We start from the raw sequence: 84,903 nt of genomic DNA, 5'->3' as shown, positions 1-84,903 counted from the left end.
CGTGCCCACGCGCGGCGGGGCTGGCTCGTGCAGCGGTGCTGGGTCGTGCGGCGGGGCTGGCTCGTGCAGTGGGGCGACCTCGCGCCGCGGGGTGGTCGCGTGCCGTACCGCGGACTCGTACCGCCGCAGGGCGAGCCCCGCCACCCGTGGGTGGTCCGCGAGGGGCGTGGACACCGCGTCGGCACCCGCCTCGGCCAGCGCGACCGTGAAGCGTCCGGGCGCCAGCAGATGCGTGGCCACGACCACCCTGCGGTGCCCGGCGGCCCGCAGTCGGGCCACGGCTTCCGGGACGGTGGGCTCGGCGGCGGAGCAGTACGCGGTCCGCACCGGGACGCCCGGCAGCAGCCGCCGCAACTGGCGGGCGGCGACGAGGGCCCCGTCATTGCCCCCGGACCGCGACGACCCGGCCGCGGCGAGCACCACCGCGTCGGCTCGCACCTGCGCGCGCTCCTCGGTCTCGCGCAACCGGTCCCGCAGGGCGAGCGCGACGGCGGGCTCCCCGCGGAGGCCCTCCGTGAGCAGACAGCCCGGTCCCCGCCCCGCGACGACGGCGGGGATGTCGACGGTGCGGTGATACCCGTCCCCGAGGAGGAGGGGGACGACGACGGCGCGCTCCGAGAGCGCCTCGGCGAGGGAGGGCGACTGGTGGTCGAGATGCCCCACGACCGGCCGGATCCCGCCGAGCCGCTCGACCGTGTCGCACAGCCGCCCGAGAGTGGCTGCGGCGGTCGGCAACGCACTGCCGTGCACGGCGAGAACGAAAGGTCGCACTGCTCGGCCCACCCGTGGTTCGAAGACGTGGGATCGCGGCGAGCGGGCCCGGAGCGGGAAAGTGGTGTCGCCGCACTCCCGCCCCGGAAACCGCATCGCGTCGGGCTGCGCTCTTGGTCGGGGAGCAGCCCGTCACCCACGACGCTACGCCCGCGCCCACCGCGAACCCGCCGCCAAAAGCCCCGATCCCCCGGGCCGTTGGGCCCACCCAGAGGGGCCCTTCTCGGCCCGGCGCCACGCCCCGACCGGCCTACCGTCAAGAGGTACGCGGTCGGCCACAGGTGACCCAGCCACCACGGGTGACCCAGCCACCACAGAAGCTTCAGCCACCTCAGACGACGGAGTGTGCCCCCATGATCCAGACCCTGGTGCTCATCGGCCACGGAATGGTGGGCCAGCGCTTCCTCGAGGTGCTCGCCGAGCGCGGCGCCCTGGCCGACCCGGCCGCTCCGCAGGGCCCCGGCTGGCGGGTGACCGTGCTCGCGGAGGAGGGCAGGCCCGCCTACGACCGCGTCCATCTGTCCTCCGCGTTCACCGGCGCCACCGACGCCGAACTCACCCTCTGCGAACCCGACTTCATCGCCCGCCACGGCATCGACCTGCGCCTGGGCGACCCGGCCGAGCACATCGACACCGCGGCCCGCACGGTCACCACGACATCCGGCGCCACCGTCGCCTACGACGCCCTGGTCGTCGCCACCGGCTCCTACCCCTTCGTCCCGCCCATCGAGGGCGCCGACGCCCCCGGCTGCTTCACCTACCGCACCCTGTACGACGTCGAGACCCTCACCGCGTACGCCGCCGAAGAGGACCGCACCACCGGCGTCGTCATCGGCGGCGGCCTCCTCGGTCTGGAGGCGGCGGGCGCCCTGCGCACGCTCGGTCTGCGCACCCACGTCGTCGAGTTCGCGCCCCGTCTGATGCCGCTCCAGGTCGACGACGGCGGCGCGGCCGCGCTGCGCTCCACCATCGAGTCGATGGGCGTCGCCGTGCACACGGGCGTCGGGGCGAGCCAGGTCGAGACGGACGCCGACGGCTACGTGCGGGCGCTGCGGCTGAGCGACGGCCGCACCATCGACACCGACGTCGTGGTCTTCTCCGCGGGCGTACGCCCCCGGGACCGCCTCGCCCGGGAGGCGGGCCTCGCGGTGGGCGACCGGGGCGGTGTCGTCGTCGACGAGCACTGCCGCACCACCGACCCCTACGTCTACGCGATCGGCGAGTGCGCCCAGAGCGCCGACGGCCGCGTCTATGGCCTTGTCGCCCCCGGCTACCAGATGGCCGAGGCGGCCGCCGACGCTCTCGCGGGGGAGGGCACTTCGGTCTTCACCGGCGCCGACACCTCCACCAAGCTGAAGCTGATGGGCGCCGACGTCGCCTCCTTCGGCGACCCCTTCGCACCCGAGGGCGAGGACGGCGGGGCCGTCTCCGTCGTCTTCTCCGACTCCCGTGAAGGCGTCTACAAGAAGCTGCTCCTCGGCCCCGACGGCCGACTGCTCGGCGGCATCCTCGTCGGCGACGCCGACGCCTACGGCACCCTGAAGCCGCACGCGGGCCGCGCCCTGCCCGCACCCCCCGAGGCCTACGTCCTGCCCGCGGCGGGCGCCGAACTCCCGGGCGCCGACGCCCTGCCCGACGACGCCGTCGTCTGCAGCTGCCACAACGTCACCAAGGGCGCCGTGCGCACCGCCGTCGCCGAGAACTCCCTGACCGACGTCGGCGGCATCAAGCGCTGCACCAAGGCGGGCACCGGCTGCGGCGGCTGCCTCTCCACCCTCCAGTCCGTGCTCGACGCGGAACTCGCTGCCGCCGGCATCGAGAAGCCCAAGGGCCTGTGCGAACACTTCGCGCTGAGCCGCGCCGAGATCTACGAGACGGTGCGCACCGAGCACATCCGCTCCTTCACCGAGCTGATGGCCAGGCACGGCCTGGGCGGCGAGGGCTGCGCGGTGTGCAAGCCCGTCGTCGGCAACGTCCTCGGCACCCTCGCCCCCGAACTCGGCCTGCGCCACGTCCTGGACGGCGAACAGGCCACCCTCCAGGACTCCAACGACCTCTTCCTCGCCAACCTCCAGAAGGACGGCACCTACTCGGTCGTCCCGCGGATCCCCGGCGGCGAGATCACCCCCGACAAGCTCATCGTGATCGGCGAGGTCGCCCGCGACTTCGGCCTCTACACGAAGATCACCGGAGGCCAGCGCATCGACCTCTTCGGCGCCCGCGCGGACCAACTCCCCGCCATCTGGCGCCGACTTGTCGACGCGGGCCTGGAGTCCGGCCACGCCTACGGCAAGTCCCTGCGTACGGTGAAGTCCTGTGTCGGCGCCAAGTTCTGCCGGTTCGGGCAGGGCGACTCCGTCCAGCTCGCCATCGACCTGGAGCTGCGCTACCGGGGCCTGCGCACCCCGCACAAGATCAAGGGCGGTGTCTCGGGCTGTCTGCGCGAGTGCGCCGAGGCCCGCGGCAAGGACATCGGCGTCATCGCCACCGCCAACGGCTGGAACCTCTACGTCTGCGGCAACGGCGGCACCACCCCGCGCCACGCCGACCTGCTCGCCGCCGACCTGTCCACCGCCGAACTCCTGCGCCTCGTCGACCGCTTCCTCATGTACTACCTGCGCACCGGCGAGCGCCTGGAGCGCACCGCCCCGTGGTGCGAGCGCATCGGCGGCCTCGACCACCTGAAGTCCGTCCTGATCGACGACTCCCTGGGCATCTGCGCCGAGTTGGAGGCCCAGATGGACCGCCACGCGGCGGCCTACCAGGACGAGTGGCAGGCGGTCCTCGACGACCCCGAGGCCCTCGCCCGCTTCGAGAGGCACCTCGCGCGGCCCGCGCCCGAGTTCCTCGAGCCGGGCCGCGGCCGGGCGGCCGTCCTGCCCGACGGCACCGAGGCGGCCCTCTTCAAGGACGCCGCGGGCACGGTCTACGCGGTCGGCAACCGCGACCCGTTCTCCGGGGCCGACGTGATCGCGGGCGGCATCATGGGCACCCGCGGCGGCCGCCCCGTCGTGGCCTCGCCGATGCACAAGCAGGAGTTCGACCTGCGGACCGGCGAGTGCCTGGACGACCCCGCGGTCGCGCTCCCCGTGCACGAGGTGCCGACGGCCGGGGCCGCGGCGCACGAGGTCTGAAGTCCCGCCGCACTCCTGATCTTTGGCCCGGACGGCAGGTGCCCTACGCCTCTGCTGTCCGGGCCCCGCGCGACGGATCGTGGAGACGTCAGGCCCCGTAGCAAGGTCGGGACCCTGAGGGAACTGGGAACCAACATGAGATCGCCTGCCGCCGAGACGGCGCAGACCGCGCCGACGGGCACGTCGTACGACCCCGCGCAGTACCGACCCGGCAAGACCATCACCGACTGGGAGCCGGAGAACGAGCTCTTCTGGAAGGCCACCGGCAAGAAGGTCGCCGCCCGCAACCTGTGGATCGCGGTCCCGGCCCTCCTGGTGGCCTTCGTCGTCTGGCAGGTGTGGTCGGTCACCGCGACCAACCTGAAGGACGTCGGCTTCGGCTTCTCCACCTCCCAGCTGTTCTGGCTGACGGCGGTCCCCGGCCTGACGGGCGGCACGGCCCGCATCTTCTACACCTTCCTCGGCCCGATGATCGGCCAGCGCCGGTTCACCGCGCTCTCCACGATCGTCCTGGTCGTCCCGCTGATCTGGCTCGGCATCGCGGTCCAGAACCCCGACACCTCGTACGGCGTGATGACCGCCATCGCCGCGCTCTGCGGCATCGGCGGCGCCAACTTCGCCTCGTCGCTCGCCAACATCGGCTTCTTCTTCCCCAAGAAGGACAAGGGCAACGCCACGGGCATCAACGGCGGCCTCGGCAACCTCGGTGTCTCCGTCGTCCAGCTGCTCACCCCGATCGTCATCACCAGCTCGGTCATCGCGGTCGGCTCGGCCCAGCACAAGGCCGACGGCACGCCCGTGTGGCTGCAGAACGCCGCGTTCCTGTGGGTGCCGGTCCTGGTGATCCTGGCCGTCGTCGCCTGGTTCGGCCAGAACGACCTCAAGGTCGCGTCGACCCCCTTCAGCCAGCAGAAGATCATCTTCAAGCGCAAGCACAACTGGCTGATGACCTGGCTCTACGTCGGTACGTTCGGTTCCTTCATCGGCTTCGCCGCCGCCCTGCCGATGCTGATCAAGACCACGTTCACGCCGATCGACGCGGCCTACTCCGCGGCGACGTACGCCTGGATGGGCCCGGCCGTGGGCGCGCTCGCCCGCTGGGCGGGCGGCTGGATCGCCGACAAGATCGGTGGCGCGCGGGTCACCATCATCTCGTTCGTCGGCATGGCGATCTCCATCATCGGCGTCATCAACTTCCTTCCCTCCGGCGGCGACAACGGCAACTTCTGGGGCTTCTTCGCCTGCTTCCTGAGCGCGTTCTTCTTCTCGGGCATCGGCAACGGCTCGACGTTCCGGCAGATCCCGGTGATCTTCCGCAGCCAGCACCTCAAGGGCCTGACCGAGGGCACGCCCGAGTACACCAAGGCGCTGAAGCAGTCCGAGATGGAGGCGGGCGCCGTCACCGGCTTCACCTCCGCCATCGCGGCGTACGGCTTCTTCTTCATCCCCGCGATGTTCGCCAACTTCGCGGTGACCAGCGCGATGTGGGGCTTCGTGGCCTTCTACGTCAGCTGCATCGCGGTCACCTGGTGGTTCTACGCCCGCAAGGGCGCGGAGGCACCGAGCTGACGCATCGAGCAGCTCGCCTTTCCCGGTCATCCCGTACCACGGGGTGGCCGGGAATTTCTTGTGAATGCATTCACAAGCGAACTTAGGCCCAAAGTCCCACAAGAAACCCCAGGTCAGAGCGGTGTGATGGGGTCCGGCGAGAAGGGATTGGGGACCATCGGTCCCCAATCGAGGACCATTGCGGGCCCTCTGATCGATCAAACAGGAGTGGAATGGAGGCGTAGCGAAGAAGCGATACGGAAGGTGCGGGTCATGACTGCCACTCCTGCGGAAACGACAGTGCACGACGGAGCCTGGGAGGGCTTCAAGGGCGGTCTGTGGCGCGACGCCGTCGACGTCCGTGACTTCGTGCAGCAGAACTACATCCCGTACGAAGGAGACGACTCCTTCCTGGCCGGCGCGACCGAACGCACCACCCAGGTCTGGGAGAAGCTCCTTTCGATGTTCCCCACGGAGATCGAGCAGGGCATCTACGACGTGGACGTGAAGACCCCGTCCCGCATCGACGCCTTCAAGCCCGGCTACATCGACGCCGACCGCGACCTCATCGTCGGCCTCCAGACGGACGCCCCGCTCAAGCGCGCCATCATGCCCAACGGCGGCTGGCGCATGGTCGAGGGAGCCCTCAACGCCTACGGCTACGAGGCCGACCCCGAGGTCAGGGACATCTACACCCACCTCCGCAAGACCCACAACGAAGGTGTCTTCGACGCCTACACCCCCGAGATCCGCGCCTGCCGCTCCTCCGGCATCATCACCGGCCTGCCCGACGCCTACGGCCGCGGCCGCATCATCGGCGACTACCGCCGCGTCGCCCTCTACGGCGTCGACCACCTGATCGCCGCGAAGGAGGCCGACAAGGCCGCGCTCGCCGAGCGGTGGGCGACCGAGGAGGTCATTCGCGGGCGTGAGGAGATCTCCGAGCAGATCAAGGCCCTCAAGGAACTGAAGGCCATGGCGATGTCGTACGGCTACGACATCGCGCGGCCCGCCGCCACCGGCCGCGAGGCCATCCAGTGGCTGTACTTCGCCTACCTCGCCGCCGTGAAGGAGCAGAACGGCGCGGCCATGTCGATCGGCCGCATCGACAACTTCCTCGACATCTACCTCCAGCGCGACATCGAGGCCGGCCGCATCACCGAGGCCGAAGCGCAGGAGTTCATCGACGACTTCGTCATCAAGCTCCGCATCGTGCGCTTCCTGCGCACCCCCGAGTACAACGAGCTCTACTCCGGCGACCCGACCTGGGTCACCTGGTCGATGGCCGGCATCGGCGAGGACGGCCGCCCGCTGGTCTCGCGCACCACCTTCCGCGCCCTGCAGACCCTCTACAACCTCGGCCCGGCCCCCGAGCCGAACCTCACGGTCTTCTGGTCGAAGGAACTGCCCCAGGGCTTCAAGGAGTTCGCCTCCAAGGTCGCCATCGACACCTCGGCCATCCAGTTCGAGTCCGACGAGCTGATGCGCCCCAAGTACGGCGACGACACCGCGATCGCCTGCTGTGTCTCGGCGATGGCCGTCGGCAAGCAGATGCAGTTCTTCGGCGCCCGCGTGAACGTCGCCAAGGCACTCCTCTACGCGATCAACGGCGGCCGCGACGAGAAGTCCGGCAAGCTCGTCGTCGAGGGCTTCGAGCCCATCACCGGCGAGTACCTGGACTACGAGACCGTCGCCAAGCAGTACGACGCGATGCTCGGCTGGCTCGGCAAGACGTACGTGCACGCGCTCAACGTCATCCACTACATGCACGACAAGTACGCCTACGAGCGCATCGAGATGGCCCTGCACGACCAGGAGATCCTGCGCACGATGGCCTGCGGCATCGCAGGACTCTCGGTCGCCGCCGACTCGCTCTCGGCGATCAAGCACGCCAAGGTCAAGGTCATCCGCGACGAGACGGGCCTGGCCGTCGACTACGAGATCGAGGGCGACTACCCGGCCTACGGCAACAACGACGAGCGGGCCGACTCCATCGCCCAGCGGATCGTCTCGGACTTCATGGGCAAGATCCGTCAGCACCCGACCTACCGGAACGCGGTGCACACCCAGTCGGTCCTGACGATCACCTCGAACGTCGTCTACGGCAAGAAGACCGGCAACACCCCCGACGGCCGCCGCGCGGGCGAGCCGTTCGCCCCGGGTGCCAACCCGATGAACGGCCGCGACGAGCACGGCTACATCGCCTCCGCGATGTCGGTCGCCAAGCTCAACTACGACGACGCCGAGGACGGCATCTCGCTGACCAACACCATCACTCCGGACGCGCTCGGCCGCACCCCCGAGGAGCGGGTGGCGAACCTCTCCGGAGTCCTGGACGGCTTCATGGCCAGCGACGGCTTCCACATGAACGTCAACGTGCTCAACAAGGCGACCCTGGAGGACGCCATGGAGCACCCGGAGAACTACCCGCAGCTGACCATCCGGGTCTCCGGATACGCGGTCAACTTCATCCGGCTGACCCGCGATCAGCAGCTCGACGTCATCAACCGCACCTTCCACGGCTCGCTCTGAGCCACCGGCTCCCTCCCCGGAGCCGCCCCCGATCCGCGGCCCCGGGGCCGGGCCCTCACCCCGGCCCCGGGTGCCGCGCACACCACGTCCTGCCAGTAGTTCGGGAGTTCCGCCATGGCTGTCCTGCTCGGTACCGACATCCCCGTACGCCCCGTCGTGGCCGATGAGGACGCGGCCACCCCCGCGGCCGCCGCGACCCATCGTCCCGTCACCGGATCCATCCACTCCTGGGACCTGTCCACCGGCGTCGACGGTCCCGGCACCCGCTTCGTCACGTTCCTCTCCGGGTGCCCGCTGACCTGTCTGTACTGCCACAACCCCGACACCTGGCGGATGCGCAACGGCAAGCGGACCACCGTCGACGACGTCATCGCGGAAGCCGCCAAGTACACCAAGTTCATCTCGGCCGCCGGGGGAGGAGCCACCGTCAGCGGCGGCGAGCCCCTCCTGCAGCCCGTCTTCACCGGCGAACTCCTGCACCGCCTCAAGCACGAACTGGGCCTGCACACCGCTCTGGACACCTCGGGCTTCCTCGGCGCACGCGCCACCGACGCCCTGCTCCGCGACGTCGACCTGGTCCTGCTCGACATCAAGTCCTGGGACCCCGAGACGTACAAGAAGGTCACCGGCCGTCCGCTGCAGCCCACCCTCGACTTCGCCCACCGCCTCGCCGACCTCGGCAAGAACGTCTGGGTGCGCTTCGTCCTCGTCCCCGGCCTGACCGACGACCCGGCGAACATCGAGGGCGTCGCCCGCTTCGCCGCCTCGCTCGGCAACGTCTCGCGCGTCGACGTGCTGCCCTTCCACAAGCTGGGCGAGGCGAAGTGGGACGCCCTCGGCAAGGACTTCACGCTGCGCGACACCCCCTCCCCGACACCGGAGCAGGTGGCCGCCGCCAAGGAGATCTTCGCGGCGCAGGGCCTCAAGGCCGTCTGACGGCGGGCGCGGCGCACGGGGCACGGGCCACCCGAACGGCCCAGCGGACGAGCGGCCACCAGGGGCCGTGCCTAGCGTGGCCGCATGAGTGCTCCCACCAGCCACCGGCGGACGGGCGACACCTACCGCCCCGGCTCGACGATCGCGGAATGGCGGCCGGAGGACGACTCCTTCTGGCGCACGACCGGCCACAAGGTCGCCAACCGTAATCTGTGGGTGTCCATCCCGGCCCTGATGCTCGGCTTCGTCGTCTGGCAGGTCTGGTCGGTCACCGCCGTCCGCCTCAACGACGTGGGGTTCGGCCTCACCACCTCGCAGCTGTTCTGGCTGACGGCCATCCCCGGCCTCACCGGCGGCACCTTCCGCATCCTCTACACCTTCATCGGGCCGATCTTCGGCGAGCGGAAGTTCACCGCGTTCTCCACGCTCATCCTGATCGCCCCCATGCTCTGGCTGGGCTTCGCGCTCCAGGACACCGGCACCCCCTACTGGGAGCTCGCCCTGATCGCCGCCGTCTGCGGCATCGGCGGCGCCAACTTCTCCTCGTCCATGGCGAACATCGGCTTCTTCTTCCCCAAGAAGGAGAAGGGCAGCGCCGCCGGACTCAACGGCGGACTCGGCAACCTCGGCGTCTCCGTCGTCCAGCTGGTCGCCCCGCTGGTCGTCACGGCGGCCGTCCTGGGCGCCCCCGCGGGCGACCCCCAGCGCGACACCGTCAAGAACGAGGACGTCTGGCTGCAGAACGGCGCGTTCCTCTGGGTGCCGCTCCTGGTGGTCATGGCGCTGCTCGCCTGGTTCCTGATGAACGGCCTGAAGGTCGCCGCCGCCCCCTTCAGCCGCCAGAAGGTCATCTTCAAGCGCAAGCACAACTGGCTGATGACCTGGCTGTACGTCGGCACCTTCGGCTCGTTCATCGGCTTCGCCGCGGGCCTGCCGCTGCTGATCAAGAACAACTTCGCGGCCTCGGGCTACCAGGCCACCACCTACGCCTGGATCGGCCCCTTCATCGGCGCCCTCACCCGCTGGGCCGGCGGGTGGCTGTCGGACAAGATCGGCGGGGCCAGGGTCACCATGGTGTCCTTCGTCGGCATGGCGGCCTCGCTCGTCGTCGTGATCAGCGCGCTGCCGTCCGGCGGCGACAAGGGCAGCTTCTGGACCTTCTACATCGGGTTCCTCTGCGCGTTCGCGTTCTCCGGCGTCGGCAACGGCTCGACGTTCCGGCAGATCCCGGTGATCTTCCGGGACCTGCACCTGAAGAAGGCGGCGGGCCAGGGCCCGGACGCGGAGGGCGCCGCGCTCAAGCAGGCCGAGATGGAGGCGGGCGCGGTCACCGGCTTCTCCGCCGCCATCGCGGCATACGGCTTCTTCTTCATCCCGGCGATGTTCGCGAACCTCGCCGTCACCACCGCGCTGTGGATGTTCATCGGCTTCTACGGCACATGCCTGGTCGTCTGCTGGTGGTTCTACGCCCGCAAGGGCGCCGAGGCCCCGAGCTGAGCGGGGCCGGCCGGCCCCGTCGACGTACCCTGGAGGCATGAGTACCGCCCCCGCTCCCGAACCGCGCGATCCGGAGAAGCCGAAGAATCCGAAGCGGCCGAAGAACGCTCTGGTCTTCGACGACCCGCTGTTCCAGCAGTCTTCGGACGACACGGACCGGGGGTGGGGCGAGCGGGCCGACACGGGTGGCGACAGCGCCGCCGACCTGGCCCGCTTCCTCGACGAGAAGCCGCCCCACCACCTCTGATTCCGCGCTACTCCTCGCGGTGCCCCGAGCCGCGCTGCGCGACGAGCGCGTCGCGGATCTCCTTGAGGACCTCCAGCTCGGACACCTCCAGGACTTCCTGCGCGCCTTCCTTGGCGGCCTTCCGTGCCGCCTGCTTCGCCAGGTACTTGGCCATCGGCAGCACCATCAGGAAGTACACGACGGCCGCGGTGATCACGAAGCTGAGGACCGCGCTGAGCACGGAACCCCACATGATCGGGATGCCGCTCTCGACCGTCCCGTCGGGCTTCGTCACGCACGGTGCCTTCAGGCACGAGCTGTAGTGGTCGAGATCCTTCGTCCCGAAGGCGCCGACGAGCGGGTTGATGACACCCTTGACCACCGAGTTCACGATGTTCGTGAACGCGGCGCCGATGACCACCGCGACCGCCAGGTCGACGACATTGCCGCGCATCAGGAAGGCCTTGAAGCCCTCCCAGACGCCCGGTTCCTTCTTCTCGCTCACCACGAGGCCTTTCGTTGCATGTGCGGGTTGCGGAACAAACAACTTCGCAACCTACGTCAGACCGTGGCTGGCCTGTCCAATTCGCTCGCACGAACGGGCGACTTGACAGGGGGTCAGTGCGATCGTAAACACTCCCGATCACCGCAGCGTCACCGCCAGACGCGCGCTCGCCCCGGCCCCGGCGAGCCGCGCCGCCGTGTCGCGCGGCACCGAGAGCACCACCAACGCGCCACTCTCGATGGGGCTTTCCCCTTGCTCGGGCACCTGGGAAACCCGCGCCCCCGTCGCCACCACGCGCGGCTTGCCGCCGCCCCCGGGCGACGCGTCGGCGGCGATCACGTCGATCCGGTCGCCGGGGCGCAGCAGGCGCACCGCATCCGCGTCGGCGATCCGGACCGGCGCCGTCACCCGCTCCGCCGACCGCCCCTCCCGCGAGGGTTCCACGGCTGCCGCGCGCGCCTGCGGCGGGTCCGCGTCCCGGGGGCCCGCGGCCGCGAGTGCCGCGGCGGCCATCGCGAGCCCGGCGGCCATGGCGCGCCGTCTGTGCCGCATCAGCCGGCGCAGCCGCGGATGCCCGCCGCGCACCCGCACGGGGGCGAAGTGCGGCACCGGGCAGCTCTCTGCCGGTTGGGTCTGAGAAGGGGCGTGCGTCTGAGAAGGGACGTGCGTCTGAGAAGGGACCTGGGACACGACAACCACCGCCTGCGATGCGAAGAGCTGGGCTTCCGCTCTCACGATGCAGGCCCGCGCCGATTCCCGCTGGGCCCCGTGGACTACCGGCCGGTTGTGGACAACTCCCTCACTCGAAGGGGGAGTTCCACCACCGCAGCCACCGCAGCCACCGCAGCCACCGCAGCCACCTCCGCCACCTCAGCCCCCGACTGGCGGCGGCCCAGGAATCCCCTCACGGCAGCCGGATCCCCGGATCCATCCCACCCAGCGCCCCCGCGCACAAGCACTCACGCTCCCCGTCCGCAGGCAGCCCCGCTATCGCGTCGAAGAGCACGCCCCGCAGCCGGTCCACATTGGCCGCGAACACCTGCAGGACCTCGTCGTGCGAGACGCCCTCGCCGGTCTCCGCGCCCGCGTCCAGGTCCGTGACCAGGGTCAACGACGTGTAGCAGAGCTCCAGTTCGCGGGCGAGCACCGCCTCGGGATGCCCGGTCATGCCCACCACCGACCAGCCCTGTGCCGCGTGCCAGAGCGATTCCGCACGGGTCGAGAAGCGCGGTCCCTCGACGACCACGAGCGTCCCGCCGTCCACCGGCTCCCAGTCACGGCCCCGTGCCGCCTTCAGCGCGGCGCTCCGTCCCGCGGGGCAGTACGGATCGGCGAGCGACACATGCACGACGTTGGGCACGTCGCCGTCGGGCAGCGGGATCCCGTCGAAGTATGTCTGTGCCCGTGTTTTCGTGCGGTCCACCAGCTGGTCGGGCACCAGGAGCGTCCCCGGCCCGTACTCGCCGCGCAGCCCGCCGACCGCGCACGGTCCGAGCACCTGCCGTACGCCGACGGAGCGCAGCGCCCAGAGGTTGGCGCGGTAGTTGATGCGGTGCGGCGGCAGGTGGTGGCCCCGGCCGTGCCGGGGGAGGAAGGCGACCTGGCGTCCCGCGACCTCACCGAGGAAGAGGGAGTCGCTGGGCGCTCCATAGGGGGTGTCGACCTGCACTTCGGTCACATGGTCGAGGAAGGAGTAGAAGCCGGAGCCGCCGATCACGCCGATCTCGGCCCGCGTCGCGTTCGCCGTGTTCACCATGAACCGCACAGTATCCGGGCCGGAAACCCCGGAAAACACCGCAGAACGCCGAGGACCCCGCCGTCGGGAACGGCGAGGTCCTGGGAAGGATGTGCCCGGAGGGCTCCGGATGAAGTGCTACGCGGCCGAGCTCGACGACGTCGACGAGGAGCCGGACGACTTCGAGTCCGAGGAGGAGGACGTCGAGGAGGACGAAGAAGCCGAGGACGACGAAGAGGACTTCGTGTCCGACGAGGACTTCGACGCGGCCGGCGTGCTGCTCGACGACGAGCCGCGGCTGTCGTTGCGGTAGAAGCCGGACCCCTTGAAGACGATGCCGACAGCCGAGAACACCTTCTTGAGGCGTCCGTTGCAGCTCGGGCACTCGGTCAGGGCGTCGTCCGTGAACTTCTGCACGGCCTCGAGGCCCTCGCCGCACTCGGTGCACTGGTACTGGTACGTCGGCACTTGCTTCCTCCTGGCACTCTCACTCGATGAGTGCTAACGACGGTCCATAGTGACGTATTCCGCGAGATCAGTCCACCGTGACCGGCGTGCGGTGACCCACGCCACGCGCCACCGTCCGCCCGGGCGCCTTCGGCACGAGCCGTGAACGCAGGGCGAGCAGCACCACGAGGGCCAGTGCCGTGCCTCCCAGGGGGACCAGGAATCCGGCGCCGTCCCAGAAGCGGTCCTCCAGCTGTCCGGCGACCGTGACGGCCGCCGCCTGGCCGAGCGCGACCGCGCCGGTGAGCCAGGTGAAGGCCTCCGTGCGGCCGGTCGGCGGGACCAGCTTGTCGACCAGGGTGTAGCCGCTGATCAGCGCGGGAGCGATGCAGACGCCGACGAGCAGGCCGAGGCCCGCGAGGAGCGGCACGGAGTGCGCGGCCCACAGGCCGGAGGCCATCAGGGTCAGCGCCGCGTAGCCGACGAGGAGGCGCCGCTGCGGGGAGACCTTCCAGGCGATGGCGCCGCAGGCGATGCCGGAGAGCATGTTGCCCGCCGCGAACGTGCCGTAGAGGACACCGTTCAGGCCGGGCTCGCCGATCGACTCGGTGAAGGCGGCCAGCGAGACCTGCATGCCGCCGAAGACGGCGCCGATGCCGAGGAACGTCACGATCAGGACCCGCACACCGGGGATGCGCAGGGCGGAGACGTGCTCCACGCGTGCGTGCTCCGCGTCGTGCGAGGAGGGCTTGGGCTGGGTGCTCTTCTGCGCGGCGAACAGGAGGCCGCCCACGAGCGTGAGTCCGGCCTCCGTGAGCAGTCCGGCGGCCGGGTCGATGGTGGTGCACAGCGCGGTCGCGAAGAGCGGGCCGAGGACGAAGGTCAGCTCGTCGGTGACCGACTCGAAGGCGGCCGCGGTGCTGGCCAGGGGGGAGTCCTGCAGCTTGACGCCCCACCGGGCGCGCACCATGGGGCCGATCTGCGGCGTCGAGGCACCGGCGGGCACGGCGGCCACGAAAAGCGCCCACAAGGGGGCGTCGGAGAGTGCGAGGACGGTCAGGGTGAGCACCGAGGCGGAGTGCACGAGCACGCCGGGCACCAGCACGGCGCGCTGCCCGAACCGGTCGGCGAGCTTGCCGCTGAACGGCGCGAACATCGCCATGGAGACGCCGGTGACGGCGGAGACGGCGCCCGCGGCGCCGTAGGAGCCGGTGGTGTGCTGCACGAGGAGCACGATCGAGATGGTGAGCATCGCGAACGGCTGGCGGGCAGCGAAGCCGGGAAGCAGGAACGTCCAGGCGCGAGGGGTGCGCAGGAGCTGTCCGTAGCCCGGGCGGGATTCGGTGACCGTGGATGCCACGGCCCGTGCCTTTCTGCCGCCTGGTAGCGCGGCCCCCTTTTCAGGGCGGCGGCGCCGAGAGCTGTCCTCTTGCGCGGAACTGCGGTAGATGCCGGGCTCCACTGCGGGGATTGCCACGGCCGCCATACGGTCGCGCCAGCTCTGCTTCAGGCAGAGTTGGTTCGATCAGGTGCCTTCATCGTACAGGGGATGGTCTCATCTGCCCCTGTGATTGCAGCCGATGAGACCCCTGACACCTACGATTGGTGCTTTTCTCCGTTGCTTCCCAGCCATCCGGCGAGCTTTCCGCCGTGGCCGACGGCGCGCAGCCGCTTCTCGGCGGCGTCCCGCACCGGGTCGGTGGCCACCACGAGGAGCTCGTCGCCGCGGCGCAGCACCGTGGAGGGCAGCGGAACGAACGATTCTCCATCGCGTACGACGAGCGTGACCGCGGCCCCCATGGGCAGCCGCAGCTCGCTGACCTCGACACCGTGCATCCGCGAGCCCTTGGGGATCCCCACCGAGAGCAGATGCCCGCGCAGCCGCTCCAGGGGCGCCGATTCGATGCCGAGGTCGGCGGCCTCCGCGGAGTCGCCGAGCCGCAGCTTCCTGGCCAGCCACGGCAGCGTGGGGCCTTGGATGAGGGTGTAGACGACGACCAGGACGAAGACGATGTTGAAGATCCGCTGGCTGTCCTCGACGCCGCCCACCATCGGGATGGTCGCCAGGATGATGGGCACGGCGCCGCGCAGGCCCGCCCAGGAGAGCAGCGCCTTCTCCTGCCAGGGCATGCGGAACGGAAGCAGGCTGAGCACGACCTCCAGGGGGCGCGCCACCATCGTCAGGACCAGGCCGATGATGATCGCGGGCCAGGTGTCGTCGAGCAGGTCGTGCGGGGTGACGAGCAGGCCGAGCAGTACGAACATGCCGATCTGGGCGATCCAGCCGAGTCCTTCGGCGAAGCCGCGGGTGGCCGGCCAGTGCGGCAGCTTGGCGTTGCCGAGGACCATCGAGGCCAGGTAGACGGCGAGGAAGCCGCTGCCGTGGGCCATGGCGCCGGCCGCGTACGCCGCGACCGCGATGGCCATGACGGCGATGGGGTAGAGGCCGGAGGCGGGCAGGGCCACGTGCCGCAGGCCGTAGGCGCCGAGCCAGCCGACCGCGAGGCCGATCGCGGCGCCGATCGCCAGCTCCAGGGCGATCTTGCCGATCAGTACGTACCAGTCGTCCACCGGGCCCGCCGTGGAGAAGGCCACGACGAGGATCACCACAGGGGCGTCGTTGAACCCCGACTCCGCTTCGAGAACACCCGTCACCCGTGAGGGGAGCGGCACCTTCCGCAGCACGGAGAAGACCGCCGCCGCGTCCGTGGAGGACACCACCGCGCCGATGATCAGGGCCTGCCGCCACTCGAGGCCGACGAGGTAGTGGGCCCCCGCCGCCGTGACGCCGACGCTGATGGCGACGCCGACGATCGACAGCGCGGCCGCCGCGGGCAGCGCGGGCTTGATCTCTTTCCATTTCGTCCCGAGGCCGCCCTCGGCGAGGATCACGACCAGGGCGGCATAGCCGATGACCTGCGTCAGCTCGGCGTTGTTGAAGGTGACGTTGCCGATGCCGTCCTGGCCTATCGCGACGCCGATGCCGAGGTAGAGCAGCAGGCTGGGGAGCCCGCTGCGCGACGAGATGCGGACCGCCGCCACCGCGACGAGCAGAACGAGCGAGCAGACGAGCAGGAGCTGGTTGAGGTGGTGGACAGTCAGGGGCCGTTCCTTCCGCCGTGCGCGCACAAGGACTTCTTGCGAGCCAGGTACTTCGTTACCTTACCTAATTGTTAACGCCTCCTTGACGTCGTCGAACACTCATCCGATCTCCGGGGATGTAGGTTCCGGACTCGGTGGCCCGTTGTCGGCAGTCCGTTCCTGACTCCGCGTCCGGAGCCGCAACGCCCTGCGCCTATGGTTGCTCCAGCGCTCCCAGAGCCGCCCAGTCGACAGCACAGCCCGCCCTGCCGCTCGCGTAAGGACAGCAAGGACAGCGATGCCCTCCAACACCACCGCCTCTTCCGGTCATAAGTCCGGCAAGAAGAAGGGGCGCCGAGCCCGACTCATCGTGATCGTCCTGGTCCTGGCCATCGTCGGAGGCATCGGCTTCGGCGCGTACTGGAGCATCAGCACCGTGCGCGCCTCCTTCCCCCAGACCAAGGGAACGATCAAGCTCGACGGCCTCTCCGGGCCGGTCGACGTGAAGCGCGACGGCAACGGCATCCCGCAGATCTACGCCGAGTCCGACGCCGACCTCTTCATGGCCCAGGGGTACGTCCAGGCGCAGGACCGCTTCTGGGAGATGGACGTACGCCGTCATATGACCTCCGGGCGGCTCTCCGAGATGTTCGGCAAGAGCCAGGTCAAGAACGATGAATTCCTGCGCACGCTCGGCTGGCACCGGGTGGCGAAGAAGGAGTACGACTCCAAGCTCTCCCCGGAGACGAAGAAGTACCTCCAGGCGTACGCCAAGGGAGTCAACGCCTACCTTGAAGGCAAGGACGGCAAGGACATCTCCGTCGAGTACGCGGCGCTCGGCTTCGAGAACGACTACGCGCCCCAGGAGTGGACGCCCGTCGACTCCGTGGCCTGGCTCAAGGCGATGGCCTGGGACCTGCGCGGCAACATGCAGGACGAGATCGACCGCTCCTTGATGACGAGCCGCCTCGGCCCGGAGCAGATCAAGGACCTGTACCCGAAGTACCCGTTCAAGCGGAACAAGCCCATCGTCCAGGAGGGCGCCTACAACAGCGTCACCAAGGAGTACGACGCCAAGGGCACCAGCACCCAGACGGGGACCGGCGGCACGGCGGGCACGGGCCTTGCGGGCGGCACTCAGGCACCCGCCGGGATGCAGTCCCAGCTCTCGGGGCTCTCGGACGTCCTGGACGACGTGCCCGCGATCCTCGGCCCGAACGGCAACGGCATCGGCTCGAACTCGTGGGTGGTCTCGGGCGAGCACACCATCACCGGCAAGCCGCTCCTGGCCAACGACCCGCACCTCGCGCCGCAGCTGCCCTCCGTCTGGTACCAGATGGGCCTGCACTGCCGCTCGGTCTCTTCGAAGTGCCAGTACGACGTCTCGGGCTACACCTTCTCCGGCATGCCGGGCGTGGTCATCGGCCACAACGACCAGATCGCCTGGGGCATGACGAACCTCGGCGCCGACGTCACCGACCTGTACCTGGAGAAGTTCACCGGGGACGGCTACCAGTACGACGAGAAGGTGCTGCCCTTCAAGACGCGCGAAGAGGTCATCAAGGTCGCGGGCGGCAAGGAAAAGAAGATCACGGTCCGGGAGACCAACAACGGCCCGCTGATCTCCGACCGCGACGACGAACTGGTCAAGGTCGGCAAGAAGGCCGGTGTCGACACTGCGGCCCCGGACCGCGGCGACGGCTACGGAGTCGCGCTGCGCTGGACCGCGCTGACCCCGGGCAAGTCCATGGACGCCGTCTTCGAGCTCAACAAGGCGAAGGACTTCACGGAGTTCCGCAAGGCGGCCGCTTCTTTTGAAGTGCCGTCCCAGAACCTGATCTACGCCGACCGCGAAGGCCACATCGGCTACCAGGCGCCCGGCAAGATCCCGGTCCGCGGCAAGGGCGACGGCTCGCTCCCGGCCCCGGGCTGGGACCCCGAGTACCGCTGGACCGGCTACATCCCGCAGGACGCGCTGCCCTACGAGTACGACCCGAAGCGCGGCTACATCGTCACCGCCAACCAGGCCGTGATCGACAAGGACAAGTACCCCTACCAGCTCACCGCGGACTGGGGCTACGGAGCGCGCAGCCAGCGGATCGACGACCTCATCCAGTCGAAGATCAAGAACGGCGGCAAGATCTCGACCGAGGACATGCGCCTCATGCAGATGGACAACAGCAGCGAGATCGCCAAGCTGCTCGTGCCCAAGCTGCTCAAGATCGACATCAAGGACAAGTACGTCCGTGAGGCCCAGAAGCTCCTTGAGGGCTGGGACTACACCCAGGACGCCGACTCGGCGGCCGCCGCGTACTTCAACTCGGTCTGGCGCAGCATCCTCAAGCTCGCCTTCGGCAACAAGCTCCCCAAGGAGCTGCGCGTCAAGGGCCAGTGCCTGAACGTCGAACCGGCCGGCAACACCGGACCCGCCGACGAGGGCAAGAAGGTGCGCGAGTGCGGCGAGCGCGACGCGGACTCGGCCCAGCCCGACGGCGGCGACCGCTACTACGAAGTGGTCCGCAAGATCATCGATGACGAGACCAACGACTGGTGGAAGTCGCCGGGGACCCGTACCGACGAGGAGACCAAGACCCGCGACCAGCTGTTCAAGCGGGCCATGGAGGACGCGCGCTGGGACCTGACGGCCAAGCTCGGCAAGGACGTCGACACCTGGAGCTGGGGCCGTCTGCACCGCCTCACGCTGAAGAACCAGACGCTGGGCACCGAAGGCCCCGGCTGGCTGCAGTTCGTGCTCAACCGCGGCCCCTGGAACCTCGGCGGCGGCGAGGCCGCGGTCAACGCCACCGGCTGGAACGCGGCGGGCGGCTACGGCGTGGTCTGGGTGCCGTCGATGCGCATGGTCGTGAACCTCAAGGACCTCGACAAGTCCAAGTGGATCAACCTCACCGGCGCATCGGGGCACGCGTACAACGCGCACTACACCGACCAGACCGACAAGTGGGCCAAGGGCGAACTCCTGCCGTGGGCCTACTCCAAGAAGGCGGTCGACGGCAGTACGAGCGACACGCTGGTGCTGCGCCCCTGACCGCGCACGGCACCACCTGAAAGGGCCCTCCACGCACGCGTGAAGGGCCCTTTTCGGCGTGGGTGACGCTCAGCGGAAGCGGCGCGCTCCCGACGGCGTCACCACGGCGTGCACGGGACGGTCATGCGCCTCACCGGGGACGTGCGCAACCACTTCGGCGTCGTACAGGAGCACCACAAGAGCGGGGTCGGCACCCGCGCGCTCCAGACGGGCCAGGACGCGGTCGTACGATCCGCCGCCCCGCCCGAGCCGCATCCCGCGCTCGTCCACGGCGAGCCCGGGCAGCAGCACGGCGTCCGCCTCCAGCACGGCGTCGGGACCGAGCCGCGTTCCGGAGGGCTCCAACAGCTCGATCTTTCCCTGGTGTTGCACGCGGACGAGCGAGCCCGCCCCGTCGTACGCGCCCCAGTCCAGGTCGTTGTCGGCGAGCAGTACCGGCAGCAGGACCCGTGTCCCGCGCGCGTGGAGGGCGTCGAGGAGGGCGCGCGTGCCGGGCTCGCCGCCCACGGAGACATAGGCCGCGACCGTGCGTGCCGCGGCCAGCTCGGGCAGTTCCAGGGCGCGCTCGGCGAGAACCGCCGCGGCCTTTTCCGCGTCATCCGCAGTCAACCGGTTCCTCACCGCGAGGAAGTCTCGCCGCAACATGCGCTTGGTTGGCTGGCCGTCGGGGCCGGTTCCGCTCATCGGTAATCACAAATCCTTCCGCGTATGCGCATATCACACCCAATTATCTGGACCCACAGATTCCGCACATACGTACCGGATATGGTGGTCGCCATGACTGAGTCTCACCCCCCCACCCCCAGGATCACCAAGGCGGTCATCCCCGCCGCCGGCCTCGGCACGCGCTTCCTGCCGGCGACCAAGGCGACCCCCAAGGAGATGCTGCCGGTCGTCGACAAGCCGGCGATCCAGTACGTGGTCGAGGAGGCCGTGTCCGCCGGTCTCGATGATGTCCTCATGATCACGGGCCGCAACAAGCGCCCCCTGGAGGACCACTTCGACCGCAACTACGAACTGGAGTCCGCCCTCCTGAAGAAGGGCGACGAGGCCCGCCTCGCGAAGGTCCAGGAATCCAGCGACCTCGCGACCATGCACTACGTACGCCAGGGCGACCCCAAGGGACTCGGTCACGCCGTCCTGTGCGCCGCTCCGCACGTGGGCCACGAGCCGTTCGCGGTCCTCCTCGGCGACGACCTCATCGACCCGCGCGACCCCCTGCTCGCCCGCATGGTCGAGATCCAGGAGCGGCACGGCGGCAGCGTCATCGCGCTCATGGAGGTCGCTCCGGAGCAGATCCACATGTACGGCTGCGCGGCCGTCGAGGCCACCGAGGACGGCGACGACGTCGTCAAGATCACCGACCTGGTCGAGAAGCCGGACACCGCGGACGCCCCGTCGAACTACGCGATCATCGGTCGCTACGTCCTCGACCCGAGCGTCTTCGATGTGCTGCGCAAGACCGAGCCGGGCCGCGGCGGCGAGATCCAGCTCACCGACGCGCTCCAGCAGCTCGCCGCGGACGAGAAGGTCGGCGGACCGGTGCACGGCGTCGTCTTCAAGGGCCGCCGCTATGACACCGGTGACCGCGGCGACTATCTGCGTGCCATTGTCAGACTCGCGTGCGAACGTGAAGATCTGGGCCCGGACTTCCAGGCCTGGCTTCGCAGTTACGTCACCGAGGAGATGTAGCACTTTGAGCAGCAGCACGACGACACCGGCCGCCGGTCAGAACCACCTCTGGTCGGTGGACGAGCACGTGGACGACATCCTCGGCACGGTCCGCCCGCTGGAGCCCATCGAGCTCCAACTCCTCGACGCCCAGGGCTGCGTACTCGTCGAGGACGTCACGGTGCCCGTCTCGCTGCCGCCCTTCGACAACAGCTCCATGGACGGGTACGCGGTGCGCGTCGCCGATGTCGCGGGCGCGAGCGAGGAGTTCCCCGCCGTCCTGACCGTCATCGGCGACGTGGCCGCGGGCGCGGGCGCGCAGCCCACCGTCGGCGCGGGCCAGGCCGCGCGCATCATGACCGGCGCCCCGCTGCCGCCCGGCGCCGAGGCCGTCGTCCCCGTGGAGTGGACCGACGGAGGCCTCGGTGAGGGCCCCGTCTCCGGGATGCGCGCGCACAGCGCGGCCCCCGAAGGCGCCTCCGGAGAGGTCCGCGTGCACCGCCCCGCCGAGGCACGCGCGCATGTGCGCGCGCGGGGCAGCGACGTCCAGGCCGGCGACCGCGCCCTGACCGCGGGCACGGTGCTCGGCCCGCCGCAGATCGCCCTGCTCGCCGCGATCGGCCGCGGCACGGTGAAGGTGCGCCCGCGCCCGCGCGTGGTCGTCATGTCCACCGGCAGCGAACTGGTCCAGCCCGGCGAGGAGTTGGCGGACGGCCAGATCTACGACTCCAACAGCTTCGCCCTCACCGCGGCCGCCCGCGACGCCGGAGCCATCGCCTACCGCGTGGGCGCGGTGGCCGACGACGCGGAGACGCTGCGCTCCACCATCGAGGACCAGCTGATCCGCGCCGACCTCATCGTCACCACGGGCGGCGTGAGCGTCGGTGCGTACGACGTCGTCAAGGAGGCCCTGTCCGCCATCGGCGACCCGGACGACGAGGAGGGCATCGGGGCGGGCAGCGGCGTGGAGTTCCGCAAGCTCGCCATGCAGCCGGGCAAGCCGCAGGGCTTCGGCTCGATCGGCCCCGACCACACCCCGCTGCTCGCGCTGCCGGGCAACCCCGTGTCGTCGTACGTCTCCTTCGAGATCTTCGTGCGGCCCGCGATCCGCGCCCTGATGGGCCTCCCGGAGGTGCACAGGGCCACCGCGCGCGCGGAGCTGGTGTCCGACAAGGCGCTCAACTCGCCCGCGGGACGCCGCCAGTTCCTCCGTGGGCGGTACGACGCCGAGGCGGGCCGGGTGACGCCCGTGGGCGGTTCCGGTTCGCATCTGATCGCCGCGCTCGCGCACGCGGACGCGCTGATCGTCGTCCCCGAGGACACCACGTCGGTGGATCCCGGCGCGGACGTCGAGGTGGTCCTGCTCGGCTGAGAAGGCCACCCGCGCGGTACCGTGTCGCGCACAACAGGCCCGCGCGCCGCACCGCGCGGGGCCCGGACCGGGAGCGCCAGAGCACATGACCGCGATTTCCCGGGGGGACACCCCCGGAGCCCCTGAGCAGCAGCGACTGACGCACATCGACGAGGCGGGCGCCGCCCGCATGGTCGATGTGTCCGAGAAGGACGTGACCGCGCGGACCGCGCGCGCCAGCGGCCGCGTGCTGGTCTCGCCGCGCGTGATCGAGCTGCTGCGCGGGGAATCACCAGAAGAGGCTCTCCCCAAGGGCGATGCCCTCGCGACCGCGCGGATCGCGGGCATCATGGGCGCCAAGCGCACCCCGGACCTGATCCCGCTCTGCCACCCGCTGGCCGTCGCCGGAGTGAAGCTCGACCTCTCCGTGGCGGACGACGCCGTCGAGATCCTCGCCACGGTGAAGACGACGGACCGTACGGGCGTCGAGATGGAGGCCCTCACCGCGGTGAGCGTCGCCGCCCTCACCGTGATCGACATGGTGAAGGCCGTCGACAAGGGCGCCGTCATCACGGACGTACGCGTCGAGGAGAAGACCGGCGGGAAGTCGGGGACGTGGAGCCGCGAGGGAGCAGGGGCATGAGCGGCCGGGGCGCAGCGGACGGGGGGCAGGGGACGGCAGGGCAGTCGCGGCCGGTGTCGCCGTCGGCCCTGGACGCGTCGGCGGGCGGCGCCCTGTCGGCGCCGTACAGCGCGCTGGTCGTCACGGCCTCCAACCGCGCCGCCGCAGGCGTCTACGCCGACAAGGGCGGCCCGATCCTCGTCGAGGGTCTGACCGCGCTGGGCTTCGCCGTCGACGGCCCCCAGGTCGTGCCCGACGGCGACCCGGTCGAGCAGGCCCTGCGCGCGGGCGCGGCCGCGGGCTACGACGTGATCCTCACCACCGGCGGCACCGGCATCTCGCCCACCGACCGCACCCCGGACGTCACCCGCGGCGTCATCGACCACGAAGTGCCGGGCATCGCGGAGGCCATCCGCGCGTACGGCAGGGACAAGGTCCCCACGGCCGTACTGTCCCGGGGCCTCGCCGGGGTCGCGGGCCGCACGCTCATCGTGAACCTGCCGGGCTCCACCGGAGGCGTACGCGACGGGATCGCCGTCCTGGAGCCGCTCCTGAAGCATGCCGTCGACCAGTTGCGCGGCGGCGACCATCCCAGGCCCGCGGGGGGTACGAGCTGAACGGCCCTTCCTGGCCCGTGGAGCTGACGGACGGCGACATCGCCCTCCGCCCCATAAAGATGCGCGACCAGCGGGCCTGGCGCGAGGTCAACCGGCGCAACCGCGACTGGCTGCGCCCCTGGGAGGCGACGATCCCGCCGCCCACCCCGAGCGGCCCGATCGCGCACCGCCCCACCTACCGGCAGATGGTCAGGCATCTGCGCGCCGAGGCCAACGCGGGCCGGATGCTGCCCTTCGTGATCGAGTACCAGGGCCGTCTCGTCGGGCAGTTGACGGTCGCGGGGATCACCTGGGGCTCGATGTGCTCGGGGCACGTCGGCTACTGGGTCGACGAGTCCGTCGCGGGCCGCGGAGTGATGCCGACCGCCGTGGCGCTCGCCGTCGACCACTGCTTCAGGTCGGTCGGGCTGCACCGCATCGAGGTCTGTATTCGCCCGGAGAACGCGCCGAGCCGCCGGGTCGTGGAGAAACTCGGATTCCGCGAGGAGGGGCTCCGCCCGCGGTATCTGCACATCGACGGAGCGTGGCGGGATCATCTCGTCTTCGCGCTCACGGCCGAAGAGGTACCGGAAGGGTTGTTGTGCCGCTGGCACCAGGCGCGACCTCGGAACACGGCGTAGTTCGGTTCGGGACCCGCGTAAATGAAATAAGTGTTCGAAATTGATCGGCGATCGACCGTCTGAGGCTCGTATGAGGCTTGTCTCAGGCATTAATTTCACGGTGACGGCGGCCTGTTGATCGCATCAGTCACAAAAAAAGTTCGAGATATCAGCCAGATCGTGCGACACACCGGCCCAATTGGCAGATGGCCCAGGCGGAACCCCTCTACCGTGTGAGCGTGAGCAGCAGCGGCCTCATCTACGCAGTCATCGTCGGGGCCTGGGCCGCCTACTTGGTGCCGATGTGGCTCCGTAGGCAGGACGAGCTGAACGAAGCCCGTCCGACGGAACGCTTCAGCACCGCCATCCGGTTGCTGTCCGGACGCGCGGGCATGGAGCGCCGATACGCCAAGGACCTGCAAGCGCGCTCGCCCGAGGAGGGGGAGCGGCGCGGCGACCCGGACGACGCCACCGATTCGGTGGACGTCCGGGCCTTTGTCGCGCCTCCGGGCGGCCAGGCGGAGCGGGAGTCCCGGGCGGAGCGGGCGGAGCCTCCGGTCCGTCAGAAGGCGCGCCCAGCACCCGGACCCGAAGCCGAGCACGAACGGGAGCACGAACGGGAGCGCGAACCGGAAGCCGGGCAGGAACCCGCCCCGCGGCCCAAGGTGTCGCGCGCGCAGCGCGCCGCGTCCGCGGAGGCCGCCGCACGCGCCAGGCGCTCGAAGGTCCTCGCGCGGCGCCGGCGCACCACGGTGCTGCTCTTCATCGCCTTCACGGTCGGCGCGGTCGTCGCCGCGGTCGGCGGGCTCGCGTTCCTGTGGGCGCCCGCGGTGCCCGCCGTACTGCTGAGCGCGTACATCGTCTATCTGCGCGGCCAGGAGCGGCGGCGGTTCGTCTACACGATGGACCGGCGCAGGGCCGAGGCCGCGGCGCAGCGGCTGCGTGAGCGGCAGCCGCGCCGCCGCCCCGCGGGCGCCGAGCAGGCCGCCGACGAGACGGAGGAGGGACCGGCCCCGGAGACGGAGACCGGGCTCGCCGCCCTCGCCGCCGACCGCAGGGCGCTGGTGGAGCAGACCGACCACGCGGAGTGGGTCGACCAGCAGCGCGAGCGCCAGCGCGGTCCAGGGCGCGGCGACAGCTGGGACCCGGTGCCGGTGCCGCTGCCGACGTATGTGACCGCGCCGGTCGCCCCGCGCGCCACCGGCAGCGTCGACCTCGGTGCGCCCGACGCCTGGAGCTCGGCCCGGTCGAGCACCGCGGAGCCGGCGGCGGACGCGGCGGCGGAGCAGTACGAGAAGCAGCAGCGCGACGGCTCCGCGGGGAGCAGGGGTGCCGAAGCCGACGCCGAAGGGGCCGAGGGGGCCGACGACGGCGGAGGGCGCAGCGACGCCCGCCGGGCGGCGTCCGCGCGCCGGGCCCGCGAGCGCGGGCGCACGCCGCTCTTCGATCAGTACGAGGACGGCGACCGGCCGCGCGCGGCCAACGAGTGAGGCGTCGTGAGATCCCCCCGGCTGACCAGCAAGGAGCGGATTTCCGAGCACCCCGATCGGGATGCTAGAGTTTCACTCGTTGCAAGGGCCTGTGGCGCAGTCTGGTAGCGCACCTCGTTCGCATCGAGGGGGTCTGGGGTTCAAATCCCCACAGGTCCACTGCACATGAAGATCCCGTCCGGTTCATCGAACCGGGCGGGATCTTTGCGTTGGGCGCGGTGTCGGCCGTTGGCCGTGGGTTCGGCCGTGTACTCGCTCGAAGTGTCCTTTATGCGGGTCTCGATACATTTGATCCATGTTGTCCCCGCTGAAGACCACCGCAGCCGTCTGCGGACCCGCGCTCGCCGCCGTGCTGGTCGGTGGGTGCGGCGGGCCCGATGGGCTGAAGGTGGAGGGGCCCGCGCTGCGGCCGTCGAAGGTGACGGGGCCCGTCTATGTGGCCGACGCGATGGGGCAGCCGCTGCAGCGGCCGACGGTCGTGGGGCTCACCGAGTTCGTCACCGTGTCCGGGCTGAAGTGGCGGGACTGGGGCGGGCCGACCGCGCGGGCGAGCGGGAAGCTGAGCGGCCAGTGGTGCCTGCCGGGCTGCGCCAAGAAGCCGTACGAGGCGACGCTGACGCTCAGCGGGCTCGAGCGGCAGGAGCGGGTGGCGTACTACCGGAGGGCGACCGTCGAGCCGAAGAGACCGGAGGAGTTGCCCGCGGAGGCGGTGAACGTGCAGTTCCAGGGCATCCGGCTGTCCGTTCCGGAGTTCTGAGGCGGCATGGGACTGCGTACCAAGATCGGTATCGCCATCGCGGGCACCGCGGCCGTGGTGTCCGTCGTGATGGGGCTCCTCGTGCATCACCGCACCGTGGACGCCCAGTTCGCGAGCGCGCGCGGGCAGATCGGGGACCGGCTGCAGACCGCGGTGCAGGACCACGCGGCGGGCGTCGACGGCGACCGGACGCTGATCGACCCGCCCGATCTGCCGAAGCCGCTCGCCGCGGCCGTGCGGGACGGGCGCTGGGGCGTCTATCTGGACCGGAGCGGCCGGGTGCCGCAGATGTGGGCGGCGAGCAAGTACGGCAAGGAAGTCATCGCGCTCAAGCGGCCCTATGAAAGGGAGTCGGAGGCCCTGCACGACCTGGACCGGGTGCTGTGGATCTCGGGCGGCATCGGGACCGCGCTCGCGTGCGTGGCCGGGCTGCTCGTCGCCACCCGGCTCGGGCGGCGGCTCACCGCGAAGGCGGGGGCCGCGCGGCGCATCGCCGACGGGGATCTGACGGCGCGCCTCCCGCTGCACGGCAAGGACGAGATCACCCAGCTGGCGAGCGCCGTGAACACCATGGCGGACGCGCTCGCCGCACGGCTGCAGGCCGAGCGTGAGGTCACGGCGAACATCGCGCACGAGCTGCGGACGCCGGTGGCGGGCATGGTGACGGCGGCCGGGCTGCTGCCGCCGGGGCGCCCCTCCGAGCTGGTGCGGGAGTCGGCGGGGCGGCTGCGGGAGCTGGTCGACGACGTCATCGAGGTGGCCCGCCTCGACGGGGCCGCCGAGCAGGTGTCCGCGGAGATGTGCGAACTGGGCGCGCTGGTACGGAGGTCGGCCGCGGCGGGGGCCGCGGGGGCGGCCGGTGTGACGGTCGAGGTCCTGCGGGACGTACGGGTCGAGACGGATCCGCGGCGGGTGGAGCGGGTCCTGGCCAATCTCGTGAGCAACGCGCTGCGGCACGGGGCGCCGCCGGTGACCGTGGAGGTCGACGGCGGGATGGTGCGGGTGCGGGACTCCGGGGGCGGTTTTCCGCCGGGGCTGCTTTCGGGCGGGCCGCAGCGGTTCCGGAGCGGGCGGCAGGGGGTGGGGCTCGGGCTCGGGCTGACCATTGCGCAGGGGCAGGCGAAGGTGTTGGGTGTGCGGCTGCGCTTGAGCAATGGGGAAGGGGGCGGGGCCGTGGCTGAGTTGGACCTGCGGTCGGCGGTGCGTTGAGGCCTCGGCCCGTTTCGTTGTCCGCTGCGCGTGCCTTGTGGCTGGGCGCCCCACGTGGCGAAGCCGCACATGTCAGAGCCCCGCGTCCCTTTCGGGGCTACAAAGCCTTCACGTAGCAGAGGCTCAAGTCGTCGAAGCGGTAGTGGCCGAACTTCTGGGCGGTGGGGGTGTAGCCGCTGGAGAGGTAGAGGGCCACTGCCTCGGGCTGCTTCGTGCCGGTTTCCAGGACCATGCGGTGGCGGCCCGCCGCTCTCGCGTCGTCCTCCAGCGCGGCGAGTATGCGGCGGGCGAGGCCGAGGCCGCGGGCTTCGGGGGTGACGTACATGCGCTTCAGTTCCGCGTCGCCGTCCGCGTAGCCCTCCTCGTTCTCGTCCTGGGAGCGCCAGCCGCCGGTGGCGAGGGCGGTTCCGTGCTCGTCGTACGCGATGAGGTACAGGCCCCGCGGGGGCTCGAACATGGCGGCGTCGAGCGGCGTGACATCGCCCTCGTCGCCGTACCGCTCCGCATATTCGAGCTGGACGCGGTCGTTCAGGGCGAGGGCGTCCGGGTGCGCGAAGGTGACCGTGCGCAGGTGGATGGCGGGGGGTGCGGCGACGGGACGGTCATGGATAGTCATGCGGGATATCGTACTTCTATGCGAATGGATGTGGGCTGCGCAGTCCAGTGTGCCGGTATCGTGCCGGGATGCTCACTGTGACTTCCGTGAATGTGAACGGGCTGCGCGCGGCCGCCAAGAAGGGCTTCGTGGAGTGGCTCGCCGGGACCTCGGCCGACGTGCTGTGCCTGCAGGAGGTGCGCGCCGAGGAGAAGCAGCTGCCGGACGAGGTGCGCGACCCCGAGGGCTGGCACGTCGTGCACGCGCCGGCCGCCGCGAAGGGGCGCGCGGGGGTCTCCCTGTACACGCGCCGTGCGCCGGAGCGCGTGCAGGTCGGCTTCGGGTCGGAGGAGTTCGACGGCAGTGGGCGGTATGTGGAGGCCGATCTGCCGGGTGTCACCGTGGCCAGCCTGTACCTGCCCTCCGGTGAGGTCGGCACCGAGCGGCAGGACGAGAAGATCCGCTTCATGGCGGAGTTCCTCGTGTACCTGAAGGACCTCAAGAAGCGGGCGGCCGCCGAGGGACGGCACGTCGTCGTCTGCGGCGACTGGAACATCGCCCACCAGGAGGCCGACCTCAAGAACTGGAAGGGCAACAAGAAGAACTCCGGCTTCCTGCCCGAGGAGCGCGCCTGGCTGGACGAGGTCTTCGAGGAGTACGAGGACGTCGTGCGGGCGCAGCACCCGGGCGTCGAGGGGCCCTACTCGTGGTGGTCCTACCGCGGGCGCGCCTTCGACAACGACACGGGCTGGCGCATCGACTACCACGTGGCGACGGCCGGTCTCGCGGAGCGCGCGGTGAAGGCGTACGTCGAGCGGGCCGCGAGCCACGCCGAGCGGTGGAGTGACCACGCGCCCGTCACGGTGGTCTACGACCTGTAGGGGCGAGTCGCGCGGACGGTCACAAAGTCCGGCGGAGGGCTGTCCCGGGCCCGTACGGCATGGCAGATTGCGGTCGCGTACATGACCAACTGCCGACCGTACGGGGGGACTTCATGACCGTCATGCCGTCCAGGCGCGCCGTCCTGCTGGGAGCTGCGGGGGCCGGAGCCGCCGCGGCGCTGCCCGCCGCGCGGGCGTCCGGTGCCGCCGGGGGCGCGATTCCCCCGGGCACGCCGCCGGTGCTGCTCACCGAGCAGGCCACCAGACGCATCCTGGTGCTCGACCCGGGGCGGCGCACCTGGGACCCGGCCGTCGATCCGTCCGTCGTGCGGTGGCAGTTCTCGCCGCTCGGCGACGGGCGGTACGCGGATCTGCGTCCCGATGTGAGCTGGGTGTACCCGAGCGAGGCGAAGGTGCGCAGGCACCGGGGGCGTACCTACGTCCTGACGACGGCGTCGTTCGGCTTCGTGGCGGTCGTCGAGCATCCGACGGGCCGACGGTACTGGGGCACGGCGATCGGGCCCGGGGACGATCTCTTCAATCCGCACAGCGCCGAGATCCTGCCCGACGGCAATGTGGCCGTCGCCTGCAGCACGGGTGCGCGCGTGCGGCTGTACGCGGCGTCGCAGGGGCCGCGCGCCACGCGGTACGCGGAGGCGGAGCTGAAGGGCGCGCACGGGCTGCACTGGGACGGTGCCCGCAAGGTGCTCTGGGCCCTCGGCGACGACGAGTTGGTGACGTACGCGGTGGGCGGCACGGCCGCGCGGCCCACGCTCACGCGGTGCTCCGCGGCCGGACTGCCGGTCGGGACGCCGGGCCGGACGCCCGGCGGGCACGACCTCTTCCCGGTCGCGGGCCGTCCCGGGCGGCTGTGGGTGACCACGAACGCCGCCGTCTTCCAGTACGAGAAGCGGGGCGGGACCTTCGTGCAGGACTTCGCGGGGCACGAGCTGATCTCCCGCAAGTCGGTGAAGGCCGTCGGGAACGATCCGCGCACCGGGCAGGTCGCGAGCACGGTGCCGGAGGGCGGGCTCGGCGAGACCTGGTGGACGACGACGGTGAGCGTCCACCGGCCCACCAGTGGCTACAAGCTGGTCAACGGCGGTATCTACAAGGCGCGTTGGTGGTTGCCTGGCTGAGGGACCCGCCCGGCGCGCCCCCGGTCAGGGCTGTTTGAGGCGCCGGTCGAGGGCCATCGAGAGTTCCGCCTCCACCACGCTCTTGGCGACCGGGCGGAGCTGCTCGATGTCGACCTCCGCGGTGTCGGGGGTGTGCGTGCGCATGACCGTGATGAACAACTCGGCGAGCGCGTCCGCGTGTTCGCGCACCCGCTGGCCCGCCTCGAGGACCGCGGCCAGCGGAACTCCCTTGCGTACGAGGGTGGATGAGGCCTCAAGGAGGCGGCGGCTGATGTGCACGATCTCGTCGCCGTCCGTGCCGAGATAGCCGAGGTCCAGGGCGGCCGCGAGATTCTCCGGGGTGACCTCGCCCGCGAAGTGGTCGGCGAGGTCCTCGGGGGTGAGGCGGACCGGCTGCTCCTCGGTCGACTCGCCGAAGCCGAGGAGTTCGCCGACGTCGCGGCCCTTCTCGAAGGCGTCGGCGAGCTCGGCGATGCCGTTCAGGGTGTGGCCGCGCTCCAGGAGTGCGGCGATGGTGCGGAGCCTGGCCAGGTGGTGCTCGTCGTACCAGGCGATGCGGCCCTCGCGGCGGGGCGGCGGTATCAGTCCGCGCTCGCGGTAGAAGCGCACGGTGCGCACGGTGATACCGGCTTCCTTGGCCAGCTCCTCCATGCGGTACTCGCGTACGTCGCCGTCCGGTGTGCTCCCGTGTCCGCCTTCTCGTTCGTCTGCCACACGGGAAGCCTATGACAGGCGTGAGCTGCCCGAAGGCTCTCCGGGCGGTCCCGCGGTCCGGGGTACCGTCGGTAACTTTCCCCCGCATGACCCCTACCCATGAGTACGGGACTGGCTTACTCTCCCCATTGTGCCAGTGACTACTGGCAGGGTTCAGTACTTCCGGGAGGCGGCGGAATGACAGAGCACGAGCACGTACGGGTGGCGGTGATCGGATCCGGCTTCGGCGGCCTCGGTGCCGCCGTGCGGCTGCGCCGCGAGGGCATCACCGACTTCGTCGTCCTGGAAAGGGCCGGCGCGGTCGGCGGCACCTGGCGGGACAACAGCTACCCGGGCTGCGCCTGCGACGTGCCCTCCCACCTGTACTCGTTCTCCTTCGCGCCCAACCCCGACTGGCCGCGCACCTTCTCCGGCCAGGAACACATCTGGGACTACCTGGAAGGCGTCGCCGACACCTTCCGGCTGCGCCCGCACATCCGCCTCAACACCGAGGTGATGATGATGCGTTGGGACGCGGACGAGCTGCGCTGGGAGATCGAGACGAGCAACGGCAGCCTCACCGCCGACGTCGTCGTCTCCGCCACCGGACCGCTCTCCGACCCCAAGACCCCGGACATCCCCGGCATCGGCACCTTCCCCGGCAAGGTCTTCCACTCCGCGCGCTGGGACCACGACTACGACCTGCGCGGCAAGCGCGTCGCGATGGTCGGCACCGGGGCCTCCGCCATCCAGATCGTGCCCGAGATCCAGAAGCGGGTCGGCAGGCTCACCCTCTTCCAGCGCACGCCCCCGTGGGTCCTGCCGCGCGCCGACCGCGCCATCACCGGCGCCGAGCGCTGGCTGCACAAGCAGCTGCCGTTCACCACGCAGGCCCGGCGCGGACTCCTGTGGGGCATCAGGGAGTTGCAGGTCCAGGCGTTCACCAAGCGTCCCGACGAGCTCGGCATCGTCGAGCAGCTCGCCAAGCGGAACATGTACCGGGCGATCAAGGACCCGGTCCTGCGGGACAAGCTGACGCCGACGTACCGCATCGGCTGCAAGCGGATCCTCCTCTCCAACACGTACTACCCGGCGCTCTCCCGGTCCAACGTGGACGTCGTCGCGAGCGGCCTGAGCGAGATCCGCGGCCACACCGTCGTCGCCGCGGACGGCACCGAGGCCGAGGTCGACGCGATCATCTTCGGCACCGGCTTCCACGTGACGGACATGCCGATCGCCGACCGGGTCGTCGGCGACGAGGGGCACACCCTCATGGAGACCTGGAAGGACGGCATGAAGTCGCTGCGCGGCGCGACCGCGGCCGGCTTCCCCAACTGGATGACGATCATCGGCCCGAACACCGGGCTCGGGAACTCCTCCATGATCCTCATGATCGAGTCCCAGCTGAACTACATGGCCGACTATCTGCGGCAGTTGAACATGCTCGGCGGCCGCGCCGCGCTCGCTGCGCGGCCCTCCGCGGTGAACGGCTGGAACCACCGGGTGCAGGAACGGATGAAGCGCACCGTGTGGAACACCGGCGGCTGCAACAGCTGGTACCTCGACGAGAACGGCGTCAACACGACCGTGTGGCCCGGCACGACCACCGAGTTCCGGGCGGCCACCCGACGCGTCGACCTCTCCGAGTACGAGGTGCTGCGGGCGCCGAAGCCGGCCGAGGTCGTGCCGATCTCCCGTACGCACCCGAAGAAGAGGTCCGCGGCCAAGAAGGTCGAGGCCGGGGCGTGAGCCGGCTGACGCACGTCGTCGACGGGCCCTACGCGCCGCCCGTCGCCGCCCGCGAACTGACCGCGGTCTCCGCCGACGGCGCCCGCATCCACGTCGAGGTGCACGGCCCCGAAGAAGCGCCCGCCGTGGTGCTCGCGCACGGCTGGACCTGCTCGACGGCGTTCTGGGCCGCGCAGGTACGCGCCCTCGGCGCCGACCACCGGGTCATCGTGTACGACCAGCGGGGGCACGGACGCAGTGCCGCGCCCGTCGACCGCGACGGATACAGCACGCGGGCGCTCGCCGACGACCTCGAAGCGGTCCTCGCCGCGACGCTCGCACCCGGCGAGAAGGCCGTGATCGCCGGGCACTCCATGGGCGGCATGACGGTGATGGCCGCCGGGGGCAGGGCCGGGTTCCGGGAGCATGCCGCCGCCGTACTGCTGTGCAGCACGGGGAGTTCGGGGCTGGTCGCCGAGTCGCGGGTGGTGCCGTTGCGGGCCGGGCGGACGCGCACCCGGGCCACCCGGGCGGTGCTCGGCTCGCGGGCGCCGCTCGGGCCCGTCACGCCGCTGGCCAGGCGGATCCTCAAGTACGCGACGATGGGGCCCGGTTCGGCGCCGGACAAGGTCGAGGCCTGCGCGCGGATCGTGCACGCCTGCCCGAGAGACGTCCGGTACGGGTGGTCGCACGTACTGGAAATGCTGCAACTCGACGCCGAAGTGGGTCAGTTGCAGGTGCCCACCGCCGTCGTCGCCGGACTCGCGGACCGGCTCACGCCCGTCGTGCACGCGCGGCGGATCGCGGCCGCGCTGCCCCAGTGCGTGGGGCTCACCGAGCTGACCGGGGTCGGACACATGACCCCCGTGGAGGCGCCGGAGGCCGTCACGAAGCGGATCAGGGAACTCGTCGGCACATACATAACGGACGTACAGGTGAAGGAGGGCGCATGAGCGGGGTCAGCCTCGAAGGACAGGTCGCGGTCGTCACGGGCGCGGCGCGCGGAGTCGGTGAACTCCTCGCCCGCAAGCTTTCGGCACGCGGCGCGAAGGTCGCGCTCGTCGGCCTCGAACCGGACGAGCTCAAGCAGGTGTCGGAACGGCTGCACAACGAGAGCGACCACTGGTACGCGGACGTCACCGACCATGTCGCGATGGCGCGGGTCGCCCAAGAAGTCAAGGAACGCTTCGGGAAGGTCGACATCGTCGTCGCCAACGCGGGCGTCGCCAGCGGTGGGCCCTTCCTGGAATCCGACCCCGACGCGTGGCGCCGCGTCATCGAGGTCAACCTCATCGGCAGCGCCGTCACGGGCCGGGCGTTCCTCCCCGTCCTGATGGAGAGCCGCGGCTATCTGCTGCAGATCGCCTCACTCGCCGCGGTCACGCCCGCGCCGATGATGACCGCGTACTGCGCGTCCAAATCGGGCGTCGAGGCGTACGCGCACTCCCTGCGGGCCGAAGTCGGCTACAAGGGCGTGAAGGTCGGCGTCGGATACCTGTCCTGGACCGACACCGACATGGTGCGCGGGGCCGACCAGGACGACGTGATGCGGGAGTTGCGGCAGCGCCTGCCGTGGCCGTCCAACAAGACGTACCCGCTCGGTCCCGCCGTCGACCGGATCGTCGCGGGCATCGAGCGGCGCTCCAGCCATGTGTACGCGCAGTGGTGGCTGCGGGGGATGCAGGGCATCCGGGGGTACCTGCCGTCCGTCATCGGGTCCGTGGGGCAACGGGAGATGCGGCGCTTCGAGCCGCGGCTCGGGAGCGTGTCGACGGGGCTTGTGGGGGCGGGGGGTTCGGCGGACGAGAAGGTCCGGGCGGGGGGCTGAGGGGCGTCTCTGGCGGTGGCTTCGTTTTGACTGCGGGCCGTCGGGGCCGACAGGCCCGCGCAGAAGAGGCCCTCCCGGCGTCCCGGGGGGCCTCTCTGGTCAGGCGTGGCGCAGCGTCACGCGTCGTAGTTCTGGTTGAACTTGTCCTGCTGTTCCTGCGCCGCCTCCCGGGCCTGGTCCGGGGCCTGTGACGCGCGCTCGCTCGCTTCGTCCTGTGCCTGCGAGGCGCGCTCGCCCGCTTCGTCCTTGGCGCCGCCCATGGCGTCCTTGGCCTTGTTGGCGAGGTCCTGGGCCTTGTCCTGGAACTGGTCCTTGATGCCCATGCGATTCACTCCCGATGTGGGTGAGGGGATTGGGCCTCGACCAGGTTGACATGGGTGGACATTCACCGCATTTCGATCATGCGGGAGGGCGGTCGGGTGCGGCTCAGGCGCGGGGCGGCAGCGGTGGCCGACGGCGGTCGGGGACGTCCGAGTAGCCCGGTGGCGTCGCCGCGGGCCGCTCGGCGAGGAGGTCGAGCGCGACCCGTACCGCGTCGTCGAGTTGGGCGTGCCGCCCCTCCGCCCAGTCCAGCGGTGTGCGCAGGACGTCGAGGTCGGGGGAGACCCCTTGGTTCTCGACGGACCAGCCGTACACGTCGAACCAGCCCGCGTTCATCGGCACCGTGATCACCGTGCCGTCGCCGAGCGTGTGCCGTCCCGTCATGCCGACGACGCCGCCCCAGGTGCGCTGTCCGACGACGGGGCCGAGTCCGAGGAGTTTGAACGCCGCCGTGATCATGTCGCCGTCCGAGGACGTCGCCTCGTCGGCGAGGGCCACCACGGGGCCGCGGGGCGCGTTCGAGGCGTAGGACACCGGTTGCGCGTTCCGTGTCAGGTCCCAGCCGAGGATCTTGCGGGTGAGCTTCTCCACGACGAGTTCGCTGATGTGGCCGCCCGCGTTGCCGCGTACGTCGACGATCAGGGCGGGGCGGGAGACTTCGAGGCGCAGGTCCCTGTTGAACTGGGCCCAGCCCGATCCGCCCATGTCGGGGATGTGCAGGTAGCCGCACTTGCCGCCGCTCAACTCCCGTACGACGTCCCGGCGTTTGGCCACCCAGTCCTGGTAGCGCAGGGGACGTTCGTTGATGAGGGGGACGATCGCGACGCGCCGCGCGCGGCCTTCGCCCTCCGCGGGCTGGAAGGTGAGCTCGACCGTCGTACCGCCCGCCGCCGCGAGCAGCGGGTACGGTCCCGTCACCGGATCCACCGCGCGGCCGTCGATGTGGGTGAGGACCGCGCCTTCGCGGATGCCCGCACCGGCCAGCGGCGAGCGGGCCTTGGAGTCGGAGGAGTCGCCGGGCAGGATCCGCTTCACCATCCAGCCGTCGTCCCTGCGGACGAGATTGGCGCCGAGCAGGCCCATGGCGCGCTGGTAGTGGGGCGGGCCTTCGTTGCGGCGGGACGCGGAGACGTACGCGTGGGAGGTGCCCAGTTCGCCGAGGACCTCGCGCAGGAGGTCCGCGAACTCGTCGGGGGACGCGACGCGTTCGACGAGCGGGCGGTACTGCGCGAGCACCCCGTCCCAGTCGATGCCGCACATCCCCGGTTCCCAGAAGTAGGCGCGGATGAGGCGGCCCGCCTCGTCGTACGCCTGGCGCCATTCGGCGGCCGGGTCGACCTCGTGCAGGATGCGCCGCAGGTCGATCCAGACGGTCGTGTCGCCGTCGCCCTGCTCGGTGGAGGGCACGGCGCTCAGGTCGCCCTCGTCGACGACCACGAGCCGCGTGCCGTCGCCGCTGAGCGCGAACCAGTCGAGGTGTTCGACGAGTTGGGACTTCTTGGCCTTGGCGATGTTGAAGTATTCGAGGGTGGGGCGGCCCGAGGTGTCGGCGGGGTTGGCGAAGGTCTCGCCGAGCGCGCCGGAGATCGGCCAGCGCAGCCAGACGAGGCCGCCGCCGCTGACGGGGTACAGGGCCGAGTACTTGGACGCGGAGACCGGGAAGGGCGTGACCCGCGCCTCGAGGCCCTCGGCCTCGACCGTCGTCGTGCCGTCGCCCCCGCCGTTGTCGTCGGGGTCGAGGCCGCCCGCCGCGGGGCGTCCGTCGGGGAGCAGGGCGAAGGGGGACGGGGTCGCGGACGACAGGGGTACGAGGTAGGGGCGGCAGCCGAGCGGGAAGGAGAGGTCGCCGGTGTGCACGTCGTAGACGGGGTCGAAGCCGCGCCAGGAGAGGAAGGCGAGGTAGCGGCCGTCGCGGGTGAAGACCGGGTTCTCGTCCTCGAAGCGGCCGTTGGTGACGTCGACGATGGTGCGGTCCTTGATGCGGGCCATCTTGATCTGCCGGAGCGAGCGGCCGATGCCCGGGTGCGACCAGGTCAGCCAGGCGCCGTCGGGCGAGAAGGCGAGGTCGCGGACGGGGCCGTTGATGGAGCGGATCAGTTCGGTGACCTCGCCGTTGGAGTCCTCGGTTGCGTCGATGAGCAGGAGGCGGCCGTCGTTGGAGGCGATGGCGAGGCGTTCGCCGTCGGGGTCGGCGACGAGTTCCTGGACGCGGCCGAGTTCTCCGCTCGCGAGCCTGCGCGGTTCGCGGTCGCCGCTGGCGCGCGGCAGGTAGGCGATCTCGACGGCGTCCTCGCCCTCGGCGTCGGTGACGTAGGCGACCTGGCCGCCGGTGCCGAGCATCTCGGGCAGGCGCACGCGCACGCCGGGTGTGTCGCTGATGGTGCGGGCGGGACCGTCGCGGTGCGTGAGCCAGTACAGGGAGCCGCGTACGACGACGGCGCTGGCCCGGCCCGTGGTGTCCACGGAGAGCGCGTCGACGTGCTGCGCGGCCGGCACCTGGTAGACGCGCCGCCCGGCCCTGGGCCCGCCGAGCCGCACGTCGAGGCGGCGCGGCACGGAGTCCGCGGCGAGGTCGTCGACGAGCCAGATGTCGCCCGCGCACTGGTAGACGACGCGGGTGCCGTCGCTGGACGCGTGCCGGGCGTAGAAGGCGTCGTGGTCGGTGTGGCGGCGCAGGCCGGTGCCGTCGGGCAGGCAGGAGTAGAGGTTGCCGACGCCTTCGTGGTCGGAGAGGAAGGCGATGCGGCCGGAGACGAACATGGGGGAGTCGAGGTGCCCGTCGAGGTCGCCGAGCAGCTGTTCGCCGTGCAGCCAGAGGCGGCCCGTCGCGCCGCCCCGGTACCGCTTCCAGGCGGCGGGTTCGTGCGGCGGCTTTCCGGTGAGGAGCAGTGTCTTGCGTTCGCTGTCGCCGTCGGCGTGGGAGTCGGTGACGGCGATGTCGTAGACCGGGCCCCAGGGGAGTTTGCCGCCGGGGGAGCCGTCGGTGGGGACGTTGTAGGCCCAGCAGAAGTAGGAGAAGGGCTGGCCGTGCGAGGAGACGGCGAGGATGTCGCCGTCGGGGGTCCAGCCGCAGACCCGGGTGTCGGTGGAGCCCCAGTAGGTCAGGCGGCGCGAGGGGCCGCCGCCCACCGGGGCGAGGTGGATCTCCGGGTCGAGGCTGCGCCAGGTCGTGTACGCGATGTGGCGGCCGTCGGGCGAGAAGCGCGGGTGGCTGACCTTGGTCCGGTCGACGGTGAGCCGCCAGGCCCGGTCGGCAGGGGCGCCCTCGGCGGTGAGGGGGGCGACCCAGAGGTCGTCCTCGGCGGCGAAGCAGAGGCGGTCGCCGCTGAGGTGGGGAAAGCGCAGGTAGGCGTGGTCGTCCGGGGCATGGGCGTCCTGGGCATCGTCGCGCGCGTCGGTCACCTCACCATGTTTTTCCGCTCCGGGGGCCTCGGCAACTTGTGGCCGGGTGCGTGACGCAGCACACGTACGAAACGGTTTCGTTTCGCTAAGGAGGGGGATACAGTCGTCGGGTACGAAACCGTTTCGTTCAGGAGCAGGAGGTGCGGTCCATGGCTGAGGTGGCAACGACGCGGCGCAGCAGGATCACGCCCGAGCGCGAGGCCGAGCTGTACGAGGCCGTGCTCGACCTGCTCCGCGAGGTCGGGTACGAGGCGCTCACCATGGACGCCGTCGCGACCCGCACCCGGTCCAGCAAGGCCACCCTCTACCGCCAGTGGGGGAGCAAGCCGGAGCTGATCGCCAAGGCGCTGCGGCACAACAAACCGGCGTCCCTCGACGACATCGACACCGGGTCGCTGCGCGGCGACATCCACGCGACGATGGCGCGCTCGGACGACTGCCAGATGGAGCGGGACGCCGCGCTGATGCGGGGCCTCTTCCACGCCATCCACGGAAATCCCGAACTGCACCAGGCGCTGCGGCAGTTGCTCATCGAGCCGGAGATCAACAGCCTGAACGCGATGCTGCGCAGGGCGGTGGACCGCGGCGAAGTGGCCGCGGACAACCCGGCGTTGGACTACGTCATCCACATGCTGGTCGGCGGTTTCGTCGCCCGCGACCTGATCGAGGACCGCACGGTGGACCGCGCGTTCCTCACCTCCTACGTCGACGCCGTGATCCTCCCCGCTCTCGGCATCTGACCCACTCCCCCCGTTCCTGACGCGACCGCTCACGTCGTCGGGCTGATCACCCCTGCCCATTCGGACACCACGACCTGACCGGGAGTACGCCCCCGTGGCCACATTCCTCTACAAACTCGGCAAACTAGCCTTCCGACGGCGGCACTTCGTCGCCCTGATCTGGGTGGCGCTCCTGACGCTCGCCGGGGTCGGCGCGGCGTCGGCGCCCACCGCCGCGTCCAGTTCCTTCTCGATCCCGGGCACGGAGGCGCAGAAGGCCTTCGACCTGCTGGAGAAGCGCGCCCCCGAGGCCAGTGCCGACGGGGCGAGCGCCCGCGTCGTCTTCAAGGCGCCGGACGGCGAGAAGGTGACGGACCCGGCCAACAAGGCCGAGATCCGCAAGACCGTCGGCGCGCTCAAGTCCGGCTCGGACCAGGTGGCTTCGGCCGCCGACCCGTTCCAGGCCAAGACGGTCAGCAAGGACGGTTCCACGGCGTACGCGTCGGTCTCGTACAAGGTCACCTCGATGGAGCTGACCGACGAGGACCGCGACGCGCTGGAGAAGACCACCGACAAGGCGCGCGAGTCCGGGCTCACGGTCGAGGTCGGCGGCGACGCGCTGCAGGCCATGCCGGAGACCGGGTCCACCGAGATCATCGGCATCGCGGTCGCGGCCGTCGTCCTCGTCATCACCTTCGGCTCGCTGATCGCGGCCGGGCTCCCGCTGCTCACCGCGCTGATCGGCGTGGGCATCGGCGTCTCGTCCATCACGGCGCTCGCCGACGCGCTCGACCTGGGCACCACCACGTCGACGCTCGCGATGATGATCGGCCTCGCGGTCGGCATCGACTACGCGCTCTTCATCGTCTCGCGCTACCGCGGTGAACTCGCCGACGGGCGCGACCGCGAGGAGGCCGCGGGCCGTGCGGTGGGGACCGCGGGCTCGGCGGTCGTCTTCGCCGGACTCACCGTGGTCATCGCCCTCGTCGGCCTCGCCGTGGTCAACATCCCGATGCTGACGAAGATGGGCTTCGCGGCGGCCGGCACGGTCGTCATCGCCGTCCTCATCGCGCTCACGCTCATCCCCGCACTGCTCGGCTACGCGGGCAAGCGGGTCATGCCCATGGGCGAGAAGAGCAGGCTGTTCGGCGGCGGCAAGAAGAAGGCCGCAGGCGCCACCGGCGAGGAGAAGCCCAACATGGGCACCCGCTGGGCCCGCTTCGTGGTCCGCCGTCCGGTCGCCGTGCTGCTCGTCGGCATCGTCGGCCTCGGCGCCGCCGCGATCCCCGTCTCGCAGCTGGAGCTGGGCCTGCCGGACGACGGCTCGCAGCCGACGTCCACGACCCAGCGCAAGGCGTACGACCTGGTCTCCGACGGCTTCGGGCCCGGCTTCAACGGCCCCCTGATGACGGTCGCCGACCTCAAGGGCGCCGACGACCCGAAGGCCGCGGCGCAGCAGATCCAGCAGAAGATCTCCGGCCTCGACGACGTCCTGACCGTGGCCCCGCCCATGCTCAACAAGGCGGGCGACACCGCGATCATCAGCGTCGTGCCGTCCTCCAAGCCCAGCGGCATCGAGACCGAGGACCTGGTCCACTCGATCCGCGACAACGGCGCGCAGATCAAGTCCGACACCGGCGCCGAGATCATGGTCACCGGCACCACGGCCATGAACATCGACGTCTCGCAGAAGCTGAACGACGCCCTGCTGCCCTATCTGGCCCTGGTCGTCGGGCTCGCCTTCCTGCTCCTGATCGTCGTCTTCCGCTCGATCCTGGTCCCGCTCAAGGCGGCCCTCGGCTTCCTGCTCTCGGTCCTCGCGGCCCTCGGCGCGGTCGTCGCGGTCTTCCAGTGGGGCTGGCTCGGCTCGCTCTTCGGCGTCGAGCAGACCGGACCGATCATGTCGATGATGCCGATCTTCATGGTGGGCGTGGTCTTCGGCCTCGCGATGGACTACGAGGTGTTCCTCGTGACCCGCATGCGGGAGGCGTACGTCCACGGGGAGCGCCCCGGCCAGGCGGTCGTCACCGGTTTCCGGCACGGCGCCCGGGTGGTCTCGGCGGCGGCGGTCATCATGATCGCGGTCTTCGCGGGCTTCATCGGCTCCTCGGAGCAGATGGTCAAGATGATCGGCTTCGGCCTCGCGATCGCGGTCTTCTTCGACGCGTTCGTGGTGCGCATGGCGCTGGTGCCCGCGGTGCTCGCCCTGCTCGGCAAGAAGGCGTGGTGGCTGCCGAAGTGGCTGGACCGGGCGCTGCCGAACGTGGATGTCGAGGGCGAGGGACTGCGCACCGCGCAGGAGAAGGGCGCGGACCCGGACCCGGACGCGGAGCGGGAGTTGGTCCGGGTCTGAGGCCGCGGTAGGTCAGCGCGTCACCGCCGTGGCGGTCGCGTGGGTGCGGCGCAGAAAGCGGATCAGGGCCGATGCGTCGAACTGGATGACCGTCACCCCTTCGCGTTCGTGGAACTCCACGACCGTCTGGACCCGGCCGCAGGGCCAGACGTGTACGTCGCCGACGGTGGTCGGCGCCCGCAGGCCCTGTTCGAGGAGCTGACGGGCGAAGGCCCTGTCGTGTGAACCAGGGAGGCCGATCCGCACCGTGTGCGGGTCGGCCTCCGGGTCGTAGCGCAGGACGACGGGGACGGCGCGGTGGCCCTCGGAGGAGTCCGTGACGAGGTGGGCGCGTGCGTACTGCTCGACTGCGGACATCGCGGAACTCCTCATCCGTGCGGGCACTTCACTCACCAATGTCCCATATGTACGGGATTTTGCGGCGGGTGAGCTTTGCCTTATCGGAACCGAAGCGCTCTTGCAAGCCATTTGCAACAAGCCACATCATGGGACGGTCCCCACCGAGCGGCTCGTACGAAACGGTGCACGAGCGATCCGCCCTGTCCAGGGCGTCTGCCCAGGAGCGCGCACATGCATGTCCCCGACGGATTCATCAACGCCCCCGTATCGGCGGCCGCCGGGATCGTCGCCGCGGGAGCCGTCGCCGTCAGCCTCAAGGGCGCGCGGCGCGAACTGGACGAGAAGACCGCGCCGCTCGCCGGGCTCGTCGCGGCCTTCATCTTCGCCGTGCAGATGCTGAACTTCCCCGTCGCGGCAGGAACCAGCGGCCATCTCCTCGGCGGCGCGCTCGCCGCGATCCTCGTCGGCCCCTTCACCGGGGTCCTCTGCGTCTCCGTCGTCCTGCTCATGCAGGGCGTCCTCTTCGCGGACGGCGGCCTGACCGCGCTCGGCGTGAACATCTCCGACATGGCGATCGTCACGACCGTCGTCGCCTACCTGGTCTTCCGCGGCCTGGTGAAGACGCTCCCCAGGAAGCGCCGCTCGATCACCGTCGCCTCCTTCGTCGCGGCCCTGCTCTCCGTGCCCGCCGCAGCGGTCGCCTTCACCCTCATCTACGCCGTGGGCGGCACGACCGACGTCTCCCCCGGCAAGGTCGCGACCGCCATGGTCGGCGTCCATGTGCTCATCGGCATCGGCGAGGCCGCGATCACCGCGCTCACCGTCGGCGCGGTCGTCGCGGTGCGGCCCGACCTGGTGTACGGGGCGCGGGGGCTGACCAAGCCGCTGAAGCTGCGCGTCGGCGGCGATCTTGTGGACGCCCCGGCCGCCGGGCCCGCCCCGGTCGCCGCCCGGTCCACCCGCAAGGTGTGGATCGCGGGCATCGTCACCTCCCTCGTCCTCGCGGGGTTCGTCAGCTTCTACGCCTCCGCCGACCCCGACGGCCTGGAGAAGGTCGCCCACGACAAGGGCATCGACAAGAAGGCCGAGGAGCACGCCTCCGCGGACTCGCCGCTCGCCGACTACGGCGTCAAGGACATCACCGACGCCCGGCTCTCCGGCGGCCTCGCGGGCATCATCGGCGTGGGCGTCACGGTCGTCGCGGGTTCCGCCGTCTTCTGGGCGCTGCGACGTCGTCGTACGAACGACGCGTCCCCCGCCGCCGTACCGGAAACCGAGAGCGCCTGACGTGGGCGCGGGTCACGCCCACCGGCTCTACCGGCACGGCCACTCCCCGGTGCACGCGCTGCCGCCGCACACCAAGCTCGCGGCGGTCTTCTGCTTCGTGGTCGTGGTGGTCTCCACGCCGCGCGAGGCGATGTGGGCCTTCGGGGTGTACGCGGTGCTGCTCGGCGCGGTCGCGCACACGGCCCGCATCCCCGCGGGCTTCCTCCTCAAGCGGCTGCTCATCGAGATCCCGTTCGTGGCGTTCGCGGTGCTCATGCCGTTCGTCGCGCAGGGCGAGCGCGTCGACGTGCTCGGCCTGTCCCTGAGCGTCAACGGCCTCTGGGGCGCCTGGAACGTCCTGGCCAAGGGGACGCTGGGCGTCGCGGCCTCGGTCATCCTCGCCTCGACCACCGAACTGCGCGAACTCCTCCTCGGCCTGCAGCGGTTGAAGCTTCCCCCGCTCCTCGTCCAGATCGCCTCCTTCATGATCCGCTACGGCGATGTGATCACGGACGAGATGCGCCGTATGAAGATCGCCAGGGAGTCGCGCGGCTTCGAGGCGCGGGGCGTGCGGCAGTGGGGCGTGCTCGCCAAGTCCGCGGGCGCGCTCTTCATCCGCTCGTACGAGAGGGGCGAGCGCGTGCACCTGGCCATGGTCAGCCGGGGATACGCCGGGTCGATGCCGGTCATCGACGAGATCACCGCTTCCCGCGCCCAGTGGACGTACGCACTGGCACTCCCGCTCACCGCCCTAGTCGTATGCCTGTTGGGATGGACCCTGTGACCGCCGCCGCATCTCTCGAGGTCTCCGGCCTCGCCTTCGCCTACCCCGACGGGCACCAGGCCCTGTTCGGCGTCGACTTCACCGTCGGCAGGGGCGAGCGCGTCGCCCTGCTCGGTCCGAACGGCGCCGGCAAAACCACGCTCGTCCTGCACCTCAACGGCATCCTGACCGGCGGCGCGGGCACGGTCGCCGTCGCGGGACTGCCCGTCGGCAAGCAGCACATGGCGGAGATCAGGCGCCGGGTCGGCATCGTCTTCCAGGACCCGGACGACCAGCTGTTCATGCCGACGGTGCGCGAGGACGTCGCCTTCGGGCCCGCGGCGGCCGGGATGCGGGGCCCCGATCTTGAGGCGCGGGTCCTGAAGGCGCTGGCGCAGGTCGGCATGGCCGAGTTCGTGGACCGGCCGCCCCACCATCTCTCCTTCGGCCAGCGCAGGCGGGTCGCGGTGGCGACGGTCCTCGCGATGGAGCCGGAGATCCTCGTCCTCGACGAGCCGTCGTCCAACCTCGACCCCGCTTCGCGCCGTGAACTGGCCGACATCCTGCGGTCGTTGGACGTGACGGTCCTGATGGTCACGCACGACCTGCCGTACGCGCTCGAACTCTGCCCCCGCGCCCTGATCCTCAGCGAGGGCGTGATCGCGGCGGACGGCCCGACGGGCGAGCTGCTCGCCGACGAGGACCTGATGGGCGCACATCGCCTCGAACTGCCCTTCGGCTTCGATCCGAAGTCGGTGGCGGCGGGCAGCTAGGGAATCGTCGGCGGGACGTGGCTGTTGGCCTTGTCATGGACGACGTCATGGGTGGAGTGCACGGTACGGCGGCCGCCGGGTTCGAGGCGGTCAGGGACGCCTTCGTGGGCAACTTCGGCGAGCGCGGGGAGCGCGGCGCCGCCCTCGCGGTGTACCGGGACGGGCACAAGGTCGTGGACCTGTGGGGCGGCACGAAGGACGTCGACGGCACCGCGCCCTGGGAGCACGGCACCGCGCAGATCGTCCGCTCGGCGACCAAGGGCGTGGCGGCCGCCGCGCTGCTCCTGCTGCACCAGCGCGGGGAGCTGGACCTGGACGCCCCGGTCGGCGCGTACTGGCCGGAGTTCAAGGCGCGCGGCAAGGAGTCGGCCCTGGTCCGGCACGTGCTCGCGCACCGCGCGGGGGTGCCCGCGCTCGACCGGCCGCTGACCCCCGCCGAGGCGCTCGACCAGGACCTCGCGGCCGCGGTGGTCGCGGCGCAGGCCCCGTTCTGGGAGCCGGGCACGGACCACGGCTACCACGCCCAGACGTACAGCTGGCTCACCGGCGAACTGGTGCGGCGCGTGACGGGCAGGCCCGTCGGCGCATGGATCGCCGACGAGATCGCACGACCGCTCGGCCTCGACCTCTGGGTCGGACTGCCGGACGCGGAGGCGGCGCGGGTGGGCCGGGTGGGCCGCATCGAACCGCCCGCCGCCGAGGGCGGCCTGCGGATGCGGCCCAGGCGGAACGTGGCGGACGCGTACGCGGACCCGCACTCCCTGACCCGCCGCGCCTTCGGGGCGATCGACCCCCTCTCTGACGAGAACGACCCGGCCTACCGCGCGGCCGCCCTGCCCGCGTCCAACGGCATCGCGACGGCGGACTCCCTGGCCCGGTTCTACGCCGCGCTGATCGGTGAAGTCGACGGCGGGGCACGGCTGTTCACGCCGGAGACGGCCGGGGCCGCGCGGGCCGAGGCGTCGGCGGGCCCCGACCGCGTCCTCGTCGTGAACACCCGCTTCGGCCTCGGCTACATGCTCCACGGCGGCGCGTCCCCGCTGCTCGGCCCCGGCTCCTTCGGCCACCCCGGCCGCGGCGGCGCGCTCGGCTTCGCCGACCCGGAGTCGGGGGTGGCCTTCGGGTATGTGACCAACGGGATGAACAAGGGCGTCACCGCGGACCCCCGGGCCCAGGCGCTGGTGCGGGCGGTCCGTTCGGCGCTGTGAGCGCCGCGGCCGTTCACAGCGACCGGCCGAGGCGGGCCAGCGGCGACAGGCCCATCAGGACCGGCGACAGCAGCATCCCGGATGCCGCGACCAGGAGCCCGGTGCGCAGGCCCCACTCCTGCGCGAGGAGGCCGCCGAGCAGCGAGCCGAGCGGGGCGAGACCCATCCCGGCGAACGTGATCGTCGCGGCCACCCGGCCCTGCAGCCCGTCCGGGGTGACGGCCTGCCGCACGGCCATGACCGTGACGTTGACCAGCTGACCGAACGTACCGAAGACGAAGTTGACCGCCAGGAGAGCGGGCACCGTCACCCCGGAGGGGCCGTGCAGCGCGGGTACGCACAGCAGCGCGCCGTCGCCGACCGCCGCCGCGGTCACGAGCACCGGGCCGTGCCCGAACCGGCGCGGGAGCCGGGCGGCGAGCAGTGAGCCGAGCAGCGCGCCGGGGCCCGTCGCCGCCAGCGCGAGGCCGACGGCGGCGCCCGAGAGGTGCAGTGCGCGCGGCAGGAACAGCAGATAGCAGGTCATCGTCGCCGCGAGGAAGAACTGGAAGGCGGCGGAGGCGAGGCCCACGGTACGCAGCGACGCGTCGCCCGCGACGAACCGCACGCCCTCGCGGATCCGCCGCCCCACGGGGGCGGCACGCCGCGCCCGCCCGGGGACCGGCTCGTCGCGCCGCATCCGCCGGATCGACAGGAACGACAGCGCGAAGAACCCCGCACCGGACGCGGCGCCCGCCGCCGCGGACAGGGCGGACACCAGCGCACCGCCGAGTGCGGGCCCGCCGATCTGCGCCGCGGACCTGCTGCCTTCGAGCGCGCTGTTGCCCGGCACGAGCAGGGTGCGGTCCACGAGCCGTACGAGAGACGCCTGGTAGGCCACGTCGAAGAAGACCGAGAGCGCCCCGACGGCGAAGGCGAGTGCGCACAGCGTGGGCAGTCCGGGGCCGCCGAACAGACAGGCCACGGCGGCCCCGCCGAGCGCCAGCGCCCGCCCCGCGTCCGCGACGACCATGACCGTACGGGTCCGCCAACGGTCCACCCACGCGCCGGCCAGGAGCGAGAGCAGCAGGACCGGTGCCTGGCCCACGGCGCGCAGGGCGCCGAGCTGTCCCGCGTCGGCGTCCAGGGTCAGCACGGCGATCAGCGGAAGGACCATCAGGCCGGTGTGCTCGCCGAGTTGGGAGACGGTCTGCCCGGCCCAGAGCCTGCGGAAGTCGCGGTCGCGCCACAGGGAGGGAGCGGACGAAGAGGGAGAGGGAGAGGTCGGCACGGTGATCCCTTGGACGGCCGAGTGCAGGACCCGCCGATCCGCACGCACCCCACGGGCGTGCGCGGATTCGAGGCAGGGGAGGGCTCGCTGTGCCGTGTCTCAGGGACGGCACGCGATGACGGGCCGATGCCGGCCTACGACGTCAACGCGTGCCCGGGCGACCGGGTATGACTCTCAGCTCCTCGTGGACCACTCGGATCACTGGCCGCTCCGACGGTAGCCGCCGCCCCCGCCGGGCGCGAGTCGTATTCCTCTTCCTCACCCCGCGTGCAGCATCAGCCCGATCCCTGCCACCATCAGGCCCGCCGCGAGCAGTCGCGGCGTGCCGAACCTCTCCTTGAAGAAGACCGCTCCGATCGCCGCCCCGACGATGATCGAGGACTCCCGCAGCGCGGAGATCGGCGCCAGGTCCGCCTTCGTCTGGGCCCACAGGACCAGGCCGTACGCGGCGACGGAGAGCGCCGAGCCGAGGAGGCCGACGGCCGCGAACGGGCGGAGTTTCGCGGCCAGTTCGCCCCGCCAGCGGTAGGCGGCGTAGACGGGGACGGCGACGCCCTCCAGGATCATCAGCCAGGCGATGTACCCCATCGAGGAGCCCGAGGCGCGCACGCCGAGGCCGTCGACGACCGTGTACGCGGCGATGGAGACGCCGGTGGCGAGCGCGGCGCCGATGGCCGCCCAGTCGGGGCGGCGCCCCGTGCCTCTGATGCCCCACAGGGCGAGCCCGGTCAGGCCCGCACAGGACACCGCGACGCCGGCCGCCTGCCAGCCGTTGGGGATCTCGCCCGCGAACACGGCGGCGAGGACGGTGACGACCAGCGGCGCCGTGCCGCGCGCGATCGGATAGGCCTGGCCGAAGTCGCCGAGCTTGAACGACTTCATGAGCAGGGCGTAGTAGCCGACGTGGAGGGCGGCCGACAGGATCAGATAGGGCCAGGCGCCCGCCGCGGGGATCGCGACGAAGGGGGCGAGCAGCAGGCCGATCAGCGTGCCGCCGCCGGATATGAGCGTGAAGCCGACCAGTTTGTCCGTGATGTGGTGGGCGATCGCGTTCCAGCTCGCATGGGTGACGGCGGCGAGCAGGACGGCCGCCGCGACCAGCGGGGTCACTTGGCGGTCTCGCGCACGTCCACCAGAGCGCCGCCCGCGTGGGCGACCAGCGTCTTGGGCGCCATCGGGAAGACCGCGTAGGGCGTGCCGGCCGCCGCCCACACCACGTCGTGGTCGAGCAGTGAACGGTCGGCGAGGACACGGGTCTTGGTGGCGTGGCCGAAGGGCGGTACGCCGCCGATCGCGTATCCGGTGGTCGCCCGGACGACGTCCGCCTTGGCGCGGGTGACCTTCTCGGCGCCCAGCTCCCTGCGCACGAGTTCGAGGTCGACGCGGGACGCCCCGTCCATCAGGACCAGGACCGGCACTCCGTCTGCCGCGAAGATCAGTGACTTGCAGATCTGGCTGAGTTCGCAGCCGATGGCCGCGGCGGCCTCCTGCGCGGTGCGGGTCTGCTCGGGGAAGCGGCGGACCTCGGAGACGAGTTCGCCGAGGCCCAGTTCCTGCAGGGCCTCGGCGAAACGGGGGTGGGCGGAGGATTCAGTAGCGCTCATGTCCGGCACGCTAGCGGTCTGTGTACGGGGCACGCGACCGTGTATCCGCATACCGGACACGGGTGTTCACCCCGGGCGTCAGCCCCCGGCGAGCAGCATCGCCCGGACCACGGGCCCTGCCGAGTCGCCGCCGTGCCCGCCCTCCTGCACGACCGCCGCCGCGGCCAGGTCACCGCGGTAGGCGGTGAACCAGCCGTTGGGCTTCTTCTGGCCGTCGACCTCCGCGGAGCCGGTCTTCGCGCCGGTGTCGGAGCCGAGCCCGGACATGGGCCGCACGGCCGTCCCCGCGGTCGCGGTGTAGTGCATCAGGTCGCGCAGCGCCGCGAGCGTCGAGCCCGACATCTTGCGCGACGCGGTCGCGAGCGTGCGGTGGTCGAGGTCGGGCGAGACCAGGTACGGCTGTTTGAACGTGCCGGACTTCACCGTCGCCGAGACCGACGCCATGTTCAGCGGGTTCATCCGCACGCCGCCCTGCCCGATGAGCGAGGCCGCCATCTGGGCGTCGCTCTGCACCGGTACCGCGCCGTCGAAGGACGGGACGCCGATCGACCAGTTGTCGCGGCCGAGGCCGAAGACCTCCTGGGCCTGCTTGGTCAGGGAGTCGTTCTGCAGCTTCTTGGCCTGGCTGATGAAGGCCGTGTTGCAGGAGCGCGCGAAGCTCGCCCGGAACGTGCCGCCCTTGATCTCGAACTTGTCGTCGTTCTGGAACTTCCAGCCGCCGTACGTCTCATACTTGGGGCACGGGTGCTTCTTGTCGACCCCGGCCAGCTTCTTCTCCAGAAGCATCGACGCGCTGACGACCTTCATCGTGGAGCCGGGCGCGATCGAGCCCTGGAACGCCGTGTTGAAGCCGCCGGGGCGGGAGTTGGCGGCGGCCAGGATCTCGCCGGTGCTCGGCTTGACGACGGCGACGGACGCCCGCTGCCGCTTGGCCGTCTCGCGCTCGGCCGCGGCCTGCATCGGGGCGCTGATCGTGGTCTTCAGCGTCCCCGGGGTGCCGGGGGCGAGCGTCAGGAGCGTCTTGTCGGGCGTGGACTTGGCGTCGTCCTTCTTCGCGGCCGCGCCCTTCTTGCCGCTGTCCGCGCGCACGACCCGCAGCTCGACGCCCGCCGTGCCGCCCGCCTTCTTGCCGTACTTCTCGCGCAGCCCGTCGAGCACCGTAGCGAGCGAGGGGTACTTCGCCGCCGTCAGCTCGGCGCCGTCGCGGTCCACCGCCTTGATCGGTGGATCGCCCGCCTCACCGGTGACCAGGCGGTCGCCGTCCTTCAGCTCCGGGTGCAGCACCGAGGGGCGCCAGCCGACCAGCGTCCTGCCGTCGCTCTTCCTGCGGACGACGGTGAGTTCGGAGTCGTAGGCGAGGGGCTTCTTCTTTCCCTCGTACGAGACCGTGGCCGCGGCCTTGAACGGCACGTCGGCGCCCGACCGCCTGCCGGGCGTCAGCTTCACATCGGTGAGGCGGCCCTCCTTGGCGTACGAGGTCAGGGCCTTCCGCGCGGCCGTCCGGTCGTCGGTGAGCGCGGCCGCCCCCGCCGCGTCGCCCTTCGACCAGGCGGCGAGGAACGCCCGCGCGGTGTCGCGCACTTCGGCCGACGTCGGCGGGCCCGCGGCCACCGGCTTCTCGTCGACCGTGGGGCCGTCAGGGCCGGAGCCCGAGCCGCCGGACAGGGCGAAGGCGGTGGCCCCGACGGCGCACACGACGACGGCCGCGGCCCCGCCGAGCACACCCGGGTGCACCTTCACGTTCTTGATTCCGACGCTTCTGCGCTCGACGGCGCGCCTTCGCTTGCCCACAAACCCTCCGCAGTTCCCCAGAACCCCCGGCTCCTCACCGGAAGGCCACCATAGAGGCGCTCGGGGAAGCCCTTGACCACTTCTTCACCTGGCCGGGCGACGCTCCGGCCGGCCGATCACCCCGCCCGCAGCACCGCCGCCACGATCGGCCCCGCGGCGTCACCGCCGTGCCCGCCCTCCTGGGTCATCGCGGCCGCCGCGACATCGCCGCGGTAGCCGGTGAACCAGCTGTCGGACTTCTCCCTGCCGTCGACCTCGGCGGAGCCGGTCTTCGCGCCGATGTCGCCGCCGAGCCCCGCCATGGTGCGCACACCGGTGCCGCTGACCGCCGTGCGGTGCATCATCTGGCGCAGCTGCGCGACGGTGGACGAGGGCAGGCCGTCCGCGGTGGCGAGGTCGCGGTCGTCGAGGGACTTCGGGACGATCACCGGCTGCCGGAAGGTGCCCGTCATCGCGGTGGCGGTGACCGACGCCATGGTCAGCGGGCTCATCTGGACCTGGCCCTGGCCGATGGCGTTCGCCGCGCGGTCGGGGCCGCCGGACGCCGGGACGGAGCCGTCGAAGGAGGGGACGCCGACCTTCCAGTCGTCCCTGCCGAGGCCGAACTTGTGCTGCGCCTCCTCGGTCAGCGAGGCGTCGGTCAGGCCCTCCTCGTCGATCAGCTTCACGAAGGACGTGTTGCAGGAGCGCGCGAAGCTGTCGGCGAGCGTCGCGTTCTCGTTCGGGGCCATGCCCTTGAGGTTGTGGAAGGTCTGGCTCTGCCAGGTCGCGGTGTCGGGGCAGGGCGCGGCGCCCTCGGCCTTGGTGATGCCCTTGTCGATGAGCATCGCCGCCGTGAGGATCTTCATGGTCGAGCCGGGCGCCACCTTGCCCTGGAGCGCCGCGTTGAAGGCGTCCTCGCGGTGGTTGGCGAGGGCGAGGATCTCGCCGGTGCTCGGCTTCACCGCCACCACGGACGACTCCCCGTACCGCAGGACCGCGCGCTCCGCCGCCTTCTGCACGCCCGCGCTGAGCGTCGTGGGCAGCTTGCCCGCCTTGCCCTTGGCGAGGGTGAGCAGGGTGCGGGTGCCCGCGTTCTCGTCCGCGGGCCGGACGTACAGCTCGATGCCCGGCTGCCCGCCCGCCTGCTCGCCGTACTTCGCGCGCAGCTGGTCCAGGACCGGGCCGAGCGAGGGGTACTCCTTCTTGGTCAGGACCACGCCCGCGCGGTCCACCGCCTCGATGGGCGGCGTCGCGGCCTCGCCGGTCACGAGGGTGTCGCCCCGCTTCAGGGAGGGGTGCACGACCGCCTCCGACCAGTCGACGAGCGCCCGCCCCGTGGTCTTGCCGCGGACGATCCGCAGTTCGGATTCGTACGCGAGGGGCTTGCTCCTGCCCTTGTACGACACGGTGGCGGACACGGAGAACGGCACGCGCGCGCCGCTCGCCGCCTTCGGGGTCAGCTTCACCTTCGTCAGGTGCGCGTCCTCGCGGTAGCCGGTCAGGGCGAGCGAGGCCGCCGCCCGGTTGTCCGTGTACGCCGCGGCCTGCGCCGCGTCCCCCTTGGCCCAGGCGGTGAGGAACTGCCGCGACACCTCGCGTATCTCGTCTTCCGTGGGCGGCCCGGTCCGCGCGGCCGAGGACCCCGCCCCCGACGAACCGCCGTCCCCACTGAGGCCGTTCACCAAGTTGTACGCGCCATAACCGGCGCCCCCCACCATGACGGTGAAGACCCCGCCGACCACGACGGCCTTTATTCCTTTGCGCATGATGCGCTCCCCTCCCCAGGAGCCTTCCCGATATGTTCCGGGAAGGTGTTCGCCTTGAACCCTAAGGGGGCGGAGGTGGGGCGTGATCCTGCTGTTATCCGAAGGTGTCCATCAGGTGTCCGTCGCACCCGTGCATTGAGCCGCTACACCCATGTATCGAGCCACATTCGAGAGCGCCACGAATCAATGGGGATCGCGGTGCCCGTGTAGATCGGCCAGAAGTAGATGAAATTCCAGAAGATGAGCAGCACGAGAACGCCGGAACCCGCGGCGCCCACGATCCTGCGCCGCTCGCTCGATCCCGGCGGCCCGAGAATCGCGCCGACCATCATCGCCACCGCGAGACACAGGAACGGCACGAAGACGACCGCGTAGAAGTAGAAGATCGTGCGTTCCTGGTAGAAGAACCAGGGCAGATATCCCGCAAGGACGCCGCACAGGATCGCGCCCGCCCGCCAGTCGCGGCGGAACAGCCACCGCCACAGGACGTAGAGCAGCGCGAAGGCGGCCGCCCACCACAGCAGCGGGGTGCCGAGCGCGAGGACCTCGCGGGCGCACTTCTCCGTGGTGTCGGCCGGGCAGCCGTCCTTGCCGGGCAGCGGCGACTCGTAGAAGTACGAGACGGGGCGGCCGTCGACGATCCAGCTCCACGGGTTCGACTGGTAGGTGTGCGGCGAGGACAGGCCCACATGGAACTTGTAGACCGCGTGTTCGTAGTGCCAGAGGCTGCGCACCCAGTCGGGCAGCCAGGTCCAGCTGCCGCCCTGCCCGTCGGTCGCCGCCCAGTTGCGGTAGTAGCCGCCCGAGCCGTCGGTCGGCGAGAGGATCCAGCCGATCCAGGACAGCACGTACACGGAGAGCGCCACCGGCACCGTCGACACGAACGCGGGGAGCACGTCCCGCTTCAGGACCGCGCGGTAGGGCCGCACCGCCCCGGCCACCCGGCGCGCGCCGACGTCCCAGAACACCGTCATCAGGCAGAGGAAGACCATGACGTACAGGCCGTTCCACTTGGTGCCGAAGGCAAGACCCAGGCAGAGCCCGGCCGCCCACCGCCAGGGCCGCCAGCCCAGGCGCACCGTCTCCGCGACATACGCGTCGGGGCGCAGCCGCCCGTCCTCGTCGGTCGGCAGCGCGGCGGCCAGTCTCGCGCGCGCCTTGTCCCGGTCGATCAGGAAGCACCCGAAGGCGGCGAGCACGAAGAACATCAGGACCTGGTCGAGCAGCGCCGTGCGGCTCATCACGAAGTGCAGGCCGTCCATGGCGAGCAGCGCGCCCGCGAGGCAGCCGAGGAACGTCGAGCGGAACAGGCGCCGCCCGATCCGGCACAGCATCAGGACCGACAGGGTGCCGAGCACCGCCGTCATGAAGCGCCAGCCGAACGGATCGAAGCCGAACAGCCATTCACCGATGCCGATCACGTACTTGCCGACCGGCGGATGCACCACGTACGCCGCGTCGTGCGGGATCGCGATGTCGCTGCCCTGCCGCAGCACATCGTCGTTGATCTTGTCGGGCCAGCTGACCTCGAAGCCGCGGTGGATGAGCGCCCAGGCGTCCTTCGCGTAGTACGTCTCGTCGAATATCACGGCCTTCGGATTGCCGAGGTTCCAGAACCGGGTCACCCCGGCGACGAGCGTGATCAGCAGCGGACCCACCCAGCCGGACCACCGCACCACCCGGTCCGCGGTCGTCCTCGGCAGACCGAGCATCAGCCACAGACGGGGGCTCGGCTCCGTGTACGGCGGCACGAGCCGCGCCTCGACGTCCTCTCTGGGCCGCGCCACGTAGCCGAATCGGCGCAGCCGCCGCTGCCAGGAAGGCTGCTGCTCCTCGGCTGTCTGGCCCTGGCGGGTGTCCGGGGATGACGACGCGGTACTGGTCACCGCGCCATCGTAGGGAACCAGGCTGTGCGAGTCCCGTCCCTGGTCCCTGCGAGGATGGAACCGTGACAGGAAGCGCTGATTCCCCAGGAACGCTGGTGCTGGCAGGCACTCCCATCGGTGATGTCGCCGACGCGCCGCCGCGGCTCGCCGCCGAGCTGGCCTCGGCCGACGTCGTCGCCGCCGAGGACACCCGCAGGCTGCGCAGGCTCACCCAGGCGCTCGACGTACAGATCGGCGGGCGTGTCGTCTCGTACTTCGAGGGCAACGAGTCGGCGCGCACGCCCGAGCTGGTCGAGGCCCTGGTGGGCGGCGCGCGCGTGCTGCTCGTCACGGACGCCGGGATGCCGTCGGTCTCCGACCCCGGATACCGCCTCGTCGCGGCCGCCGTGGAGCGCGATGTGCGGGTGACCGCGGTGCCGGGCCCCTCCGCGGTGCTCACCGCGCTCGCGCTCTCGGGCCTGCCCGTCGACCGCTTCTGCTTCGAGGGCTTCCTGCCGCGCAAGGCGGGCGAGCGGCTCTCGCGCCTGAAGGAGGTCGCCGAGGACCGCAGGACGCTCGTCTACTTCGAGGCCCCGCACCGCATCGACGACACCCTCGCCGCGATGGCCGAGGCGTTCGGCGGCGAGCGCAGGGCCGCGGTCTGCCGCGAGCTGACCAAGACGTACGAAGAGGTCAAGCGCGGTTCGCTCGGGGAGCTCGCCGCGTGGGCGGCGGACGGCGTGCGCGGCGAGATCACCGTCGTCGTCGAGGGCGCCCCCGAGAAGAGCGCCGCGGAACTGGGCCCCGACGAACTGGTGCGCAGGGTGCGGGTGCGGGAGGAGGCGGGGGAGCGGCGCAAGGAGGCGATCGCCGCCGTCGCCGCGGAGGCGGGCCTTCCCAAGCGCGAGGTCTTCGATGCGGTCGTCGCGGCAAAGAATGCGGATCGGGGCGACCCATCGAAGAGCAAAGGACTATCGTAAAAGGCAAAGCGCGAGCCCGGCACCAGGCCTTTTTCCTAAGGAAAGGCCAAAACGGCTCCAATGCTCGACAGGTCTGATGCGCTCGCTCCGGGAAAGGCGTCCACTGGTTGAAGGGACGCACCCGTCCCCACGCTTCCGGTCCGGGCGGAACCCCGGGCCCCGGTAGTGCTTGTCCCTCGGGCAAGAGGAGCAGCTGGCATGAGTGAGATCGCAGACACCGGCCATCACACCACGGCGATCAATGTCGTTCATGAGTCGTACGCCTTCGCTTGTATGCGATGCGGACACGGCTGGGAACAGTCGTACGAAATAGAGCACCACATCGACGCCAAGGGCCAGGAATTCGTGATGTACCTGGCGGACGGCCAGCATGTGCCGTCGCCGCTGACCCGGCCCACGTGCCTGAACTGCGGCGGCCACGTCGTGCGGATCATGCGGGCGGGGCAGGTCTCGTCGGTCCTCAGTCTCATGCAGCGCCACCACACGCCGGACGCCCCCGGCGCCGAAGGGGCCGCGGAGGTCGAGGCGAAGGCGCGCGCCAGCGTCGAGCGGGAGCGGGCGCGCAGCAAGGAACACCACTGGCATCTGTCGGACCTGCTGCATCCGTTCCAGCACCGCCGGGCCGAGTAGGGGGCCGAGCCGGGAGGGCAGGGCCCTTCGTAGGATCGGGGCATGCCTTCGAACGACGCCGACAAGAACGCCGCGCCGCCCCTGCCCGAACCGCTCCGGGTGGCGGTCGCCGACTCCCACACGCACCTCGACATGCAGGCGGGGACGGTGGCGGAGGGGCTCGCAAGGGCCGCCGCGGTGGGCGTCACCACGGTCGTACAGGTCGGCTGCGACGTACGCGGATCCCAGTGGGCGGCCGACACGGCGGCGGAGCACGACAGCGTGCACGCCGCCGTCGCCCTCCACCCGAACGAGGCGCCCCGCATCGTGCACGGCGACCCCGACGGATGGTCCCGGCAGGGGGCCCGCGCGGCGGGCGGCGACGGCGCCCTCGACGAGGCGCTCACCGAGATCGACCGGCTCGCGGCGCTGCCGCACGTCCGCGGCGTCGGCGAGACCGGCCTCGACCACTTCCGCACCGGACCCGAGGGCATGGCCGCCCAGGAGCGGTCCTTCCGCGCCCACATCGAGATCGCCAAGCGGCACGGCAAGGCCCTCGTCATCCACGATCGCGAGGCGCACGACGATGTGCTGCGCGTCCTGAAGGAGGAGGGCGCCCCCGAGCGCACCGTCTTCCACTGCTACTCGGGCGACGCCGCCATGGCCCACATCTGCGCGGAACACGGCTACTTCATGTCCTTCGCGGGCAACGTGACGTTCAAGAACGCGCAGCACCTGCGGGACGCCCTTGCCGTCGCCCCCCTCGAACTCGTCCTCGTGGAGACCGACGCGCCCTTCCTGACGCCCGCTCCCTACCGCGGACGGCCCAACGCGCCGTATCTCATTCCGGTCACATTGCGCGCGATGGCCGAGGTCCGCGGCATCGACGAGGACGTCATGGCCACGGCGATCTCGTCGAACACGGCACGCGCCTTTGATTACTGACCGATAACGACAAGAGCCCCCAGGTGGGGGCCACCCCAGGGCAACGCAGCGACACAGCGTAGTCGCCCTGCTTTGGAGAGTGACGAGAGCTCCGCTAGGTTCTGTCCGCCCGGCCCGGAACCCTGGAGCGTCATCGTGAGCAATTCGCAGTACGAGGCGTACGAGACGTACGAGCCGTACGCCGCGCCCTATGCCGCGGGGGGCGCCCCGTACGACGCCTGGGACGAGGGGCGGCAGGACACGTACCGGCCCGCCTACGAGGCCGCGGCCGAGGCCCGGGCCGATGGCCGGTTCCCCCGGCAGTCGCCCGCCTCCGCCTCCGCCGCCCGGCAGTCGGGGCCGCGGGCGGCCGAGGGCTCTCCCGCCGCGGGTGTGCCCGCCGGAGGGCGGGCCGAGGCGCGGCGGGCCGCCCGCCGCAAGAAGACCTCCGACCGGCCCGAGTCGCTGCGCCGCCTGCTGCCGCAGGCCCTCGTCGTGGCGTTCCTCGCGGGCGGCACCTCCGCCTTCGTCGCCAACGACAAGGCGATCCAGCTCAGCGTCGACGGCAAGCCGCGCACCCTGCACACCTTCGCCGACGACGTCGGTGAACTCCTCGCCGACGAAGGCGTGGACGTCGGCGCCCACGACATCGTGGCGCCCGCCTCCGGCACCGCCCTCGCCAGCGGCGACGAGATCGCCGTCCGCTACGGCAGGCCCGTCCACCTCACCCTCGACGGCGAGCGGCGCAAGGTGTGGACGACCGCGCACACCGTCGACGGGGCGCTGCGGCAGCTCGGGGTCCGCGCGGAAGGCGCCCACCTGTCCGCCTCGCGCAGCCGGCGCATCGACCGCGACGGGCTCGACCTCGACGTCCGCACGGAACGCACCGTCACGATCATGGCGGACGGCCGGGAGCGGACCATCCGTACGAACGCGGCGACCGTGCGGGAGGCCGTCGCGGAGTCCGGCGTGACCCTGCGCGGGCAGGACTCGACGTCCGTGGCCCCGGACAGCTTCCCGCGCGACGGGCAGACGGTGACCGTCATGCGGATCACCGGCACCAAGGAGGTCCGCGAGGAGCCGATCGCCTTCGACGTGGAGAAGACCGAGGACGCGTCGCTCTTCCGCGGCACGGAGGTAGTGGTGCAGGCCGGGCGGCAGGGCGCGAAGCGCGTCACGTACGCGCAGCGGACGGTCAACGGCGTCAAGCAGAAGCCGAAGCGGGTCAGCGCCGAGGTGGTGCGGGAGCCGCGCAAGCAGATCGTGAAGGTCGGCACGAAGCAGATGCCCACGTCGGTGGCGGGGGCCGACGGCCTCAACTGGTCGTCGCTCGCGCACTGCGAGTCGGGCGGGCGGCCCGACGCGGTGGACGGGTCGGGGACGTACGGCGGGCTGTACCAGTTCGATACGCGGACCTGGCAGGGCCTCGGGGGCTCCGGGCGCCCGCAGGACGCACCGGCGCACGAGCAGACCTTCCGCGCGAAGAAGCTGTACGTGCAGCGCGGCGCGAGCCCCTGGCCGCACTGCGGGCCGCGCCTGCACGGGTGAGGCGCGGGCGCCGCCGCCACCCCGGGGCGGGTGGGGAAGCGCGGTGCGGGCCCAGGGGTCCGACCCCCGTAACCTTGGTGCGGTGAGCACTGAGCACGGCGCCCTCCTCGGCCCCGCCGACATCCGCGAGCTGGCCGCTGCCCTGGGCGTACGCCCGACCAAGCAGCGCGGCCAGAACTTCGTCATCGACGCCAACACCGTCCGGCGCATCGTCCGCACCGCGGAGGTCCGCCCCGACGACGTCGTCGTCGAGGTCGGCCCCGGCCTCGGGTCGCTGACGCTGGCCCTGCTGGAGACCGCGGATCGCGTCACGGCGGTCGAGATCGACGACGTGCTGGCAGCGGCGCTGCCCGCGACGATCCAGGCGCGGCTTCCGGAGAAGGCCGGCTCCTTCGCGCTCGTGCACAGCGACGCCATGCTCGTCGGCGAGCTGCCGGGGCCCGCGCCGACCGCGCTGGTCGCGAACCTCCCGTACAACGTGGCCGTGCCCGTCCTGCTGCACATGCTCGACACCTTCCCGACCATCGAGCGCACCCTCGTGATGGTGCAGGCCGAGGTCGCCGACCGGCTCGCCGCGGGGCCGGGGTCGCGGGTGTACGGGGTGCCGTCGGTGAAGGCCGCCTGGTACGCCGACGTGAAGCGCGCGGGGTCCATCGGCCGGAACGTGTTCTGGCCCGCTCCCAACGTCGACTCGGGGCTCGTCTCGCTGGTGCGGCGCGCGGAGCCGGTGAAGACCAGTGCCTCCAAGCGCGAGGTGTTCGCCGTCGTCGACGCCGCCTTCGCGCAGCGCAGGAAGACCCTGCGGGCCGCCCTGTCCGGATGGGCCGGGTCCGCGGCCGCCGCGGAGGCCGCCCTGGTCGCCGCCGGGGTCTCGCCGCAGGCGCGCGGCGAGGCGCTGACCGTGGAGGAGTTCGCGCGCATCGCCGAGCACAAGGAGGCCGGCGCGTGAGCGTGACGGTGCGGGTTCCCGCGAAGGTCAATGTGCAGCTGGCGGTGGGCGCCGCGCGTGCGGACGGCTTTCACGACCTCGCCAATGTGTTCCTCGCCGTCGGGCTCCACGACGAGGTGACGGTCGCCGCGGCCGATGAGCTGCGGGTGACCTGCGAGGGGCCGGGATCCGATCAAGTACCCCTGGACCGTACGAACTTGGCGGCGCGTGCCGTCGAGCTGCTCGGCGCGCGGTACGGGATCGCGCCCGATGTGCACATCCACATCGCCAAGGACATTCCCGTCGCGGGCGGCATGGCCGGTGGCAGCGCGGACGGTGCCGGTGCGCTGGTGGCGTGCGACGCGCTGTGGGGGACCGGGGCGTCCCGGAGCGAACTCCTCGACATCTGCGCCGAGTTGGGCAGCGATGTGCCGTTCAGCCTGGTCGGCGGCGCCGCGCTCGGCACCGGGCGGGGCGAGAAGCTGGAGCCTGTGGAGGTCGGGGGCGCCTTCCACTGGGTGTTCGCCGTCGCCGACGGCGGGCTCTCCACGCCTGCTGTGTACCGCGAGTTCGACCGGCTGACCCCGGTGGCTCCCGCCCCCGAGGCCTCGCCCGCCCTGCTCGCCGCCCTGCGCGACGGTGCCGTCGAGGCGCTCGCGGCCGAGCTCTCCAACGACCTGCAGCCTGCGGCCCTTTCGCTGTTCCCCTCGCTCCGCGACACCCTCGCCACGGGCGTCGAAGCGGGCGCCCTCGCCTCGCTGGTCTCCGGGTCCGGGCCGACGACCGCGTTCCTCGCGGCGGACGCCGCCTCCGCGCGGCGCGTGGCGGACGCGCTCCTCGCCTCCGGCGTGTGCCGAGCGGCACGCGTCGCGGAATCCCCTGCCGCGGGCGCCACGCTTCTCTGAGACGGCAGTGCCCCGAAGGGGCGCGGGGAACTGCGCGACCGGCCACGACGGCGCGGCAGATGACCGACGGCATGGCGCGGCCCCTCCGGCGGAGGGCTCACGTACTCAGATCCGCATCTGAGTACGCGGGCGCTGACGTCGCCGCGGGGCAACGCGCGACCGTACGTACATGGGATCAAGCGTTCGGGACCTGGCCGAGAAGACGCCCGCCGGGCGTGACCGGTACATCGACCTGCTGCGAGTCGCCTCGCTCGGCACGGTCGTGATCGGGCACTGGCTGATGGCGGCCGTGACCGTCGGCGACGACGGCCGCACCGAGGTCGGCAATCTGCTCGCCGTCGTGCCCGGGCTCCAACTCCTCACCTGGGCGCTGCAGATCATGCCCGTCTTCTTCTTCGTCGGCGGCTTCTCGCACGCCCTGTCGTACCGCTCGCTGAGCCGCAGGTCAGCGGGCGCGTCCGGCTACTCGGCCTTCCTGCGGGCCCGGCTCCAGCGGCTGCTGCGGCCCACCATGGTGTTCATCGGGGTGTGGGGCGCGGCCGCGCTGATCCTCCAACTCGGCGGACAGGGCGGCGGATTGCTCGACGTCGCGCTGCGGCTCGTCGCCCAGCCGCTGTGGTTCATCGGCATCTATCTGGCGATGGTCGCCTTCACCCCGCCGCTGCTGCGGCTGCACGAGCGGTGGGGCTGGGGCGCGTTCGGGGCGCTCGTCGCGGCGGCGGGCGCGGTGGACGTGGCGCGCTTCGCGTTCGGTGTGCCGTACGTCGAGTTCCTGAACTTCGCCTTCGTCTGGCTCGCGGTGCACCAGCTCGGCTTCCTGCGCGCGGACGGGCGGCTGAGCCTGCGGATGCCGTACGTCCTGGCGGGCGCGGGCCTCACCGGCGCCGCGCTGCTCGTGGCCCTCGGCCCGTATCCGCTCTCCATGGTCGGCATGCCGGGCGAGCGCGTCTCGAACATGGCGCCGCCCACCTTCGCCCTGCTCTGCCACGGCCTGTGGCTGGTCGGCGCGGTCGAGCTGCTGCGCTCCCCGGCGGCCAGGTGGCTGGCGCGGCCGAAGGTGTGGCGCGGCGTGGTGGCCGCCAACGGCATCTCGATGACGGCGTTCCTCTGGCACCTCACGGCGATGCTCGGGGTGTACGGGGTGCTGCTCGCCCTCGACGTACCGCTGCCGGAGCCCGCGTCGGCGGCGTGGTGGGCGCAGGTCCCGCTGCGGATGGCGGCGGCCGCGGCGCTGACGGGGCTGCTCGTGGCGGCCTTCCGCCGCTTCGAACGGCCGGTCGCCGCGGCGGCCCGTACGGGCGCGCCCTCCGGGCTCTCGGGCCCTGCCGCCGCCGTGGGCGTCACGCTCTGCCTCTTCGGCGTGCTCGGCCTCTCCATGGTCGGCTTCGGCGGCCTGCTCGAAGGGCGTACGGCGATGCTGATCGCCGTCCATGTCACGGCGCCCGTCGCGGTGGGGATGGCGCTCGCGGGGTGGCTCCTCGTGGAGCGGGCGGGCGCGGCCCGTCATCACAAGGAGTGAGCGGGCGGGTACCCCCGGATCGGCCTGAGGCCCGCCGCCGCGGGCGACTACGCTTGAGGATCGATCGATCCCCCCTGTCAGGAGAGAAATGGCCGTCAATCTGGTCAATGTCGAGGCAGTCAGCAAGGTGTACGGGACCCGTGCCCTGCTCGACGGCGTCTCACTCGGCGTGTCCGAAGGGGACAGGATCGGTGTCGTCGGGCGCAACGGCGACGGCAAGACCACCCTGATCCGGATGCTCGCCAAGCTGGAGGACGCGGACACCGGACGCGTCACGCACAACGGCGGGCTGCGGCTCGGCGTGCTCACCCAGCACGACTCGCTCGACCCCGAGGCCACCGTCCGGCACGAGGTCATCGGGGATCTCGCCGACCACGAGTGGGCGGGCAGCGCCAAGATCCGCGACGTCCTCACCGGGCTGTTCGGCGGGCTCGACCTGCCCGGCTTCCCGCAGGGCCTGGACACCGTCATCGGCCCGCTGTCCGGTGGCGAGCGGCGGCGCATCGCGCTGGCCAAGCTGCTCATCGCCGAGCAGGACCTGATCGTGCTCGACGAGCCGACCAACCACCTCGACGTCGAGGGCATCTCGTGGCTGGCCGGGCATCTGCGGACGCGGCGTTCGGCGCTGGTGTGCGTCACGCACGACCGCTGGTTCCTCGACCAGGTGTGCACGCGCATGTGGGACGTGCAGCGCGGGTCCGTCTTCGAGTACGAGGGCGGGTACTCCGACTACGTCTTCGCGCGCGCGGAGCGTGAGCGCATCGCCGCCACCGAGGAGACCAAGCGGCAGAACCTGATGCGCAAGGAGCTCGCCTGGCTGCGCCGTGGCGCCCCGGCCCGCACCAGCAAGCCGAAGTTCCGCATCGAGGCCGCCAATGAGCTGATCGCGGACGTGCCGCCGCCGCGGGACACCAGCGAGCTGATGAAGTTCGCGACGACGCGGCTCGGCAAGACCGTGTTCGACCTGGAGGACGTGTCCGTCCAGGCCGGGCCCAAGCTGCTGCTCAAGCATCTGACCTGGCAGCTCGGCCCGGGCGACCGCATCGGTCTGGTCGGGGTGAACGGCGCGGGCAAGACCTCGCTGCTCCGTGCCATGGCCGAGGCCGCCCGCAGCGAGGGCGACGTACAGCCCGCGGACGGGAAGATCGTCGTCGGCAAGACGGTGAAGCTCGCCTATCTGTCGCAGGAAGTGGCCGAACTGAAGCCGACGCTGCGGGTGTTGGAGGCCGTGCAGCAGGTGCGCGAGCGCGTCGACCTCGGCAAGGGCCGGGAGATGACCGCGGGGCAGCTCTGCGAGACGTTCGGGTTCAACAAGGAGAAGCAGTGGACGCCGGTCGGCGATCTGTCCGGCGGTGAGCGGCGCAGGCTGCAGCTGCTGCGGCTCCTGATGGACGAGCCGAACGTCCTGTTCCTCGACGAGCCGACCAACGATCTCGACATCGAGACGCTGACGCAGCTGGAGGACGTCCTCGACGGGTGGCCCGGATCGATGGTCGTGATCTCCCACGACCGGTTCTTCGTCGAGCGCACGACGGACAAGGTGTTCGCGCTTCTGGGTGACGCCACGATGCGGATGCTGCCGCGCGGCATCGACGAGTATCTGGAGCGCAGGCAGCGGATGGCCGAGTCCGCCGTCGCCGCGGCGCCCGCGCAGGCCGCCCCGGCGCAGTCCGCCGCGACCAGGACGGTCTCGGCCGCCGACGCGCGTGCCGCGAAGAAGGAACTCCAGAAGATCGAGCGGCAGCTGGACAAGGTCTCCGAGAAGGAGACCAAGCTGCACGCCCAAATCGCCGATAACGCCACGGACTTCGAAAAGGTGGCGAAACTGGACGCCGAGCTCCGTGAACTGATCGGTGAGCGCGAGGAGTTGGAAATGCGCTGGCTGGAGCTGGCGGAGGACGCGTAGAGCTCCCGTGGAGCTCGGATAACAGACGCATCACGGGCCGGTCCTCCCTTGGGAACAGGGGAAGGACCGGCCCCGTGTGGTACGGGCTCAGAGTGATAGAAAGGCTCACCTGAGAGCACCATTTGGCGTGCCGAAAAATCAGTGAAGGGGGAAGCGCTGATGACTCAGCCGCCCAACCAGCCGCCGCACGGCGGTTTCGGAGCTCCGCAGGATCAGCCACCGGGCGGGGCGCAGCAGCCGCCCGCGGGCCCGCCGCCGCAGGGCCCGCCGCCCGGCGCCCCGCAGCAGCCGCCCGCCGCCCCGGGCCAGCCCCAGCCGGGCTACGGCTACCCGCAGACCCCGCCGCCCGCCGCCGACAACCCGTACGCGCAGCCGACGCAGCCCGCCCAGCCCGCGTACGGCCAGCCGCCGCAGCCCGGCCCCTACGGCCAGCCCCAGCAGCCGGGTCCGTACGGCCAGCCCCAGCAGCCCGGCCCCTACGGGACCCAGCCGCAGTACGGCTACCCGCAGGCGCAGACCCAGCCGCAGTTCGGCGGCCCCGGCCTGCCCGGCACCCCGCCCGGCGGCGGTGGCGGCAACCCCGGCCGCCGCAAGCTGTTCGTGATCGTCGCCGCGGCGGTCGCCGCGCTGCTCGTCGCGGGCGGTGTCACCTGGGCCGTCGTCGGCGGTGACGACGACACGGGCAAGAAGAAGTCCGAGGCGAAGAACAAGGACCCCAAGGCCAGCGCCTCCGCTCCGGTCAACCCGGGCGACGGCAGCGGCGACGGCAACGAGGGCAAGGAGGACCTCAACGAGGGCCGCCAGCCCGGTGAGTCGAAGGTGCTCTGGTACAAGGAGGCGCCCAAGGTCCCCGGTTCCGGCGGCGACGCCCCGGGCATGTGGGTCGAGGGCGACGTCGCGGTGAAGGCCGCGTACAAGGAGCTGTTCGCGTACGACGTGCGGACCGGCAAGATCGCGTGGCCCGCGATCAAGTTCCCGCAGAAGATCTGCGCCGCGACCCAGACGGCCAACGACGAGGGCAAGATCGTTGTCGCGTACAAGGACGGCGTGAAGAGCGACGCCAAGTGCAACCAGCTCCAGGTCATCGACCTGAAGACGGGTGACAAGGGCTGGGGCAAGCCGGTCAAGGAGGAAGGTCTCTTCGACTTCTCCATGCAGAGCAACCTGGTCTTCGTCGGCGACACCCTGATGGTCGGCCGCGACCAGTCGGGCACGGCGCTGCGGATGAGCGACGGCAAGCAGCTCTTCGTCGCGGGCAAGAAGGACGAGGGCACCTGCTTCCCGAGCGGCTTCGCCGGCGGCAAGAAGCTGATCATGGCGCTGTCCTGCGGGGCGAGCACGCCCACCGAGCACGACGAGCTGCAGCAGCTCGACCCGAAGACCGGCAAGGCCCTGTGGACCAAGAAGTTCCCCAAGGGCTGGCGGATCAGCAAGCTCTATTCGGTCAGTCCCACGGTCGTGTACCTCACCAATGAGGACAAGAAGAAGTGGAACATCTCGGTCCTGAAGGAGAACAGCGACAAGACGCGCTCCGAGGTCGTCAGCAAGGACGGCTTCGCGCCCGAGTGCGGCTCCGCGATCCTGGACCGGGCGCTCGACGGCTGCCTGGGCGTGACGGCGGACGACAAGTACCTGTACCTGCCGACCGCCGAGAAGACCGGCGCCAATGAGATCGTCGCGTTCAGCCTGGCCACCGGCAAGGAGGCCTGGCGCACCAAGTCGCCGCTGGCCGAAACGATGCTCCCGCTGAAGGTCGAGAACGGCTCGCTGATCGCGTACGTCTCGCCGTCGTACGACTCCGGAGGCCGCGTGGTCTCCCTCGCGACGTCGGGCTCGCACAAGCCCGAGACCCTTCTGCAGAACCCGAACGGCACCTCGAAGATCGAGAGCGGCTTCTACTCGAAGGACGTCGACTACGTGGACGGGCGCTTCTACCTCTCGACCACCAGCATCACGGGTTCCACGGGCCAGCAGAAGCTCATGCTGGCCTACGGCAAGTGACCCGCCCCGCCGCTCAGTAACCCTCTTCGTCCCCAAGGAATAGACGACGTCATGACGCAGCCGCCACAGCCGCCGCAGCAGCCGCCGAACGAGCCTCCGCAGGGCGGTTTCGGCGCACCCCAGGAGCCCCCGGCCGGTGGTTTCGGCGCTCCGCAGACCCCTCCGGCCGGAGGCTTCGGCAAGGCCCCGGACCCGTCGTACGGCTACCCGCAGGCCCCGGCCCCGCAGACGCCGCCGCCGGCCCAGCCGCCGACGCCCCCGGCCCAGCCGCCGCAGGCCCCGGCGACGCCGCCGCCCGCCGCCCCGCCCGCCGCCCCCGCGGGCCAGCCCACCTACGGCTACCCGCAGGGCCAGCCCGGCTACGGCTACCCGGGTCAGCCCGGCCAGCAGGCCCCGTACGGCTACCCGGGCCAGCAGCAGTACCAGGCGCAGCCCCCGACCATGCCGATGCAGCCGCAGCCGACCGGCGGCGGTGCCGGGGGCGGCAAGAAGTTCAGCAACCAGATGATGATCATCGCCGCGGCGGTCGTCGCGATCGCGCTGATCGTCGGTGGCGGCTTCTGGTACTCCTCGTCCAAGAAGGACGACACCCAGGCGAGTTCGCAGGGCTCGTCCGGCGGCAAGGACGGCAAGGGCGGCACCGGCAAGGACGGCAAGGGCGGCACGTCGCTGCCCGAGCAGGGCCCGGCCAAGGAGAAGGCCCCGGGCGACCCGTCGGCCAAGGTCGTCATGCAGCTGCCCCAGCCGGAGATCCCCAAGGACCAGATCTGGAACGCCACGGGCTCGGTGCTGACCGACGACGTCTACGGCAAGTCCGGCATCAACGAGTTCAACGGCTACGACCCGGACACCGGCAAGAAGCTGTGGACGGTCCCGCTGTCCGGCATGACCTGCGCGATCTCGCGCGAGGTGACCAAGGACGGCATCGTCGCCGTGGTCACCGAGGAGGCCAAGCGGAACAAGAAGGGCGACTACCAGCAGTGCACCAACGTCTCCGCGATTGACCTGAAGTCCGGCAAGGCGCTCTGGACCAAGAGCGCCGAGGTCAGCGGCTCGAAGGCGACGTTCAAGGAAGTCACCATCTCGGGCACCACGATCGCCGCGGGCGCGGGCACCAGCAACGGCGGCGCCGCCTGGGACGTCACCGGCAAGCCCCTGTGGCAGCCGAAGGTCGGCCAGTGCATGGACGTCGGCTACGCGGGCGGCGACCAGCTGGTCGCGGTCCGCAAGTGCGGCACGTACGGCGACTACAAGCTGAAGGTCCAGCTCCTGGACCCGAAGACCGGCGACGACAAGTGGACGTACCCGATCGCGCCCGGCGTCGACAACGCCAAGATCATCTCCACCAACCCGGTCGTCTTCGGCCAGGACACCACGGAGATCACCGCGACCGGTGTGACGGACGTCTTCTCCCTCGGCAACAACGGCAAGCTGCGCGCCAAGATCTCGCTGGAGGAGAAGAAGTACGACCACAACTGCGAGGTCAACAAGGTCAACGACTGCAGCTCCATCGCGGTCGGCAACGACCGGCTCTATGTGCCGACCCGTCAGCACGACGGCGGCGGCGACAGCTACAGCCAGACCAACGAGATCGTGTCCTTCTCGCTGGCCACCGGCAAGCCCACCAGTGACCGTGCCGACGCGGGCGAGGACGGCGAGATCTACCCGATCCGCATGGACGGCCCGAACGTCCTCGCGTACAAGTCCCACGGCTACCAGAAGGGCGCGCAGGTCGTCTCGCTCGACGGCAAGACGATGAAGGAGACCAAGCTCCTGGAGACCCCCGGGTCCGAGTCGGTCACCAGCGCGATCAGCGGCATGGTCCCGCAGTCCAACGAACTCCTCTATGGAAACGGCCACTTGTTCCTGGGCAAGAAGCTCCTGAGCAAGCCGTACTCCAAGGACGAGAAGGAGTACGTGGCCCTCGGGTTCCTCGCCCAGTGACCCCGCCCGGCCCGTAGCGGCCGAACACGCCAACGGCCGCGTCCCCGCACCCGGGGGGCGCGGCCGCTGCCGTACCCGGCGCATGTGCCCGGGGCCAGTACCCCCAATCGCCCCCGAATGGCAGGGATTTCGGCATTCCGGGCCGCTTCTGGCCGGTAGGGGGCGCGCAACGTCGAACAAGCGTGTAGCTTCCGGGGGATGGAGGGCCGGGGGGCCCGCGATCCACGGGAAGCGGGAGAGCGGTGGATCAGGGGATCAGTGGGGGAACTGGGGGGTTGCTATGGGTGTGCGGCTCATGGTGGTCGACGACCACCGACTGCTCGCCGAGGCGCTCGCCTCGGCGCTCAAGCTGCGCGGGCACCGGGTGCTCGCCGCGGCGGCGCCCGCCGCCGGCGCGGCGGAGCTGGTGATCAGCAGGGCTCCGGAGGTGTGCCTCCTGGGCACGGCGACGCCCGCGGAACCGGGCATGTTCGACCCGGTGGTGAAGATCAAGCGCGAGCGGCCGCAGGTGGCGGTCGTGGTCCTCGGTCCGGTGCCCAACCCCCGCGGGATCGCCGCGGCGTTCGCCTCCGGCGCCTCCGGATACGTACGCCACGACGAGCGCATCGAAGGGGTCGAGCGCGCCATCATGAAGGCGCGGGCGGGGGAGGCCGCCGTCGCGCCGCAGCTGCTGCAAGGAGCCTTCAGTGAGCTGCTCAATCCGGCCGCGCAGCCCGACGACGAGGGGCAGCGGCTGCTGCAGATGCTGACGCCGCGCGAGGTCGAGGTCCTGGTGCGGGTCGCGGACGGCGAGGACACCCGGCTGATCGCCGCGGGGATGGGGATCGCCCCGAGCACGGCGCGCACGCATGTGCAGCGGGTCCTGATGAAACTGGGCGTCGGCTCGCGCCTCGAGGCCGCGGCGCTCGCCGCGCGCACGGGGCTCCTCGACCGCGCCGAGCGCCCCGCGGCGACGTACGCGAACGACGTGGAAAGGCCGACGGGGCCCGAGCCCACCCAGTGAAGCAGTGAACCCGGGCCGCGTACGGGGGAGTTGGCTAGTCCTCGTCGGGATCCTGGGCGGGCGGCACGGTGGGGCGCAGCCACAGCCAGCCGAGGAAGAACAGGCCGAGGGCGAGCATGCCGAGGCCCGTCCACAGGTTGATGTTGATGTCCTCGGCCTTCTTCAGGTCGGCGTCGGACGCGGTGATCCCGGCGATCGTCACGATGATCCCGTAGACCACGAACAGGCCGCCGATGATCCGTCGGATGTCGAAGAGGCGGGCGGCCGTAGCGGACTTGCGCTCCAGCTCGGAGACCTCGTTCTGCAGTTCAGACATGTTCTTCAGTCCTCCGATCGGGACGAGGGGGCTAGAGCGAGTACGGCAGGTAGCAGGCCGCGGCGAGCACGACCGCGCCCCAGCCGAGCAGGGCGGGCTTGCGGTACCACGCGTCGTCGCCCGCCTCCGCACCCTCGTCCTCCAGGCCGGGGGACGCCGTCCCGTAGACCAGACCGGCCAGTTCGGCCTCCGGCTTGGGCGCGGTGAAGAGCGTGACGGCGACCATCACCACGGCACCGGCGACGAAGCCGACGATCGCGGAGACGAAGTTGGCGCCCTGGTCGGTCGGGATGTCGATGACGCCCTGCTTGTAGATCCAGAAGTAGTTGACCATCGCGGCGGTGGTGCCCGCGAGAAGGCCCCACACACCGGACTTCATCGAGGCCCGCTTCCAGAACATGCCGATGATGAAGACCACGAACATCGGGACGTTGAAGAACGAGAACAGGGTCTGCAGGTAGCCCATGATGTTCGAGAACGACGAGGCGATGAAGGCCGTGCCGATCGAGGCGAGCACACCGATCGCGGTGATGAGCCGCCCGAACTTCAGGTAGTAGCCGTCCTCGCGGTCCTTGACCACGTACTTCGCCCAGATGTCGTACGTGAACACGGTGTTGAAGGACGAGACGTTCGCCGCCATGCCCGCCATGAACGCGGCGAGCAGTCCGGTGACCGCGATGCCGAGCACGCCGTTGGGCAGCAACTCCTGCATCAGGTACGGGATCGCGTCGTTGTACGTCAGGTCCGAGCCCGCGGTGCCGATCTTCGGGACGAGGACGGCGGCGACCAGACCCGGGATCATCACCAGGAAGACGATGAACATCTTCGGGAAGGCGGCGATCAGCGGGGTGCGCTGGGCGGCGGAGAGGTTCTTGGCGGACAGGGCGCGCTGGACCTCGGCGAAGTTGGTCGTCCAGTAGCCGAAGGAGAGCACGAAGCCGAGGCCGAGGATGATCGTCAGCCAGTTGGCGCCGAGCGGATTGGCGTCACCGATGCCGGTGCCGCCCCAGGCGGTCATGAAGTTCTCGCCGTGCTGCTTCTCGATCGAGCCGCTCAGACCGTCCCAGCCGCCGACCTTCTTCAGACCGATGATGCAGATCGGGATGAGCGCCGCGAGGATCACGAAGAACTGGAGCACTTCGTTGTAGATCGCCGAGGAGAGACCGCCGATGGTGATGTACGCGAGCACGAACAGACCGGCGACGACGATCGCCACCCACTGCGGCCAGCCGAGCAGCGCCTCGACGACGATCGACAGGGCGTAGAGGTTCACGCCCGCGATGAGTATCGCCGCGAACGCGAAGAGCGCCGAGCTGAGCAGGTGGGCCGACTTGTCGAAGCGCTGGAGCAGGAACTCGGGGACCGAGCGGACCTTGCTGCGGTAGTAGAACGGCATCATCACGAGGCCGAGGAAGACCATCGCGGGGATGGCGCCGATCCAGTACCAGTGCACGACCGCGACGCCGTACTGCGCGCCGGTGGCGGCCATGCCCAGGATCTCCGTCGCGCCGAGATTCGCGGCGACGAAGGCGAGACCGGTGACCCAGGCCGGCAGTGAGCGGCCCGAGAGGAAGAAGTCGAGGCTGGTCTTCACCGAGCGCCGGGCGGCGAAGCCGATGCCCAGGACGACCACGAAGTAGATCGCCAGGATCGTGTAGTCGAGCCCGTTGGTGGGGAGCCGAAGCCCTTCGGCCAGGGTTTGCATGGGGAACTCGCTTCGTTGCGCGAACTGATCAGACCGGAACCTACGCCCCCTCCTTCAATAACTGAACAGTTCTGTTGGTGTTCTTTGTTTGATTGTGATCGAGCTCTCCGGTGGGGCCTCGGGGGTCCCGGGAGGGGCCCGGCATTGACGGGACTGTTGGCTTGTGATTTGTTATGTTCGGTTCTGTTGGGTGGGTGGTGAGGAGCCCCGGACGTGAAGAAGACCTCGACCCGTCTCGCCGACGGTCGTGAGCTCATCTACTACGACGTACGCGACGACACGGTGCGCGACGCCGTCGACCGGCGGCCGCTCGGCCCCGTCTCCACCACGTCGGAGATCCGCAGAGACCCCCTCCTCGGCGACTCCGTGGCCATCGCCTCGCACCGCCAGGGCCGCACATACCACCCGCCGGCCGACGAATGCCCCCTGTGCCCCTCGGCCGGCGGCCGCTCCAGCGAGGTCCCCGACTCCTCGTACGACGTCGTGGTCTTCGAGAACCGCTTCCCCTCGCTCGCGGGCGACGCGGGCCGCTGCGAGGTCGTCTGCTTCACCTCCGACCACGACGCGTCCTTCGCCGACCTCACCGAGGAGCAGGCCGGACTCGTCCTCGAGGCCTGGACCGACCGCACCGCGGAGCTGTCCCATCTGCCCGCCGTGGAGCAGGTGTTCTGCTTCGAGAACCGGGGCGCCGAGATCGGCGTGACCCTCGGACATCCGCACGGGCAGATCTACGCCTACCCCTTCGTCACCCCGCGCACCTCCCTGATGCTCCGCTCGCTGGCCGAGCACAAGGCGGCGACCGGCGGACGCAACCTCTTCGACGACGTCCTCGCCGAGGAGCGCGCCGGGGAGCGGGTCGTCCTGGCGGGTGAACACTGGGTGGCCTTCGTGCCGTACGCCGCGCACTGGCCCTACGAGGTGCACCTCTACCCCCGGCGCCGGGTGCCCGACCTGCTCGCGCTCGACGAGGCCGCGCGCACGGAGTTCCCACAGGTCTATCTGGAACTGTTGCGGCGCTTCGACCGGATCTTCGGCGAGGAGGAGGCGGCGCCGACGCCGTACATCGCTGCCTGGCACCAGGCGCCCTTCGGGGCGCTGGAGGGGCATAACGGTGTCAACCGGGACGACTTCGCCCTCCACCTCGAACTTTTCACGATCCGCCGCACTTCGGGCAAGCTGAAGTTCCTCGCGGGTTCCGAATCCGGCATGAGCGTGTTCATCAACGACGTGCCGCCGGAAACCGCGGCCCAGCGACTGCGAGAGGTAGCGAGTTCATGAGCGGTAAGTACCTGGTCACCGGTGGCGCGGGCTATGTCGGAAGCGTGGTCGCGCAGCACCTGATCGAGGCCGGGCACGAGGTGACCGTCCTCGACAACCTCTCGACCGGCTTCCGCGAGGGCGTCCCCGGCGGGGCCACGTTCATCGAGGGGGACATCAGGGATGCCGCCAAGTGGCTGGACTCCTCCTATGACGCCGTGTTGCACTTCGCCGCCTTCTCGCAGGTCGGCGAGTCCGTCGTCAAGCCCGAGAAGTACTGGGACAACAACGTCGGCGGCACCATGGCGCTGCTCGCCGCGATGCGCGACGCGGGCGTGCGCAGGCTCGTCTTCTCCTCCACCGCCGCGACCTACGGCGAACCCGTGAACACCCCCATCACGGAGTCCGACCCGACCGCCCCCACCTCGCCGTACGGCGCCTCCAAGCTCGCCGTCGACCACATGATCACCGGTGAGGCCACCGCCCACGGCCTGGCCGCGGTCTCGCTGCGCTACTTCAACGTCGCGGGCGCCTACGGGGAGTTCGGCGAGCGGCACGCACCCGAGTCCCACCTCATCCCGCTCGTCCTCCAGGTCGCGCAGGGCAGCCGCGAGGCGATCAGCGTCTTCGGCGACGACTACCCGACGCCCGACGGCACCTGCGTGCGCGACTACATCCACGTCGCCGACCTCGCCGAGGCGCACCTCCTCGCGGTCGGCGCCGCCACCCCCGGCGACCATCTCATCTGCAACCTGGGCAACGGCAACGGCTTCTCCGTGCGCGAGGTCATCGAGACCGTCCGCAAGGTGACGGGACACCCGATCCCCGAGGTCATGGCGGAGCGCCGCGGCGGCGACCCGGCGGTCCTCGTCGCGTCCGCCGCCACCGCGCACGACAAGCTCGGCTGGCAGCCGTCCCGCGCGGATCTCGCGGGCATCGTCGCCGACGCCTGGGCCTTCGCCCGACGCACGGCATAACTCATTCATGGAGGGCAGGGCGCTCATGGGGCCGGTCACCGAAGTCGCCGAGCAGTTCACCGAGTTGTACGGCCACGCGCCCGACGGCGTCTGGTCGGCGCCCGGCCGGGTCAACCTCATCGGCGAGTACACGGACGTCAACGAGGGCTTCGTGATGCCGCTCGCCCTCCCGCACACCGTGGTCGCCGCCGTCTCCCGGCGCACCGACGGCGTCCTGCGCCTGCACTCCGCGGACATCGACGCCCCGGTCGTCGAACTGCGCGTGGACGAGCTCGCGCCGCTCTCCGACGGCGGCGGCTGGGCGGCCTACCCCGCCGGTGTCGTCTGGGCGCTGCGGGCGGCCGGGCACCCGGTCGGCGGCGCGGACCTGCACCTCGCGTCGACGGTGCCGACGGGCGCGGGCCTGTCCTCGTCGGCGGCCCTGGAGGTCGTCACCGGGCTCGCCCTGAACGACCTGTTCGAACTCGGCCTCTCCCTGCCCGAGTTGGCGGTCCTCGCCCAGCGCGCGGAGAACGCCTTCGTCGGCGTGCCGTGCGGCGTCATGGACCAGATGGCATCGGCCTGCTGCACCGAGGGCCACGCCCTGCACCTGGACTGCAGGGACCTGTCCATACGCCAGGTCCCCTTCGACCTCGCGGCGCACGGCCTGCGGCTCCTGGTCGTCGACACCCGGGTGAAGCACGAGCTCGGCGACGGCGCCTACGCGGAGCGGCGCGCCGGCTGCGAGGCGGGCGCGCGGGCGCTCGGCGTCTCCCATCTGCGGGATGTGCCGTACGCCGAACTGCCCGACGCCCTGGCCAAGTTGACGGACGAGAAGACCCGCCGCTACGTACGCCACATCGTCACGGACGACCACCGCGTGGAGCGGATCATCGGGCTGCTCGACGCGGGCGACGTGCGGGGGATCGGCCCCCTCCTGACCGAGGGGCACGCCTCGCTGCGCGACGACTTCCGCATCTCCTGCCCGGAGTTGGACCTGGCGGTGGAGACCGCGAACACGTCCGGCGCGTACGGCGCCCGGATGACCGGCGGCGGCTTCGGCGGCTCCGCGCTGCTCCTGGTGGAGGCCGCGGAGGCGGAGACGGTGACGAAGTCGGTCGAGGCGGCGTTCGCCGCGGCCGGGTACACGGCGCCGCGGGTGTTCCCGGCGGTGGCGTCGGCGGGCGCCCGGCGGGAGAGCTGAGCTCAGCGCAGCTGCTTCGTCAGCGTGAACTCCTTGACGCCTTCCGGGTAGTCGGGGATCACACAGACCAGTTCGTACCCCCGGCTGCGGTAGAAGCCGGGGGCCTGGAAGTCCCAGGTCTCCACGCGGGAGTTGACGCAGCCGCGGTCCTCGCGGGCGATCCGCTCCGCCTCGTCGAGCAGGCGCGAGCCGAGGCCCGCGCCGCGGTGGCGGTCGTCCACCCAGAGCAGGTTCACATGCAGCCAGCGCCCCCAGGTGTGCGCGGCGAGTCCGCCCGCGAGCCCGCCCGACCCGTCCAACGCCCAGAGGGCCAGCGGGAGTTCCTGGTCATGGGGTGTGCCGCGCAGGGCGCGGAGCTCCGGCGACACCGCGGTATTGGTCTCCCTGAGCCGCGAACGAAGCAGACCAAGCCGCTCTTTGTCGACTCCTGTCTCAATACGAAACATACGGCTCACCATAAACGCGCTGGCCAATCAGTTCTGCAAATCACCTTCCGCTCCCGGCGTCCGGCCCTACTCTGAAGAACAGTGCCGGTGGGGGCCGGCGCTGATCAGGGGGCGAGACAGTCGGGTACGACGCCCGGTAGCAGGTTGTGGGGGCCAGTGGTCAGGGCACGGCGGCGGCCGTGCGGCCGCGTCGACCCCCGCTCCGGGCGCCGTACCCGCGCCGATCGCTCCCCGACGGTCTTCGGGCCCGACGGTCTTCGGACGGGGGTATCCCCTGCTCCTTGCAGGAGCGTGGGGAAGGGGGTTTCTGTGGTTCGCATTCGAGTCCTGGTCGTCGACGACCACCGCATCTTCGCCGAGTCACTGGCCGCCGCGCTGGCGGCCGAGCCCGACGTGGACGTGTCCGCGGCGGGCAGTGGTCCGGCCGCGCTGCGCTGTCTGGAGCGGGCGGTCACCGAAGGGCGCAGATTCGATGTCCTGCTCGTCGACGCCGACCTCGGCAGCACCGCGAGCGCGCTGCAGGGCACCCGGCCCGCCGTGCCCGTCCAGGAGGGCAACGCCGACGGTCTCGTCGACGGCATCTCCCTGGTCGCGGGCGTCCGTTCGGGCCAGCCCGCCGTGCGCACCGTGGTCCTCGCGGAGAAGGACGACCCGCGCCGCGCGGCCCTCGCGCTGCAGGCGGGCGCGTCCGGCTGGGTCGCCAAGGACTGCTCCCTGTCCCGGCTCCTGACCGTCATACGGGGAGTCCTGCGGGACGAGACGCACCTGCCGCCCGCCTTGCTCACGGGCGTCCTGCGCGAGCTGACCGCCGCCCGCAAGCACCGCACCGAGTCCGAGCGCCTCGTGGAGTCCCTGACCCCGCGCGAGCGCGAGGTGCTGCGCTGCATGGTGGCGGGCCTGGGCAGGAAGGCCGTCGCGGAGCGCCTCTTCCTCTCCCCGCACACGGTGCGTACGCACATGCAGAACGTGCTGGGAAAGCTCGGCGTCCACTCCACCCTCGCCGCCGTCGCGCTCGCGCGCCGCGCCGGGGTCGGGCCCGTCGACCTAGCCGGGGACGTTGTCGAACGGGGCGGTCAACTGGCGTAGCAGCCCCGCCAGTTCGCCCCGCTGGGCGCGGGACAGCTCCGCGAGGATCGCCCGCTCCTGCTCCAGCAGGCCCGCCAGCGCCTGGTCCGCGCGGTCCCGGCCCTCGGGGGTCAGGCGCACGAGCACGCCGCGCCGGTCGCTGGGATCGGGCAGGCGCTCGACGAGGCCCTTCTTCGTCAGGCGGTCGATGCGGTTCGTCATCGTGCCGGACGTCACCAGGGTCTGGGTGAGCAGCTGGCCGGGGGAGAGCTGATAGGGGGCGCCCGCGCGCCGCAGCGACGTCAGGACGTCGAACTCCCAGGGCTCCAGGCTATGCTCGGAGAAGGCGAGTCTGCGGGCGCGGTCCAGGTGCCGCGCGAGCCTGCTCACGCGGCTGAGCACCTCGAGTGGTTCCACGTCGAGGTCAGGGCGCTCCCGGCGCCATGCTGCGACCAGCCGATCGACCTCGTCCTCCATGGCGATCAGTGTAGGGGGTCTGTCGACATGAAGTCTCTTGACGTCAAGATATCTCGGGGTTCAGGATGGCGGCACCGGACGTTTCGAGGAGGTCTTCATGCCCGCAGCCGACGCCACGACCTGGGACCCGCGTCAGTACCTGCGCCACTCCGACCACCGGGCCAGGCCCTTCGTCGACCTGCTCGCCCGGGTGCCCGAACTCCCCGCCGCCGACGGCCGACCGCCCCGCATCGCCGACCTCGGCTGCGGCCCCGGCAACGTCACCCGGCTCCTCGCCGACCGCTGGCCCACCGCGCACATCACCGGCTTCGACAACTCCCCGGAGATGCTCGCCAGGGCGGACCGGCTCGCGGGACCCACGGACGGCGGCGGGCGCCTCGACTTCGCGCAGGCCGACGCCGCGGACTGGGCGCCCGCCCCCGGGACGTACGACCTGATCCTGTCCAACGCGACCCTCCAGTGGGTGCCGGGCCACCCGGGCTCCTTCCCCGCCTGGATCTCCGCGCTCGTCCCCGGCGGCACGTTCGCCCTCCAAGTACCCGGCAACTTCGACGCGCCGAGCCACGTCCTGATGCGGGAACTGAGCGAGACCGACCGCTGGCGCGACCGCCTCGGCGGCCTCCTCCGGCACGCGGACGCGGTGCTCGCGCCGGGGGCGTACCTGGAGCGGCTCGCGGACCTCGGCTGCGAGGTCGACGCCTGGGAGACGACCTACCAGCACCTCCTGGCGGGCGAGGACCCCGTCCTCGACTGGGTGAAGGGCACGGGCCTGCGCCCCGTCCTGACCGCCCTCGCGGACGACGCGGCGGCGACGGAGGCGTTCCTCACGGAGTACCGGGAACTGCTGCGCAAGGCCTACCCGGCGACGGAGCACGGCACGGTGTTCCCGTTCCGGCGGGTGTTCGCGGTGGCCCGCAAGGGGGCGGGGGCCTGATGCTGCACGCCGTCGACCACGTCCGGCTCGCCGCGCACGGCGCCGAGGTCACCTGGGACGAGAACCTGCCGGGGCACCGGCGCTTCTACTCGCGGGATCCGGTGGGGAACCGGCTGGAGTTCCTGGAGCCGGTGGCAGGTGAATCGGCGGGCGGGCGCAGGCCCAACAGCCGACCGACCTCCGCGTGAGGGATGCCCTCACCGAGGCCGCCTGCCGCTTCACTCGTGGGGGCCAGGCTCCCGCAGGCCTAGCTCTTGCGATGCCCTATCAGCCGCGGCTTCGGCTCCAGGCCGTCGAGGCCGTGCCACGCCAGATTGACCAGGTGGGCCGCCACCTCCGCCTTCTTCGGCTTGCGGACGTCGAGCCACCACTGGCCCGTCAGCGCGACCATGCCGACCAGCGCCTGGGCGTAGAGCGGGGCGAGCTTCTGGTCGAAGCCGCGGGTCTTGAACTCCTGGCCGAGGATGTCCTCGACCTGTGTCGCGATGTCCGAGATCAGGGACGCGAAGGTGCCGGTGGACTGGGCGACGGGGGAGTCGCGGACCAGGATGCGGAAGCCGTCCGTGTACGTCTCGATGTAGTCGAGGAGCGCGAACGCCGCCTGTTCGAGGAGCTCACGGGGGTGCCCCGCGGTGAGCGCGCCCGTCACCATGTCCAGGAGCTGGCGCATCTCGCGGTCCACCACCACCGCGTACAGGCCTTCCTTGCCGCCGAAGTGCTCGTACACGACGGGCTTGGAGACCCCGGCCTTCGCCGCGATCTCCTCCACCGACGTGCCCTCGAACCCCTTGGCCGCGAAGAGCGTGCGGCCGATGTCGAGGAGCTGTTCCCGGCGCTCGGCACCCGTCATCCGGGTCCGGCGGGTGCGCCTGGGCTGCTTCTCTTTGCTGGAGGGGCTGGAGTTGCTGGAGTCGGTCGCCACGTCGTCAATCATGCCGCGTCGGCGTGCCGCGCCTCGCGGCGGGACTCGGCCCCGGTCCCGGACACCGACGCGCGGCGGGCCTCGACGCGCGCCTTCGAGGGCCAGCGCACGTCGTACGCCCAGCCGAGCCGCTCGCACCAGCGGATGATCCGCGCCGAGGAGTCGACCTGGCCGCGCAGCACGCCGTGCCGTGCCGACGTCGGGTCGGCGTGGTGGAGGTTGTGCCAGGACTCGCCGCAGGACAGGACGGCCAGCCACCACACGTTGCCGGAGCGGTCGCGGGACTTGAAGGGGCGCTTGCCCACCGCGTGGCAGATGGAGTTGATCGACCAGGTCACGTGGTGCAGCAGCGCGACACGGACCAGGGAGCCCCAGAAGAAGCCGGTGAAGGCGCCCCACCAGGACATCGTGACCAGGCCGCCGACCAGGGGCGGGATGCCGAGCGAAACGATCGTCCAGAGCAGGAACTGCCGGGAGATGCGGCGGATCGCCGGGTCCTTGATCAGATCCGGTGCGTACTTGTCCTGCGGCGTCTGCTCCTCGTCGAACATCCAGCCGATGTGCGCCCACCACAGGCCCTTCATCAGGGCGGGAACCGTCTCGCCGAAGCGCCACGGCGAATGCGGGTCGCCCTCCGCGTCCGAGAACTTGTGGTGCTTGCGGTGGTCGGCCACCCAGCGGACGAGGGGGCCCTCCACCGCCATCGACCCGGCGACGGCGAGTGCGATCCGCAGCGGCCGCTTCGCCTTGAAGGAGCCGTGCGTGAAGTAGCGGTGGAAACCGATCGTGATGCCGTGGCAGCCCAGGTAGTACATGAAGACGAGCAGGCCGAGATCCAGCCAGCTCACTCCCCAGCCCCAGGCCAGCGGCACCGCCGCGACCAGGGCGAGGAAGGGGACGGTGATGAACAGGAGCAGCGTGATCTGCTCGAGCGACCGTTTCTGCTCGCCGCCCAGCGTCGCGGACGGGAGCGGGGCGGCGTCGGTCGCCGCCGCCCGTGGAGCGTCTTCGATCACATCGGTGCCGGAGTACGCATCGGACGTTGTCGTCATGGGCACGTCCCCTGTGGGGTCGAGGAATGAGGGTGGGCTACGGGCACGAGGGAACGGAACCAGTCGTTTCCTACGGTTCCGTAACCTACGGCGACGTAAGTATGGCAGCGCGGAGCCCCGCGGCAAGAGGCCGCGAACTCCGTGGCCGAAGTGACACCTATCCTTGGAAACGGTCGGACAGCGCGGTCCGCTCTGTTATCTCCCCCGGAACCCGGATTTCCATCCGCCAGGGAACCCCTCCCAGTCTTGACGTGCGCCCTCCCGTCTCCCACCACCACCCTTATGGGGAGGCGCTACACGCCGCACCTTCTAATTCTGCAAGGAGCCGCACCTGTGAGCAGTGCCGACGACCAGGGCCGCCAGGCCACCAGCACCGCCAGCACCGAGCTGCGCGCCGACATCCGCCGCCTCGGCGATCTGCTGGGCGAGACCCTCGTCCGCCAGGAGGGCCCCGAGCTCCTCGAACTGGTCGAGAAGGTCCGCCGCCTGACGCGCGAGGACGGCGAGGCCGCCGCGAAGCTGCTCGGCGGCACCGAGCTGGAGACCGCGGCCAAGCTGGTCCGCGCCTTCTCCACGTACTTCCATCTGGCGAATGTCACCGAGCAGGTCCACCGCGGCCGCGAGCTGCGCGCCAAGCGGGCCGCCGAGGGCGGTCTGCTCGCCCGCACCGCGGACCGCCTCAAGGACGCCGACCCCGAGCACCTGCGGCAGACCGTGCAGCACCTGAACGTGCGCCCCGTCTTCACCGCGCACCCCACGGAAGCCGCCCGCCGCTCCGTGCTCAACAAGCTCCGCCGGGTCGCCGAGCTGCTCGAGACCCCGGTCATCGAGTCCGACCGGCGCCGTCACGACACCCGCCTGGCCGAGAACATCGACCTGGTGTGGCAGACCGACGAGCTGCGCGTCGTGCGCCCCGAGCCCGCCGACGAGGCCCGCAACGCCATCTACTACCTCGACGAGCTGCACGCCGGCGCCGTCGGGGACGTACTGGAAGACCTCACCGCGGAGCTGGAGCGCGTCGGCGTCGAGCTGCCCGAGGGCACCCGGCCGCTCAGCTTCGGCACCTGGATCGGCGGCGACCGCGACGGCAACCCGAACGTGACGCCCGCCGTCACCTGGGACGTCCTGATCCTCCAGCACGAGCACGGCATCAACGACGCGCTCGACATGATCGACGAGCTGCGCGGCTTCCTCTCCAACTCCATCCGCTACACCGGAGCCACCGAGGAGCTGAAGGCCTCCCTCCAGTGCGACCTGGAGCGGCTGCCCGAGATCAGCCCGCGCTACAAGCGCCTCAACGCCGAGGAGCCGTACCGCCTCAAGGCCACCTGCATCCGGCAGAAGCTGGAGAACACCAAGCAGCGCCTGGCCAAGGGCACCGCGCACGAGGAAGGCCGCGACTACCTCGGCACCACCGAGCTGCTCCACGACCTCACGCTCATCCAGACCTCGCTGCGCGAGCACAAGGGCGCCCTGTTCGCCGACGGCCGGATGAACCGCACCATCCGCACGCTCGCCGCGTTCGGCCTCCAGCTGGCGACCATGGACGTACGCGAGCACGCGGACGCCCACCACCACGCGCTCGGCCAGCTCTTCGACCGCCTGGGCGAGGAGTCCTGGCGCTACACGGACATGCCCCGCGAGTACCGCCAGAAGCTGCTCGCCAAGGAGCTGCGGTCCCGGCGCCCGCTCGCGCCGTCCCCGGCGCCCCTGGACGCCGCGGGCGAGAAGACCCTCGGCGTTTTCCTCACCGTGAAGAAGGCCCTGGAGGTCTTCGGGCCCGAGGTCATCGAGTCGTACATCATCTCGATGTGCCAGGGCGCGGACGACGTCTTCGCCGCCGCGGTGCTCGCCCGCGAGGCCGGGCTCATCGATCTGCACGCCGGCTGGGCGAAGATCGGCATCGTGCCGCTCCTGGAGACCACCGACGAGCTGCGCGCCGCCGACGTCATCCTCGACGAGATGCTCGCCGACCCGTCGTACCGCCGCCTGGTGGCCCTGCGCGGTGACGTGCAGGAGGTCATGCTCGGCTACTCGGACTCCTCCAAGTTCGGCGGCATCACCACCTCGCAGTGGGAGATCCACCGGGCGCAGCGCAGGCTGCGTGACGTCGCGCACCGCTACGGCGTGCGGCTCCGGCTCTTCCACGGCCGCGGCGGCACCGTCGGCCGCGGCGGCGGCCCCTCGCACGACGCGATCCTCGCCCAGCCCTGGGGCACCCTGGAGGGCGAGATCAAGGTGACCGAGCAGGGCGAGGTCATCTCCGACAAGTACCTGGTGCCTTCGCTGGCCCGCGAGAACCTCGAACTGACCGTCGCGGCCACGCTGCAGGCCTCCGCGCTGCACACCTCCCCGCGCCAGTCCGACGAGGCGCTCGCCCGCTGGGACGCCGCCATGGACGTCGTGTCGGACGCCGCGCACTCCGCGTACCGCAAGCTGGTCGAGGACCCGGACCTGCCGACGTACTTCCTCGCGTCGACACCGGTCGACCAGCTCGCCGACCTGCACCTCGGCTCCCGGCCATCGCGCCGCCCCGGCTCGGGCGTCTCGCTCGACGGACTGCGCGCCATCCCGTGGGTGTTCGGCTGGACCCAGTCGCGGCAGATCGTGCCGGGCTGGTTCGGCGTCGGCTCCGGCCTGAAGGCCCTGCGCGAGGCCGGTCTGGACACCGTGCTCGACGAGATGCACGAGCACTGGCACTTCTTCCAGAACTTCGTCTCCAACGTCGAGATGACGCTCGCCAAGACGGACCTGCGGATCGCCAGGCACTACGTGGACACCCTCGTGCCGGACGAGCTCAAGCACGTCTTCGCCATGATCGAGGAAGAGCACGAGCTGACCGTCCGCGAGGTCCTGCGCGTCACGGGCGGGGACGAACTCCTCGACTCCCACCCGGTCCTCCAGCAGACCTTCGCGATCCGCGACGCCTACCTGGACCCGATCTCCTACCTCCAGGTCGCCCTCCTCAAGCGCCAGCGCGACGCGGCGGCCGCGGGCACCGAGCCCGACCCGCTGCTCGGCCGCGCGCTGCTGCTGACCGTGAACGGCGTGGCAGCGGGCCTGCGCAACACCGGCTGACGCACCGGCCCTTGGGCCCCGCGCCTCTTTCGGGAGGTGCGGGGCCCCTGTCGTGCGGGCAGGCACCTAATCAGGTGAAACGGCGGTCCTACCGACTCGTCATGGGCCGTCCCGCGGCGCCCGCGGGAGCACAGTGAACGGGCACTGAAGATCCCCTCGGCGGTCGGGAGCACCGTGACGCCCGTACTCCACCACCGGTCGCGCCGCACCCTTGCCTCGGCGACGGTCGTCCTGTTCGCGCTCCTCGCGGCGCTCGCCCTCGTGCCGTACGGCACCGCCCACGCGGACGCCCGCATGGCCGTCCGGCTCGACCCGGCGACCTCGCCCGTGCCCTCCGGCGACCACGTCTCGTACAACGCGAACATCCAGTGCTCGATCCCGGGCGACTGCCAGTCGGTGACGGTCACCTTCACGCCGCCGGCCGGAGCGTCCGGGCCCGGCCATGTCTCGCAGCCCTACCCGCCGGGCGTCACCGACGTCACCGCGAACCCCGACGGCAGCGTCACCGTCACCTACGGCTCCATCGCCAGCGGCCAGAGCTCGCAGCTCACCGTCAGCTGGCCCACCGCGGACTACTGGACGCCGCCCGGCGACCAGACCGCGACGATGTCCGCCACCGCAGCGAACGGCGACGGCACCCCCAGCACCGACGACGCCTCCGTGCGGGTCACGGCCACGCCCAACCCGGCGATCAGCAAAGAGGGGCCGAAGGCGGCGCGGCCCGGTGACACCGCGGCGTACAAGGTCACCGCGACCAACGACCCGCGCGATGCCAACCGGCCGCGCGGCAACCTCGCCCTGGAGAACACCGTCCTGACCGACGTGCTCCCCGAGGGCGTGGACCTCGTCGACGCCACCCCCGCCGGATACACCTACGACCCGGCGACCCGCACCATCAGCTGGCCCGTGGACACCGAACCGGACCGCGACGGCGACCAGTTGGCGCAGGTCAAGGAGTATCCGTACGGAGTCGTCCACGAGATCAGGGTCAAGGTCCGCGACGACGTCGCCGACGGGACCGTGCTCACCGACACCGCCACCATCACCGGCGACCCCTACGGCCCGGACACCAACAAGATCTCCAAGAGCGCCACCGCCGACACCACCGTCGGCACCGGCTCCGGCGAGGTCTCCGGCACCCTCGACAAGTCCGTCGACACGCCCCTCGCGGGCAACGGCCAGCGCCTCTCGTACGTCCTGCGGTTCGGCAACACCGGCACCGAGGCCGCCGACGTCCGCCTCACCGACGCCCTGCCGAACGGCTTCGACGCACAGACGCTGCGCATCTCCACCCCCTCCGGCGGCACCTACGGGGGCAGTTGGACGGCCGTCGTCACGCGCCGCGACGGCAGCACCGAGACGCTGACGCCCACCGGCCAACAGGTCGACCTCGGCACCGAACCGGTCTCCGTGCGCATCGACATCCCGGGCCTCGCCGCGGGCGCCAACCTGGTCGCCCAGTTCACCGGACGGGCCGACGCCACCGAAGTGCCGGGCGGCAGCGGCGACGTACGCAACTGCGCGCAGCTCGAACTGACCGGTTCCAGCGGCGGCACCGCGCAGGAGGAGTCCTGCGCGAACTTCCGCATCGAACCCGAGGTCGCCCAGCCCGAGTTGACCAAGTCCACCGACCCGGCCCCCGTCGGCCCCGGCGGCACCCACACCTGGCGCATCACCATGCGCAACGACCGCTACCGCACCGACTCCTCGCCGCTGCGGCCCCGCTTCGTCGACCTGGTGCCGCGCCAACTCTCGTACGAGCGCGGGTCCTGGGCCCTCGCGGACGGCAAGCCCGCCACCTGTCCGGCCGCCGACCGCTTCACCGAGACCGTCACCGCGGGCCCCGACGGACGCACCCGCGTCGAACTGACCGCCGAACGCGGCGCCGAGATCCCGGCGAACGACTCGACGTGCGTCTACACCTTCCGTACGACGGTCAAGCCCGGTGTCGCCAGCGGCACTTACGGCGGCACACCGAACGACGCCGACTACGCGGGCAACCGCGCCGGGCTCTACGACGCGCAGCGCCCCATCAACACCCGCCAGACCGACTTCCACGACATCGACGGCGACGGCAACACCACCGAGAACGTCGCCGAGGCGACCGACGACTTCGCCATCGCCCAGTCCGCCTCGCTCTTCGTCACCAAGGAGGTCAAGGGCGACAAGGACAGCGACTTCAAGGGCTCGGCCGAGGTGCCGGGCAAGGAGGACGAGGTCGGGCAGTCGACCGCGGGCGGCACCGTCGACTACCGCACCGTCCTCGGCAACATGGGCAACACCGACCTCACCAACGTCGTCGCGTACGACCTGCTGCCCGCGCCCGGCACCAAGGGCGTCACCAGCGGCCGCTACGGCGACGACGCGACCAGCGAGTGGCGGCCCGTCCTGACCGGGCCGATCGACGCGGGGACGGCGCCCGTCACCATCACGTACTCGGAGAAGGCCGATCCGTGCCGGCCCGAGATGGACAACACCGCCGACAAGAGCGCCCCGTTCCAGTGCGACGGGAAGCCGGATCCGAGCTTCGTGCCCGCCTCGGGCGTGACCGACTGGAGCAAGATCCGCTCCGTCCGCTTCGACTTCGGGGACCACGTGTTCTCGGCCGGTGAGCGGTACACGCTGCGCTGGCGGATGCGGGTGCCCGAGCGGGCGCCGGACGACGCGCCGTTCGCCGGTGGGGAGCGGACCTGGAACAAGATCGCGATCGCCGGGGACCGGCGGGAGCCGGACGGGACGCTCCGTCCGTTGCTGGCCACGGAGGCGCCGTGGGTCGTCGCGGAGGTCGGCCCGAGCGAGATCCCGACGCCGACGCCGACGCCGCCCACGCCTACGCCGACTCCTCCGACCCCGACGCCGACGCCGCCCACTCCGACCCCTACGCCGCCGTCGCCGACCCCGCCGTCGCCGACTCCTCCGTCGCCCACGCCCGGGCCGACGACGCCGGGGCCTTCGCCCTCGCGGAGTGTGCCGCCGGTGCTGCCGGATACGGGGTCTGCCTCGGTCGCACCGCTGCTCGGTGCGGTGGCTGCGTTGTTGCTGGCCTCCGGTGGGGTGTTCTTTGCCGCTGCGCGGCATAGGCGGGGGCGGCACTCGTAGTTCTTCGGGTGCGGGCCGTGGTCCGTCCTCGCGCAGTTCCCCGCGCCCCTTATAAGGGGCGCGGG

70 protein-coding genes and 1 tRNA gene are annotated in these 84,903 nt (G+C 71.1%); 46 read left to right on the top strand and 25 right to left on the bottom strand.

What is annotated here, in order from left to right:
* The coding region (locus ACFWZ2_RS15700; RefSeq protein ID WP_384545830.1) for a sirohydrochlorin chelatase at positions 1-771 on the bottom strand (771 nt) is incomplete at its 3' end.
* 353 nt (positions 772-1,124) lie between these two features.
* Between ACFWZ2_RS15700 and nirB the strand changes: the two genes are divergently transcribed.
* The 6 genes from nirB to ACFWZ2_RS15670 all read left to right on the top strand — a co-directional run bounded on the left by nirB (position 1,125) and on the right by ACFWZ2_RS15670 (position 10,665).
* Positions 1,125-3,905, top strand: coding sequence for a nitrite reductase large subunit NirB (gene nirB / locus ACFWZ2_RS15695; protein ID WP_384545828.1), 2,781 nt, complete (start codon positions 1,125-1,127; stop codon positions 3,903-3,905).
* Between the two features lie 135 nt (positions 3,906-4,040).
* Positions 4,041-5,474 (top strand): NarK family nitrate/nitrite MFS transporter, encoded by a 1,434-nt coding sequence (locus ACFWZ2_RS15690; protein ID WP_384545826.1) that lies wholly within the window; start codon positions 4,041-4,043, stop codon positions 5,472-5,474.
* Positions 5,475-5,726: 252 nt separating this feature from the next.
* The gene (gene pflB, locus ACFWZ2_RS15685) at positions 5,727-7,985 is read left to right on the top strand and encodes a formate C-acetyltransferase (RefSeq protein WP_384545824.1); all 2,259 of its coding nucleotides are present in this window, start codon (positions 5,727-5,729) and stop codon (positions 7,983-7,985) included.
* Positions 7,986-8,099: 114 nt separating this feature from the next.
* Positions 8,100-8,921, top strand: coding sequence for a pyruvate formate-lyase-activating protein (pflA, locus tag ACFWZ2_RS15680; protein ID WP_384545822.1), 822 nt, complete (start codon positions 8,100-8,102; stop codon positions 8,919-8,921).
* 84 nt (positions 8,922-9,005) lie between these two features.
* The gene (locus tag ACFWZ2_RS15675; protein ID WP_384545820.1) at positions 9,006-10,418 is read left to right on the top strand and encodes a NarK family nitrate/nitrite MFS transporter; all 1,413 of its coding nucleotides are present in this window, start codon (positions 9,006-9,008) and stop codon (positions 10,416-10,418) included.
* A gap of 37 nt (positions 10,419-10,455) precedes the next feature.
* Positions 10,456-10,665, top strand: a complete 210-nt coding sequence (locus ACFWZ2_RS15670; protein WP_384545818.1) for a hypothetical protein — start codon at positions 10,456-10,458, stop codon at positions 10,663-10,665.
* 7 nt (positions 10,666-10,672) lie between these two features.
* Here ACFWZ2_RS15670 and mscL read toward each other — a convergent pair whose 3' ends face one another.
* The 6 genes from mscL to ACFWZ2_RS15640 form a co-directional block, all read right to left on the bottom strand.
* Positions 10,673-11,149 carry a large conductance mechanosensitive channel protein MscL gene (mscL, locus tag ACFWZ2_RS15665; protein WP_384545816.1) on the bottom strand — a complete coding sequence of 159 codons (477 nt, stop codon included), beginning with the start codon at positions 11,147-11,149 and terminating at the stop codon, positions 10,673-10,675.
* A 138-nt stretch (positions 11,150-11,287) separates the two neighbouring features.
* Complete coding sequence (locus tag ACFWZ2_RS15660) at positions 11,288-11,758, bottom strand: hypothetical protein (protein ID WP_384545814.1); 471 nt, start codon at positions 11,756-11,758, stop codon at positions 11,288-11,290.
* A gap of 295 nt (positions 11,759-12,053) precedes the next feature.
* Entirely contained in the window at positions 12,054-12,905 is an 852-nt protein-coding gene (locus ACFWZ2_RS15655) for an S-methyl-5'-thioadenosine phosphorylase (RefSeq protein WP_384545812.1), read from the bottom strand.
* Positions 12,906-13,022: 117 nt separating this feature from the next.
* Positions 13,023-13,352, bottom strand: a complete 330-nt coding sequence (locus ACFWZ2_RS15650; protein WP_384545810.1) for an FmdB family zinc ribbon protein — start codon at positions 13,350-13,352, stop codon at positions 13,023-13,025.
* 67 nt (positions 13,353-13,419) lie between these two features.
* Entirely contained in the window at positions 13,420-14,691 is a 1,272-nt protein-coding gene (locus ACFWZ2_RS15645; RefSeq protein WP_384545808.1) for an MFS transporter, read from the bottom strand.
* A 236-nt stretch (positions 14,692-14,927) separates the two neighbouring features.
* Complete coding sequence (locus ACFWZ2_RS15640; protein ID WP_384545806.1) at positions 14,928-16,460, bottom strand: potassium/proton antiporter; 1,533 nt, start codon at positions 16,458-16,460, stop codon at positions 14,928-14,930.
* Between the two features lie 250 nt (positions 16,461-16,710).
* On the opposite strand from ACFWZ2_RS15640, the gene ACFWZ2_RS15635 reads away from it, so the two are divergent.
* A complete protein-coding gene (locus ACFWZ2_RS15635) occupies positions 16,711-19,458 on the top strand; it encodes a penicillin acylase family protein (RefSeq protein WP_384545804.1) in 2,748 nt (915 codons plus the stop codon).
* Between the two features lie 69 nt (positions 19,459-19,527).
* On the opposite strand, the gene ACFWZ2_RS15630 is transcribed toward ACFWZ2_RS15635, so the two are convergent.
* On the bottom strand, positions 19,528-20,142 hold the full coding sequence (locus ACFWZ2_RS15630; protein ID WP_384545802.1) for a 5-formyltetrahydrofolate cyclo-ligase: 615 nt from the start codon (positions 20,140-20,142) through the stop codon (positions 19,528-19,530).
* Positions 20,143-20,235: 93 nt separating this feature from the next.
* On the opposite strand from ACFWZ2_RS15630, the gene galU reads away from it, so the two are divergent.
* The 9 genes from galU (at position 20,236) to ACFWZ2_RS15585 (ending at position 27,774) form a co-directional block, all read left to right on the top strand.
* Positions 20,236-21,150: a UTP--glucose-1-phosphate uridylyltransferase GalU gene (galU, locus tag ACFWZ2_RS15625; RefSeq protein WP_384545800.1), complete on the top strand. Its 915-nt coding sequence runs from the start codon at positions 20,236-20,238 to the stop codon at positions 21,148-21,150.
* A 4-nt stretch (positions 21,151-21,154) separates the two neighbouring features.
* The gene (gene glp / locus ACFWZ2_RS15620; RefSeq protein WP_384545798.1) at positions 21,155-22,501 is read left to right on the top strand and encodes a gephyrin-like molybdotransferase Glp; all 1,347 of its coding nucleotides are present in this window, start codon (positions 21,155-21,157) and stop codon (positions 22,499-22,501) included.
* Between the two features lie 85 nt (positions 22,502-22,586).
* Positions 22,587-23,123, top strand: a complete 537-nt coding sequence (gene moaC / locus ACFWZ2_RS15615) for a cyclic pyranopterin monophosphate synthase MoaC (RefSeq protein WP_384545796.1) — start codon at positions 22,587-22,589, stop codon at positions 23,121-23,123.
* Positions 23,120-23,719: a molybdenum cofactor biosynthesis protein B gene (locus ACFWZ2_RS15610; RefSeq protein WP_384545794.1), complete on the top strand. Its 600-nt coding sequence runs from the start codon at positions 23,120-23,122 to the stop codon at positions 23,717-23,719. Before moaC ends, ACFWZ2_RS15610 begins: the two co-directional genes overlap by 4 nt.
* Before the next feature lie 17 nt (positions 23,720-23,736).
* Positions 23,737-24,339, top strand: coding sequence for a GNAT family N-acetyltransferase (locus ACFWZ2_RS15605; protein WP_384545792.1), 603 nt, complete (start codon positions 23,737-23,739; stop codon positions 24,337-24,339).
* Positions 24,340-24,557: 218 nt separating this feature from the next.
* The gene (gene glpR / locus ACFWZ2_RS15600; protein ID WP_384545790.1) at positions 24,558-25,808 is read left to right on the top strand and encodes a gephyrin-like molybdotransferase receptor GlpR; all 1,251 of its coding nucleotides are present in this window, start codon (positions 24,558-24,560) and stop codon (positions 25,806-25,808) included.
* Between the two features lie 85 nt (positions 25,809-25,893).
* Positions 25,894-25,967: transfer RNA gene (locus ACFWZ2_RS15595), tRNA-Ala, on the top strand.
* A gap of 136 nt (positions 25,968-26,103) precedes the next feature.
* A complete protein-coding gene (locus ACFWZ2_RS15590; RefSeq protein ID WP_384545788.1) occupies positions 26,104-26,565 on the top strand; it encodes a hypothetical protein in 462 nt (153 codons plus the stop codon).
* A 6-nt stretch (positions 26,566-26,571) separates the two neighbouring features.
* On the top strand, positions 26,572-27,774 hold the full coding sequence (locus ACFWZ2_RS15585) for an ATP-binding protein (protein WP_384545786.1): 1,203 nt from the start codon (positions 26,572-26,574) through the stop codon (positions 27,772-27,774).
* A gap of 97 nt (positions 27,775-27,871) precedes the next feature.
* Here the strand turns inward: ACFWZ2_RS15585 and ACFWZ2_RS15580 are convergent, their stop codons facing one another.
* Positions 27,872-28,390, bottom strand: coding sequence for a GNAT family N-acetyltransferase (locus ACFWZ2_RS15580; protein WP_384545784.1), 519 nt, complete (start codon positions 28,388-28,390; stop codon positions 27,872-27,874).
* Positions 28,391-28,458: 68 nt separating this feature from the next.
* Between ACFWZ2_RS15580 and ACFWZ2_RS15575 the strand changes: the two genes are divergently transcribed.
* On the top strand, positions 28,459-29,250 hold the full coding sequence (locus tag ACFWZ2_RS15575) for an exodeoxyribonuclease III (protein ID WP_384545782.1): 792 nt from the start codon (positions 28,459-28,461) through the stop codon (positions 29,248-29,250).
* Positions 29,251-29,363: 113 nt separating this feature from the next.
* A complete protein-coding gene (locus tag ACFWZ2_RS15570; RefSeq protein ID WP_384545781.1) occupies positions 29,364-30,389 on the top strand; it encodes a DUF6528 family protein in 1,026 nt (341 codons plus the stop codon).
* Between the two features lie 24 nt (positions 30,390-30,413).
* On the opposite strand, the gene ACFWZ2_RS15565 is transcribed toward ACFWZ2_RS15570, so the two are convergent.
* A complete protein-coding gene (locus tag ACFWZ2_RS15565; RefSeq protein ID WP_384545981.1) occupies positions 30,414-31,040 on the bottom strand; it encodes a MerR family transcriptional regulator in 627 nt (208 codons plus the stop codon).
* 240 nt (positions 31,041-31,280) lie between these two features.
* On the opposite strand from ACFWZ2_RS15565, the gene ACFWZ2_RS15560 reads away from it, so the two are divergent.
* The 3 genes from ACFWZ2_RS15560 to ACFWZ2_RS15550 are packed head-to-tail and all read left to right on the top strand — an operon-like array spanning position 31,281 to position 34,638.
* Positions 31,281-32,831, top strand: a complete 1,551-nt coding sequence (locus ACFWZ2_RS15560; RefSeq protein ID WP_384545779.1) for a flavin-containing monooxygenase — start codon at positions 31,281-31,283, stop codon at positions 32,829-32,831.
* Entirely contained in the window at positions 32,828-33,763 is a 936-nt protein-coding gene (locus ACFWZ2_RS15555; RefSeq protein ID WP_384545777.1) for an alpha/beta fold hydrolase, read from the top strand. Before ACFWZ2_RS15560 ends, ACFWZ2_RS15555 begins: the two co-directional genes overlap by 4 nt.
* Entirely contained in the window at positions 33,760-34,638 is an 879-nt protein-coding gene (locus ACFWZ2_RS15550; RefSeq protein ID WP_384545775.1) for an SDR family oxidoreductase, read from the top strand. The genes ACFWZ2_RS15555 and ACFWZ2_RS15550 overlap by 4 nt, the downstream gene beginning before the upstream one ends.
* A gap of 116 nt (positions 34,639-34,754) precedes the next feature.
* On the opposite strand, the gene ACFWZ2_RS15545 is transcribed toward ACFWZ2_RS15550, so the two are convergent.
* Both ACFWZ2_RS15545 and ACFWZ2_RS15540 read right to left on the bottom strand, forming a co-directional pair.
* Complete coding sequence (locus tag ACFWZ2_RS15545) at positions 34,755-34,961, bottom strand: hypothetical protein (protein ID WP_384545774.1); 207 nt, start codon at positions 34,959-34,961, stop codon at positions 34,755-34,757.
* A gap of 103 nt (positions 34,962-35,064) precedes the next feature.
* A complete protein-coding gene (locus tag ACFWZ2_RS15540) occupies positions 35,065-38,361 on the bottom strand; it encodes a S41 family peptidase (protein WP_384545772.1) in 3,297 nt (1,098 codons plus the stop codon).
* Between the two features lie 149 nt (positions 38,362-38,510).
* Between ACFWZ2_RS15540 and ACFWZ2_RS15535 the strand changes: the two genes are divergently transcribed.
* A complete protein-coding gene (locus ACFWZ2_RS15535) occupies positions 38,511-39,101 on the top strand; it encodes a TetR/AcrR family transcriptional regulator (protein WP_384545770.1) in 591 nt (196 codons plus the stop codon).
* Between the two features lie 94 nt (positions 39,102-39,195).
* On the top strand, positions 39,196-41,433 hold the full coding sequence (locus ACFWZ2_RS15530; protein ID WP_384545768.1) for an MMPL family transporter: 2,238 nt from the start codon (positions 39,196-39,198) through the stop codon (positions 41,431-41,433).
* A 12-nt stretch (positions 41,434-41,445) separates the two neighbouring features.
* Here ACFWZ2_RS15530 and ACFWZ2_RS15525 read toward each other — a convergent pair whose 3' ends face one another.
* Positions 41,446-41,790, bottom strand: coding sequence for an SsgA family sporulation/cell division regulator (locus tag ACFWZ2_RS15525; RefSeq protein WP_384545766.1), 345 nt, complete (start codon positions 41,788-41,790; stop codon positions 41,446-41,448).
* 213 nt (positions 41,791-42,003) lie between these two features.
* Here ACFWZ2_RS15525 and ACFWZ2_RS15520 point away from each other — a divergent pair, with 213 nt between their 5' ends.
* Genes ACFWZ2_RS15520 through ACFWZ2_RS15505 form a run of 4 tightly spaced genes read left to right on the top strand, consistent with a single transcriptional unit; the run spans position 42,004 to position 45,782 of the window.
* Positions 42,004-43,059, top strand: coding sequence for an energy-coupling factor ABC transporter permease (locus ACFWZ2_RS15520; protein ID WP_384545764.1), 1,056 nt, complete (start codon positions 42,004-42,006; stop codon positions 43,057-43,059).
* Between the two features lies 1 nt (position 43,060).
* The gene (gene cbiQ, locus ACFWZ2_RS15515; RefSeq protein ID WP_384545762.1) at positions 43,061-43,822 is read left to right on the top strand and encodes a cobalt ECF transporter T component CbiQ; all 762 of its coding nucleotides are present in this window, start codon (positions 43,061-43,063) and stop codon (positions 43,820-43,822) included.
* A complete protein-coding gene (locus ACFWZ2_RS15510; RefSeq protein ID WP_384545760.1) occupies positions 43,810-44,574 on the top strand; it encodes an energy-coupling factor ABC transporter ATP-binding protein in 765 nt (254 codons plus the stop codon). Before cbiQ ends, ACFWZ2_RS15510 begins: the two co-directional genes overlap by 13 nt.
* Positions 44,575-44,621: 47 nt before the next feature.
* Positions 44,622-45,782: a serine hydrolase domain-containing protein gene (locus ACFWZ2_RS15505; RefSeq protein ID WP_384545758.1), complete on the top strand. Its 1,161-nt coding sequence runs from the start codon at positions 44,622-44,624 to the stop codon at positions 45,780-45,782.
* 13 nt (positions 45,783-45,795) lie between these two features.
* Here the strand turns inward: ACFWZ2_RS15505 and ACFWZ2_RS15500 are convergent, their stop codons facing one another.
* The 6 genes from ACFWZ2_RS15500 to ACFWZ2_RS15475 all read right to left on the bottom strand — a co-directional run bounded on the left by ACFWZ2_RS15500 (position 45,796) and on the right by ACFWZ2_RS15475 (position 54,081).
* Positions 45,796-47,052 carry an MFS transporter gene (locus ACFWZ2_RS15500; RefSeq protein ID WP_384545756.1) on the bottom strand — a complete coding sequence of 419 codons (1,257 nt, stop codon included), beginning with the start codon at positions 47,050-47,052 and terminating at the stop codon, positions 45,796-45,798.
* 258 nt (positions 47,053-47,310) lie between these two features.
* Positions 47,311-48,162 (bottom strand): EamA family transporter, encoded by an 852-nt coding sequence (locus tag ACFWZ2_RS15495; protein WP_384545754.1) that lies wholly within the window; start codon positions 48,160-48,162, stop codon positions 47,311-47,313.
* The gene (locus tag ACFWZ2_RS15490) at positions 48,159-48,656 is read right to left on the bottom strand and encodes a YbaK/EbsC family protein (protein WP_384545752.1); all 498 of its coding nucleotides are present in this window, start codon (positions 48,654-48,656) and stop codon (positions 48,159-48,161) included. The genes ACFWZ2_RS15495 and ACFWZ2_RS15490 overlap by 4 nt, the downstream gene beginning before the upstream one ends.
* 78 nt (positions 48,657-48,734) lie before the next feature.
* On the bottom strand, positions 48,735-50,447 hold the full coding sequence (locus ACFWZ2_RS15485; RefSeq protein ID WP_384545750.1) for a penicillin-binding transpeptidase domain-containing protein: 1,713 nt from the start codon (positions 50,445-50,447) through the stop codon (positions 48,735-48,737).
* Between the two features lie 116 nt (positions 50,448-50,563).
* Positions 50,564-52,195 carry a penicillin-binding transpeptidase domain-containing protein gene (locus tag ACFWZ2_RS15480; RefSeq protein WP_384545748.1) on the bottom strand — a complete coding sequence of 544 codons (1,632 nt, stop codon included), beginning with the start codon at positions 52,193-52,195 and terminating at the stop codon, positions 50,564-50,566.
* Between the two features lie 143 nt (positions 52,196-52,338).
* A complete protein-coding gene (locus ACFWZ2_RS15475) occupies positions 52,339-54,081 on the bottom strand; it encodes a dolichyl-phosphate-mannose--protein mannosyltransferase (protein WP_384545746.1) in 1,743 nt (580 codons plus the stop codon).
* Between the two features lie 62 nt (positions 54,082-54,143).
* Here ACFWZ2_RS15475 and rsmI point away from each other — a divergent pair, with 62 nt between their 5' ends.
* From rsmI to ACFWZ2_RS15420, 11 genes are all read left to right on the top strand, one after another.
* A complete protein-coding gene (gene rsmI, locus ACFWZ2_RS15470; RefSeq protein ID WP_384545745.1) occupies positions 54,144-55,040 on the top strand; it encodes a 16S rRNA (cytidine(1402)-2'-O)-methyltransferase in 897 nt (298 codons plus the stop codon).
* Between the two features lie 198 nt (positions 55,041-55,238).
* Entirely contained in the window at positions 55,239-55,670 is a 432-nt protein-coding gene (locus tag ACFWZ2_RS15465) for a hypothetical protein (RefSeq protein WP_384545743.1), read from the top strand.
* 42 nt (positions 55,671-55,712) lie between these two features.
* Positions 55,713-56,594 carry a TatD family hydrolase gene (locus tag ACFWZ2_RS15460; RefSeq protein WP_384545741.1) on the top strand — a complete coding sequence of 294 codons (882 nt, stop codon included), beginning with the start codon at positions 55,713-55,715 and terminating at the stop codon, positions 56,592-56,594.
* A gap of 135 nt (positions 56,595-56,729) precedes the next feature.
* Positions 56,730-58,121 carry a ubiquitin-like domain-containing protein gene (locus ACFWZ2_RS15455; protein ID WP_384545739.1) on the top strand — a complete coding sequence of 464 codons (1,392 nt, stop codon included), beginning with the start codon at positions 56,730-56,732 and terminating at the stop codon, positions 58,119-58,121.
* Between the two features lie 82 nt (positions 58,122-58,203).
* Positions 58,204-59,070: a 16S rRNA (adenine(1518)-N(6)/adenine(1519)-N(6))-dimethyltransferase RsmA gene (rsmA, locus tag ACFWZ2_RS15450; protein WP_384545738.1), complete on the top strand. Its 867-nt coding sequence runs from the start codon at positions 58,204-58,206 to the stop codon at positions 59,068-59,070.
* Entirely contained in the window at positions 59,067-59,954 is an 888-nt protein-coding gene (locus tag ACFWZ2_RS15445) for a 4-(cytidine 5'-diphospho)-2-C-methyl-D-erythritol kinase (protein ID WP_384545736.1), read from the top strand. Before rsmA ends, ACFWZ2_RS15445 begins: the two co-directional genes overlap by 4 nt.
* A gap of 169 nt (positions 59,955-60,123) precedes the next feature.
* Positions 60,124-61,473 carry an acyltransferase gene (locus ACFWZ2_RS15440; RefSeq protein WP_384545734.1) on the top strand — a complete coding sequence of 450 codons (1,350 nt, stop codon included), beginning with the start codon at positions 60,124-60,126 and terminating at the stop codon, positions 61,471-61,473.
* An 88-nt stretch (positions 61,474-61,561) separates the two neighbouring features.
* On the top strand, positions 61,562-63,379 hold the full coding sequence (locus tag ACFWZ2_RS15435; RefSeq protein WP_384545732.1) for an ABC-F family ATP-binding cassette domain-containing protein: 1,818 nt from the start codon (positions 61,562-61,564) through the stop codon (positions 63,377-63,379).
* 159 nt (positions 63,380-63,538) lie between these two features.
* Positions 63,539-65,380: a PQQ-binding-like beta-propeller repeat protein gene (locus ACFWZ2_RS15430; protein WP_384545730.1), complete on the top strand. Its 1,842-nt coding sequence runs from the start codon at positions 63,539-63,541 to the stop codon at positions 65,378-65,380.
* Between the two features lie 51 nt (positions 65,381-65,431).
* Positions 65,432-67,324 carry a PQQ-binding-like beta-propeller repeat protein gene (locus ACFWZ2_RS15425; protein WP_384545728.1) on the top strand — a complete coding sequence of 631 codons (1,893 nt, stop codon included), beginning with the start codon at positions 65,432-65,434 and terminating at the stop codon, positions 67,322-67,324.
* A gap of 280 nt (positions 67,325-67,604) precedes the next feature.
* Positions 67,605-68,327, top strand: a complete 723-nt coding sequence (locus ACFWZ2_RS15420; RefSeq protein WP_234362753.1) for a LuxR C-terminal-related transcriptional regulator — start codon at positions 67,605-67,607, stop codon at positions 68,325-68,327.
* 34 nt (positions 68,328-68,361) lie between these two features.
* Here the strand turns inward: ACFWZ2_RS15420 and ACFWZ2_RS15415 are convergent, their stop codons facing one another.
* Positions 68,362-68,643 (bottom strand): hypothetical protein, encoded by a 282-nt coding sequence (locus tag ACFWZ2_RS15415; protein WP_384545727.1) that lies wholly within the window; start codon positions 68,641-68,643, stop codon positions 68,362-68,364.
* Between the two features lie 31 nt (positions 68,644-68,674).
* The gene (locus ACFWZ2_RS15410; RefSeq protein WP_384545725.1) at positions 68,675-70,348 is read right to left on the bottom strand and encodes a sodium:solute symporter family protein; all 1,674 of its coding nucleotides are present in this window, start codon (positions 70,346-70,348) and stop codon (positions 68,675-68,677) included.
* Positions 70,349-70,561: 213 nt separating this feature from the next.
* Here ACFWZ2_RS15410 and galT point away from each other — a divergent pair, with 213 nt between their 5' ends.
* From galT to galK, 3 genes are read left to right on the top strand one after another with little or no spacing between them, the layout of a single operon-like run.
* Complete coding sequence (gene galT / locus ACFWZ2_RS15405) at positions 70,562-71,626, top strand: galactose-1-phosphate uridylyltransferase (RefSeq protein ID WP_384545723.1); 1,065 nt, start codon at positions 70,562-70,564, stop codon at positions 71,624-71,626.
* The gene (galE, locus tag ACFWZ2_RS15400; protein WP_384545721.1) at positions 71,623-72,582 is read left to right on the top strand and encodes a UDP-glucose 4-epimerase GalE; all 960 of its coding nucleotides are present in this window, start codon (positions 71,623-71,625) and stop codon (positions 72,580-72,582) included. Before galT ends, galE begins: the two co-directional genes overlap by 4 nt.
* A gap of 7 nt (positions 72,583-72,589) precedes the next feature.
* On the top strand, positions 72,590-73,765 hold the full coding sequence (gene galK / locus ACFWZ2_RS15395; protein ID WP_384545719.1) for a galactokinase: 1,176 nt from the start codon (positions 72,590-72,592) through the stop codon (positions 73,763-73,765).
* Between the two features lie 2 nt (positions 73,766-73,767).
* Here the strand turns inward: galK and ACFWZ2_RS15390 are convergent, their stop codons facing one another.
* Positions 73,768-74,223, bottom strand: coding sequence for a GNAT family N-acetyltransferase (locus ACFWZ2_RS15390; protein ID WP_384545717.1), 456 nt, complete (start codon positions 74,221-74,223; stop codon positions 73,768-73,770).
* A 297-nt stretch (positions 74,224-74,520) separates the two neighbouring features.
* Between ACFWZ2_RS15390 and ACFWZ2_RS15385 the strand changes: the two genes are divergently transcribed.
* Positions 74,521-75,297: a LuxR C-terminal-related transcriptional regulator gene (locus tag ACFWZ2_RS15385; protein WP_384545715.1), complete on the top strand. Its 777-nt coding sequence runs from the start codon at positions 74,521-74,523 to the stop codon at positions 75,295-75,297.
* Here the strand turns inward: ACFWZ2_RS15385 and ACFWZ2_RS15380 are convergent.
* The gene (locus ACFWZ2_RS15380; RefSeq protein WP_384545713.1) at positions 75,256-75,753 is read right to left on the bottom strand and encodes a MarR family winged helix-turn-helix transcriptional regulator; all 498 of its coding nucleotides are present in this window, start codon (positions 75,751-75,753) and stop codon (positions 75,256-75,258) included. The genes ACFWZ2_RS15385 and ACFWZ2_RS15380 overlap by 42 nt on opposite strands.
* A gap of 97 nt (positions 75,754-75,850) precedes the next feature.
* Between ACFWZ2_RS15380 and ACFWZ2_RS15375 the strand changes: the two genes are divergently transcribed.
* Together ACFWZ2_RS15375 and ACFWZ2_RS15370 are read left to right on the top strand one after the other, a co-directional pair.
* On the top strand, positions 75,851-76,687 hold the full coding sequence (locus ACFWZ2_RS15375) for a trans-aconitate 2-methyltransferase (protein ID WP_384545711.1): 837 nt from the start codon (positions 75,851-75,853) through the stop codon (positions 76,685-76,687).
* Positions 76,687-76,875 carry a hypothetical protein gene (locus tag ACFWZ2_RS15370; RefSeq protein WP_384545987.1) on the top strand — a complete coding sequence of 63 codons (189 nt, stop codon included), beginning with the start codon at positions 76,687-76,689 and terminating at the stop codon, positions 76,873-76,875. Before ACFWZ2_RS15375 ends, ACFWZ2_RS15370 begins: the two co-directional genes overlap by 1 nt.
* A 59-nt stretch (positions 76,876-76,934) precedes the next feature.
* Here ACFWZ2_RS15370 and ACFWZ2_RS15365 read toward each other — a convergent pair whose 3' ends face one another.
* Together ACFWZ2_RS15365 and ACFWZ2_RS15360 are read right to left on the bottom strand one after the other, a co-directional pair.
* Entirely contained in the window at positions 76,935-77,621 is a 687-nt protein-coding gene (locus ACFWZ2_RS15365) for a TetR/AcrR family transcriptional regulator (protein ID WP_384545709.1), read from the bottom strand.
* On the bottom strand, positions 77,618-78,661 hold the full coding sequence (locus ACFWZ2_RS15360; RefSeq protein WP_384545707.1) for an acyl-CoA desaturase: 1,044 nt from the start codon (positions 78,659-78,661) through the stop codon (positions 77,618-77,620). Before ACFWZ2_RS15360 ends, ACFWZ2_RS15365 begins: the two co-directional genes overlap by 4 nt.
* Positions 78,662-78,994: 333 nt before the next feature.
* Between ACFWZ2_RS15360 and ppc the strand changes: the two genes are divergently transcribed.
* Entirely contained in the window at positions 78,995-81,739 is a 2,745-nt protein-coding gene (gene ppc, locus ACFWZ2_RS15355; RefSeq protein WP_384545705.1) for a phosphoenolpyruvate carboxylase, read from the top strand.
* Positions 81,740-81,913: 174 nt separating this feature from the next.
* Positions 81,914-84,838 carry a hypothetical protein gene (locus ACFWZ2_RS15350; protein WP_384545703.1) on the top strand — a complete coding sequence of 975 codons (2,925 nt, stop codon included), beginning with the start codon at positions 81,914-81,916 and terminating at the stop codon, positions 84,836-84,838.
* Positions 84,839-84,903 lie beyond the last annotated feature (65 nt).

The organism is Streptomyces sp. NPDC059002 (genome assembly GCF_042740435.1).
Lineage (GTDB): Bacteria > Actinomycetota > Actinomycetes > Streptomycetales > Streptomycetaceae > Streptomyces.
The sequence above is the reverse complement of the archived record's forward strand: the minus strand, read 5'-3'. Positions and strand labels throughout refer to the sequence as shown.

Excerpts from the sequence above, each read along its gene's own strand:
- nirB (WP_384545828.1), top strand. The coding sequence starts at position 1,125 with ATGATCCAGACCCTGGTGCTCATCGGCCACGGAATGGTGGGCCAGCGC.
- ACFWZ2_RS15690 (WP_384545826.1), top strand. The coding sequence starts at position 4,041 with ATGAGATCGCCTGCCGCCGAGACGGCGCAGACCGCGCCGACGGGCACG.
- pflB (WP_384545824.1), top strand. The coding sequence starts at position 5,727 with ATGACTGCCACTCCTGCGGAAACGACAGTGCACGACGGAGCCTGGGAG.
- pflA (WP_384545822.1), top strand. The coding sequence starts at position 8,100 with ATGGCTGTCCTGCTCGGTACCGACATCCCCGTACGCCCCGTCGTGGCC.
- ACFWZ2_RS15675 (WP_384545820.1), top strand. The coding sequence starts at position 9,006 with ATGAGTGCTCCCACCAGCCACCGGCGGACGGGCGACACCTACCGCCCC.
- ACFWZ2_RS15670 (WP_384545818.1), top strand. The coding sequence starts at position 10,456 with ATGAGTACCGCCCCCGCTCCCGAACCGCGCGATCCGGAGAAGCCGAAG.
- ACFWZ2_RS15655 (WP_384545812.1), bottom strand. The coding sequence starts at position 12,905 with ATGGTGAACACGGCGAACGCGACGCGGGCCGAGATCGGCGTGATCGGC.
- ACFWZ2_RS15635 (WP_384545804.1), top strand. The coding sequence starts at position 16,711 with ATGCCCTCCAACACCACCGCCTCTTCCGGTCATAAGTCCGGCAAGAAG.
- ACFWZ2_RS15630 (WP_384545802.1), bottom strand. The coding sequence starts at position 20,142 with ATGAGCGGAACCGGCCCCGACGGCCAGCCAACCAAGCGCATGTTGCGG.
- galU (WP_384545800.1), top strand. The coding sequence starts at position 20,236 with ATGACTGAGTCTCACCCCCCCACCCCCAGGATCACCAAGGCGGTCATC.
- moaC (WP_384545796.1), top strand. The coding sequence starts at position 22,587 with ATGACCGCGATTTCCCGGGGGGACACCCCCGGAGCCCCTGAGCAGCAG.
- ACFWZ2_RS15610 (WP_384545794.1), top strand. The coding sequence starts at position 23,120 with ATGAGCGGCCGGGGCGCAGCGGACGGGGGGCAGGGGACGGCAGGGCAG.
- ACFWZ2_RS15590 (WP_384545788.1), top strand. The coding sequence starts at position 26,104 with ATGTTGTCCCCGCTGAAGACCACCGCAGCCGTCTGCGGACCCGCGCTC.
- ACFWZ2_RS15585 (WP_384545786.1), top strand. The coding sequence starts at position 26,572 with ATGGGACTGCGTACCAAGATCGGTATCGCCATCGCGGGCACCGCGGCC.
- ACFWZ2_RS15580 (WP_384545784.1), bottom strand. The coding sequence starts at position 28,390 with ATGACTATCCATGACCGTCCCGTCGCCGCACCCCCCGCCATCCACCTG.
- ACFWZ2_RS15575 (WP_384545782.1), top strand. The coding sequence starts at position 28,459 with ATGCTCACTGTGACTTCCGTGAATGTGAACGGGCTGCGCGCGGCCGCC.
- ACFWZ2_RS15570 (WP_384545781.1), top strand. The coding sequence starts at position 29,364 with ATGACCGTCATGCCGTCCAGGCGCGCCGTCCTGCTGGGAGCTGCGGGG.
- ACFWZ2_RS15565 (WP_384545981.1), bottom strand. The coding sequence starts at position 31,040 with ATGGAGGAGCTGGCCAAGGAAGCCGGTATCACCGTGCGCACCGTGCGC.
- ACFWZ2_RS15560 (WP_384545779.1), top strand. The coding sequence starts at position 31,281 with ATGACAGAGCACGAGCACGTACGGGTGGCGGTGATCGGATCCGGCTTC.
- ACFWZ2_RS15550 (WP_384545775.1), top strand. The coding sequence starts at position 33,760 with ATGAGCGGGGTCAGCCTCGAAGGACAGGTCGCGGTCGTCACGGGCGCG.
- ACFWZ2_RS15545 (WP_384545774.1), bottom strand. The coding sequence starts at position 34,961 with ATGGGCATCAAGGACCAGTTCCAGGACAAGGCCCAGGACCTCGCCAAC.
- ACFWZ2_RS15535 (WP_384545770.1), top strand. The coding sequence starts at position 38,511 with ATGGCTGAGGTGGCAACGACGCGGCGCAGCAGGATCACGCCCGAGCGC.
- ACFWZ2_RS15525 (WP_384545766.1), bottom strand. The coding sequence starts at position 41,790 with ATGTCCGCAGTCGAGCAGTACGCACGCGCCCACCTCGTCACGGACTCC.
- ACFWZ2_RS15520 (WP_384545764.1), top strand. The coding sequence starts at position 42,004 with ATGCATGTCCCCGACGGATTCATCAACGCCCCCGTATCGGCGGCCGCC.
- ACFWZ2_RS15510 (WP_384545760.1), top strand. The coding sequence starts at position 43,810 with ATGGACCCTGTGACCGCCGCCGCATCTCTCGAGGTCTCCGGCCTCGCC.
- ACFWZ2_RS15505 (WP_384545758.1), top strand. The coding sequence starts at position 44,622 with ATGGGTGGAGTGCACGGTACGGCGGCCGCCGGGTTCGAGGCGGTCAGG.
- ACFWZ2_RS15490 (WP_384545752.1), bottom strand. The coding sequence starts at position 48,656 with ATGAGCGCTACTGAATCCTCCGCCCACCCCCGTTTCGCCGAGGCCCTG.
- ACFWZ2_RS15480 (WP_384545748.1), bottom strand. The coding sequence starts at position 52,195 with ATGCGCAAAGGAATAAAGGCCGTCGTGGTCGGCGGGGTCTTCACCGTC.
- ACFWZ2_RS15465 (WP_384545743.1), top strand. The coding sequence starts at position 55,239 with ATGAGTGAGATCGCAGACACCGGCCATCACACCACGGCGATCAATGTC.
- ACFWZ2_RS15460 (WP_384545741.1), top strand. The coding sequence starts at position 55,713 with ATGCCTTCGAACGACGCCGACAAGAACGCCGCGCCGCCCCTGCCCGAA.
- ACFWZ2_RS15440 (WP_384545734.1), top strand. The coding sequence starts at position 60,124 with ATGGGATCAAGCGTTCGGGACCTGGCCGAGAAGACGCCCGCCGGGCGT.
- ACFWZ2_RS15435 (WP_384545732.1), top strand. The coding sequence starts at position 61,562 with ATGGCCGTCAATCTGGTCAATGTCGAGGCAGTCAGCAAGGTGTACGGG.
- ACFWZ2_RS15430 (WP_384545730.1), top strand. The coding sequence starts at position 63,539 with ATGACTCAGCCGCCCAACCAGCCGCCGCACGGCGGTTTCGGAGCTCCG.
- ACFWZ2_RS15425 (WP_384545728.1), top strand. The coding sequence starts at position 65,432 with ATGACGCAGCCGCCACAGCCGCCGCAGCAGCCGCCGAACGAGCCTCCG.
- ACFWZ2_RS15420 (WP_234362753.1), top strand. The coding sequence starts at position 67,605 with ATGGGTGTGCGGCTCATGGTGGTCGACGACCACCGACTGCTCGCCGAG.
- ACFWZ2_RS15415 (WP_384545727.1), bottom strand. The coding sequence starts at position 68,643 with ATGTCTGAACTGCAGAACGAGGTCTCCGAGCTGGAGCGCAAGTCCGCT.
- ACFWZ2_RS15410 (WP_384545725.1), bottom strand. The coding sequence starts at position 70,348 with ATGCAAACCCTGGCCGAAGGGCTTCGGCTCCCCACCAACGGGCTCGAC.
- galE (WP_384545721.1), top strand. The coding sequence starts at position 71,623 with ATGAGCGGTAAGTACCTGGTCACCGGTGGCGCGGGCTATGTCGGAAGC.
- galK (WP_384545719.1), top strand. The coding sequence starts at position 72,590 with ATGGAGGGCAGGGCGCTCATGGGGCCGGTCACCGAAGTCGCCGAGCAG.
- ACFWZ2_RS15390 (WP_384545717.1), bottom strand. The coding sequence starts at position 74,223 with ATGGTGAGCCGTATGTTTCGTATTGAGACAGGAGTCGACAAAGAGCGG.
- ACFWZ2_RS15380 (WP_384545713.1), bottom strand. The coding sequence starts at position 75,753 with ATGGAGGACGAGGTCGATCGGCTGGTCGCAGCATGGCGCCGGGAGCGC.
- ACFWZ2_RS15375 (WP_384545711.1), top strand. The coding sequence starts at position 75,851 with ATGCCCGCAGCCGACGCCACGACCTGGGACCCGCGTCAGTACCTGCGC.
- ACFWZ2_RS15370 (WP_384545987.1), top strand. The coding sequence starts at position 76,687 with ATGCTGCACGCCGTCGACCACGTCCGGCTCGCCGCGCACGGCGCCGAG.
- ACFWZ2_RS15365 (WP_384545709.1), bottom strand. The coding sequence starts at position 77,621 with ATGATTGACGACGTGGCGACCGACTCCAGCAACTCCAGCCCCTCCAGC.
- ACFWZ2_RS15360 (WP_384545707.1), bottom strand. The coding sequence starts at position 78,661 with ATGACGACAACGTCCGATGCGTACTCCGGCACCGATGTGATCGAAGAC.